Raw genomic sequence first — 113,364 nt, 5'->3', positions numbered from 1 at the left:
ACAGTGGCAGACCGATAGCGATCAGCTCGTTGAAGGTGCTGGTCATCAGGCCGTCCAGGGCGGCGAAGGCCAGGAACGGTCGGTCACGCAGGGCGATCAGGCGCGGCCCCGCGGCGGGTCGCGCTTGCGGGGGTACGGGATGGGCCCGAGTCAATATGGCGGCCGCGATGACGAACGAGGCTGCGTTTGTCAGCAGCACCCCGGCGTACGCCGAATGGCCGTGAAGCAGCAGCGGAAGGCTGCCGACCAGCGTGCCCACTCCGATGCCGGCGTTGGTGGCCGAGCGGAGGACGGCGCGGGACCGGAGGCGCTGATCGACCGGGACCGAGCCGGCGATGAGGGCGCCGTTGGCGCCTTTGGTGAGGGCCATCGCGACCGCGATCACGCAGGAGAGCACGGCGAACGCCGGCAGGGTGTGCACGGTCAGCAGCGTCGTGTACGCCACGGCGAGCACCAGCATCGCGCCGATGAGCAGGCGTTTCGGGCCGTAGCGGTCGGCCAGGTAGCCGAGCGGGGTCATCGAGACCATGCTGGCCGCCGCGCCGATGCTGAGCCCGGCCGACATTGCGGCGGGGGAGAGCCCGGCGACCCGGGTCAGAAACAGCACGCCGGTCGTGAGGTAGGCGCCGTTGCCGAACGCATTGACGAAGGTGGCCGCGATGAGGATCAGCACGCCCTGGATTTAAACAAGACGTACGTACGGTTTGCAACGTGTTATCGGCTCAAACGCGCCGCAGGACGCTCACCACCTTGCCCAGGATGACCGCGTCGTCGGCCGGAATCGGCTGGTAAGCGGGGTTGCGGGGCAGCAACTCGACGTGGCCGTCACGCCGGCGTAAAACTTTGACCGTCGCCTCGCCGTCGAGCATCGCGGCCACGATCTCGCCTTCCTCGGCCACCTGCTGCTGCCGCACCACCACGAGGTCGCCGTCGCAGATCGCCGCGTCGACCATCGAGTCACCCTGAACCTTGAGGGCGAACAGAGTGCCGTGCCCAACCAGCGACATCGGCAGCGTCAGCTCGTCTTCGACATGCTGCTCGGCCAGGATCGGAGCACCCGCGGCGATGGCGCCGAGGAGCGGGACGCGTACGTCGTTGTCGCTCTGCGCGGCCGGCGGCCGGATGTCGACCGCGCGGGAACCGCGCGCGTCGCGTCGCAGAAAGCCGTTCTTTTCGAGGATCGTCATGTGGTGCGCGACCGTCGACGGGGAGGCGAGTCCCACGGCGGCGCCGATTTCCCGCATGGTCGGCGGATAACCGTGCTCGTCGACCCAGTCACGAATAACCGTCAGGATGCTGCGCTGGCGCGGCGTGAGCTCCATGTCGTGACTTTACTACATCGTTCGATCATTTGTACTAACTCTCAGCCGTCCGACTCGGGCGACCGGCGGGGCGACGGAATCTCGGGCGGGTCCTCCGGCGGCCGCTCGATGTTCATCACCGTCATCGATCGGGCGGGCTCGTCCGGCTGGGCGGCCGGACGCTGGAGCCGGCCGGTCGGGTCGTCCGCGAAGTTGGGACTCTCGGCGCCCGCGATCGACCCGCGCCGGTCGGGACCGGTCTTCTTTGCTTTCGGACCGAGCAGCTGGGTGCGCTCGCCGTCATCGGGCGACCGGATCACCTGCGTGTCGTCCATCGGACGTTGCACGATGACCCGGGTGTCCTCGCCCGGCGTACCCAGGATCTGCGTCGTCTCGCCGGGGATGCGCGCGGCCGGGTGCACCACGACGGTCTCCTCGCCGGGCAGCCGGAAGGAAGGCTGAGTCTCGTCGGCCACGATCAGGTAGGTGGTCTCCTCGACGAATTCGGCCGCCTCCAGCGCGTCTTCCGCCACTTCCGCCGCAGAGATCATGATCGGCACCAGGTCGGACGGCGTCTCCTCGTCCGATTCGGCGTTCGCCCGGCCGTTCGGGGCCTCGACCGGCTGGTCGTCAGCGGCCGCCGCGGACGTTTCTCCCGCGACCAGCACGGTCGTCAGCTCGTCGTCAGCGACATCCGCGGCTGCTGGCTCTTCGTCCGTTGGCTCGTCCGCAACATCGAGGCCCTCAGCGTCGGCCGCCGACTGGGCGTCCGACTCGCCCTCCGACTCGCCCTCCGACTTAGGCTCGGTCGGCCGCTCCTCGACGCCGGCAACAGTCACAGGCCCCTCGGCCTCAGCATCTACGGTCGGCCCCTCGGCCTCGACATCTACGGTCGGTTCCTCGGCCGCCACATTTGCGGTCGTTTCCTCGGCTGTGACGTCCGCGGTGGGCTTCTCGGCTGTGACGTCCGCGGTGGGCTCTCCGGCGGAGATATCCACGGTCGACTCCCCGGCGGCGATGACCGTCGTCGGCTCTTCGGAGGCGATGGCGGCCGTTGGCTCGGCGTCGCCGGTGACGTCTGCGGTCGGCTCCTCGCCGTTCTCCGGCCGGGCGACCCTCGGCCCCTCCGCGTCGAGGCCGGCGCTCGACGCGGCCGGGCTCCGGATGATCGTCGTCGACTCGCCGTCCGTCGGGATGGGAATCCGGACCACCGTCGTCGAGTCGCCGTCCTTGGCCGGCCGCTTCAGCAGCGTCGTCCGTTCTTCCGGCCCTTCGAACAGCCTCAGCAGCGTCGTCCGCTCGGCCTCCTCGGCCCCATCGGCGACCGGCGGCACCGCCGTCTCCATCCTCGCCATCGGTATGCCCGGCGCGGCCGCCCGTCCGATTTGTCCGATCAGCGGCAGCACCAGCGGCTCGTAGCCCCGCCACCGCCGCACGCTCAGCACGGTCAGGATCATGGGCACCGACAGCAGCGCGGCCAGCCCGTAACCGGGCCGGCTCAGGTCGAAGCCGTCCTTGACGACGCCGGCCGGCCACAGGTCGGCATATGACGAAGGCGACGAGATCGCCCAAACCCCGGCGGCGAAGAACACCACCCCGGCCGCCGTCGGACCGAGCGGCGAGATCGGGGCGAAAACCAGGATCCCGTACGCGGCGCCGCCGAGCAGCAACATCAGCAGCCCCATGAACGACTCGACCGCGAACCCGTCCCGTCCGCGGGCGGTGAGATCGTGGGTCAGCCCGACCGCGACCAGCACCCAGACCGCGGGTGCCAGCACGACGGCGTACAGGATCGATCGTAAGTGGCGCACGTCCGGACCGTACCTGGCCTGGGCGATGACGCGGAACCGCGCCGTAACGTACCCCTTATGACCGATCAGACACCGGGGCATCCATCGAACGAACCGATCGGCCGCCCGACCGCCTACTCCCGTGTAACGCTCAGCCGAATAATGACGGCGGTCGACGTCAATCTGTACGGAACGGTCCACGGCGGTGTGCTGATGAAGTTCGTCGACGACGTGGCGGGTGCCGCGGCCGCCCGGCACAGCGGGGGCACGGCCGTGACCGCCGCCATCGACGAGATCATTTTTCTGGAGCCGGTCCGCGTGGGCGACCTCGTCAGCGCCTATGCCCAGGTGAATTGGACCGGCAGTAGTTCGATGGAGGTCGGCGTACGCGTAACGTCCGAGCGCTGGGATGCGGCCGCCACCGAACCGCTCACCGTGGCCACCGCCTATCTGGTTTTTGTCGCCGTCGATGTGGCCGGTCACCCGCGTGCGGTTCCGCCCGTGTTGCCGGAAGACATGGAGGATCAGCGCCGTTTCCGGGAGGCTCTGATCAGGCGCGAGCATCGTCTGGCGCGCCGGACCGCCATCCAAAAAGCGCGAGCTGAGTGAGCGTTAAGGTGTGGGAATGACGGGCACAGTTTTGTGGGAACCGCCGGCCGATGCCCGGGATACCTCCCGGATGGGGCACTACATGTCCTGGCTGGAGCGCGAGCGCGGCCTGGCGTTCGCCGACTATCAGGAATTGTGGGACTGGTCCGTCACCGATCTCCGGGGGTTCTGGCGCTCGATCTGGGACTACTTCGAAGTAGCAGCCCGCGATGAGCCGACCGAGGTGCTCGCCGACGCGTCGATGCCGGGCGCGGTCTGGTTTCCGGGCGCCACCCTCAATTACGCCGAGCACGTCCTGCGCATGCCGGGATTGAAGGACGACGATCCGGTCGTCCTCGCGTACTCGCAGAGCCGGGAACCGGTGAGCGTGACCGCCGGGCAATTGCGGGAGCAGGTCCGAAAGGTGCGGTCCGGGCTGAAAGCCCGGGGGATCGGGCGCGGTGACCGGGTGGCGGCTTACGCGCCGAACATCCCCGAGACGTACGTTTTGATGCTCGCGACCGCCAGCCTGGGCGCCACCTTCTCGTCGTGCGCACCCGAGTTCGGCGCCCGCAGCGTGATCGACCGCTGGTCCCAGATCGAGCCGAAACTGCTCGTGGCGGTCGACGGCTACCGCTACGGCGACAAGGCGATCAGCCGTCGCGACGAGGTGGCGGCCATCAAGGACGCCATTCCGTCGATCGACGAGGTAGTGACGATCGGCTATCTCGATGGCACCGCGGGGAACTGGTCCGATCTTAAGGGCGACGACCCGCTGGAATTCGAGCCGGTCCCGTTCGCGCACCCGCTCTATGTCCTTTACAGCTCGGGCACCACCGGGCTGCCCAAACCGATTGTCCACGGCCACGGCGGCATCCTGCTCGAACACCTGAAAATGCTCGCCCTGCACCACGATCTGGGCCCGGGGGACCGCTTCTTCTGGTTCACCACGACCGGCTGGATGATGTGGAACTTCCTGGTCAGCGGCCCGGCCGTCGGCTCGGCGGTGGTCATGTTCGACGGCCACCCCGGCTATCCGAACATGTCGGCCCTGTGGGATCTGGTCGACGAGGCGGGCATCACCTATTTCGGCACTTCCGCGCCTTTCCTGATGGCCTGCCGGAAGGCCGGATTGACGCCGCGCAAGAAGCTGAAGGCTATCGGGTCGACGGGTGCGCCGTTGCCGCCCGAGGGTTTCGACTGGGTCTACGAGGCGGTCGGCAAGGATCTTCAGCTGCAATCGTTGTCCGGCGGCACCGACGTGTGCACCGGGTTCGTCGGTTCGGCGCCGCTGCTTCCGGTGATCGAGGGCGTGATCGCGTGCCGCTGCCTGGGTTCCAAGGTCGAGGCCTACGACCCGGCCGGCCGGTCGGTGACCGACGAACTGGGCGAACTCGTGATCACGGCGCCGATGCCGAGCATGCCTGTCGGCTTCTGGAACGACCCCGACGGCAAGCGCTACCGCGAGGCCTACTTCGACGTCTTCCCCGGCGTGTGGCGGCACGGCGACTGGATCACGATCGACTCGGCCGGCCGGTCCGTGATCACCGGGCGGTCCGACGCGACGCTCAACCGGGGTGGCGTGCGCCTCGGCACGTCCGAGTTCTACTCGGTGGTCGAGGGACTGCCCGAGGTGCTCGACTCGGTGGTGGTCCACCTCGAGCAGGGCGACGACCCGAACGGGGAGTTGCTGCTCTTCGTGGTGCTCGCCGAGGGCGTCGACCTCGACGACGCCCTGCGGGCGCGTCTCAGGAGCGAACTGCGCGGGTCGCTCTCGCCGCGGCACGTTCCGGACGAGATTCATCAGGTACGCGCGGTGCCGCGTACGCTTTCGGCCAAGAAACTTGAGGTGCCGGTCAAAAGAATCCTCACCGGCACACCTGTGGAATCGGCGGCGGCCAAGGGCGCTCTCGCCAACCCGGAGTCGCTGACCGCATTCGAGGAATTGGCCCGCGAGCGCGCCGCCCACCGGCGATAACACAAACCGACCGGCGTCGATTCTCACGTTGACCTGGGCATTCCACGTGGCTCAGGCTGCCCGGGTGCGTCTTCGTGTGTGGAGCCTTTCGGCGTTGTCGGTGGTCACCCTGATTGCCGGGTGTGCGCCCTCTTCCCGTACGCCTTCGCGTACGTCGGAAGCCGCGCCCGTCGCGGCGCCGTCGGTCTCGTCGTCCGCGGTTCTGCCGGGCCCGGCCTCGCTTTCGCCGTCGCCGTCTCCGTCGGCCTCGCGGTCCGTTTTGCCCTCGCCGTCCGCCTCCCGCCCGAAGGACCCGCCGGCCAAGGTCGCGGGGAATTCTTCGGCGTCCTTCTGGGGGAGCACCGCGGACATCCCGAAGGCGAACAACGTGCTCACGGTCAAGGTGCTCAACCGCACGAACGGCGCCTACCCGGACAGCAAGGTCTACTGGACTTTCAACGGGCAGACGCATTCGATCGCCGACCGCCCGTACCTCGACATGCCGGCCAACTCGTCCGGTCGCATGTATTTCCACGTCGGCTCGCCGACCGGCAAATACGCCGACTTCATCGAGTTCTCCGTCGGTCCGAAGCAGTTCAACGGCAACACCACCCGGGTCGACGCCTTCGTCCTGAAAATCGCGATGCGCCTGCACGCGGCGGACGGTTCCGACGAGCAGGTGGGGGAGTCGCAGAGGGTTTTCCAGGAGTCGCGGGCCGCCACCTTCGCCCGCTTCAAGGCGGCGGTTCCGGCCGAGTTCGATCACCTGGCCCAGGGCACCGACAAAATCCTGTCGCCGGGCGGTGACGCTGCTTTCAAATCGGGCGGCAAGTACGCCGGCTACTTCGCCCCCTACACCAAGGCGGCGTCCACTGCGGACATTCTGGGTTGCGCCGGCCCGTTGGCCGGCGACCCGACCCGATGTGCGGCCCTGAACCGGCACGTCTCCGACCCGAACTCCAGCCCGTCGACCTACTACCGGTCGGCGCCGGCCAACTTCTACGCCGAGTTCTGGCACGCCAACGCCATCGACGGCAAGGCCTACGGCTTCCCCTACGACGACGTCCACTCCCAGTCGACGTACGTCTCCCACGCCGACCCGCAGTACCTGCTGGTCGCCGTCGGCTTCTAACGGGTGAGCGTCCGCGTCACCTTCTCGGTGTCGACGCGGGCCTCCAGCTTGGCCGGGTCGAGGTGGGTGCAGAGCACGATCGACGCGCCCGCGACCAGCGGCGCGAACAGCCAGTCGACCGGATCCGGGTAGGCCCGCGCGTCGACCAGCACCCGATCCCCGGCCGTGATGCCCAGCTCGGCGGCCCGCGAGGCGGCCCGGTGCAGCACCGTCGCGTCGTCCGGGCCCGGGGCCGGGGCGCCGCCGAAGTGATCGCCGTAGTTGCGCACCTCGAGCACGTAGTCCTGGTAGCCGTCCGGCACCGACCGGAGCGGCATCGCCAACGGCAGCAGTCCCGTCGCGTACCGGTCGATCGTGGCCTTCGCCGCCGCGGCCGTGAGCTGCTCCGGGGTGGTGAAAAGCGCATCCACCGCACCCGGCCGATCGCCGAGGTCGGCCGCCAGGCCGGCCGAGGCGACGCCGAGCAGGATCGCCGCCGTCTGCCAGTGCGGCGGCATCAGCACCGCCACCGTGTCGCCCGGCGCCAGCCCGACACCGTCGAGGAGCATGTTGGCGGTCTTGGACACCCAGTTGTCGAGGGTCACACCCGACAACTCGGTGCGGTCGCCCGAACTGTCGTCGTAGTAGGTCAGCAACGGGGTCGTCGGAAAGTGCCGCACGGCCGAGGCGAGCGCCTGGGGGATCGTTGATTCCACGTGATTCACGATAATCGCGTCACCCTGGGTAGCCATTCCTGAACGGCCGATCGATGACACCGGCGGATCGGGGAAACGCTGGCAACTGGGCGGTGTCGCGGTGACATGCCGGATGCATTCCGGGCGTAGTCTTGCCAGTGGTCTGAATTACAACCTCTTTGGGAGTTGCCTCGTGACCGCCGGTCGCCCCCCGCGAGTGCTAGTCGACGCCACCAGCGTCCCCGCAGACCGAGGAGGCGTCGGCAGATACGTCGACGGGCTCCTCGGCGCTCTGGGAAACCTCGACCCCGAGAGGGTCGATCTGGTCGTCGTGGCCCAGCGCTCGGATGCGGAGCGTTACAGCCGCATGCTCGTCAACGCCGAGGTGATCGCCGGTCCGTCCGCCGTCGCGCACCGCCCGGCCCGCCTCGCCTGGGAGCAGACCGGGCTGCCGCTGCTGGCTCAGCAGGTGGGCGCTCAGGTGCTGCACTCGCCGTTCTACACGTGCCCGTTGCGGGCCGGCTGCCCGGTGACGGTCACCGTGCACGACGCGACGTTCTTCACCGAGCCGGAGCATTACGACAACACCAAGCGCACGTTCTTCCGCAGCGCGATCAAGACATCGCTGCGCCGGGCGGCCCGGGTGATCGTGCCCAGCAAGGCCACCCGCGACGAGCTGATCCGCCTGCTCGACGCCGACCCGACACGCATCGACGTGGCCTACCACGGTGTCGACCACACCGCGTTCCACATGCCGAGCGAAGAGGAGAAGGCCCGCGTCCGGGCCCGCCTCGGCCTCAGCGACTCGGGTTACGTGGCCTTCCTCGGCGCCAAGGAGCCCCGCAAGAACGTTCCCAACCTCATCCGGGGCTGGGCTCGGGCGGTCGCCGACTGGCCGCACCCGCCGGCGCTCGTTCTCGCCGGTGGCCAAGGCCACGACGACGAGATCGACCGGGCGGTCGGCGAGGTTCCGTCGCACTTGCGCCTGCTGCGTCCCGGCTATCTGAGGTACGCGGATCTGCCCGGTTTCCTGGGCGGTGCCCTGGTGGCCTGCTACCCCTCGTTCGGCGAGGGTTTCGGCCTGCCGATCCTCGAGGCGATGGCCTGCGGCACGCCGGTGCTCACCACCCCGCGGCTCTCGCTGCCCGAGGTCGGCGGCGACGCTGTCGCTTATACGACTGAAGACCCCGACCGCATCGCCTCCGATCTGGCCGACCTGCTCCACGACGAGCAGCGCCGGGCGACCCTGGCCAAGGCCGGGTTCGACCGGGCCAAGGAGTTCGCCTGGGCATCGAGCGCGGAAGTGCATGTCACGACGTGGAAACGCGTGGCAACTAGCTGAAAGGTGGACACTCTGGCCAGTTTCTAAGCTCATCCTGGCCATCACTACAATAGGGTCTCGACGTGACGATCTCGCAATTTTGGAGGACTCTAACGATGACCGCTCCGCGGCGGCCGGCCAAGGCCTCAATCGTAAGTGGGTACTTTAGCCCGCTACATCACGGTCATTTGGACCTGATGGAGGCTGCGCGCGAACGATCCGGATACTTGATCGTCGTGGTTAACAACGATAAGCAGCAGGTTCTCAAAAAGGGACGGGTCATCCAGGAAGCCGAGTTTCGCGCCCGCATCATCCGAGCACTCAAGCTTGTTGATGAGGTGTTCATTGCAGTTGAGGATGGTCCTGGCATCGACGGCACCTTCGACCTGATTCGATCTCACTATCCGGACGCTGAGCTTGAGTTCTGCAACGGGGGTGACAGGCGGGACATAAGCAATCTTCCTCAGGAGGAGATCGATTCGGGTGCGCGTAACAATATTCGCATGCTCTATGGAATCGGGGGCTCTGACAAAGCCGACTCCAGCAGCCGCATCCTCGACGCTATGACGGCGGAGGGTTAGCGCCCCTTGCAGCCCGTGGCGTCGGTCCATCGTCGGCCGCGGCTGGTGCAGTCGAAGTCAGTTCTACGAGGCCAGAGGCACTCGGAGAGGCGTCCAAAACTGTCCAGTCTGTTTCGCTAATGTTGGTCAGGAAGGTTGTGCGTTTTGATGGGTGCACTACCGTAACCCAAACAGCTCCTGGCCCTCCGGCCCCGCATGGCTTTGCTGCCTCGGCACCGAGGCTGCGGAGCCATGCGTTGATGCCGTCTCCAACGATGTCTGGGTGCAAGCTTCGCAGTAGTTCGTGGGCCTCGTTGATCAATGAAGCGAATTGCGTGTAGTCGCTCGCTGAGAGACTCGATGCGACCGGAGCGCTCAACCTGTTTATGGATTCAATGATTCTCGTCACTGTGCTGCGGGGTCTTTCGCGGATGATGTTATCAAGAATCGATCCCGAATAGCGGCTACCGACGCCGTGAACCAATACCAGTTGTTCGCCGAGCGTCGCCAGATCCGCGGCTATCGGACTCCTGGTACCGAAATCATTGTACCGGCGGACCATGCCCAACCCGCCGTGAATACTGGCCAACTGGTCCTGCGTGCCGCCGGTGAGGCCCGTGTCGCGCTCCGATTGGCAGGCGAGTCGAAGAATCGCGTCCGGCTCCATTGATGCTTGCGCTAGTCCGCTTAAAGCATATGCAATGGCGACGGACAGCGCGCCTGAGGAGCCTAATCCGCTGCCTACCGGTAGAGCAGTAGATGAAACATGGATGGCAGGCCGAGGAATAGAGAGCCGATTTGCTGTGATTTGACATAATCGGTCAACAAAAGATTCTGCTGTGTTCGAGACCGTGCGATCTTCGACGTGAATTTCTATGCCTCGACTGAGCGCCATATTGACCACGTGGCCTGGGCTCTCTGTGCAGAAGGGTTCTACGTCGCTGAATCCGGGGGACAGGTCAACTCGAGCTGGCGCAAAAACTGCTATAGAATTCATATTCGTCTATGACCCTGCCTTGTCTGCTCGGTATGCCGCCAGCCACATAGCTGCAAGGTAGGCCGAGCCAATCCCCGACTGAACAAAATCGGTGCGGCTCAAGCTTATTGGGAGTGATGCGATACCTACGCGATGAAGCCGTTCAGTGTGCGTGTATTCCCAGGATAAATTGAACCTATTGAGGAGGGAGTAGCGACCGCTGAGGTCCAAAACCCCGCACACGTCCGTGCGAAGGTTGAGTAGATCTATCGCAAGGCCGGTGAAAGTGGGATCCAAGTCGTTGAGTCGTAATTCGTCTAGCTTATCAGCCACACGCTCGGCAAAGTTCACGGCGGAATGGCCAGAAAATTCAGCTATGTCTAGGCATTCTTCCAAAAACTCGGCTAGCATCGAGAGTCGTGGGAGGCCCGAGAGGGCGGATGGAACATGACGAATATCGCCGTGAACATTCATCATTCCGGACGGAACGACGTGCAGTACGTCAGGATATGTCCCTACACTTGATGAACGACGTGCCACGAATACAGTCGCGTCGCCCTCAAGTTGATCGATCAGTGAGAGTGAGACGCCTAAGCCGGCTGCTCGACTTTGTGGCGCCAGTAGGAGGTCTTTCGGATCCTCCCAGGAGTGAACTGTTCGTCGCCAAGGAAGCACCTTTAGAATGTCGTTTGCGTGTATTTGTAGCGGGCGAGAGCGGCGACGGAAGGCAGAATACTGAATATAGTTTGCGAAAATGGCGAACTCGTTGACGAGCGAGTCTGACGTACGCACTATCTGTCCGTATGTGGCGGTGCGGACAGACATTTTGAGATCCGGAGTGGCGCTCGTACCGACCAAAACCAGGTTGGAGCCGCCTTCGTCGCCAAAGCGATTTGCGAAGAATACGCTCCGCCGTAGGGTCGCCATGAAGGACTGACGCTCAGGAGCAAATTTTGACACCCTGGATTTCCAGCTGAGATCTTGCTCTGGGCCGAGCTCGTTAATCAGGCTGTCTAACGTTTGTTGTGCGGGTGCAGCAATGGTGAGAACTAGTGTGCGTTTGCCGTGGATGTCTAGAGGGCAGTCAACCCGAATGCCCGGCATTTGCTGGGCGGCCAGTTCGATGATGGGCGAGTATAACGACGCTAGATTCTCGTAGGCTGCATCATTTGTCATTCCGTCAAGCATTATTTTTCGCAATGATTCAGCTTTATCTTCGGACGTCGATGCTGACCGGAACAGATCCTGAGGGCGGCGCGTCAGGCGAAGCCACGTCAATGCTGCTGCGATCAGAAGGGCGGCAAACCCAGCGGTTGCAATCCCGGCGCCACCAGTGCCTTTAGGGATAAAAAATTTGAGAATTTGGTAAATTACCGACCAAGCCCCGATGATGGCAAGAATCAAATTGACAAGGTCTAGCGTCCTTGGGCGACCGAAGAGGAGCCGGGCCATAAAGAGCCGTGTACGGTAACGTAGAATCGCAATACGGGACTTCGCGACCTCCGGCAGCATGGGCGAGACTTTAGCATCCCGTCGCTCTGGATGTCATCGCCAAGAATGGCGCCGCTCGGTTGCACCCGGCTTTTGACCTGTTGATGACCTGAACTCCATCGGCGGCCTCGACGTCCATGCTTGGCCTGCCCGAGCCGAGCCAAGACGGAGATGCCTGCCCCGGAATGCGGTTGCCGGCGGGTATGAATACGTCCCTGAACGTCGCCGCTGCTAGACATGCGACGGCGACGCGGCTCCGAGCGGCTTACTTGCGCACGAACTACAGGATGCGGGCGAGGGCAGCCGCGATCTGGCGGGCCGTGGACGGGGCGAGCGGGCTGGGCAGGTCGTCGCCGGTGAACCAGGCCAGAGCGGCCGACTCCTCGCTGATCTGCTCGCGGGCGCCGGCCGGCGCGTGGAGCAGCAAGCGGACGTCGTAGTGGAACGACGGCTCGGCGCGCTGTCCGTCGGCCGGCGCGCACCGCACCGGGTGGATGTCGACGTCGATCGGGTTGGGGTCGAGGACGAGGCCGGAGATGCCGACTCCTCGGTCGCCTCGCGTCGGGCGGCGGCCGCGAGCGACGCGTCCGACTCTTCGCAGTGGCCGCCAAGCTGCATCCACATCTGGAGTCGGCCGTGCAGGCACAACAGCACCCGCCGGTCGGTGCCCACGATCAGCGCGCTAGCCGTCACGTGGCCTGCTCGGTGCGCCCGCGTCATCGCAACCGGCCCGGCTTCAAGCAGCTTCAACGTCTGCTTCCGGGCGACGTCAGCCTCGGCTGATGTAGCTTCCCACCGGCTCAGCACCGCCATCGCGTCGTCATACAGCACACCGAGCATTCTCCGCGCAGCCGATCATCGCCCCGAAGGGCCGTGGGGAGTGCCCACCGGGACCGTCGCCTTCTGACTTCACGGGTCAGCTCACCTCGGCGGCAGGCGGTGTTACAAGCCCGAGAGGTCGAGGCGGATGCCGTCGTCGTGGGGGAGGGGCACGGACGGGATGCCCTCGGCGGCCAGAGCCACCCGCAGGCGGTGCACGTCGGCACCCAGACGCATGAAGGCGGCCGGGGAGTTGCTCGAGCAGGCGATGTGCAGGGCGGCCGTCGCGCCGTTGCCCGGCAGGACCTCGGCCGGGGTCACCTCGGTGCCGTGGGCCAGCAGCTCGGCCACGGTCGACAGGGCCCGCGAGACGGCGGCCGGGTCGGCCGGGGTGCCGGGCAGGGCCAGCTGCGAACCGTCCGGCAGGACCGCCGCGTCGCGCAGGCCGGCCGCGCGGGCCTCGGAGGTGCCCAGGCTGAACATGTCGCTCTCGGCGTCGCGGAGCAGGGCAGCCGCCCCGGCGCCGTCGGAGAGCGACGAGGTGCCCAGGCCGCGGACGACCGCCACCGGCACCTGGTCGCACTTGCCCTTGACCAGCTCGCCCGCCGCCGCCAGCTCGTCGATCACCGCCATCTGGGTGATCTGCAGCTCGTTACCGTACGGGTCGGTCTCGCCGCGGTGGTCGCGGAACGGTTCGATGCCGGCTGCGCCGAGGGCCATGTCGGTCAGGCCGTTGCGCCAGGTGCGGCCCATCGTGTCCGAGACGACGACGGCCACGTCGAGGCCGCGCGCCTTGAAGTCGGCGCGCAGTTTGCGGGCCGACGCGTCCGGGTCGGCCGGCAGCAGGACCAGGTGGGTCTTGTCCACGTTGGACGCGTCGACGCCGGCCGCCGCCATCACGAAGCCGTGGTGGGTCTGGACGATCGTGGTCGGGCCGCGCTGGGCGACCACCCGGGCGGTCTCCGACGCCAGCACCGAAGCCCGGGCCGCGTCGCGCTCCGGGCCGTCGGCCGGCACCTCGACCAGGCGCCCCTCCGCCTTCGACACGATCTTGCTGGTGACGACCAGCACGTCGCCGTCGGCCAGCCACGGCGCCGCGTCGGCGATCAGCTCGACCAGGTCGTCGCCGGCCATGATGTCGCCGATGCCGCGCACCGGCCGGATCTCGAGCCCGTCAGTCACCGCTCCGCCCCCTTACGGTCGAACCCAAGCTAGCTCACGCGACCCCGGCCAGGGCGAGCGCGTCGGCGACCATCCGGGCCGACTTCTCCTCGCTGCTCATCCACAAGGGCACGGCCACCGTGCGGACGCCGGGGACCGACGTGCCCTCGTCGGACGTGTCGACCAGCCAGCCGTCGAGCAGGCCGCCCGAGCCGCGGGCGCCGTAGAGGCCGCCGACACCGGCCGCGGTCACCTCGACGCCGACCGTGGCCAGGCACTTGTCGGCCATGCCGCGGACCGGGGAGCCGCCGATGATCGGGGAGACACCGACCACCGGGGCCGAGCCCTCGGTGATCGCGTCGCGCACCTCGGCGACGGCCAGGATCGGGGCGATGCTGACGACCGGGTTGCTGGGGGCGATCAGCACGACGTCGGCCGCCGCGATCGCCTCGAGCACCCCTGGGGCCGGTTTGGCCGCGTCGGCGCCGACGAAGATGAACCGGTGGGTGGGCAGGGCGCTGCGGTAGCGCACCCACCACTCCTGGAAGTGGATGGCCTTGCGTTCGCCGTCGAGGTCGACCACCACGTGGGTCTCGAGCCGGTCGTCGGTCGAGGGCAGCATGGTGACGCCGGGCTGCCACCGGTCGCAGAGCGCGGCGGTCACGGCCGACAGGGGGTAGCCGGCGGTGAGCATCTGGGTGCGTACGAGATGGGTGGCCGTGTCCTTGTCGCCCAGGCCGAACCACGACGGCTCGGCGCCGTAGGCGGCGAGTTCCTCCTTGACCACCCAGGTCTCGCCGACGCGGCCCCAGCCTCGCTCGGGGTCGTGTGCGCCGCCCAGCGTGTACATCACGCTGTCGAGATCGGGGCAGATCTGCAGGCCGTGCATGCGCACGTCGTCGCCGACGTTGACCACCGCCGTGACGTCGGCGCCGATGGTGCGGGCATGGGCGCGCACCCCGACCAGGAATTTTGCGCCGCCGATGCCGCCGGTGAGGACCACGATCCGCATGCCGACCATCCTCCCGCACTCCCATGACGGAATGCGCCGGTGGGTATCGGTGCCGCGTGCCACAGCGGTCTAGGCTGGGCCGACCTGAAAACGCCGATGGGAGATTCCGTGAGCAGCCCCCCGGAGAGCACCAGCGTCGGGCAGACCCTGCGCCCGCTGCGCGATCTCGCGAGTTACGCCCTGGTCGGCGCCACCGCCATCTGGCTGCTGGTGGCGATCATCGACCTGATCCCGGACGGTTCCGGCCAGTTCGGTGGTCGCACCGAGGGGAGCTTCGGCGAGTTCGTCAACCTGCCGATCGTCGCTTTCCCGATCGCCGCCGTGCTGCTCGCCCTGCTGGTGCAGCCGCGGCACCCGAAGGCGCGCCTGATCGTGCTGGCCGCCCTGATCGAGTACGCGGTGGCCGCCTTCTTCGGCGTCTTCTTCGGCCTGCTGATCGGCCTGATCAACCTGGCCGCCGACGCCGGGGCCCGGGCCGCGTTCATGGGCCTGCTCGTGCGTCTCGGCTGGCTGGCGGTGCTCGCCGTCGCGGCGTACGCGGTCTTCCTGATCTGGCAGCGGCTCTACATGCCGCCCAAGGCGCCGCGGCCCGCGCCCGGTGTCTACGGCCAGCAGCCGCCGTTCAACCCGGGTGCCTTCGCGGGCCAGCCCGGCTACGGCTCGCCCCCGGGCGCTCCGATGAGCGGCCCGCCCGGCGGCCCGATGCCCGGCGGCCCGATGCCCGGTGCTCCGATGAGCGGCCCGCCCGGCGCACCGATGCCCGGCGGCCCGATGCCCGGCGGATTCAACGGACCGCCGCCGCCCGGGCACCCCGGCCCGCCGCCGGGTCCGGGAGGCTTCGGCCCGACGACGTACGGCCAGCCGGCCCCGTCACAGGCGCCGCCGCCCGGCCCGTCCTGGAACCAGTCGGCGATGCCGATGCAGCCGCCCGGCAGCCCGGCCTACCCGCCCGGCAGCCCGGCCGCCCCGCCGAGCGCCCCGCCGAGCCAGGGTGCACCGGGGAGCGCGCTGCCGTTCAGCGAACCCACCCAGGCGGTGCCGCGACAGCCGGCTGACGACCGTACGGAAAAGATCGACGAATCGCGGCCCGGCTTCGGGCCCGCCGAGCCCGACCCGCCACGCAGCTGAATCGCCCGGACGCCCGGAAGAGGGAGCACCTCTTCCGGGCGTTCGTGTTCCAGGACACTCCGGGGGCGTCGGCACCGGTCAAGATTCCGGCCTAGGCTGCTTGCGTGGTAGAGGTCAACATGGAATCGCAGCCGACCGAGGCGAGCATTCGCCGGGCGCTGCGCCGGGCTGCCGACGGCAAAGCGATCGATGCCGACGAGGCCGCCGCGCTGCTCGGCGCCCGCGGCCCCCTGCTCGACGAACTCCTCGCGATCGCCGGCAACATCCGGGACGCCGGCCTGCGTGAGGCGGGGCGGCCGGGCGTCGTGACGTACTCCCGCAAGGTCTTCATCCCGCTCACCCGGCTGTGCCGGGACCGCTGCCACTACTGCACGTTCGCCACCGTCCCGCACCGGCTCCCGGCCGCGTTCCTGGAGCGTGACGAGGTGCTCGCGATCGCTCGGGAGGGCGCCGCGCAGGGCTGCAAGGAGGCCCTGTTCACGCTCGGCGACCGGCCGGAGGACCGCTGGCCGGCGGCCCGGCAGTGGCTGGACGAGCGCGGTTACGACTCGACCCTCGACTACGTGCGCTCGTGCGCGATCGCCGTTCTGGAAGAGACCGGCCTGCTGCCGCACCTCAACCCGGGCGTCATGAGCTGGGCCGAGATGCAGCGCCTCAAGCCGGTTGCGCCGAGCATGGGCATGATGCTCGAGACGACCGCGATCCGCCTCTTCTCGGAGCCGGGCGGTCCGCATTTCGGCTCGCCCGACAAGGACCCCGCGGTTCGCCTGCGTGTGCTCGACGACGCCGGCCGGGTCGGGGTCCCGTTCACCACCGGCATTCTCATCGGCATCGGCGAGACTCGTGCCGAACGGGTCGACTCGCTCTTCGCGATGCGTCGCGCTTTCCGCGAGTACGGGCATGTCCAGGAAGTGATTATTCAGAACTTCCGGGCGAAGCCTGACACGGCGATGCGCGGGATGCCGGACGCCGAGTTGCACGAGCTGGCCGCCACCGTGGCCGTCGGCCGGGTGCTGATGGGCCCGCGGGCCCGCATCCAGGCCCCGCCCAACCTGATCGACGCCGAGTTCAGCCTGCTGTTGCGGGCCGGCATCGACGACTGGGGCGGCGTCTCGCCGGTGACCCCCGATCACGTCAACCCGGAGCGGCCGTGGCCGCAGATCGATCTGCTGCGCGAGCGGTCGGCCGAGTCCGGCTTCACGCTGCGCGAGCGCCTGACGATCTACCCGGAGTACGTCCGCCGTGCGAACGAGGGCTGGCTCGATCCGCGGCTGGCGGCGCACGTGGCGGCGCTGGCCGGCGCCGACGGCCTCGCCCTCGAGGACGCCGTGCTCGAGGGCCGGCCGTGGCAGGAGCCGGACGACGTCTTCGCCACCGGTCGCACCGACCTGTTCGCGACGATCGACACGACCGGCCGCACCGACGACCGGCGTTCCGACTTCGACGACGTCTACGGCGACTGGAACGAGGTCGCCGCGCACGTCAAGGCCGACAGCAGCCGCACGACGCCGACCGATGTGCTGGCGGGCCTCAAGCTGGCGGCCGACAATCCGGCCGCCCTGCTGCTGCCGGAGCACGAGGACAAGGCGATGGCCCTGTTCAACTCGGACGGCCCGGCGCTCGACGAGCTGGCCCGCATCGCCGACGACCTGCGCAAACAGGTCAACGGCGACGACATCACGTACGTGGTCAACCGCAACATCAACTTCTCGAACGTCTGTTACGTCGGCTGCCGGTTCTGCGCGTTCGCCCAGCGGGAGAAGGACGCCGACGCCTACCGCCTCTCGGTCGACCAGGTCGCCGACCGGGCCGAGCAGGCGTGGGCCGACGGCGCGTCCGAGGTCTGCATGCAGGGTGGCATCGATCCGAAGATGCCGGTCACGGCCTATGCCGACCTCGTACGCGCGGTCAAGGAGCGGGTGCCCGGCATGCACGTGCACGCCTACTCGCCGATGGAGATCGTGACCGCCGCGTCGAAGGCCGGTGTCCCGATCCGCGACTGGCTGATCCAGCTCAAGGAGGCCGGGCTCGACACGATCCCGGGCACCGCGGCCGAGATCCTCGACGACGACGTGCGCTGGGTGCTGACCAAGGGCAAGCTGCCGACCGCGACCTGGGTCGAGGTCGTCAGCACGGCTCATGAGGTGGGCATCCGTTCGAGCTCGACGATGATGTACGGCCACGTCGACCACCCGCGGCAGTGGCTCGGCCACTTCCGGGTGCTGTCCGGCATCCAGGACCGCACCGGCGGGTTGACCGAGTTCGTGGCGCTGCCGTTCATCCACACCAACGCGCCGATCTATCTGGCCGGCATCGCGCGCCCGGGCCCGACGTGGCGGGAAAATCGGGTCGTCCACGCGATGGCCCGCATTCTGCTGCACGGCCGCATCGACAACATCCAGTGCTCGTGGGTCAAGCTCGGCGACGACGGCACGCGAGCGATGCTCAACGGTGGGTGCAACGACCTCGGCGGCACGCTGATGGAGGAGACCATTTCTCGCATGGCGGGATCCGAGCACGGTTCCGCGCGTACGGTCGCTGAGCTGAAGGAACTCGCGGCCGCCGCCGGCCGGTCGGCCGTGGAACGCACCACCGTCTACGGCCGCCGTTGATCTTTCTTGCGTGATGGCGTTTAACTGAGCGACAGCTGGGCTATCAGAGCCCGGCTGTCGCCGTCTGTCGCATTTGCGTCCTGCGTCACACCGGCTAGGGCACCGGCTGCGCCAAGGTCACAAATCGGGTTAAATTGGACGTGCGGTGGTGGGTGAGCGTTACCTATCGGCGCCCCTGACAGATAGGGCAGGAACGGGACCACGTTGCGCCTCAGGCGCGTCGGGGAAACGGGCCTATTTATCAGGTTCGGCTTGACGACGCACGTCTTACACGCGTGTAATTTCGGTGGGGTTGTGGGATGGGGACGCAGCAGAATTCGGCTCCGCCCGCAAAAAACACGCCGCGTGCGTGGGGGGTCAGCGTCGGTGTACTGCCGGCGCGAGGAATTGGGAGGCACGCCGATGGAAGCGCAGGTTGAAGGGGTAGACCTGCTCGGGGACGCGCCCGAGTGGCAGGAACGGGCGCTGTGTTCGCAGACTGATCCGGAAGCTTTCTTTCCCGAAAAGGGCGGGTCCACGCGCGAGGCGAAGCGCATCTGTGGCCGGTGCGAGGTCAAGGGGGATTGCCTGGAATACGCGCTCGGCCACGACGAGCGTTTCGGCATCTGGGGTGGACTGTCCGAGCGCGAGCGCCGCAAGCTCAAGCGCCGGGTCGCATGACCTTCGCTTCAGCGAGGAGCGCGTTGCCGCGTTGATGAGTTTGGGCTTCGTTCGCCGCCGGCGAAGCCGTCGTCGAACGCAGCACAAACTCATCAACTCCCAGCGGCGCACGCGCGATCGAGCGCATTAACCCAGCACGCGCGATCGAGCGCATAAACCCAGCGCATCAGCTCAGGTCAGCTCGTCCGGGTCCACCCCGAGCAGGTTGGCTACCTGCTCGATGATCACGTCGTGGACGAGGTCGGCGAGGTCCTCGCGGTCCATCGCCCGGAATTCCAGCGGCCGCCGGTAGAGCACGATCCGTGGGGGGAGCTCCTGCCGGCCGGGTCGCCCAGGCAGCAAGCGGGCCAGCGGCACCTCGCCGTCCTCGAGCACGTCGGAGTCGTAGACGTTGAGATCGGGCGGCACGTCCTCGACCGCGAACTCGACGCCGGCCAGCTCCTTGGCGTAACGCCGCTCGAGGCCCTCGACCGTGTCGAGCACCAGGTCGTCGAAAACCTCGGCCTTGGTGCGGGCCAGCGGCACCGTCGCCGGCACCAGGCGGCCCCGCAGGCCGCGCCCGTGCCGATCGCGGCGGGACGGATGCCCGGGCCCCGACCGGCGGGCCAGCCGCGCCTGATCCGGGCGGCCCTGATCGGGGCGGCCCTGATCTGGACGGCCCGGCTCGCTGCGGCGGCGCTCGGAGGTGGTCACCCGGCAAGACTAGTCCTCCGGGGGCGATCAGAGTGCTCAGGCAGCCTTCGCCGCGTGTCCGATCGGCGAATTCGTCCCATGGAGTCGGCGTGTCGAACGCCCATGGCCGAATCGTGATGCAATCGCGGGTCGGCGTGTCGCGGGGTATCGGGACACACGCAAGGCACCGGAGAGATAACGTGCCGCCGTGAGGTCACCACGGCGCTGCTCCCGGAACGGCTGTCCCCGACAGGCGGTCGCCACTTTGACCTACGTCTACAGCGACTCGACGGCCGTCGTCGGCCCCCTCGCGGCGTTCGCCGAGCCCCATACGTACGACCTGTGCGAGCCACACGCCCGCAGCCTCACCGCCCCCCGAGGCTGGGATCTGGTGCGCCACGACGGCGATTTCGCCCCGCCCCCGCCCACCACCGACGACCTGGTCGCGCTGGCCGACGCCGTCCGGGAGGCGGCCCGCCCGCCGATCGCGCCACCCCCGCGCACCGACGAGAACGACCACCTCCCCGGCCACCAGACCGGCCGCCGCGGCCACCTCCGGGTCATCCCGCCCTCGCACTGACCGACGGCCTTCCTAGATCGGCATGGCCACCAGCTGGTAGCGGTGGCGGAGCCACGGGATCAGCGTGCGGTAGGCGGCGATCGTGTCCGGCTGGTTGTAGTCGTGCGACAGGATGATCGCGCCCTTGCCGACGTGCTTCTCGACCGTCCTGATCACCCGGGTCTGGTGTGCGGCGTCCGACTCGCCCTGCGGGTGCTCCCAGTCGCGCGGGTCGACCTTCCAATAGAGGGAGGTCATGCCCAGTGATTGGGCGGTCGTGACCAGGCTGGGCGTGAAGTTGCCGCCCGGCGCCCGGAAATATCCGATCTTGGCCTTCGGGTCGGCGTTGAGGATCGCGTCGTTGGTGCGCTGCAGGTCGGCCCGGATCTCGGCAGCCGGCTTCTTACCGATGGTCAGGCTGTGGCTCCACGTGTGGTTGCACAGCGTGTGGCCGCCGGCCACGATCTTGCGGACCAGTTCGGGGTGGCGTTGCACGTTCTCGCCGACCAGGCAGAACGTGGCGTGGACGTGCTGCTGGGCGAGCAGCTTGAGCATCCGCGGGGTCTGCACCGGGTCGGGACCGTCGTCGAAGGTGAGAGCCACCGACCGCGTACCGGTCGAAAGATGGCTGCCCGCCGGGCCGCCGGTCTTCTTCCCCAGCTTCGGAGCGTGCGACGCGACGGTGTGGGCCGGCGTGGTGTGCGTGGGCTTGGGTTTGGGCTTCGGTTTCGGCTTGGAAGAGGGCGGCGGCGTCTTGAAGATCGGCGCTGCCCTGGTGGCGTGATGGTGCGGCACTTCCTGGGCCGCTGCCCGCCCGGCCACGCCGATCGTCAGCAGTGCCGTGCCCATCAGCACCGCTTTCTTTGAGCGCGACAAGCGCATCTGACCCTCCCCAGTCGATCCGAGGAGGACGACTCTGCCTCTCCGGACGTTCCCTCGCCGGCGGCCCGGCTCCGAACGGCACGCTTTCGGGACCAAACCACTCTCGACCGAGTTCGGGATCATCTGACGGACAAAACCACACGGAAACGCCGCGACGCGTGTGCGCCGCGGCGTTCTTCCGTCCGCTCAGGCGGACAACTCCGCCAACTCGTCCGATGTGAGCAGACGGGAACGGATCAAGAACCGTACGCCCTCGGGCGCCTCCAGCGAGAAGCCGGCACCGCGCCCGGGGACCACGTCCACCGTCAGATGGGTGTGCCTCCAGAGCTCGAACTGCGAGGCCGACATCCAGAACGTGATCGGCTCGGGCACCCCTTCGATGCGCAGGGACTCGAGCAGCACGTCCGATTTGCCGGTCCGGAATTCGCCCTCCAGGTAGCACATCGGCGAGCTGCCGTCGCAGCACCCGCCGGACTGGTGGAACATCAGCGGACCGTGTTGCTCCCGCAGCTGCCGCATCATGCCGGCGGCGGCGGGAGTCACGTCGACTCGGGTGACCATGGCCTAGAAGAAACCCATCGCCTTGGGGGAGTAGCTGACCAGGAGGTTCTTGGTCTGCTGGTAGTGGTCGAGCATCATCTTGTGGTTTTCCCGGCCGATGCCGGACTGCTTGTAGCCACCGAACGCGGCGTGCGCCGGGTACTGGTGGTAGCAGTTCGTCCACACACGACCGGCCTTGATCGCGCGCCCGGCCCGGTACGCCTGGTTGATGTCCCGCGTCCACACGCCGGCGCCCAGGCCGTACAGGGTGTCGTTGGCGATCTTGATCGCGTCGGCGTAGTCGGCGAACGACGTCACCGAGACCACCGGGCCGAAGATCTCCTCCTGGAAGATCCGCATCGAGTTGTTGCCCTCGAAGATCGTCGGCTGCACGTAGTAGCCGCCGGACAGGTTGCCGCCCAGGTCGGCCCGGGCCCCGCCGGTCAGCGCCTTCGCGCCCTCCTGACGGCCGATGTCCAGGTAGGACAGGATCTTCTCGAGCTGGTCGTTGGACGCCTGGGCGCCGACCTGGGTGTCGGTGTCGAGCGGGTTGCCCTGCTTCATGTTCTCGACGCGCTTCACGCCCGCGGCCAGGAAGTCCTGGTAGATGCTCTGCTGGATGAGCGCGCGGGACGGGCAGGTGCAGACCTCACCCTGGTTGAGCGCGAACATCGCGAAGCCCTCGAGCGCCTTGTCCTGGAAGTCGTCCTCGATCGAGTTGACGTCTTCGAAGAAGATGTTCGGCGACTTGCCGCCGAGCTCGAGCGTGACCGGGATCAGGTTTTCCGAGGCGTACTGCATGATCAGGCGGCCGGTGGTGGTCTCGCCGGTGAACGCGACCTTGGCGACCCGGTTGGACGAGGCCAGCGGCTTGCCCGCCTCAACGCCGAAGCCGTTGACGATGTTGAGCACGCCCGGCGGGAGCAGGTCGCCGATCAGCGACATCAGGTAGTGGATCGAGGCCGGGGTCTGCTCGGCCGGCTTGAGCACGACCGCGTTGCCGGCGGCCAGGGCCGGAGCCAGCTTCCACGTCGCCATCAGGATCGGGAAGTTCCAGGGGATGATCTGGCCGACCACGCCGAGCGGCTCGTGGAAGTGGTACGCCACGGTGTCGTCGTCGATCTCGCCGGCCGAGCCCTCCTGGGCCCGGATCGCGCCCGCGAAGTAGCGGAAGTGGTCGATCGCGAGCGGGATGTCGGCGGCCAGGGTCTCGCGGACCGGCTTGCCGTTCTCCCAGGCCTCGGCGACCGCGATCTTCTCGAGGTTCTGTTCCATCCGGTCGGCGATCTTGTTGAGGATGTTGGCCCGCTCGGCGACCGAGGTGCGGCCCCAGGCGTCGGCCGCGCCGTGCGCCGCGTCGAGCGCCTTCTCGACGTCGTCGCCGGTGCCGCGGGCGATCTCGGTGAAGGTCTCGCCGGTGACGGGGGAGGGGTTCTCGAAGTACTGACCCTTGGCGGGCGGGACCCACTCGCCGCCGATGTAGTTGTCGTAGCGCGACTGGTAGCTGACGATCGAGCCGTCGGAGCCGGGCGGGGAGTAAATGGTCATGATCAGCCTCCGTACCTCTATGTCGGGGTGCGGACGACGCTAATTTCAGCGACGTTGCAAGGACGTTGCAACGCCGTACTCGAGAGCCAGCTGACGGACGCGGGACTCGGCCAGCGGACGGATCGGCGAGCCGGTCGGCAACAGGCGGGCGTAGCCCTCCCACATCTGCAGGTCATCGGCCCCGTAGGGGGCGTGCAGCCAGGTTCGCATCAGGATGCGGTCGCCGCTCGCCAGCACCGCGGCGCGCAGCCGGCCTTCGACCAGTCGGCGCAGCCGGACCACGCCGGGCGCTTCCGAGGACGGAAGCAGCGGTCCCGCGTACGCGTCGAGCGCCTCCGACACCCGCCCGTGCTCGAGCAGGCGGATGACCGCCGCGAAGTCGGCGTCGAGCTCGACCCGGAGCCGGTAGGGCCGCGAGTCGAGCAGCTCCGGCCCCAGCGTGCGGCGCAGACGGGACAGCTCGGCCCGCACGGTCACCGGATTGAGGTCATCGGCATAAAGATCAAAGGTCAACTGATCTCCGGTACGCCCTTCCGGGTGCGCCAGGAGCAGCACGAGCAGTTCCGAGTGCCGGCGACCGAGGCGCAGCCGCCGGCCGCCGGTGCAGAGCACCACCTCGTCCCGGCCGAGCGAGGTCACCGTGCCGGTGGCCGACGGCGACGGCCGGTGACTGCCCAGGTAGGCCTCGGCCGCCAGCGCGGTGGCCCGCACCAGCGCCAGGCTGTGCGGGTTGGCCAGGTGGTCGCCGCCGGTCACGTCGATGGCGCCGAGCAGCCGCCCGGTCGCCGGGTCGTGGATCGGGGCGGCCGCGCAGGTCCAGCGCTGCACCGGCCGGCTGAAGTGCTCGGTGGCGAAGATCTGCAGCGGGTGGTCGACGGCGAGGGCGGTGCCGGGGGCGTTGGTGCCGGCGTGCGCCTCGTCCCAGCGGGCGCCGGGCACGAAGTTCATCGCCTCGGCGCCGGCCAGCACCGACGCCGTGCCCTCGACCCAGAGCAGCCGCCCGTACGCGTCGCAGACCGCCATCAGATGGTCGCCGTCGTCGGCCAGCCCGCCGAGCAGATCGCGGAAGATCGGCAGCACCCGGGCCAGCGGGTGCGCCGCGCGGTAGGCCTCGAGCTCGCTGTCCTCCAGCTCGATCGGGGCGGTGCTGTCGGCGGTGTGCAAGGCGTGGGCCGACCGGCGCCAGGAGTCGGCGACCACCTCGCGGACGGCCGGGGCCGGTCCGTCACCCGTCATGAACCTCTCGTGGGCACGCCCCACCTGCCGGATGCGCTCGGCCGGGTCGGCGTCGCGGTCGAGGGCGAGCCACGGGTTGGGCATCGGCGTACCTCCAGTCCCACCCATCGTGACCCGCATCACCGTCACTAACAAGGCTCTACTGTTCGCACCGTGCAGTGGCCGCGTACCGAAAAAGAAGCGCTCGAGGAGCAGGATGCCCTCCGGGCCCGCGTTCTTCCCGGCCCGGGCCCGGCCTCGCCGGGTGCGGTGGCCGGCCTTGACGTTGCCTACCAGGGAGATCGGCTCGCGGCGGCCGTCGTGGTGCTCGACCCGGTAACACTGGATCTGGTCGACACCGCGGTCGTGCGGGGCACGCCCGCCTTCCCGTACGTTCCGGGTCTGTTCGCCTTCCGCGAGATCCCGGCCCTGCTCGACGCCCTCGATCGTCTTCGCGTGCGGCCCGACGTGCTGATCTGCGACGGACACGGGATGGCCCACCCGCGCCGCTTCGGGCTCGCCTCGCACCTGGGCGTACTGACCGGTCTGCCGTCGTTCGGGGTCGGCAAGACGAGGCTGATCGGGCACTGGGAGCCGGTCGGCGCCAAGCGCGGCGAGCGCTCGGATCTCGTCGACGACGGCGAGACGGTCGGCGCGGTGCTGCGCACCCAGGATCAGGTCAAGCCGGTGTTCGTCTCCACCGGCCACCGGATGGATCTCGAAACGGCCTGCTCGTTGACGCTGCGTCTGACGCCGCGATTCCGGCTGCCGGAGACCACCCGGGCAGCCGACCGAGCCTGTCGCGATGCCGTCTCTTAACGACGACGCTGCTTCGTTGCGGCCCTTTGGACACCTCTGCTCCGTTAGTCTCGGCGTGAAATCACCTGGCTGAGGAGTGAGCATTGTCTGATCTGTCCAAGATCGTGAAGGCGTACGACGTGCGCGGCACGGTTCCGGACCAATTCAACGAGACGGTCGCCCGCGCGCTGGGCACCGCGTTCGTCGAAATGCTCCGCGAGTCGGGCGACGACGCGGACCGGATCGTCACCGCCCACGACATGCGCGAATCCGGCCCGGGCCTGGTCGCCGCCTTCGCCCGCGGCGCCAACGCGGCCGGCGCGGCCGTGATCAACATCGGCCTGGGCTCGACCGACGAGCTCTACTATGCGGCCGGCTCGCTCGGCCTGCCCGGCGCGATGTTCACCGCCAGCCACAATCCGGCGCAATACAACGGCATCAAGCTGTGCCGGGCCGGTGCCAAGCCGGTCGGGCAGGACAGCGGCCTCGCCGTGGTCCGCCGCCGGGCCGAGCAACTGCTCTCCGACCTCAACGCCGAGGCCGACGGCCCGTCCCGCATCGAGCAGCGTGACCTGCTCGCCGACTACGCGGCCCACCTGCGGTCGCTGGTCGACCTGTCCGGCATCCGGCCGCTCAAGGTGATCGTCGACGCCGGCAACGGCATGGGCGGCTACACGGTTCCGGCCGTGCTGGGCGACCAGGTGCTGCCCGCCCTGCCGCTCGAAATCGTCCCGGTCTTCTTCGAGCTCGACGGTTCCTTCCCCAACCACGAGGCCAACCCGCTCGACCCGGCCAACCTGGTCGACCTCCAGGAGGCGATCCGGGCCCAGGGCGCCGACATCGGCCTCGCCTTCGACGGCGACGCCGACCGGTGCTTCGTGATCGACGAGCACGGCGACCCGGTGTCGCCGTCGGCGATCACCGCCCTGGTTGCCGTACGGGAACTGGCCAGGTTCCCGGGCAGCACGATCATCCACAACCTGATCACCTCGTCCGCGGTACCCGAGATCGTCACCGAGAAGGGCGGCAAGCCGGTCCGCGCCCGGGTCGGGCACTCGTTCATCAAGGCCGAGATGGCCCGCACCAACGCGGTCTTCGGCGGCGAGCACTCGGCGCACTACTACTTCCGCGACTTCTGGTTCGCCGACACCGGCATGCTGGCCGCGATGCACGTGCTGGCCGCGCTGGGCGAGCAGGACCGGCCGCTCTCCGAGTTCGCCGCCGAATACGAGCGCTACTCGGCCTCCGGCGAGATCAACTCGACCGTGGACGATGCACCGTCGCGAGTGGCCGCCGTGCGGGCGGCCTACCCGCACGCCGACGTCGACGAGCTCGACGGTCTGACCGTGCGGCTCGGCGACGGCTCGTGGTTCAACCTGCGGACGTCCAACACCGAGCCACTGCTGCGGCTGAACGTCGAGGCGGTCAAGCCCGACCGGATGGCCGCTCTGCGCGACGAAGTGCTGGCCATCATCCGCAGCTAGGATCAGTGGACCCACTCTTCCGTTACCCGTAAGGAGCCGTTCGGTGGCCCTCGATCCGCAGCTCTTGGACATTCTGGCCTGTCCGGACACGCATCACGCGCCGCTCACCCACGACGCCGATGCGCAGACCCTCACGTGCACGGAGTGCGGGCGCGTCTTCGAGATCCGTGACGACATCCCGATCCTGCTGCTGGACGAGGCCCGCAAGCCGGCGAGCTCCAGCGAGGCATCCTGATGGCCAACCCGATGGAGGCCGGTGCCGCCGGCGTGCACGGCCACCGCATCGTCGACCAGTCGCTGCTCGACGACGAGAAGGCGATGCTCGACAACGACCCGGGCGGCATGCTCCGGGCCACCGCCTCGGCCGGCGCCCAGGTGCGCGAAGCGGCGGCGCTGGCCGCCGAGGCCGACCTGAGCGCGCTCGCCGACGAGGGCCGCCCGCGGGCCGTGGTGGTGGCCGGCATCGGCACCGCCGGCCTGACCGGCAACATCCTGGCCACCGTGGCCGGCCCGCGCTGCCCGGTGCCGATCATCGGGCACCGCAGCGCCGGCGTGCCCGGTTGGGTCGGCGCGGCCGACGTGGTCATCGCCGTCTCGGCCTCCGGTCGCAGCCCCGAGGCCCTGGCCGCCGCCGACGCGGCCGCTCGCCGCGGTGCCCGGCTGGTCGCGATCGGCAACCCCGACACCGAACTGCAGGCGATAGCCGAGCGGGCCCGCGCCCCGTTCATCCCGGTGCCGCGCCGCGCCCCGGCCCGGGCCAGCCTCTGGGGCCTGGCCGTGCCGGTGCTGCTGGCCGCCCGGGCGATCGGCCTGGTCAAGGTCAACGAGGCCGACCTGGCCGAGACCGCGACCCGCCTCGACGCCGACGCCGAGCGCTGCCGTCCCGGTGCCGACGCGTTCGTCAACCCGGCCAAGGAGCTCGCGCTCGGCCTGGCCGGCTCCATCCCGATCGTCTGGGGCTCGTCGCCGCTGGCCACCGTGGCCGCCCGCCGGTTCGCCGACACGCTGGCCGCCAACGCGCGTTACCCGGTGATGGCCGGCGCGCTCGGCGAGGCCGGCCGCGGCCGGGTCGGCCTGCTCGACGGCGTCTTCGGCGGCCTGGCCGAGACGTCGCGCGACATCTTCTCCGACTCCGACGAGGAATCCGCCCTCACCCGGCTGCGCCTGGTCATCTTCCGCGACGGCGGGCTCAACCCCGAGGACGACGCGGACGAGCCGGTCGCGGTCGAGGAGCGCCGGGCCGACGCAGTGCAGACCCTGGCCGAGCGGCGCGGCGTGCGCTGCGACGTGCTCACCGCCGAGGGCGCCTCGTCGCTCGAGCGGCTCGCCTCCCTGACCGCGGTTCCTGATTTCGCATCGCTCTATCTAGCATTGGCGCACGGGCTCGACCCGATGGCCGTGCCGGCGATCAACGAAATGAAGGAGTTGTCCAACCCGATGCCAGAAGGCATATCGTGACGGAGCGTAGCGGAGTCGCCGACAAGCACAGCAGCACTTGTGCTCCTGTCACGGCGGAGCGAAGCGGAGCCGTGGCATGAGCACAGAGGGCGGGACCAAGGCGATCATCGCCGCCCTGTCGGCCAACCTCGGCATCGCGGTCACCAAGTTCGTCGCGGCCGGGCTGACCGGCTCGTCGTCGATGCTGGCCGAGGCGATCCACTCGGTCGCCGACTCGGGCAACCAGCTGTTGCTGCTGGTCGGCGGCAGGCAGTCGCGTAAGAAGGCGACACCCGAGCACCCCTTCGGGTACGGCCGCGAGCGCTACCTCTACGCGTTCATCGTCTCGATCGTGCTGTTCAGCGTCGGTGGCCTGTTCGCGCTCTACGAGGGCTACCACAAGATCAGGCACCCCGAGGCGATCCACGCGTGGCAGTGGGTGCCGGTGGTGGTGCTGGTGATCGCGACCGGCCTCGAGGCCTACTCGTTCATGACCGCGGTCCGCGAGTCCAACCACACCCGCGGCACGACCTCCTGGGTCAACTACGTGCGCCGGTCCAAGGCGCCGGAGCTCCCGGTCGTGCTGCTCGAAGACTCGGGTGCGCTGATCGGCCTCGTGCTGGCCCTGTTCGGCGTGGTGCTGACCCTGATCACCGGCAACGGCGTGTGGGACGGCATCGGCACCGGGGCGATCGGCCTGCTGCTGGTGGCCATCGCCGTGATCCTGGCCACCGAGACGAAGAGCCTGCTGATCGGCGAGGGTGCCAGCCCGGAAGACCTCCGCAAGATCGAGAAGGCGGTCCTGGCCGGTGACGGCATCGAGCGCATCATCCACATGAAGACACTGCACCTGGGCCCCGAGGAGCTACTCGTCGCGGTCAAGATCGCGGTGCCGCGCACCGAGCGGGCCGACGACCTGGCCCGCCACATCGACGAGACCGAGGTGCGCATCCGCGAGGCGGTCCCGATCGCCCGCGTGATCTACATCGAGCCCGACATCTACCAGCCTCGCGAGGCCATTTCGGTCGAGGACGACGCCGCCCCCGCCAACGCCTGAGCGGCGGCCAGGTGATCGAATTCGCCCCTACCCAGATCTGGGGTGGGGGCGGTTCGGGCCGCTCCGGCTGATACTTTGCGCGATATGAGCGTGTATCCGCTGACCGGCATCGTCCGTCCCTACGCGTGGGGCTCCCGCACCTCCATCGCCGAGCTGCAGGGCCGTCCCGCGCCGACCGGCGAACCGGAAGCGGAACTGTGGCTCGGCGCCCACCCGGACGACCCGGCCACCGTGATCCGGCCCGACGGGCCGATCACCCTCGACACGCTGATCGCCTCCGACCCGGCCGGGCAGTTGGGCGCGGACGTCGCGGGCGAGTTCGGCCCACGGCTGCCCTACCTGATGAAGGTGCTCGCCGCCGAAAGCCCGCTCTCGCTGCAGGCCCACCCCGACGCCGAGTACGCGAAGCAGGCCTACGCCCGCCAGCAGGCCGACCCGTCCCTCCCCAGGAACTACACGGACGCCTACCACAAGCCGGAGATGCTGGTCGCGCTCACGCCGTTCGAGGCATTGTGCGGGTTCCGGTCACCGTCCGACTCGGCCGCGGCGATCGAGGCCCTCGGCATCCCGTCGCTGGCGCCGGTCGTGGACGCCCTGCGGGCCGGTGACCTGCGCACCGCCGTGGGCACGCTGCTCACCTGGCCCGACGCCGACCGTAAGCCGCTGGTCGAAGCGGTACTCGAGGCCGGCAACGAGCTCGCGGCGCGGCTGGCCGGCCACTACCCGGGCGACCCCGGCGTGCTGGTCGCACTCTTGCTCAACCATGTGCGGCTCGACCCGGGCCAGGCGATCTGGATGCCGGCCGGCAACCTCCACGCCTACCTGCGCGGCACCGGCGTCGAGCTGATGGCGGCCAGCGACAACGTGCTGCGCGGCGGCCTCACCCCGAAGCGGGTCGACGTCGACGAACTCCTGCGGGTGCTGGTCTTCGAGGTGCTCGACGACCCGATCCTCCCGGCGACGCCGGTTGGGCCGGGGGTGGAGACGTGGGCGGTCCCGGTGCGCGACTTCGTCCTGTACGCCGTGGACCTCGACGGCACCCGCCCGCCGACGGAGGTGCCGGCCCACGGCGCCCGGATCGTCGTCACGGTCTCGGGCGACCTGTTCGTGGGGCAGAGCGTCGACGGCACCCCGGTGGACGTACCGGCGGGCAGCGCGGCCTACGCCCCAGCCTCGGCCGGGCACATCAAGCTCGCCGGCACCGGCCGCGCTTTCGTAGCCGCCGTCCGCTCCTGACCCGCAGCCCCGCCCCCTCGCGTCGTCGCTGGTTGGGCGGGTGCCCCGCGGCGGCGCGTGATGGACTGCTGGGGCTCGCCCCGGTCGGTCGTTTGTGCGGTTGCGCGTGATGGTGTGCTCGGCGGTCGTTTGTGCGGTTGCGCGTGACGGCCTTCGGGGGCCGCTCCCGTCGGTCGGTTGGGCGGTTGGGCGGTTCGCTCGGACCCTCGCCGCCGCGGCTGGTTGTTCGGGCGGTTGGGGAGCGGTTGCGTGTGACGGTTTGCTCGGGGCCGCCGCCGCCGCGGCTGGTTGTTCGGGCGGTTGGGGAGCGGTTGCGTGTGACGGTTTGCTCGGGACCGCGGCCACCGCGGCTGGTCGTTTGGGCGGTTGGGCGACGGTTCGTGTGGCCGTTCGCTGCGGCGCCTCGTCGGTCGTCCGGGCGGTTGGCTACGGCGGTGCGTGACGGTTTGCTCGGGCCGCCGGGGCGGGCGTCCCGGCGGCTGGGCGACGGGTTGTGACGGTTTGCTCTGCTCGGCCCGTCGGTCGCATAGGTGGCCGGCGAGGGATGCGGCATCCGCTTATGAGAGCGTCGTCTTGCGGTGGCGGTGTGGAACTGGCTCGACCGAAAAGAGGTGGGACTGCCTCGTTTTGCCTGGCTTGCGGGGTGATCGTGCACGGTTCTCGCTTTTCGATGGCGTTTCCGCGCCTGGATCGCGCTTTCCCGGTGGATGTCCGATTTTCGGGGCCGAGAATGGCGAAAGCTTCAGTGGCGTTCGGGCGGCCCATTTTGCGCCGGCCGTTCTCGACAACGGTGACCGGCCGTTTCGGTGGGCCGGGAACGAGTTGGGGACCGGCGTCTGTGCAGGTGAGGCGGGTCGGCACGCTTCGCACACCAGACCCGCCCGGCAAATCAGGAAATTTGCGGATTTGCTTGACAGATATGTGTGCTGAGTGTGAAGCTACAAGCACGCAGCGTCATTGGTGATCGGGGGGTCCCACGGACGCGCGCGGTACCAAACCGGGGGGATGAACGGGGCGGCGGGTCTAGGCCTGTCGCCCCGTTCGCTATGTGCGGGACAAATGCGCCGGCCGCCATTCGGCCGAATGCGTCGAGCGGGCGAAACGGCGCCGATCATGCGGGTTGAGGGTGCGGCGCGCCCGGAGCGAGTGCGAAGCGCTTCTCGAACCAGACGATCGCGCAGATCGAGCTCTTCACCCGCACCGACGACTATCCGGTCGGCGTCTACGTGCTGCCCAAGCACCTCGACGAGAAGGTCGCCCGCCTGCACCTGGACGCGCTCGGCGTCAAGCTCACGACGCTCTCCAAGGAGCAGGCCGCCTACCTCGGCGTCGCGGTCGAGGGCCCGTTCAAGGCCGACCACTACCGCTATTGAGGGCTGGGCCCCGCTCGCCCGCCGAGCGGGGCCCCCGGGAGCCGGTGGTTGCCGCCACCCGCTTCCTTGGTCCTCTTCATTACGACATGCCTCCTGACCTGCATGCAAGTGCATAGTGTGTGCTGCAAGTTGCAGCGTGCGACCGGATCGCCGTTAAGGTGTCTGCGTGGCGAGGCCGACTTCGACGGCGCGGCGCGAGCTCGGCGCCGAGCTGCGCCGCCTCCGTGGCGACCGACGGGGCGTCGACGTGTCTTCGGCTCTGGGCTGGTCGGAGTCCAAGTTGAGCCGGATCGAAACTGCGCACACCGGCATCAGCGAGGCCGATCTGGATCGGCTTCTCACGGCTTTGGACGTACGCGTGGAAGACCGTGACCGTCTCCGCGACCTGGCCCACCGGAGCCGGGTCCGGGCCTGGTGGACGCCGTACCGGTCGTCGGTGCCCGACCCCTACGACGAATACGTCGCGCTCGAGGCCGAGGCGATCGCGATCTGCGAGTGGGAGGCCCAGATCGTGCCGGGCCTGCTGCAGACCGACGAGTACGCGCGAGCCGTGATCGAGGTGGGGGCCGATATCGGCGACACCGAGACGATCCAGCGCCGGCTCGCCCTGCGGATGGCGCGCCAGGCCGTGCTGACCCGTGACCCGCCGCCGTCGCTGCAGCTCATCGTCGACGAGGCCGTCCTCTATCGGGAGGTCGGCGGGCACGACGTGCTGTGCCGTCAGCTGACCCGGATGCTCGACGCCAGCCATCGACCGGGGCTCGAGCTTCTGGTGCTGCCGTTCTCGGCCGGCGCGCACGCCGGTCAGATCGAGTCGTTCATGGTGCTGGAGTTCGAGGAGGGCACTCGCTCTCCCGTGGTGCACAGCGAAGGGCTGACCGGCGGTCTCTTCCGGGTGACAGCCGAAGAGGTCGAGGTCTACCAGGACGCCCTCGATGACCTGCGAGAACGCACATTGTCGGCGGAACAGAGCCGAACGGTCATCGCTGAAAGGGAGGAATCCCTGCGCTGTCGATCAGCTTTCTGAGCTGAAATGGGACCTGCATTTTTCGGTCAACGAAGGGAACGACGATGCAGGACGACGCCACCCTCACCTGGCGTAAGAGCACGCGCAGCGGCGCCGCCGGACACTGCGTCGAGGTTGCCGACGCACCGGCCTCCGTGCTGGTGCGTGACTCCAAGGACGTCACCGGTCCGGTGCTCGCCTTCGGACGGCCCGACTGGGCCGGCTTCATCGCGGGTGTCCGAGCCGGGGAGTTCGACCGGCACTAATTTACCGATCCGACAACAAGGGGCGACGTCGTGTGGCGTCGCCCCTTACTTGTGACCGGAGTGATACGACGCCAACTTGACGAACGTCCGGCCGATCTGCGTAAGGTATGGCGAACCTAACTTAGGGAACCCTGGCCTACCTGGGAGGAACGCGTGATTCCCACGCTGGTGATCGGGCTCCGCGAGGGCCTCGAGGCCTCGCTGATCGTCGGGATCATCGCGGCGTTCCTCAACCACACCGGGCGCCGCGATGCGTTGAAGCAGGTCTGGGCCGGTGTGGGCGGCGCGGTCGTGCTCTGTCTGGCCGTGGGCATCGCGCTCTTCGCGCTCTCCCGTGAGCTGCCGCAGAAGGCCCAGGAAGGCCTGGAGACCATCGTCGGGCTGTTCGCCCTGGCCATGGTCACCTTCATGATCTTCTGGATGACCAAGCACGCCCGCAGCATGAAGAAGGAGCTGGAGGGCGCCGCCTCGGAGGCGCTGGCCGCCGGCTCGGCCCGGGCCCTGGTCGTGATGGCGTTCCTGGCCGTGCTCCGCGAGGGTTTCGAGACCGCGGTCTTCCTGATCGCCGTCATTCAGAACAGCAGCAGCGCGGGCAGCGCGACGGTCGGCGCGCTGATCGGCATCGTCATCGCGGTCGGCCTCGGCTGGGGCATCTACCGCGGCGGCGTCCACATCAACCTGGGCCGGTTCTTCAAGGTGACCGGCCTGGTGCTCGCCCTGGTCGCGGCCGGGCTGGCGATGACCGCGGTGCACACCGCGTTCGAGGCCGGCTGGCTGACCGCGGGCCAGGCCACCGCCACCGACCTGACCTGGCTCGTCCGGCCGGGCACCGTGCTCTCGTCGCTGCTGACCGGCGTGCTCGGCATTCAGCCGAAGCCGACCGTGTCCGAGACGATCGCCTGGTTCATCTACGCCGTGCCGATCGTCGCCTACGTCGCATGGCCGCGCCGTCGCCCGAGCAAGCCCGCACCCCGGCTGGAGAACGCCGGCGCACCCGCCTGATCCCCACCCCTTTGTTCGCTGTTCCTACAAGGAGTTCCGGCATCATGCCCAAAATCATGCGCACCGCGCTGCGGAGCCTCCCCGTACTGGTCCTCGCGACCGGTGTGGCCGCCTGCGCGGACGACAAGTCCTCCTCGTCGGACAGCGTCGCCGCGGGTGCCGCGACGGTGACCATCACCGTCACCGACGACGGCTGCACCCCGTCGCCGGCCACCGCGGCCGCGGGCCCGATCAACTTCCAGGTCAAGAACTCCACCGCGACCAAGGTCAGCGAGGCCGAACTGCTCCGCGGGGACACGATCATGGGGGAGAAGGAGAACCTGACCCCGGGCCTGTCCGGCTCGTTCTCCCTCAAACTGGAGGCCGGCAAGTACCAGGTCTACTGCCCCAACGCGAAGACCGAGAAAACCGACTTCACGGTCAGCGGCAGTGCCGCCGCCGCCGCGGCCGATCCGGCCGTGGCCACCGCGCTGACCGACGCCACGACCAAATACCAGCAGTACGTGGCGGCCGAGGTGGACAAGCTGATCCCGGCCACCAGGACCTTCACCGATGCGGTGCGGTCCGGCGACGTCGACGCGGCCAAGAAGGCGTTCGCGCCGGCCCGGTACTACTACGAGGAGGTCGAGCCGGTCGCAGAGAGCTTCGGTGACCTCGACCCGGACCTCGACGCGCGCATCGACGACGTCGACAACGAGGCCAGTTGGACCGGCTTCCACCGCCTCGAGAAGGGCCTGTGGGCGGACCGGTCGACCAAGGGCCTGGCGCCGGTCGCCACCAAGCTCGACCAGGACGTGGCCAAGCTGAAGACCCTGGTCGCGACCGTCAAGTTCCAGCCCGCCCAGCTCGCCAACGGCGCGACCGAGCTCCTCAACGAGGTCGCCTCGAGCAAGATCACGGGTGAGGAGGACCGGTACAGCCACACCGACCTCTCCGACTTCGAGGCCAACGTGTCCGGTGGCCAGGAGGCGTTCAACCTGCTCCGGCCGGCCCTCGACAAGATCGACCCGGCGCTCTCGGCGACCGTGCAGCAGCAGTTCACCGCGGTGCTCGACTCGATCAAGCCGTACAAGCACGGCGACACCTACGTCGACTACTCGACCGTCAAGGAGGACCAGCGCAAGGTCCTGACCCAGAAGGTCGACGCCCTCGCCGAGCCGCTGTCCCAGGTCGCTGCCAAGGTCACGCTCTGATGAAAGCCTCCCGGCGTGGATTCCTGCTCGGCGGCGTGGCCGTCGCCGGTGCCGGTGTCGGTGGCCTCGCGGGCCACGCCGCCACACCGGCGAAGGCCACGGCGGCCCCGGCCGACCGGGTGGCGTTCCACGGCGCCCGGCAGGCCGGCATCGCGACGCCACCACAGCAGCGGCTGGCCTTCGCGGCGTACGACCTCGTCACCACCGACCGCGCGGCGCTCCAGCAACTGCTGAAGACCTGGACCGACGCCGCGGCAGCGATGTGCGCCGGCCAGATGGTGCCCGGCGACAGCACCACCCCGGCCGCGCCGCCGGCCGACACCGGCGAGGCGGTCGGCCTGTCGCCGGCCAACCTGACCATCACGATCGGGTTCGGACCGTCGCTGTTCGACGGCCGGTTCGGGCTCGCGGGCAAACGGCCGGCTGCCCTGGCCGACCTGCCGCACTTCCCGAAGGACCAGCTCGATCCGGCGAACAGCAACGGCGACCTGTGCATCCAGGCCTGCGCCGACGATCCGGTGGTGGCGTTCCACGCGATCCGCAACCTGGCCCGGCTCGGCCGGGGCACGGTGACCATGCGCTGGTCGCAGCTCGGCTTCGGCAAGGCCGCGTCGACCAGCGCGGCCGAGGAGACGCCGCGCAACCTGTTCGGCTTCAAGGACGGCACCCGCAACATCGAGACCGCCGACGAAGGCCTGATGAACCAGCACGTCTGGGTCGGTAGCGAGAGCGACCAGGCCTGGATGCGCGGCGGCAGCTACCTGGTCTCCCGCCGCATCCGGATGAAGATCGAGGCGTGGGACCGCGACTACCTGTCCGACCAGGAGGCGGTCTTCGGGCGGCACAAGGTCAGCGGCGCACCGCTGACCGGGGCCGGGGAACACGACTCGCCCGACTTCGCGGCCCGGGCGGCCGACGGGCAGCCGGCGATTCCGATGGACGCGCACATGCGGCTGGCGGCCCACGAGAACAACAACGGCGTACGCATCCTGCGGCGGGGTTACTCGTACACCGACGGGATGTTCAGCGACTCCGGTGAGTTGAACGCCGGGTTGTTCTTCATCGCGTACCAGAAGGACCCGCGTGCCCAGTTCGTACCGTTGCAGCGCAAGCTGGCCGGGAACGACGCACTCAACGAATACATCGAGCACGTCGGATCCGGTTTGTTCGCCTGCCCACCGGGAGTTCCCACCTCCGGTGACTTCTGGGGCAGCGCCCTCTTCGCGTAGGCTCGCGGGCAAGATCGCCCCCGGGTGAAGCGGGGTTCGGGAGGACAGTGCAATATTGGACCGCATGAGAGCCCGGGTACTCGTCGTCGATGACGACCCAGCGTTGGCCGAGATGCTCGGCATCGTCCTGCGAAGCGAGGGGTTTCTGCCCTCGTTCGTCGCCGACGGTGAGCGTGCGCTGGCCGCCTTCCGCGAGAGCCGGCCCGACATCGTCCTGCTCGATCTGATGCTGCCCGGCATGAGCGGCATCGACGTCGCGCGGGCCATCCGCACCGAGTCGGGCATCCCGATCGTGATGCTGACCGCCAAGAGCGACACCGTCGACGTGGTGCTCGGCCTCGAGTCGGGCGCCGACGACTACGTGGTCAAGCCGTTCAAGCCCAAGGAACTGGTCGCCCGCATGCGGGCCCGCCTGCGCCGGGGCGAGGACGCCGCGCCCGAGATGCTGACCATCGGGCCGCCCGGCAACCAGATCACCATCGACGTACCGGCGCACACCGTGTCGCGCGACGGCGAAGAGGTGAAGCTGACCCCGCTCGAGTTCGACCTGCTGGTCGCCCTGGCCCGCAAGCCGCGCCAGGTGTTCACCCGCGAGGTCCTGCTCGAGCAGGTCTGGGGTTACCGGCACGCGGCCGACACCCGTCTGGTCAACGTGCACGTCCAGCGACTACGCGCCAAGATCGAGCCGGACCCGGAACGCCCGGAAATCATCCTTACCGTCCGAGGTGTCGGCTATAAGGCGGGCACCGGCTAGCCGCCCCGGGCGGCTAACCTTGCCGCGAGATGCGCGCTCCGTCCTGGCTTCCGCTACCGGTCCGCCGCACCCTGAGGGTGGTGCGGCGCTACTGGCGGTTCGGGCTGCGCCGCTTCGAGCGGTTCTCCGCGCCGGTCCGGCGCGCCTGGCGGCGATCCCTGCAGCTGCGGGTCGTCGCGCTGACCCTGGTCGCCTCCGGTGTGCTGGTCGGCGCGTTCGGCTGGTTCGTCGCCGACCGCAGCGCCAAGATCCTGCTCGGCCGCGCGCAGGACGAGGTACGCGCGTCCATGACCAGCAAGGTCAACTACACCGAGCAGCAGCTCACGGTCTTCCAGCGCACCGACGACACCAAGCTGCCGGCGAGCATGAACACCGCGGTCAGCCAGCTGGTCGACGGCAACCCGAGCGAGTCCGGCGGCTCGATCCTGTCGCTGCGCGCCACCAACTACCGCGGCCTGCGCCCGGTGACGCTGCCCGACGCCGAGACCAGCGGGCTCACCACGTCCGACCTGATCACGCCCGACCTGATCGCCGCCGTGGCCGGTTCCGGCCGGGCCGACGACCACGGGCACGTGGCCGACCAGATCCGCACCGTCAAGGTCAACGGCCAGTCGACCAAATACCTGGTCTACGGCTCCCCGGTGCCGACCAGCTTCGGGCATCTCGAGCTCTACTACGCGGTGCCACTGACCACCGAGGACAGCGCGGCCAACCAGATCCGCACCACCGTGCTGGTCACCGGCCTCGCCCTGGTGATCCTGCTCGGTGTGGTCGCCGGCCTGGTCACCCGCCTCGTGGTGACGCCGGTGCGGGTCGCCGCGCGCACCGCCCAGCGGCTGTCGGCCGGCCTGCTCGACCAGCGCATGAAGGTCGACGGCGAAGACGACCTGGCCCTGCTCGCGGCCGCGTTCAACCAGATGGCGGCCAACCTCCAGCGGCAGATCGTGCGGCTGGAAGAGATGTCGCGCCTGCAGCGCCGGTTCACCTCTGACGTCTCCCACGAGCTGCGCACGCCGCTCACCACGGTCCGCATGGCGGCCGACCTGATCTTTTCGGAGCGCGAGGATTTCGATCCGGCGGTGGCCCGCAGCGCCGAACTGCTGCAGGCCGAGCTCGACCGGTTCGAGAGCCTGCTGACCGACCTGCTCGAGATCAGCCGGTTCGACGCCGGGTTCGCCGCGCTCGACGCCGAGCACACCGACCTCGTCCCGATCGTCGAGCGGGTCGCCGAGCGGCTGGCCGGCCTGGCCGAGCGGGTCGGCGTCGAGATCCAGCTGCGACTGCCGGAGGCTCCGGTGATCGCCGAGGTCGATCCGCGCCGGGTCGAGCGGGTGCTGCGCAACCTGGTCGGCAACGCGGTCGAGCACGGCGAGTCCCGTCCGGTGCGGGTGACCCTGGCCGGCGACGAGGGCGCGGTCGCGATCACCGTTCGCGACTACGGCATCGGGCTCAAGCCGGGGGAGGAGCGGCTGGTCTTCAACCGGTTCTGGCGGGCCGACCCGTCGCGGGCCCGGCAGACCGGTGGCACCGGCCTCGGCCTGTCGATCAGCGCGGAGGACGCCCGGCTCCACGGCGGCTGGCTCGAGGCCTGGGGCACGCCGGGCGGCGGGGCCCAGTTCCGGCTCACCCTTCCGGTCCGGGCCGGCGATCGGCTCGTGGCGGCGCCGCTGCCGCTAATCCCGCGCGACCGGGAGCAGCCCGCGCTCGAAAGCGTCCCCGAGCCGACCGAGGTGGCCTGATGCGCCGTCGTGCTCTCGCCCTGACCGCGGTGGCCGTCCTGCTGCTCGGCGGCTGCGGCATTCCCGACTCGACCGACGTGAAAGTGCTCGGCGACGGGCAGTCGGCCGGCCCGGCCCAGGACATCGACTCGCCGCCCCCGCGCGCGGTGACCCGGTCGGACACTCTCGACACCGCGACCTTCATCAGCAACTACCTCAAGGCGGCGGCCGGCGACCCCGAGGGAGCGGTCCAACGGGTCAAGGAATTCATGGACCCGGACTTCGCGGCCACCTTCAAGCCGTCGACCTCCGACATCACGGTGGTGCGGCCGACCGAGCAGCCACTGATCAACTCGGGCAGCCCCTACGTCACGTTGAAGGTCGAACAGATCGGCACGCTGAAGGACGACGGGCAACTGGTGCCGCTCGACCATCCGTCGCCGCAGACCCTGCACTTCACGTTCAAGCTGGCCGACAAGGGCCTCTACCTGACGAAGACCGATCCTTCGATGGTCGTCTCCGACGTCGCTCTGCAGCAGTACTACCAGCAGCACACGATCTACTTCTGGAACAGTGACGACACCGGCCTGGTGCCCGACGTGCGCTACATGCCGCTGAGCGTGCCGAGCGTGCAGCAGCCCACCGTGATCCTCAAATGGCTCGCCCGCGGCCCGGCCGACTGGCTCTCCTCGGTCGCGCTCGGCCTGCCACAGGACACCTCGGTTCCCGACAACATCCCGGCGATCAGCAACGACGAGTTGCAGGTCAAGCTGAACACCACGACATCGACACCGTGGGACAAGGCCGCGCTCGACCGGCTGGCGCAGCAGTTGCAGTGGTCGTTGCGCCCGCTGACCCCGCGCACGCTCGAGCTCACGGTCGGCCACCAGAACCCGGTCCAGTTCGCCGGCGAGCAGAACACCCCGGACGCCAACGCGGCGTCCCGCCAGGTCGACGACCCGGACCGGTTCGTGGTCTACAACGGTGTGATCCGGCGGCTGTCCGAATCGGCACACGCGGTCAACTCGGTGCCGGTGCTCAAGCCCGCGGGCAACAAGGGCGTGCAGTCGGCGGCGATGAGGAGCCAGGGCGGGCAGACCCTGGCGGCCGTGGTCTCGGCGGCCGGCAAGGACCGGGCGCCGGCCCTGCGGGTGGCCTCGGCGCCGACCGGGAAGGAGGCCGACCTGCGCGCGGTCGGCGGCCTCGGTGGAGCGCTCGGCCCTCCCTCGTGGGTGAACACCGGCTCGTCGGACACCGACGGCGCGGTCGGCCTGATCACCGCGAACAGCCACCTTTTCAGCTTCGCGGCCGACGGCTCCGCCGCCCAGCCGGTCGAATGGCAGCAGGGCGGCGGCCCCGGCGCGATCAACTCGTTCTCGGTCGCCCCGGACGGGCACCGCATCGCCCTGGTGTCCGGCGGCCGGCTCTACCGGGCCGTGCTCACGGCCGGCAGCGACGGCGTGGTGATGTCGTCACCGGCGCAGATCGACACGCCCGGCCTTCAGTCGATCACCGCGGTCGCCTGGAGCAGCGAGGGCTGGCTCGTGGTCGCCGGCGTCAACAAGAACCACCGGGTGTCGATCTACGACGTGTCGATCGACGGTTCCCAGTCGGCGATCCGGCTCGACGACATCGGCGACGAGCCGATCACCTACCTGACGGCCTACCCGATCAACCCGCTGACCCACTCGCAGCTGTCCGACGCCAAGGTCGCCTATGTGATTCACGGCGACGCCGGGATAGCGGCCGGCTATCCCGTGCCGATCAAGACGTCCGACCTCGCCGGGCCGGCCAACAGTCCCTCGTCCGCCGGCGGCATCCTCACCTCCCCGTTCTTCCTGGACTGACTTGCTCGCCTCGATTCTCGGCGACGTCGCCGACCTGTTCCTGCCGACTGTCTGCGCGGGCTGCGGCACCGAGCGCGTACGCCTGCGGTACGGCGCCTGCGAGCGGTGCGCCGCCGCTCTCGAGGCGCTGACACCCTTCCCGGCCGCGCCCCAGCCGCCTCCGCCGGGCATGCCGCGGTGCGTCGCCGTCGGGCCGTACGCGGGCGAACTCCGCGGGACTCTCCTGGCGTACAAGGAACGTGGCCGTCACCGCCTCGCCCGGCCTCTGGGCGTCCTGCTCGCGTCGGCGGTGGCCCGGCTGGCGCCGAAAGGCGCCCCGGTGCTCCTGGTGCCGATCCCCTCGACCGCGGCCGCCACCCGGGAGCGTGGCGGTGACCACACGACGCGACTGGCCGCACACGCCGTGCGACGGCTGCGCGAGGCGGGTTGGAAGGCTGATCTCGACCACCTACTGCGAGCGTTACCGAAGCCGGACGCAGCGTCACTGAGTGTGGCCGAGCGTGCGGCAGCGGCTGAGAGTTCGCTGCGAGTCCGGCCCGCACGAATCGGCAAATACTCCCGCCGAACGCCCGGAAAAGGCACGCTGGTGGTGGTGGACGACATCGTCACGACCGGCTCGACGCTGGCCGTGGCGACGGCCCGGCTCGAGGGGGCGAACATGCAGGTCACGGGGGCCGCTGTGCTCGCTGCTACGCGGAGGCGCCACCCGTCCCGAGAGCGTTTCGCGACTTTTCTCCCGCCGGATACCGAAAGGGCGGAACGTCGGCCATCTGGTATCCCGAACGAGGGGTGACGTGGGAGCGTCGGCACGTTAGCGTCTTGGTGACGAGGGTATGTGCGCTGCACCATACGGCCTACCGTGCTCTGCACTAACGGCCTACCGTGCTCTGCACTATCCGCCCACCGGGAGCGCGGAGCGATCCGCAGACCGCCGCACCGGAAAGGAGCGTCTCATTCGCGATCGGTCACGCCGGGCAATCAGCTCACGGAGCGCGACCAGAACCAGATCACCGCGTCGCAGTTCGGCGCCCTTTCCCACGGGCGCCAGCAGAACAAACGTTGGGGGAGGTCACGAGTGGACATTGTCGTCAAGGGCCGCAACGTAGAGGTTCCCGACCATTATCGGGAGCACGTCGCCGACAAACTCAGCAAGGTCGAGCGATATGACCAGAAGCTGATGCGCGCGGATGTGGAGCTCTTCCACGAGCGCAACCCGCGCCAGTCCGACAAGTGCCAGCGGGTCGAGATCACGGTCATGACCAGAGGCCCAGTCGTACGCGCCGAGGCCTGTGCCAAAGACTTCTACGCAGCCCTGGACTGTGCCATCGCCAAGCTCGACGGCCGGTTGCGGCGTTCGGCCGACCGCCGTCGTGTGCACCGGGGCCGGCACGCGCCGGTCTCCGTCTCGGCGGCCACCGCGGGCCTGCCGACCGATCTCAGCATGAACGAGGCCGACGAGGGCGCGTCCGTCGCCACCGCGCTCGCCGAGCACGATGAAGATCAACCCTGGCGCATCGTGCGCGAGAAGGAACACCCGGCCGACCCGATGACCGTCGACGACGCCCTCTTCCAGATGGAGCTCGTCGGGCACGACTTCTATCTCTTCCTGGATAAGGACAGTGGCCGGCCCAGCGTCGTCTACCGACGACGCGGCTACGACTACGGCATCCTCTCACTCGAGTCGCACGCCTAGCCGCACACCGTTGGGGAAGTTGCCCAGCGTCAACCGTCCAGCCGAGGGCCTTCGGTCAGGAGGTCCTCGGCGAGGAGCACGAACTGGACGTCGTCCTCGCGGGCCCCGTCCGGTCCGGGCAACCGTGAGCGCAGATAGGCCTCGCGCTTGAACCCGGCCTTCTCCAGGACCCGCTGCGATGCCTTGTTGTCCGGATTGGCCCCGGCGATCAGGCGCGCGATGTCAGTCTCGGCAAAGGCCCAGAGCGCCACGAGTTCCGCGGCCCGAGTGGTGAAACCGCGCCCGCGGAACTCCGGCAGCGTGCTGTAACCGATCATGGCCTGGTTGGTGACCGGCTCCTGATAAAACAGGCCGAGCTCGCCGGCCGGGCGCCCGCTGGCCGTGTCGACGATGACCAGGTCGGCCCGGCTGCCGGCCAGCCAGTGGGCGGCGGCGCGCACGGCGCGGCGCCGGATCTCCTCCGCGGTCGGCCGGACGGCCGGCACGCTCGTCGCGATCACCTCGGGCAGATTGCGCAGGGTGGTCAGGAACTCGATGTCGTCCGGGCCGAGCGGGCGCAGGGTCACCACGCCGTCCGACAACTCGCCGCCGGGCAGGTCGGGGAGCAACCGGGGGAGCGGTTCCCCGGAATCCCCGGCCAGACGGGCGAACGCGACCAGGTCGTCGCGGCCGCCGCTGCGGTCGGGGAGGGCTCCCCGGCGTACGCCCTCGCGCTGAAAGCCGGCGGCCAGCGCGACCCGCTGGCTCGGGGCGTTTTCCCAGTGGGTGAGAAGCTCGAGCCGTTCGAGACCGGCGCCGAGCGCATGCGCGCTCAGCGCACGAACCGCCGCCGTGGCAACCCCGCGCCCCCGCGCCCACGGACCGACCCAGTAGCCGACCTCGGCCTGGCGCCGGTGAGCGACCACCCGGTCGAAGCCGATCCCGCCCAGCAACTCGTCGGTCTGCAGGTCGGCGATCGCGTAGACCACACCGCCGTCGGCGAAGACCGCCTCCACGCCCTCGGAGAGGAACCTCTCGGCGTGCCGCAGGGTGAACGGGGACGGCAGCGGCGGGAGGAACCGCTGGGCGAGCGGGTCGTCATAGCCCGCGGCCACGGCCTCCGCGTCGTCCGGCCGGTACGCCCGCAGGCGTACCCCGTCACCGTTGATCTCCGCTGCACTCACCGGGCCCCCAGTCAGTTGATAAGAAGTCTGATTATTGCCCGACACGCTTTGCCCGTCCCAACGGTTGCACCCGTAGCGAGGCTGCGCTGTCAGCGAATTTGACCCGGAGTTTCGTCCTGTATGTGCGATTTACTGGAGGCTCGGGTCACAGGTTCCCAGAGAGGGCGCCTACCATGGTCGGGCAGACTGTCTAGGGGAGCGCTGACCCGTGTCGATATTGGAAAAGGTGCTACGCGCCGGCGAAGGCCGCATGGTGCGCAAGCTCAAAGCGATCGCGGATGCGGTCAACTCGATCGAGGACGACTACGTCGACCTCACCGACGACGAGCTGCGCGAATGCACCGAGTCGTTCAAGGAACGCGTCGCGGACGGAGAGTCCCTCGACTCCCTGCTCCCCGAGGCGTTCGCGGTGGCTCGCGAGGGTGCCAAACGCGTGCTCGGCCAGCGGGCTTTCAACGTCCAGCTGATGGGCGGCGCGGCCCTGCACTTCGGCAACATCCCGGAGATGAAGACCGGTGAGGGCAAGACCCTGACCGGTGTGTTCCCGGCCTACCTCAACGCGTTGAGCGGCAAGGGCGTGCACATCATCACGGTCAACGACTACCTCGCTCAGCGCGACGCCGAGTGGGTCGGCCAGGTGCACGTGTTCCTCGGCCTCACCGTGGGCGTGATCCTGCCCAACCGGCCCGCCGCCGAGCACCGTGATGCCTACCTGTGCGACATCACGTACGGCACGAACAACGAGTTCGGCTTCGACTACCTGCGCGACAACATGGCGTGGTCGAAAGACGAACTGGTCCAGCGCGGCCACAACTTCGCGATCGTCGACGAGGTCGACTCGATCCTCATCGACGAGGCCCGCACGCCGCTGATCATCTCCGGTCCGGCCGAGCACTCCGCCCGGTGGTACGGCGAATTCGCCGCCATCGTCAAGCGGCTCGAAAAGGGCAAGGACGGCGAGGGAGACTACGAGGTCGACGAGGCCAAGCGCACCATCGCGGTCACCGAGCGAGGCGTCTCCCGGGTGGAAGACCGCCTCGGCATCGACAACCTCTACGAGTCGGTCAACACGCCGCTGGTCGGCTACCTCAACAACGCCATCAAGGCCAAGGAGCTCTACAAGCGGGACAAGGACTACATCGTCAACGAGGGTGGCGAAGTCCTGATCGTCGACGAGTTCACCGGGCGCATCCTGCACGGCCGGCGTTACAACGAGGGCATGCACCAGGCGATCGAGGCCAAGGAAGGGGTGGAGGTCAAGCAGGAAAACCAGACCCTGGCGACCATCACCCTGCAGAACTACTTCCGGCTCTACGAGAAGCTCGGCGGCATGACCGGTACGGCGCAGACCGAGGCCGGCGAGTTCAATAGCGTCTACAAGGTCGGCGTCGTGTCGATCCCGACGCACCGTCCGATGATCCGCATCGACCACCCGGACGTCATCTACAAGACCGAGAAGGCCAAGTTCGACGCGGTCATCGAGGACATCGCCGAGCGCCACGCCACCGGTCAGCCGGTGCTGGTCGGCACGGTGAGCGTGGAAAACTCCGAGATCCTGTCGCACCTGCTGCGCCGCCGCGGCATTCCGCACAGTGTGCTCAACGCGAAGTTCCACGCCCAGGAGGCGACGATCATCGCCCAGGCCGGGCGCAAGGGCGGGGTCACGGTGGCCACCAACATGGCCGGCCGAGGCACCGACATCCTGCTCGGCGGCAACCCCGAGTTCCTGGCCGCCACCGAGCTCGCCCAGCGCGGCCTCGACCCGGAAGAGAGCCCCGAGGAATACGCGAAGGCCCTCGAAGAGGTCCTTCCGACCTGGAAGGACGCCTGCGACGAGGAGGCTTCCGAGGTAATCGCGGCCGGCGGCCTCTACGTCCTCGGCACCGAGCGGCACGACTCCCGGCGCATCGACAACCAGCTGCGCGGCCGCTCCGGCCGGCAGGGCGACCCCGGCGAGTCCCGGTTCTACCTGTCGCTGCAGGACGACCTGATGAAGCGGTTCCGGGCCGGTGCGGTCGAAGCGGTCATGGAGCGCTTCAACATCCCCGAGGACGTGCCGATCGAGTCCAAGATGGTGACCCGGCAGATCCGCAGCGCCCAGACCCAGATCGAGGGCCAGAACGCCGAGATCCGCAAGAACGTCCTCAAGTACGACGAGGTCCTCAACAAGCAGCGCGTGGTCATCTACGCCGAGCGCAAGCGCGTGCTCGACGGTGAAGACATGCACGAGCAGGTCCAGCACATGATCGACGACGTGATCGCCGACTACGTGACGGCCGCGACCTCCGACGGCTACGCCGAGGACTGGGACCTCGAGCAGCTCTGGACCAACCTCAAGCGCCTCTACCCGGTCACCCTCACCATCGAAGACGTCATCGAGGAGTCCGGCGGCGAGCGCAGCACGATCGACCAGGAGTTCCTCGTCGAGCAGCTGAAGACCGACGCCCGCGAGGCGTACGCCGCCCGCGAAGAGGAACTCGGCTCCGAGGCGGTGCGCGAACTCGAGCGGCAGGTGCTGCTCGCGGTCATCGACCGCAAGTGGCGCGAACACCTCTACGAGATGGACTACCTGCAGGAAGGCATCAGCCTGCGGGCCTACGCGCAACGCGACCCGGTGGTCGAATACCAGCGCGAGGGCTTCGACATGTTCAACCAGATGATGGAGGGCATCAAGGAGGAGGCGGTCGGCTTCGTCTTCAACCTGGAGGTCCAGGTCGAAGAGGCCCCCACCGTCACCGTCGACCCGAGCCGGGCGGTCCCGCTGCCGACCGGTGGCGTGATGACCGCCCAGCCCGAGCCCAACGAGACCGAGTCCGACCGCGTGGGCGTGCGGGCGAAGGGCCTCGGCGGCGGCAACCGCCCGCAAAACCTGCAATACACGGCCCCGGCAATCGACGGCGCCGCGGGCGACGGCTCCCCGACGATCCAGCAGCAGCCCGCAGCCCCGGCCCTCGGCATCGGCGGGGGCAGCTCCCCGGTCCCGACCAACCCGGCCCACACGGCGGCGAGCCGGCGCTCCCGCCCGGCCGGCCAGCCCGAGTCGAACGGCCCGTCCCGCAACGCCCCGTGCTACTGCGGCTCAGGCAAGAAGTACAAGCGGTGCCACGGCGCCCCGGGCGGTCCCGCCTAGGCCCACCTCCGCGCAACCTCCGCAAAGCGGCCCGCCGCCGGCTCATCGCCGGCGCGGGCCGTTTTCGTGTACGCCCGTCGAGCACCCAAGAGCCATGCGCCCCTCGCGTCGGGCCGTCGGCACCCGCAGGGCGGGGATCACGAAGAGTTCGCCGTGGCGCCGTGGCGCCGCGGCCGACAGCCGGCCCGCGGCTCCCGCCGGCCGCCGGCCGGTGGCTCCGGGCCGCAGGCGAGCCTGCTCCTACTTCGGGCGCCCTCAAGGCGGCCGTGCTGGCCGGAGCTCCGCGCCGACCTGTCGGTGATGGCTGCTGCCGCGGCGTGCTGCTGCGCTGTGGGGTGGTGGCTCGTGCCTGGCGGCGAGGCAGCCGGGTGCGACAAGTTTCAGCCGTTGTCCACAGGCGTTTATGGCCCGGGACACCCGCCGCCTCCACTGCTCGACGAGCGCCCCGGGGGTCTCTTCCTGATCGGTTGCAGACGGCTCTAGATAAGGCGTAAAGCGGTTGCAGACCAGATCTCGCAATGCAACTCGAGCCGCAGCGCAAGCGCCCAGGTGCGGTGGGTGGTGACCAGCGCGGCCGCGGCCTCGACCGCTTCGTGGCTGGGCTGGCAGACCCGCAGGCGCATCACGGCCGCCGGTGAACGCCGCGGCACCCGCCGCCCCGGTGCCGCTCCTCGTAGGCTAGCGACCCGCCGCGCCCCGGCCAGCCCTTGCGCCACAATCGTGGCCGCCTCGGCCGGCAAGGCGAGCCGGCGCAGATGGCCGGCCGGCCGGTAGCCGTTAAGCACCTCCACGCAATGCCGCACAAACCGATGCACCGCGATCTTCGCGTCCGTGGACACCCCAGCAACCGCCGGCCGCCCGTGCGCCATTTCCCGCGCCCGCACCGACGCCGCACTGGTCGTCCCGATCGCGCTGAACGTGCCCGTAACCGTCACCAGCCCACCGGCCGCCGCCACCGCCGCCGGCGACCAGTCCAACGTCAGCTGCCCGGGGATAACCACGTCCCGAACGTCAACCTCGTCGTCATAGGGCGGCTCACACTCAGGCACCCGCCGCAGCCGCATCGCACTCCCGACCTCAACCCGCCGACTCCGCCTCCGCGACCCACCGACCGCTTCCGCCTGCACACCCACGCCCCAGTCCGATCCGTTCTGTGCGGGTCCGCCCTCCGCCAGTCCGGGCTGCAGTGACATGTCCTGCTGAGACTTGTATTGCCCCAATCGGCTTTGCGGTGGCCCGCCGGACGTTGGTCGACTCCGTGCAGGGCCGCTCTGCCGCGATCCGCTCTGCTGCGGTTCACCCTGCGTCGGGCGGCTCTGTGGTGATCCGCCGGGGGCCGAGCGGCTCTGCGGGGACTCGTGCCGCGGGGATTCGTTGTGCTGGGACTTCTGCTGCGCGGATGGGCTCTGTGGCGGCCCGCTGGGCGTCGGTTGGCTTTGTTCAGGGCCGCTCTGCGCGGATTGGCGCTGCGGGGCCTCCCGCTGTGGGCGCTCGCCCTGCCGGGACTCGTCGTGCTGCGCCGACGGGCTCTGCGGGGACCCGCTCAGCGTCGACGGACTCTGCGTAGGCTCGTTCTGCCCGGACCCGCCCTGCTGGAACTCTCCCTGCTGAGACTCGCCATGCGCGGATCGGCTCCGTGGTGGCCCGCTGGGCACCGATCGACTTTGTGCGGTCTCGCGCTGCTGGGTCTCGCGCCGCCGAGACTGGCGCTGTGCTGGTCCGCTCTGCTCCGGTCCGCTCTGCTCCGGTCCGCTCTGCTCCGGTCCGCTTGGCGCTGGTCGCCTCTGTGCCGATCCACCCCGCGCCGGCTCGTCCTGCGTCGGCTCGCTCTGCGTCGACCCGCTCTGCGTCGACCCGCTCTGCGTAGGCCCGTCCGCCCTGCTACGGCCCGGCCCGCGAGGGGCGAACTCCACCGTCCCCGACATCCCGCCACCCCGATCTTGCGTTTGCCTTCGTTTGCTTACGACAGCGATTCTCGACAACTGTCGAAGCAAGCGTCAACCGCGAACCACCGATCCGGGAGGAGGGGCATAACGGTCACTCGGTCTCGCGCTCGGCCAGCGGGTTGTCAGCCACCCACTGTGCTGTCTCCGCGTACTTCTGCTGGATGTATTCCTCCAGCCGGGAACGCTCCACGCGCCACTGGCCGCGCCCGCCGATCTTGATGGCGGGCAGTTCGCCGCTGCGGACCATGTGGTAGACCTGCGAATCTGACACGTTCAACTCGGCCGCTACGTCGGCCAGCAGCAGGAAACGGGCTTCCATTCGGCCTCCTCAAGAAGCTTAGTTTGCCACCGTTTGCCTCCGATAGCCTGCCACTATCTCACCCGGCGACGGCGCGGCCGCTCAACGGGCTCGAATAGACCACGCTGGTTGTCACCGCGCCCAGGCCGGAGATGCGCCCCGTCACCTCCTCGAGGTGCCGCATCGAGCGGGCCAGCACCTTGAGCACGAAGCAGTCTTCGCCGGTCACGTGGTGCGCCTCGACGATCTCGGGGGTGGAGTCGAGCAGGGCGTGGAACGGCCGGTAGTTCCCGGTCGGATAGCGCAGCCGCACGAACGCCATAACGGTCAGGCCGACGCGTTCCGGGTCGACCGTCGCCCGGTAGCCGGCGATCACACCGGCCTCTTCGAGGCGGCGCACGCGCTCCGCGACGGCACTTGCGCTCATCGCGACGGCTCGGGCGAGTTCGGCGTACGAGGTCCGCCCGTCCCGCTGAAGTTCGGCCAGTAAACGCCAGTCGGTCTTGTCGAGCGTGAGTTCCGCGGCCATCTTGATAACCTACCGGTGTTTCCCCGGCCATCCCATCCCACCGCCGTGGCTTGACGGTGTGCCACAAGCGGAGCCGCGAATAGCGTTGTCGACCATGACGACCACCCGACAGCAGGCGGCCGCCGCCTTCTTCCGCGCCCGCCTCGACTTCCAAACCGACGTCTCCGACGTCCACGCCGCCTTGGCGAAAGCCGGACACCTCCCGGCCCTGATCCTCATCGACTCCAGGTCCGCGGCGGCCTGGGACCAGGGACACATTCCCGGCGCGATCCACCTTCCGACCGCCGACATCCCGTCGCGCGCGGCCGCCCTTCTCCACTCCGGCGTCCCGGTGGTCGCCTACTGCTGGGGGCCGGGCTGCAACGGCGCGACCCGGGCCGCCTTGGCGCTGTCCGAGGCCGGCTTCGACGCGAAAGAGATGCTCGGCGGCATCGAGTACTGGATTCGGGAGGGCTTCCCCGTGCGTACGGAAAATGGCGAGGAGACCGCCGTGCCGGACCCTCTCACCGCCGAAGCAGCCTGCGGCTGCTGAGGCCGGTCGACCACGATCGGGACACGACTGGTGGAATGACCTTTCCGCCGCCGATGCGACGGTGTAGGACGAGGACGGTCGAACCGCAGGAGGAGACGTGCCGATCACCGATCTGGTCCGGGTCTATGTGCCGGCCACCGTGCCGATGCTGACGGCCCTGCGCGCGTCCGGGAGCCTCGGTGAGGTCGCGCCGGCCGCGCACGCGGTGACCCCGTCGCTCCGCGAGTGGTACGCGGAGGGTGACGAGGAGGAGTTGGAGTACGTCGCGTTCACCCGCGCCGCTCAGGGCGCCCTTCAGCTGCTGCGTCACGACCCGCAGGCGCCGCGCCGCCGGGTCGTGGTCTCGGCCGACGTGCCGTCCGGCTTGGTGAAGCGGGAGGAGGTCGAGCTGGGTTCGAGCACCGTCCAGCTTGTCGGGCCGGTGGCTCTGGGTGACGTGGCGGCGATTCACGTGGACAGCGCCGACGCGGCCGAGGAGATCGCGGCTGCGGTCGACGTGGTCGAGGAGGCGCTGGCCGGGGATCCGGACGCGCAGTTCACTGTTGACGGCGCCGAGGACCACGAGCTGGAGTGGTACGCGGTCTCCGAGTTGGACCAGCTGATCTGATCATCGCGGCGGCGCGGGGTCAGCCGGCTTGTTCGGCCGGGGCCGGGGCCGGTTCGGGTTCCGCGCCGGCGTGGGGCTCGTCCTCCGCGGCCGGCTTGATGCCGATTCCGTACGCGACCGCCGCCGTGATCGCCCCCGCGAAGAGCACGATCAGCGCGCTGTTGAACCGGGCACCGCTGAGCAGCTTTTGCACCGTCAGTTCGAGCACGCTGACCTTGCCGGCGAGGTCGAGCACCCGGGCGCCCGCGGTGCGGGTGAGGGCCTCGCCGACCAGCAGCAGCAGGCCGGGGCCGCCGCCGGCGAGGAAGTAGAACGCCGGGCTCACGTCGGCACCGCCCGCTCGTCGGCGGGCCCGCCGGAGCAGCCGCTGCCCGACGATGCCGGCGGCCACGCCGCTGAGCAGCGACTGGGAGAACGAGAACCACTGCGCGGCACTGGTCTGGGACTGTTCGGAGTCACCCGAGCCGAGCGCGTCGAGCACCGGATTCTGGAAGACGTTGAGCAGGAAGCCGACCACGAAGACGGCGATCGAGCCCCAGCACACCGCGGCCAGGACACGCGGCATGCGGAGGCCGGCGAGCGCACCGCCGATCGTGGACGCCGCGGCGATCGTGCCGCCGACGACCGCGTACAGCCAGCCCTCGGTGTTGATCGTGACGACGACCAGCGCGCCGAGCAGACCGACGACCAGGCCGGTGCCGGTGGCGATCGCGAAACGCGTCGTCGCGCCCGGCGAGCGGCGCTGTGCGACCAGGCCGAGCACGGCCAGCGCGACAGCGATGCCGGTGACCAGCGCGGCCGAGACAGCGCCGGGCAATGCGTACGCCGTGGAGGTTACTTCCATCTCGGCGTCCGGCCCGCCCGTGATGGTGATGCGGGCCGAGAACAGCATCGCGGCCATCCAGACCAGGCTGAGGACGGCCAGCAGGAGCCCGCGCGACGCCGGCTGCTCGACGACGGGTGCGGACTGCTGCTCGCTCATGGGGCACAGGGTACTGGCCTGCGCTTAGGCCAGGTCGTGCGGCCGAGGAGGAGAGATCCAACCGATTGTCCAAAATTGGGTCTCTTGCGTGTTCTTCACACGGCGGCCCGTCCTTTTCGGCATACTTTCAGCCCTGCATCGCCGTCTGACCGTTTAGATGAACCATTTTAGCTGGTCAGGAAGCTCCACAACGGAAAAACGCCGGTGTGTGTCGCTCGACGTCGGACTGTCTGTGCGGGACAGTCGCTTGTGGAGACGCAAAATGGACGGATCGGGCGAAATCCTGGACGCCGAAGCTACAAAGTGGCAGCTTAGAGGCATGCCCGACTCTCAAATCAACCCCACGGCTGCCGCACTGCTCGGCCTGCTACACGAGGGACCGATGACCGGCGGACAGCTCATGGCGGCTGCCGAACGCCGCCTCGGGCCCTACTGGTCGATGACGCGGAGCCAGGTTTACCGCGAACTGCCCGTTCTCGCCGAAATGGGATATGTCCGGCTCGGTAAGCCCGGCCCTCGTTCCAGCCAGCCCTACGCGATCACCGCCTCCGGCAAGCGAGCCTTCAGCCGATGGCTCGCCGAGTCGCCGGGACGGGACGCGCTGCGCAACCCGGTCGCCCTGCGTGTCGCCTTCGGCGACCAACACAGCGGCAGCCAGCTGCAGACGCTCTACACGGGCGCCAACGAATACCACTCCGAGGCTCTGGCCATGGCCAAGGAGCAGGCCAAGGAGGCGAAGAAGAACGGCGACAACTACGGTGCCGCCGCTCTCGAGTTCGCCGTTGCCTATCACAAGGCGGCGCTCAGCTGGCTCAAGATCGCTCCGTCGGCCTGACGACCTGCCCGCCCCGGCCCACCAGGTCATCCAAACCCGGTCGGTCGGGGCGGCGTAGTCTTGACTGTTGTGACAGCTGCCGACTATCCCGAGCACCTCAAGGCGCTCGACGCCACCCTGCGCAACATCGAGAGTGTCCTCGATGTCGACAAGCTGCGCCGCGACAAGGCTGAACTGGAGGAGCAGGCCTCCGTCCCCGATCTATGGGATGACCAGGCCCGCGCCCAGGACGTCAACTCTCGCCTCTCGTATATATCGGGCGAGCTCAGCCGGATGGACCGCCTGCGCTCCCGGCTCGACGACGCCGGGTTGCTGCTCGAGATGGCCCAGGCCGAGAGCGACGAGGCCTCGGTCGCCGAGGTCGGCACCGAGATCACCGCCCTGAGCAAGGCTATCGAGGAGATGGAGGTGCGCACCCTGCTCTCCGGGGAGTACGACTCCCGCGAGGCAGTGGTGGCCATCCGGGCCGGCGCCGGCGGCGTCGACGCGGCCGACTTCGCCGAGATGCTCATGCGGATGTACCTGCGGTGGGCCGAGCGGCACGGCTATCCGACCGAGGTCTACGAGACCTCCTACGCTGAGGAGGCGGGGCTCAAGTCCGCGACCTTCGCGGTCAAGGTCCCGTACGCGTTCGGCACCCTCAGCGTCGAGTCCGGCACCCACCGGCTGGTGCGGATCAGCCCGTTCGACAACCAGGGCCGGCGCCAGACGAGCTTCGCCGGTGTCGAGGTGATGCCGGTGGTCGCGCAGACCGACCACATCGACATCCCCGAGAACGAACTTCGGGTCGACGTCTACCGTTCGTCGGGCCCTGGTGGACAGAGCGTTAACACGACTGACTCCGCTGTGCGCCTCACGCACATTCCGACGGGCATCGTGGTCACGTGTCAGAACGAGAAATCGCAGCTTCAGAACAAGGCCTCGGCCATGCGGGTGCTCCAGGCGCGACTGCTCGAGCGGAAGCGTCAGGAGGAGGAGGCCAAGCTCGCCGGCCTCAAGCAGGACACCACCGGATCCTGGGGTGACCAGATGCGGTCGTACGTCCTGCACCCCTACCAAATGGTCAAGGACCTGCGGACGGAGCACGAGACCGGCAACCCGTCCTCGGTCTTCGACGGTGACCTGGACGAGTTCATCGAGGCCGGCATCCGGTGGCGCAAGCGGAGCCAGACGGCCGGCTGATCCAGCAGGACACGGACGGCGACGGCACCTGAACGTTGGGTCAGGTGCCACCCGTACGGTCCTCACTTTCTCCACCGGCGGTGCAGATTCCGGGACCCGCCGGGGTTGGCGTTTTCGTTACACCGCGTAGACTGCGTTCCCGTGATTCAGCTCGAGAACGTGACGAAGACTTATCCGAAGGCGTCTCGGCCGTCGCTGGACGATGTCAGCGTCGGTATCGAGAAGGGTGAGTTCGTCTTCTTCATCGGCCCCTCCGGTTCCGGCAAGTCCACGATCATCAAACTGCTCCTGCACGAGGTCGGTCCGACCCGTGGCAAGGTGGTGGTGAACGCCAAGGACGTCACGACCCTGCGCTCCTGGAAGGTCCCCCACTTCCGGCGCTCGATCGGCTGCGTCTTCCAGGACTTCCGCCTGCTGCCCAACCGCACTGCGTACGAGAACGTCGCCTTCGCGCTCGAGGTGATCGGCAAGACCAAGGCGGTCGCGCGGCGCGTCGTCCCCGAGGTCCTGGAGCTGGTCGGTCTCGGCGGCAAGGAGCACCGCTACCCCCACGAGCTCTCCGGCGGTGAGCAGCAGCGTGTCGCGGTGGCGCGAGCGTTCGTGAACCGTCCGCTGATCCTGCTCGCCGACGAGCCCACCGGTAACCTCGACCCCGACACCTCGATCGAGATCATGCGCCTGCTGGACCGGATCAACCGGACCGGCACCACGGTTGTCATGGTCACCCACGACTCCAACATCGTGAACCAGATGCGCCGCCGGGTCATCGAGATCGAGAGCGGGCGCATCGTCCGTGACCAGGCCCGTGGCGTTTACGGCTAGGCCGGGCTCCGCCCACCCATCGACAGCTGAAGCAGTAGCAGGACGCGGAGTCCCGGAAGGAACCCCCCGATGCGCTTGAAGTACATCCTCAACGAGGTCCTGGTGGGCCTGTGGCGAAACGTCACCATGACGGTCGCCATGATCATCACCATGTCGGTCTCGCTGGCCATGCTGGGCGCGAGTGTCCTGCTGTTCCTGCAGGTCGACCAGATGAAGAGTTACTACTACGGCGAGATCGAGGTGTCGGTCTTCCTTAAAAACGACATCACGGACACCCAACGCCAGGCAATTGATGGCGCGATCGCCCAGAGCTCGCTCGTCAAGTCGCGCAGCTACGAGACCAAAGAGCAGGCTTTCAACCGGTTCAAGGAGCTCTGGCAGGACTCGCCGGACTTCGTGAAGTCGATCGGCCCCAACAGCCTTCCCGAGTCGTTCCGGGTCAAGCTCAAGAACCCGGAGCAGTACAAGCAGTTCGCCGACCAGATCCAGAGTCTGCAGGGCATCGACCAGATCATCGACCAGCGCACCCTGCTCGACAAGGTCTTCAAGATCTTCAACGCGATCCAGGTGTTCGCCCTCGTGGTGGCTGGGGTGATGGCCTTGGCCGCGTTGCTGCTCGTCGGTAACACAATCCAGGTCGCGGCCTACAGCAAGAGGCGTGAAGTCGCGGTCATGAAGCTGGTCGGCGCCTCGAACTGGTTCATCCAGTCACCGTTCGTCCTCGAGGCGGTGGTGGCCGGCCTGATCGGCTCGATCATCGGTTTCATCGCGCTCTTCCTCTTCAAGATCGTCCTGCTCGATCACCGGCTCCAGGCCCTGACCAGCATCCTGACTCCGATTCACAACAGCAACGTGTGGCTCATGTTGCCGCTGCTGGCCGGGGTGGGCGCCGTGGTCAGTGCGATCACCGCATGGGTCACCCTGCGGTTCTACCTGAAGGTCTGACCCGGGATCTCCCGGCTGTCGACAACGGCCGCGTTCCGCACAGGGACGCGGCCGTTGGGCGATTTAGACCGTTAGTCCCGGTTGGTCGGAGTACGGTGATTCCCCGTGTGGTCCTATCGCCGACATAGCCGGGTATCCGCCGTCCTGGCCGGATGCGTGGGCTTCCTGGTCGCCGGGCTGCTCCTGACCGGATCCGGCCCCGCACTGGCCGAACCGGGCGGTGACGCCGCCGACCGCGCCGGTCAAGCCGTCGACCGTGCCGAAGCCCTCCTCGAGAACGCCACCGCGACCGCCCAGCAGGCGGCCCGCCGGTTCGAAGCGGCCAGCGCGGCCCTGCCCGTTGCCCGCACCAACCTCGCCACCGCCCGCGGCCTCGTCGCGGCCGCACTCGCCGACGCCAACACGGCCGGACGCCGGGCCAACGCCGCCCGCGCCTCCTACGGCGTCATCGCCGGCCAGTTCCAGCAGGCCCAGGGCCGTCTCGACGACGCCCGGGTGCGAGTCGACAGCATCGCCCAGGCCAGCTACATGGGCAGCGAGATCTCGCGGATCAACGTGCTCGTCGACGCCACCGGGCCGCAGGACGTCATCGACCGCCTCAGCCTGATCACCCAGGTCATGCGCACCCAGCAACACGACGTCGACGTGCTGACCAGCGCGCGCGGCGCCGCACGTACCGAACAGGACCGTGCCGCCCTCGCCAAGCGCACCGCCGAAGATGCCGAAATGTCGGCAAGAGAAAAATTGCACGCCGCGCAAGCGGCGCAGGCTTCTGCGGTACGCGCGAAGCAGGCACTCGACCGCATCGCCGCGTCCCGACTGGCCGCCCTGCGCGTGGCCAACGGGCAGCGCTCGGCCGTGCTCGCGCGCTACCGGGCCGCCAAGGCGGAAGAGTCACGCATCCAGGCCCAGCTGCGCGGCGTCTCGGCCCGCGGCGCCTCCGGCCGCTACTCCGGCGGCCGCCTCCTGATGCCGGTCGACGGCTGGAAATCCAGCAACTTCGGCTACCGCTACGACCCCTTCTACCGGGTCTGGCAACTGCACGCGGGCACCGACTTCGCCGCGCCGCACGGCATGCCGATCCACGCCGCGGCGTCCGGGCGGGTGGTCCGGGCCGGCTGGTCCGGCGGGTACGGCAACTACACCTGCCTCGACCACGGCCACTCCGACGGGGTCGACTTCATGACCTGCTACGGCCACCAGTCGGCGATCCTCGTGAACGTGGGGGAGTGGGTGCACCGCGGCGACGTCATCGGCCGGGTCGGCACCACGGGCGCATCCACCGGCAACCATCTGCACTTCGAGACGCGGTTCGACGGCGTACCCCGGAACCCGCTGAAATACCTGCCCTCCTGCCTGTGTTGAAATGGTTCTCACTCGTCAACAGGGGGTAGCTCGGCATGCCACGGGAACAGGGGCGGAAGGTGGTTGCCTCCAACCGGAAGGCATACCACGACTACGCGATCTCCGATACGTACGAAGCGGGCATGGCCCTGACCGGCACCGAGGTCAAATCCCTACGGGCCGGCCGCGCGTCGCTGACCGACGCGTTCGCCGAGGAGACCAACGGCGAGATCTTCCTGCGGGGCATGCACATCCCGGAATACACGCAGGGAACGTGGACCAACCACGAGCCACGCCGGGTCCGCAAGCTGCTGCTCAACCGCGAAGAAATCCGCAAGATGCAGGGCAAACTCCGCGACGACGGCGTCACGCTCATCCCGCTCTCGGTCTACTTCAACAACGGGTACGCGAAAGTCGAGCTCGGCCTGGCCAAGGGCAAGAAGAGCTACGACAAGCGGCAGGACCTGGCCGCCCGCGATGCGCAGAAGGAGATCAATCGCTCCATGGGTCGCCGTATCAAAGGCATGCCGTGATTAGGTAGTCTGCGATCCCCCCTCGCAAGCCTTTCGGAAAGGGCGGTCCTTGCCCGTCTCGAAGCACTCCCCGACTCCGGTCAGCCCGGCCCGCCTGGTCTTCCTCGCCGCCTTGACGGTCCTGGTCGCGCTGGTGGTCTGGGTGGCCGTACGCGCGGTGGGCCCCTCCACCGCCGACGCCGCCGGCCCGACGGTCGTGCTGCCGTCGATGCCCACCGTCCCGGTCAACGCCGCCGAGCCGGAATCGCCGTCGCCGACCATCTCGATGCTGCCGCGCCCGTCGACGTCAGCCACCCCGTCGACGTCCCGCAAGCCGTCCACGTCGCCGTCGGCCCGGCACTCCGCATCCTCATCACCGACGCCGCACGTCACGCGCACCTCGACGAAGCCGGTCGCCAAAGCCACCTTCTCGGCGACCGTGTCGACCTCCTCCTCATGGGGCGGCGGCTACGTAGGGATGGTGCAGCTCACCAACACCGGCACAAAGGCGGCAAGCTGGTCGGTGAGCGTGTCGCACGGCTCGGTCTCCGGTCTCCGGCTGTACGGCACGTGGAACGCACAGGGCAGCCAGCAGGGCAGCACGTTCGTCTTCACCAGCGGTTCCCTGGCCCCCGGCCAGTCCGCGTCCTTCGGTTACCAGGCCGGCGCCCGCACCCGCGACCGGCTGCGCCCGTCCGGGTGCTCCGTCGGTAGCGGTTCCTGCCGGGTGAGTTAGACTTGTAGGGTTGTTCCGACTGGGGGGTGACTGGTTTCGACTTCGTACGTGGAGACAGGGGAAGCGAGCCGAGGAAGCCAACGTCGTCTCGGTAATCGGTCGTTGGAAACTTATAAGCGCCGATAACAATCGCGCTGCGTTCGCACTCGCCGCCTGAGGCAAGTAGCGACGCTGTCGGGCTGGAAGCACCTCCGTTCCAGATTTCCGGCATCATTTAGGAGGTTGGCCAACCGGCCCCGGTCGCGGGGACCGCACGGCGAGATTAATCTGCGACTGGACCCGTCATCCGGACTCGCTCACATGATCCGGAGGGCCGAGTAGAGGCATAGTGAGCTGCGCTCGGAGAAGCCCTGACAAAGCAACGAAGGACCCGGGTTCGATTCCCGGCACCTCCACGAGTCGATGGCGGCCCGTGTTCGCGGAAAGCGCGAACCGGGTCGCCTCGTCATTTCGCTCCGGGGGCCGAGCCCCCGGACGCCCGGCGGCGCGGTGGTTGCGCCCGGCGGCGCGGTGGTTGCGCCCCGCGGCGCGGTGGTTGCGTGTGGTGGGTCCGTCGCGGCGGTAATCGATGACGAGCTGCTCGTCATTGGGTGTACCCATGCCAGAATCTCGTGGCTGGATGTGTAGCAGGGTCGCTACGATGTAGCCATGACGACGCCCCGGTCCATACGGTTTGACGACGCGGTGCTGGCCAGACTTCGACACCAAGCCTCCGCCGAGGTTGGCAACAACGTGTCCGCGCTGGCTCACCGGCTCGTCGACGAGGGCCTGCGGATGGCGGAGCACCCTGGCATCATCTTCAAGCCCGGCCCGTCCGGCCGTCGCGCCGCTCTTGCTTACGGACCTGACGTCTGGGAGGTCGTCAAGTTTCTTCGAGAGATCGATGAACGAGGGCCGGCTGCCCTCGTCGCCGCTGCTGAGACATTTGCCGTTGACGTCAGCCGGGTTACCTCGGCCGTCAGCTACTACGGCGATTACAGCGCCGAGATCGACGGGGAAATCGAGGCCGCTGAGGTTGCATCGGTTCGTGCGGAGCACGCTTGGACTGTCCAGCAGAAGCTGATCGCGTGACCGAGCCGGTAGAACTGATTCGGCTGCTGCTGGATGAGATGTTTTCGCCGACGGTCGCCGAGGCGCTGCGAGCGCAAGGCCATCTGGTCGTCGCTCTGGTCGAGAGGCCAGAAATGCGCGCCATGCCGGATGAAGAGGTCTTCGCGTGGGCCGCTGCGCAACGATGCTGGCTGTTGACCGAAAATGTTAAGGACTTTCAGCCGATCAAACTGCGCGCCCTGCAGGCGAACGCGTCGATCGCCGGACTTTTGTTCACGAGCAGCCGCACTTTCCCCCGCTCGCGGCAGCATATCGGTCCGCTGGTTGATGCGCTCGACGCGTGGCTGACAAAAGGGCCGCCCGAACCTCCGATCATCGAGGATTGGCTCCAGCCGGCCTGAGCGAGACTTCATCTGGATCATCCTGACGGCTTCGCGTCAGGCTCTCGATCTTGCTGCACGTAAAGCTCCACCGCTTCGCGGAGGTTCACTGGTACGTCCAGCCGCGCAGGTGAGCCGGGGCGCCTACGTCAAGCGGGGTAGGTCGGACTCAGCGCTCAAGCCGATGACCGGACGCCTCATTGCCGCAAAGCTCAGGGGCGTGGGTCGCCTCAAGCACTCGCGGACACGGCGGCAGCCCTTGGCGAATCAGACGGGTGGTTCCTCATGGTGAGTACTGCCCGGGGCAGCGGGCGCCGGCTCGGGATGGGCGTGCGGACCCGCAAAGGTGTCCTTGCGGTTCACATCGCGTCCGCCGGGGCGTGGCTGGGAGTCGATGTCGCGATGGCTGTACTCGTCTTCACCGCAGTGCTCAACCATGACACCGGTACCCGGGCGCTGTGCTATCAGGCGCTCCAGCTATTCGCGGTGTGGCCGCTGTTCACCGCGGGCATCGTCTGCCTTGCCAGAGGGGTCGTGCTGGGGCTGACCAGCCGGTACGGGTTCGTTCGCTACTGGTGGGTCGCCATGAAGCTGGCCTTGAACGTCATGCTCACGGGGCTCGTCCCGCTGGCGCTGCGGCCGGGACTGTCGGAGTTGAGCGAGCTCGGCCGCGAGCTGGCGGCGGGCCACATCGTGACCGCCTCGGTGGGCAACATGATCTATCCGCCGATCGTGTCTCCGGCCGCCCTGGTCGTGGCCGTGGTATTGGCCGTGTTCAAGCCGTGGGGCCGGATCCGCAGCTGACCCGCCGGGTATGCGCGTCAACGTAGTCAAGGTGTCGCTGCCATGCGGATGAGGTCCCGGCCGGTGGCCATAGCGTCGAGTCCATGAGAGCTGTTCGTATATCTGTCATGTTGGCCGCCGTACTCACTACGACCGGATCCTCACCTCCGAAATCGGCGCCCAGGCTTCGATGGACGCGAGAAGATCGCCGGACCCGGCCGTCGTCGTCACCTACTCCGGCGCCCTGAGGGGTACGGTCGCCGCGCTGGGTGGGCCGCAACATCGCCCGATTCGGCGGCGACGCCGACAACGTCACTCACGACGCGGCCAAGGTACTCGGCGAGCACCTATCCCAGCCCGGGTGTCGCACTCGCACCGTACTCACCGGCCGGGGACGCAAGTTCGGGCACCCGCTGCCCACCACTGTGAGTTTTGGAACAAGACTCCATGAAACTCTTCACAGCCGGATGTAACCGGGCGGGTCGCTGCGGTGTGTTGTCAGGTGTGCGAGCACCCACGGGAAGCGGGGAACATGCCGGCCAGCGACAGCGCCGACTTCGACGCCTTCTACATTGCGACGGTTCGGCGCGTCGTGCTCTATCTCTATGCCGCCTGTGGTGACCGGTCCGAAGCCCAGGACATCGCTCAAGAGGCTTTCGCGAGAGCCTGGCAGCACTGGTCCAAGGTTGCCGGATACGACGACCCCGAGGCGTGGGTGCGAGCGGTCGCCTGGCGGCTGATGGCCAATCGGTGGCGGAGTTTGCGACGCTGGCTCACCGCTCGGGCCCGGCTGGGGCCGCCCGATCAGGTTGTCGACAGCCCGTCGCCGGACCGGGTGGCCGTCGCCGATGCGCTCCGGCAGCTGCCGAAGTCGCAGCGGCAGGTCATCGCCTTGTACTACCTGCTGGACATGCCGGTCCGCGACATCGCCGCGAGTGTCGGCGCTGCCGAGGGGACGGTCAAGGCGCGGCTGTCGAGGGCGCGCGCCGCCCTTGCCCGGCTGCTCAACGAAGACGATCAGGAGGTCAGCGATGTCACGTCACGTTGATGAACGGGTGCGGGAGCTGGAGGCGGACGTTCAGCACCTTCGGTTTCTGCCGGCCGCCGCCGTCCGCGCACGCGGTCGCCGCCGGAGCCGCCGGCAGCTGGCCGCGGTTCTGACCGCGGGCGCCGCCGTGACGGCCACCGCGAGCACAGTGTTCGCGTGGCCGCACCAGCACGCCGCGCCGGTCGCCGACCAAGCTGCGGGCAGGCCCTTCGTGAGCTGCGTTGTCGCTCTGCCGGACGACCCGGCCGAGGTCCGGATCCGCGTGCTCGACGGCGGGGCGCCGGCCGAGCTGCGGGACGCAGCGACCGCTCAGTTGCGGACTCGCGGATTCGCCGTTCAGACCGGTACGACCGACCGTGTCCCCACTGCCAGCGCGGCCGCCCTCCGCTACGGGCCGGCAGCGATCGGCTCGGCGACCGTCGTACGGGCGGAGCTGAACGGTCAGGTCGCCATGACTTTCGACCCCGACCGCCCGGATGCGACCATCGACTTGGCGGTCGGGTCGGCCTTTGCCGGGTTCGCGACCCCCACCGAAATCAACGCGAATCTCGCGCTCGCCGGCGAACCTTCCGCGCCCCCGCAATGCTCAGCCGTCGCATCGCGGACGCCAACCCGCTGACGGTGTGCCGCCGGTCACGCTCCTGAGCCGGGTGGAATCGGTCGGGAACGGGCGGGGTTGCCGGTGGCATGACGACGATCGGACTCATCGGCAGCGGGAACATCGGAAGCACTGTGGCGCGGCTGGCGGTTGCCGCCGGGCACGACGTGGTGCTGAGCAACTCGCGTGGTCCGGCGACCCTCCAAGACCTGGTGTCTGAGCTGGGGCCCAAGGCGCGTGCGGCAACTGCGGCCGAGGCGGCTGCGGCCGGGGACATCGTGGTGGTGACGGTGCCGCTGCGGGCGTACCGGGAGGTGCCGGTGGAGCCCCTCGCGGGCAAGGTGGTCATCGACACCAACAACTACTACCCGGAGCGCGACGGTATCTTCGACGAGGTGGAAGACGGCTCCAGCACCACCGGTGAGCTGCTGCAGAAGCACCTCACGGAGGCCCGCGTGGTGAAGGGGTTCAACAACATCTGGTTCGATCACCTGCGGACCCTGGCGCGGCCGGCGGGCAGCGCGGACCGGTCGGCGCTGCCGATCGCCGGTGACGACGCGGCCGCCAAGCAGGCGGTCACCGAGCTTTTCGACAGCCTCGGCTATGACACTGTGGACGCCGGCCCGCTCGCCGAGAACTGGCGTACCCAGCGGGACACCCCGGTCTACGTGACTCCTTACGGCACGTACGGCGTGGTCCCCGGTACGCCGGTGAGCGCGCAGACCGTACGCGAGGCGCTCGCCGCGGCGAAACGCCCTGCGGCCTGAGCGCTCAGGTGGTCAGATCGGCGACTTCGGTGGCGGCCAACAGGAAGCTCAGTCGTCCACCTTGGACGGCTGGCTCTGCTGTGGGCCATCTGCCGGATCGACTCGTTGATCGCCGCGATCTTGTCCGCCGCAGGCGCGATGTCGTTGAGGTCGTAGTAGGCCTGGCCGGCCGTGTGGTCGTCCGCGTGCCCACGAAAGCCGACGAGCGGCCAGGAGGCATCCTTGCCCTTCTGCCCGGCCGACAGCGCGGGGAGGACGACTAGGTGCTGCTGGGTCAGGACGTTGGTGACGACGCATAGTGGTGGGCAAGGTTGGTGGCGAGGGTGCGGAGGTGAGCCCTGGCTTCGGTGGGGCCGTGCACAGTGATGGCGTTCCCGAACGGCAGCAATGCTCGCACGTCCTCCAGATGCAGGAAGCGAATTGTTACCTTGTGGCCGGTGGCGGATTCTTCATGGTCGTCCCGGACGAGTCGTAGGCCAAAGATCCGTTGCGCTCGCTCGATCTGGGTCTGGTTGATGGTGGCGCTGACCTCTATCGCGTGGTTGTTTGCCCACTGATCAATGAGCGCTGCAGTGACGGTGGCCAGGGTCTGGTTCTCGCGGATCCGTCGTGGCTGGTCGAATTCTTTCCACGTCGTGATCCGTTCGAGTCGGTACATCCGTGGTACTCGGGCACAGTCGGCGATGAGATACCAGATGCCGGCCTTGGCGAACAGCCCGTAGGGATCCACGACCAGGTCGCGTGGGCATGACTCGCGTGGGCTGTCGTACTCGATCCGCAGCTGGCGCCCTCGCCGCACTGAGCCGATCAGCGAAGCCGGAGTCGGGCCGGAAGCTCGTGTCTGCAGCCAGGGACGGCTGTCCACGTGTACTACGTCGGTGAGCGGCAGGAGCTCATGAACTCGACGTGACTGGGTAGCGGCGATCTTGGCGAGCGCGCGCCGGCTTTCGACCGATGCGTTGAGCTCCGCGCGTTGCTTTTCATCCAGCCCGATGAGCGAGAGATGATCACGCTCGTCAGGCGTGAGTCGCGTGAGGTCGAGCCCGGACCCGGGCAGCATGGTCACGCCGCCGAGGCGGCCCCGGTGTGCGGTCACCGGCAGACCGGCGTCACGGAGCCAGTTGAGGTCCCGGGTGATGGTTCGAAGGGAAACCCCGAGCGCCGAGGCAAGTTCCTGTGTGGTTGCGCCATCCCTCGATTCGAGGAGCAGCATCAGGGTGAAGAAGCGGTCGGGGGTCACACACCAAGTTTTTCAGGAATTGCGACACGATGCGGCGCATATTCCGGCCAGGCTGGTGGATGCGTACCTACGACCTGTGAGGAACAACCATGACCACATCCGTCGTGTCCATCGTCTATGTGAACGACGCTCCCGCCGCAGCTCGTTTCTACGGGGACCTTCTCGGCATGAGCCCCTCGCTCGAGACTCCGGGATACATCACCTTCGACCTGGGGCCAGGCGCTGACCTGGCTCTGTGGTCTGGCCAGTTCGAGGATCTGTCGCCGGACGTCCCGCGTACCAGTGAGGTTTGCCTGGCCATCGACGGTGGGCGACCCGACGAGGTCAACGCGATCTTCAAGCAGTGGCTATCCAAGGGCGTCACGATCCTGCGCGAGCCGCACGATGTGGGGTTCGGGCTGACCTTTCTCGCAGCCGATCCTGACGGGAACCGTATCCGGGTCGCGCCGCGGGACTGAAGGCCACAATGCGGCAGGCGCGCACGATAGGTGTCGCGCCTGCCGTTGTGGCCGCGGCGGGGGGCGAACAGCGCCGTGTACCGCCGGTCAAGGGAGTGGAGCTCGCCGTGACCGGGCCGGCGGGGACCAAACGAGAAAGCGGCCGAGGGGCGTTCATCGGCTCCGTGCTCGGTGCGATCGACGACTTCTATGAGTAGGTCATCCAGAATCTCAAGCCGTGGATGCCGCACCGCCGAAGCTCCGCTCACCGGAGGAGGTGACAGCTATCTCGTCTCAGGACGGTCCGCAGAGTGAGGACGAGAACGGTTAGCGGCTGACTCGGGCGTTGGCTCGGGGCCGGGTGAAGTGGGAGGCGCCGCTGTTGCGGTGCCGGCGGGCCGCCGCGGACGCGGTCGGGAAGTGTGCCGCCGGGGCGGGCGCCCCCACCGCCATGGGTGCGCCCGCCACCGTCGGGGCGCCCGCCGCCACGGGCGCGTCTTTGATTGCCGGCTCCAGGCCAGCGGGTGCGGGCCGGCCGGGGCGGCGGTGCCTGCCGCTCAGCAGTAGGAGCAGAGCCGCTGAGGCGAGGATCATGAGGATCACCACCGGTTCCATGGCCGCCCCCGAAGTCATTGGTTATCGAGACAATGACGTTAGCAGCGGATGTCGCCGTAGCCAATCGGTCGTCCCGCTTCGGAGTCGGTCCGATTCTCCGACCGGCTCCCACTGCGTCCGCCTTAGACTGGCTCGATGGCGGCGACCGGCTTCGGTGTTTATCTCAAGGAAGCGATCCTGGCGGCTCGTTTCGAGACGCCGACGCACTTCGCACGGGCGGTGGGGACCGACCCGTCGGTCGTGTTGCGCTGGCTCAGCGAGGAACAGCGGCCGACGATCCGGTCGATCGAGCGGATCGCTCCCGTCCTCGGCCGCAGCATCAACGAGCTGGTGCGGGCGGCCTATCCCGATCGGTTGAGTGGTCCGAAGCCCGAGCCGCCGGCCGTCCACCCGCTGGTGCACGAGCTGGCCCGCATGCTGGCCGACGACTCGCCGATCCCGCAGGCCGACCGCCAGGCCCTCGAGACCGTTCTCGACCGGCTGGTCGACCCCTACCGCAAGGTCCTGAGGAGACGACGGACAGGCTGAACGGGTGACAGATATGCGGCGAATCGCAGGTCTGCGCTGGTCGATGTCGCGTACGGCGCGGAAGCTCACTAGTGTCGGGGCCATGACCGAGCGGCCGCCGGGTGGATTGCATCTGCAGATCAGCAAGTTGCTGGTCTTTCTGCTGGTCGCGGCGATCGCGGCGACCGGCGCCCTGCTGATCGCGGTGTTCATCGGGCTGACCGACGCCCCGCGGGGCGGGCCGGGGCCCAACGGCATGCCCCCGCCGCCGCCCGATCTGCGATCGCTGGAGATCATTCCCGTCGTTACCGGCCTCTTCGTGCTCTCCTGGCTGGCCGCGCTGGTCGTCTTCGTGCGCGACCAGGTCCTGCTCCGCCTGCGGCAGCAGCAGCCGGTCACCGGCCCCGGCGGGGTCAGCCGCGAGGAGCTGACCGGCCTGCTCGCCGGCCTGCGCACCGAGCTGGCGGCCGACCGGGAGCGCGACAACGAGGCGCTCAGCGAGGTGCTCAGCGAGCGGCTGGCCCAGCTCACCGGGGAGTACGGCGAGCAGCGGGAGACCGACGGCTACCTCAACGGCATGCGCATGGCAACGACCGGCGACCCGTCAGCCGGCAACGTCCGTTCGCTGCGGCGCCCGCCGCCGCCGCGCTGACGGGCGGTCGTGGAGGGTCACCGTGACCATCAGGGCGGCCGCGATCCAGACGTACAGGTTGCTGCCGGCGAAGGCGCTCCAGCCGAACGGATGCGTCCACCACAGCCACACGAAACTGGTGCACATCAGCACGTAGGCGATCGCGACGACGGTCGTGCGGCCGCGGTCGAGCAGCCAGAACAGCGCCGGCAGCACCCACACCAGGTGGTGCACCCAGGTCACCGGACTGATCAGGCAGGCGACGATCGCGGTGACGGCGAAACCCGCCGCGTGGTCATTCGGGGTGCGCCGGGAGCGCACCCACCAGGCCCAGTACGCGACGACCAACGCGACCGCGGCCACCCACCAGATCTCCGGTGCGTCGAGCCGGGCCAGAACGCCCCGCAGCGACTGGTTGGAGACGTACGCCAGTTTGCCGACCCGGCCGGTGTCCCACAGCGCGCCGGTCCAGAAGTCACGCGAGGGCCCGGGCACGACGATCGCGGTCAGGACGGTCGCGCCGGCGGCGGTGCCGGCCGCGGTCGCCGCGGCCCGGTACTGCCGGGTCAGCAGCAGGTAGCCGACGAACACGGCCGGGGTCAGCTTGATGGCGGCGGCCAGCCCGATGCCGATCCCGGCCCGGCGGCGGCCGGTCGCCAGCGCGCGCAGGTCGGCGCAGACCAGCACCAGCAGCACCAGGTTGATCTGCCCCAGGGTGAACGTGTCGCGGGCCGGCTCGAACAGGACGACGGCCAGGAAGGCGAGCGCGCACGGCGTCCACATCGGCCGGGACCGCCGCTGCAGGAACGGCACGAAGAACCAGCGGAGCAGCAGCACCACCATCGCGGTGTTGACGGCCAGGCTGATCGCGACCGCCACCGGCCACGACGTCATCACCAGCGGGGCCATGACCAGGGCGGCAAACGGCGGATACGTGAAGCCGTAGGCCGAGTGCTGGTAGCGGTAGTCGTACAGATGACCGCCGTCGATCAGCCAGTAGCGCACCGAGCCGCGGTAGACGCCGAGGTCGAAGAAGTGCCGGAACGTCAGTGCGGTGGTCAGGAAGACGCCGATCGCGATCGCGGTGCCGACTACGAGCGCGACCTGCGCGGGGCCGCTCCGCAGCCGCTCGGGGACGATCATCGGGGGGTCGGGCGCGGGGTGGCGGGGGCGACAACCAGGCGTACGAGCAGGAATGCCGCTATGCCGATCAGCGCGCCGAGGACCGCCAGCAGGACGCGTTCGGCGTCCGCCCCGAAGCCGTCCGGCAGCACCACCAGCACCAGCCCGGCGCAGAGCGCGGCGAGCAGGCCGCGCACCCGGCGGTGCTCGGCCACCGCGGCCAGCGGCACCAGGCCCCACAGCACGTACCAGGGCCGGATCGCCGGTCCGAAAGCGACCACCGCGACCAGCACGATGCCGAGTCCGTAGACCGGGCCGAGGCGGCCGCGGCAGGTCCAGACGACGCCGGCCACGACCAGGGTGGCCAGCACGCCGGCCCACCGCCACAGCCCTTCGGCGGCTGCCGCGCCGACCGCGTCGTGGGCCAGCAGCCGGGCCGTCCAGCGGCCGAGAGCGCTGGTCAGCGACCAGTTCCCGGCCGAGATCGGGGTGTTCAGGGCGCTCACCCAGCCGTACCCGGTGCCGGCCAGCGTCGTGATCAGCACGGTGGCGGCGCCGGCGGTGACGGCCACCGCGGCGGCCGCGCGGGCCCACGGCCAGCGCCCGGGCAGCCGGCCGGTCCAGAGCGCGGCGACCGCCACGAGTCCGAGCGCGGCCGGCCACTTGACCAGGGCGGCCGCCACGATCAGCAGGGTCGCGGCGATCGGCCGGTGCCGCACCGCGGCGGCCAGACCGGCCGCCAGCAGCCCGACCATCAGGGCGTCGTTGTGCGCGCCGCCGACCAGGTGGATCAGGACCAGGGGGTTCAGCACGGCGAGCCAGGTCGCGCTGGACGGGCGTACGCCGGTGGACCGCGCAACAATCGGCACGGAGCCGGCCAGCAGTGCCAGTCCGGCGATCGCCACCAGCCGCATCGCGATCACGCCGAGCAGCAGGTTCGAGCTGAGCGGTCCGGCGACGACCTCGGCGACGATCAGGAAGACCGGGCCGTACGGGCTGGGCGTGTGCTGCCAGATCGCCGGCACCTGCGCCGCGACCATGCCGCCGAGCACGGACGGCCCGTGGCGGTAGACGTCCATCCCCGAGTCGATCATCAGGCCCTGTGCGAGGTAGCTGTAGACGTCGCGGCTGAACAGCGGCGGGGCGAGCAGCAGCGGCGCCACCCAGAGGGCGAGCGTCCACCAGGCCGTCCGGCACGACTCGTCGGCGTGGTCGCCGCGGGTGACCCGGCCGTACCACCACCACGCCAGCAGAAGCAGGGCCAGCCCGGTGTAGACGCCGACCAGCCCGAGCCGGGCATGATGACCGCCCGGCAGGTATGGGATGCCGACCGGTAACGCGCCGGCGCCGAGGCCGCCGACGGCGATCAGGGCGGAGCCGGCGAACCCGACCGCCCGCGGGGAGGACAGCCCGTGATCTTTGGACACGGCTGAACACTTTCAATGGCCGGTGTCGGGCTGTGGACAGGCTGTGGACGCCCGGATAACGGATGCGCAACGTCCGCGATGATTTCGTGCGCCGGCACCGGCCGTACCCGTCACGCAGCCGTGAGCAAGGCGCGCAGCGCGCCCTCCGCGGTTTTGAAGCGGACCGGCCGGCCGTTGATCAGATCGCTGTAGAGCACCGACTCCATGATCCGCACGTAGAGGAAGGCCCTCGCCGCCAGGTCGGCGACCGACAAGCCGGCCTCGATGAAGACGTCGCGCTGGGCGAGGACGATCCGGCGGTGCACGGCACCGGAGGGGGTGAACAGCACGCGGGCGGCCGTCTCCGGCTCGGCGCCGATGAAGATCCGCATCGGTGGGGCGGCCCCGAGCCGGTCGGCGAAGATCTGCGACACCTCGATCACGCCGTCGGGTCCGCGCCGCACGCGCTCCGACCGGGCCACGTCGAGCAGGCGGCGGCCGAGCGTCCAGAGGGCCTCGCCGAGCAGGGCGTCGCGGCTGCCGGCCACCCGATAGAGGGTTGCCCGGCTGATCGCGAGGTCGCCGGCCAGCGACTGCATGTCGATCGAACCGGCCGCCGCGAACTGCCGCATCGCGCCGCGCACCACGGCGTCGCGACTGATCACCCGGCGCGATTCCATCCCGCTCCTCTCGATGTACTCGAGGAAACGGATCGGGTTCACCGCGGGTTCAATTTGATACCGCCGTCTCAGCCTGACCTGGATGTTCGACCGCCGGGCGCTCCCTTTTCGTAACCATCGCCGAACACCGAATCGCGCGATTCGACCGTCCATTCTCATCCGATGCCCGGGGGCGGCCCTGGGGCATGTCGAAGAGGAGAAAACGATGGCAATCAGAAGGCGGCGCCGCGGCAATCTGCTGCGGCCGCGCAACCTCGTCGGGGCGCTCGCCGCGCTGGCGCTGACCGGGACCGGCCTCGCGCTGATCCCGAACGCGCAGGCGGCGACCAGCAAAACCTTCGAACGCGGGCCGGCGCCCTCGGTGAAGAGCATCCAGGCAGCTCAGGGGCCATTCGCGAGCACCCGGACGAACGTCGCGCGGAACAGCGTGAGCGGCTTCGGCGGTGGCGACATCTACGCACCGACCGACACCGGCGCAGGCACCTTCGGGGCGGTCGCGATGGCGCCCGGCTTCACCGCGACCCGCAGCAGCCTCGCCTGGCTGGCGCCGCGGATCGCCTCGCAGGGCTTCGTGGTCTTCAACATCGACACGCTGACCACGTCCGACCAGCCCGCCCAGCGCGGCAAGGAGCTGCTGGCGGCCCTCGACTTCCTGACCAGGAGCAGCAGCGCCCGCAGCAAGATCGACGCCAGCCGGCTGGCCGTGATGGGTCACTCGATGGGCGGCGGCGGCGCGCTCGAGGCGGCGAAGAGCCGGCCCTCGCTGCAGGCCGCGGTGCCGTTGACCCCGTGGGACCTCAACCGTAACTTCAGCGGGGTCAGCGTGCCGACGCTGATCGTCGGCGGCCAGCGGGACACCATCGCGCCGCCCGCCCAGCACTCGATCCCGTTCTTCAACAGCATGCCGGCGGCCAACGACAAGGGATATCTGGAATTGGCCGGCGCTTCGCATTTCGCACCGAACATTCCGAACTCGACAATTTCCGAGTTCAGCATCGCGTGGCTGAAACGGTTCGTGGACAACGACACCCGGTTCGAGCAGTTCCTCTGCCCGGGGCCGGGGCTGAACGGGACGGTCAGCCAGTACCGGGCCGACTGCCCGCACCAGGGCTGACCTACCGCCCCGCATCCGCCCGGGGCGGCGCGGCGTCACCCGCATTCGTGCGCGGCGGTCAACGGGAGCGGCGCGAACTCGTGGTTCTGCCAGATCGCGCGGGACCGCTCCTCGGGGTATCGGGTGACGACCGACGGGACGTCGAAGATCTTGGTGAGACGCTGCTCCCGGTCGTAGGCGGGCCAGCCGGGGTCGCCGGTGGCCGCGAAGCTGGTCCAGGCGGTGCGGAACTCGGCCGAGAGGGGCTCGGCCTCGGGGCTGTCGCCGATCAGCATGGCCGGCCGGCCGCTGGTGAGGTTGCCGAAGACGAGCGGCACGTCGAGGCCGTGGCAGGCGCCGAGGATGCCGCCCATGCCGGGGGCGCTCCAGGTCAGCTCGTAGAGGTGGGCGCGCCCGCCGCCGGTCACCTGGGCCTCGGCGAGGTGCAGGCTGGGCATGCGGAAGAGCCAGTCCGAATGGACGAGCTCGAACAGCTGGTCGGGGCTCGCTTCGCCGTAGGCCCGCGGGTCGGGCGCGAAGATCTCGAGGGCCTCGGCCGCCTCGGCCGGGGTCACCTGGCCGAGGCGGCCGGTGAGGGCGGTCAGCAGCCGCTGCTCGTCGCGGGTGTGCCCGGCGATCAGGTCGACGTGGCGGGCCGACCCCGCGGCGAGGGCCGCCCACGGCGTGGACGGCAGGACGTCGCCGTCGACGACCGGGGCGAACGGGATCGAGGAGTGCGCGGCCTGCCCCCAGCGGGCCGCCCGCTCGCCGATCCTCTCCGCGACCGCGTCGCCCGCCGCGGCCAGTAGCTCCGGCTCGACCTCGGCAAGGTCGTCCGCTGTTGCCCGGAGTCCCAGTTCGCCGGCGATGGCGCCGGCGATGTCGGCGGCCAGCTCGTCCGAGAAGTAGGCGCCCGGCACACTTTGGGCGATGGCCCGGCGGAACAGTCCGGCGGCCCGGGGCATGGCCAGCAGGGCGGCGACCGACCCGCCGCCGGCCGACTCGCCGAAGACCGTGACCTGGCCCGGGTCGCCGCCGAACGCGGCGATGTCGTCCCGGACCCACTCGAGCGCCGCGACCTGGTCGAGCAGGCCGCGGTTGGCCGGCGCCCCGGCGATCGAGGTGAAGCCCTCGACGCCGAGCCGGTAGTTGAACGTCACGACGACGACCTGGCCGTCGCGGGCGAGGCGTCCGCCGTCGTATTCGGGCCGGGCGGCGGATCCGAGCGAGTAGCCGCCGCCGTAGATCCAGACCATGACCGGCCGCTTCGCCGCCGCGTCGGGTTCGGCGGACCAGACGTTGGCGGTCAGCCAGTTGTCGCCCGCGGCCGGGCCGGAAGCGTCCGCGCCGAGCACCTCGGACTGCGGCGCCGGAGGACCGAAGGCGACGGCCGGCCGCGTGCCTTCCCAACTGGTCCGCGTCGGCGGGCCGAAGCGGACCGCCTCGGCGTAGGGGATGCCCCGGAAGACCGCCAGCCCGTTCTCCCAGGAGCCTCGCAACTCGCCGCCGGTCACTCGAACCTCAGGGCTGCTCATGGCCGCATCATCACGTGACCGGGAGGCAACCGCTATCGATTTTCGCCGGGCCGGCACCGTGTAGTTCGGCATTATGCCTAAATAGTCCTTTCCGCTCGGACGGCCACCTAAACGTACTTCCAGCTTCGTACTTTCGGCTGTCGATCATGCGGATGACAAAGGTGTGTCGCGTGTTTTCCGGATCCATTTTCCGCGGTTTGCTGATTGCAGCAAAGCCCCCGGATGAAATGCGAGAAAGGGAACCGCGATGAATAAATTTACTCGAGTTATGACCATGGGCGGCATGGGTGCGTTGGCGGCGCTGGCGATCGGTGCCGGCCCGGCTCAGGCCGCGGGCACGAGCAACTCGGCGGCGGCCAAGCCGTCCGCCGGGCAGGCGCGGCAACATCACGGCGGGGACCGTACGGTCGGCTACTACCGGTCGGGACGGGCCTGTGAGCTGGCCGGACGTATCGGTGAGCGGTTCGGCCGGTGGGACGACCACGACTGCGACTTCGTGCGGTTCGGATTCCACCGCGGCCAGTGGGAGCTGCAGGTGAGCCGCGACCGGAGGGGCCACGGCTTCCCGGGCTTCCCCGGCCACCACCGGCCCGGCCACGACGGACCGGGCGGATTCCACAACCGGCCCGGCCACGACGGACCGGGTGGATTCCGCCACCGGCCCGGTCGCTGACCGAACAAATGCCGCCGGGCCTGCGTAATGCCCGGCGGCTTCTTTCTTATTCGGCGAGGAACTGTTCCAGCAGGCCGGGAACGGCGGTGCGGGCCACCCGGATCGCCGTCGCATCGCCGACGTCGGCCACCGCGTAGTGCTGCCGGCCACCGGCCGTGGTGGCGACCAGGGTGGTCAGACCGGCCCGGCGCTGGAACAGCGAGGTGGTCAGGTTCCAGCCGATCACCGCGTCGGTGCGCAGCACGTGGCGGCGCCGCACCAGGCTGCCGTGCCGGCTGATCAGCCAGCCGTCGGTGAGGGCGTGGCCCAGATTGCGGGCCCGGTCCCAGGCCAGGAAGGTCCCGATCGGCAACATCGCGAGCGACGCCCAGAACGCCCACCCGGGTGCGCCGGCGAGGACCACGAACGCCAGCACGATCAGGATCAGGATCGTGCTGACCGTCAAGGCCCGGGTGAACCGGCGCAGGCGGGCTCGGGGGCCGTGCCGGGTCAGCGCCACGGTCAGCGGATGGGTGTCGCCGATGACGGTGCCGGCCACCTCCACCGCGACGGCGCGCGGCGCGGGCGGCAGCAGGATCGAGCCGCCGCGGTCGGAGCCCCGGCCGACCCGCAGACCGGTGGCGATGGCGAGGACCCGGGCGCCGCGCACCGACCGCAGCAGCAGCGGCTCGCTGAGCTCGACACCGCGCATCCGGCGTTCCTCGATCGTGGTGCTGCGGGTGGTGAGCAGGCCGCGGCGTACGTGCAGGGTGCCGCTGCTGTGCCGGCTCAGCCGGAAGTTCCAGAACGTCAGGATGTATCCGACCGTCGACGCGACCGCGGTGAAGACGACCACCGCCGCGGCGACCAGCAGAATCGCCACCGGCAGCGGCTTGTCCCGCAGGTACTCGATCGTGTCGTGGATGACGCCGACCTTCGCGAGGTTGACGTGGCCCTCGTTGACCAGGCGGGAGCCGAGGCCGAACAGCACACCGATCGCCACCAGGCCGGACAACGTGAACGGCCCGTACCGGACCCAGGCCGGGTCGAGGGCGGCCAGCACAGTCTCGGGGGCGGCCGGAACGGCTTCCGCCGCCATCGCCTCGGGTGCCGGCCGGTGCAGTAACTCGCGGTGCAGGTTTTCGGCGTCGGCCGCGCCCAGCCCGTCCAGCTTCACGCCGTCGTTCTTCTTGTCGGTCTGACCGGTGCCGACTGTGACCAGGGCCAGGCCGAAGATGCGGTGCAGCACGTTCGAGGTGACGTCCACGGTCCGGATGCGGTCGCGCGGCACGGTCAGCGTGCGGCGGCGGATCAGACCCCGGCGTACCTGCACGTGAGCCGGAGTGATCCGGTAGGAAGTGGTGAAGTAGCGCAGGAAGCCGAGCGCGATGCCGATGCCGCCGATGCCCAGCGCCCACCAGCCGCCGTCGGCACCGTTGCCGCTCCGCAGCCCGATCAGCACCGCGATCAGCGGAAACAGCAGCCGCCTCAACTCCATGACCGGATGCACGGCGAGCATGCGAGGGCTCAGCCGGCGCCAGTGCTCGGTCACCGCCGGTTCGGCCGGGCCGACCACGGTGGTCATGTCGCGTCCCCGGTGGTCTGGCCGACCCGGGTGGTCAGGTCGGCGACCAGCTGGTCGGCGTCCCTCGCGGCCAGGCCGTCGATCTTGATGGGGCCGGCCGCGGACGCGGTCGTCACGGTCACGTTCGCCAACTTGAACAACTGCTCGATCGGCCCGCGCTCACTGTCCACAGTCTGCACCCGCGAGATCGGCGCGATCCGGCGCTCCTGGTTGAGCCAGCCGGTCTGGGTGTAGACCGCGGTGTCGGTCGCCTCCCAGCGGTGCACCCGGTAGCGCCACTGCGGCATCACCACCATGTGCACCGCGGCCAGCACCAGCCACACCACCGCCACGATCAGGTGGGGGAGTGCCCGGCGGTCGCTGTCGGCGAACCACCAGATCACCTGGGGTACCAGCAGCGCGATCCACATCACCGCCGCCCTGGTCGTCCAGTACCACACCGCGCGGGAACTGACCCGGTGCATCGGGGGTCGTAGCCGCACCACATCCGCCGTCATAGTCACGCCTTTCACGATGGCATCCGGTGCAAAGAGTTCGTCGGCCCGTTCGTCGTGCGAGGGACGGGACAAATGTCATGGTCCGGTGTCATGGTGCGGCCGGCTGGAGCCGCAACGTGCGCGGGGATATGCCGCGGACCCGCTTGAACGCGGCGCTGAGCGCGAACGGGCTCGCATATCCGACGTTCCGGGCGATCGCCTCCAGAGTCGCGTCGCTGCGGGTAAGCATGTCGGCGGCGCACGACAACCGCCACTCGGTCAGATAGGTCATCGGCGGCACACCCACCAGTTCGGTGAACCGCCGCGCCATCGCCGCGCGCGAGCAGCGTGCCTCGGCGGCCAGGGACGCCACCGTCCAGGCCTGCTCGGGCCGCGCGTGGATGCAGGTGAGGGCGGCGCCGACGATCGGATCGTCCTGCGCGGTGTACCAGCGGGGCGGGTGGGCATCCGGCCGTGCGAGCCACGTGCGCACGGCGGTGATCAGCACCAGGTCGAGGAGCCGGTCGAGGACCACGTCCTGGCCGGGGGCCTCCCGGTCGACCTCGTGGATGACGTGCTCGACGAGCCCGGAATCCCACTCGCCGGGTCGCAGCACGACCAGGTCGGGCAGCGCCGACAGCAGTGACCGGCTGATCTCGGCTGGTGAGTGGTAGGTGCCGGTCAGCAGCATCGTGCGGCCGTCCGGATCATTGCCCCACGACCGCAGTCCGAGAGGACCCATCGGGCGTCCACCGGCAATCGGCCGGCAGATCTGGTCCGGGCCGATCACCACCTGCGGCGCCGTTCCGGCGCCATCGCTTATTTCGTACGGCCGGGGGCCGCGCACCACCGCAACATCGCCCGGCACGATGTCGGTCGTCGTCGTGCCCACGTCGAGGTAGGCCGACCCGCGGACGACCGCCACCAGGGTCAGCGGCGCCGCATCCTCGATCCGCATCGACCACGGCGGGGAGAGCAGCGAGCGCAGGATGAACGCTCCCCGCGCCCGCGGGTCGAGCAGGCCGCCGAGCGGATCCATGCCGCTCAGCGTAGACGCTCGCGTATGGAATCGGGCGCCTGCCGCATGGATCGGCTCACCGGGCTGGGGTGCTGTGCCTGGCCACCGTCGTCCGGGCCGGGACCACGTGGTCGCGGCCCGGCGCCGCGTGGCTGCTGACGGGCGCGATCCTGACCCTCGTCGGAGCACTCGGCGTCACCGTGGCGGTCAATGTGCCGCTGAACGACCGGCTGGAAGCCGGGACGGTCACCTGGCCGAGCTTCCTGGCCGGGTGGGATCCGGCCAACCACGCCCGTACCGTCCTCTGTCTGGCCGGCTGCGCCGCGCTGCTGGTCGGCCTGGTCAGGAGGGCGTTATGAGGCGGGTCTCGTAGGCGACGACCACGGCTTGGACCCGATCGCGGAGGCCCAGTTTGGCCAGGATGCGGGCGACGTGCGTCTTCACGGTCGCCTCGGACAGGAACAGGCGGCCGGCGATCTCGACGTTGCTCAGCCCCTGGGCGACCAGGGTGAGAACCTCGCGTTCGCGGGGAGTAAGCGCGGCCAGATCGCGGTGCAGGGGCGACTCCCGGGTCCCGGGCCTGGCGAAGCGTTCGACGAGGCGGCGGGTGATGCTCGGAGCGAGCAGAGCCTCGCCGTCCCGGACCGTGCGGATCGCGACGACCAGATATTCGGGAGTCACATCCTTGAGCAGAAATCCGCTGGCCCCCAGGCCGAGAGCGGCATAGACGTAGTTGTCGAGGTCGAACGTGGTCAGCATGATGACGCGGGGCGGGTCGGCGGCGTCCAGGATGCGGCGGGCGGCCTCGATGCCGTCCATGTTGGGCATGCGGACGTCCAGGAGCACCACGTCGGGGCCGGTGCGCCGGACCGCCTCGACCGCCTCCGCGCCGTCCTGGGCCTCGGCCACCACGTCGATGCCGTCGGCCGTGAGGATCATGCGGAAGCCGGCGCGCACCAGCGCCTGGTCGTCGGCGATCACGACCCGCAGCGACTCACCCATCAAAGGTCACCGGCGCTCTCCAGGGGAAGGTGGGCCTCCACCCGGTAGCCGCCGGTGATGCGGCTGGAGGCCTGGAGGGTGCCACCGTAGACCGCGAGTCTCTCGCGGAGGCCGGCGAGACCGCGGCCGGTCGAGGTGGCGGCTTCCGGCGTGGGCGGCCCGCCGGTGTCGGCGACGGTGATGCGCAGTTCGTCCGGCGAGTACGCGACGTGGACCGCGGCGCTGGCACCGGAGGCGTGCTTGACCGTGTTGGTGAGGGCCTCCTGCACGACCCGGTAGGCGGCGAGTTCGAGACCGGCGGGCAGCGGGGTCTGCTCGCCGCTGGTGGTGACCGTGACCTCGATGCCGGCGTCCCGGACCCGGTCGATCAGCGGTGGCAACTGGGCCAGGCCGGGCTGTGGGTTGAGGGTGTCCTCGTCGTCCGCGGCGGTCAGCAGGCCCATCACGCCGCGCATCTCGCCGAGGGCGGCGCGGCCGGCCTCCTCGACCGACAGCAGGGCGTCGCGGGCGGCGTCGGGCGTCCGGTCGAGAACCTTGCGGGCCGCCCCGGCCTGAATGACCATCATGGACACGTTGTGCGAGACGACGTCGTGCAGTTCGCGGGCGATGCGGGCGCGCTCCTGGCGTGCCGCCTCCCGCAGGGCGTCGGCACGTTCGCGGCGCAGCCGGTCGGCGCGCTGGCGCCAGGTGCGCATGCCGTTGACCGCGAGCCCGATCGGCAGCAACACCAGGAACGGCACCCAGCCGACGGGAACGATCGGTACGGCGAGATCGTGGAACGAGCTGTAGAGCAGGGCCGCGACCGGCAGCGCGGCGAGGGCCCACATCCGGAACGGGCTGTACGCGGCGGCGGTGTACCCGGCGATCACGCAGGCGTAGAACGAGACCCGCAGGATGTCGGTGCCCGGCGACTCGCCGTGCAGCGACAACACCGTGATCCCGAGGATCACCGTGAGCGTTCCCAGCGGATAGCGGCGGCGCACCAGCAGCGGAAGGATCGCGGCGACGGCGATCCAGCCCGGGCCCTGCGGGTCGTTCAGATCACCGGCGTACGGATCGACGGGCATGCGGGGCAACGGGGGTGTGGGCGGAGCCGGGACACCGAGCTCCGGCGGCGGGCCGACGGTCCGCATCACCTCGGTGTCGCTGGTGGTGTCGAACAGATGCCCGGTGATGTCGGTGCCGCTGAATGCCGCCACGATGAACACGACCACCAGCAGCCCGTCGAACGCCCAGTTGCGGCGGGTCGGCTGTGGCTGTGGCCCGGAGCGGCGCAGCGCCCGCGCGACCGGGCGCAGCGCCAGCAGGCGGCGCCACCGCGAGGGCGGCGGATCGGCGGTCATCGGCACATTGTCGCCGGGCGCCCCGGCCGTACGCATCCATCTCCGGACTACGCCGCAAGGATGACCCCAGGCGGCCAGGGGGCTCTCGCGGCCGACGACCGGTGTGCCCGGCCGGCCCTAGCGTCCCGAACCATGATTGATGTCCTAGATGTGAGCCGCCGCTACGAGGGCGACCAGGCCGCCCTCGACCACCTCAGCCTGCAGGTCGCCCAAGGGGAGTGCCTGGCCCTGCTCGGCCCGTCCGGCAGCGGGAAGTCGACCCTGCTCAACCTCATCGCCGGCCTCGACCGCCCGACCGAGGGCACCGTCACCGTCGGCGGCACCCGCGTGGACCGGCTGAGCGAGGCCGCCGCCGCCCGCTACCGCCGCGCCACCATCGGGCTGGTGTTCCAGTTCTTCAACCTGCTCGACGACCTGACCGTCGCCGACAACGTGCTGCTGCCCGCGCAGATCGCCGGACAGTCCGCCGCCAAGTCCCGCCGGCGCGCCCGCGAACTGCTCGAGGCGCTCGGCATCGACCGGCACGCCGACGCGTACCCCGGTCGCCTGTCCGGCGGGGAACGGCAGCGGGTCGCGGTGGCCCGGGCGCTGATGAACCGGCCGCCGCTGCTGCTGGCCGACGAGCCGACCGGCGCGCTCGACACCGCCTCGGGTGCCGAGGTCCGCAAACTGCTGGTCGACCTGCACGCCGACGGCCAGACGATCGTCCTGGTCACCCACGACGAAGCATTGGCCTCGACGGTCGCCACCCGCACCGTGCGCCTCGTCGACGGGCAGGTGGCGGCATGAGCGCCATCCGGACCGTGGTGCGGGGGGCACAGCGGCGGCGCGTCTCCACGATTGTGATCATCGCGGCGACGGCGATGGCCGTAACCGCGACCGTCCTGGCCGGTCTGCTGCTGGCCGCGTCGTCGGCGCCGTTCGCCAACGCGTTCGCCCAGCAGCACGGCGCACACCTGACCGCGGTGTTCGGCGCCGCGAAGACGACCCGGGCGCAGGCCGCGGCGACCGCGTCGCAGGCCCGGCTGGCGATCGGCCCGTTCCCGGTGGCGACCGTCGTCACCAAGCAGGACCCGCAGAATCCGCCCCTGCCACCGCTGAAGGTCGTCGGGCGGACCGATCCGGGCAGCGACTCGATCGACAAGGTAACCCTGCTGGCCGGCCGCTGGGCGCGGACGACCGGCGAGATCGTGGTGGCCCGCACCGAGGTGATGATCCCGGCCGGGACCACGCTGGAACTGGCGAACGGATCGACGCTGACGGTCGTCGGCGAAGCGAGGTCGATCAGCCAGACCGCGCAAGGCTGGGTCACCCCCGACGAGGCGGTCGCACTCGGGCAGACCGGATGGCAGATGCTCTACCGGTACGCCGACGCCGGCACCACAACCGCGATGACCGCGCACGAAACAGCTCTCGGCGCCGGTGTGCAGACCCAGTCCTGGCTCGGCGTACGCGACGATGCGGCACACCGCACCCAGCTGTACGTGCCCCTGCTGGGCGCGTTCGGTCTGATCGGCCTCGCCCTGTCGGCCCTGGTCATCGGCAACGTCACCGCGGGCACGGTCGCCTCGGCCACCCGCCGCATCGGTGTCATGAAGGCGCTCGGGCTGACCCCGTCGCAGGTGGTGCGCGCCTGCCTGGCGCAGGCCCTGATCCCGGGCCTGATCGGCACGGTCCTCGGCATCGTCGCCGGCGACTTCCTCGCGCTGCCGCTGGTGTCCGACGTCGCCGACCTGTTCGGCACCGTCCCGATGTCGGTCACCCCGTGGGTCGACGCCGCCGCGATCGCCGCGGCGGTGCTGGTCATCGGCGGGACCGCGGCACCGGCCGCGTGGCGGGCCGCCCGGCTGCGTACGGTCGACGCGCTCGCCGTCGGGCGTACCCCGCACAGCGGCCGCGGCCGCGTCGCCGCCCGCCTCGCCGCCCGCACCGGGCTGCCCCGGCCGTTCAGCCTCGGGCTCGCCCAGCCGTTCACGAAACCGGCCCGCCTGCTGGCCATGATGCTGACGATCGCGTTCGGCACGGCGGCGGCGACGTTCGCCATCGGCCTGGCCACCTCGCTACGCCACATCCAGGCCGCCGACGAGAAACCCGACACCTCGGCCGACGTGCTCGTGCTGCCCACCATGGAAGGCACCGATCCGAGCACGGCCATCGCCGCCGCGCCGGGAACCGGGAAATACTACGGGCGCGGCCCCGCCGACATCGCCGTCGACGGCCTGCGTGACGCCGCCCGCGGCACCATCACCAGCGGCGACGCCCGCTGGGCCGGGTACGAGATGCTCGCCGGCCGCTGGTACACGAAACCGGGGGAGGCGGTCGTCACGACCGGCTTCCTCACCGCCACCGGCAAGCACATCGGCGACACGGTCACCGGCCCCGGCCACGGACCGCTCACGCTCGTCGGCGAGGTGTTCGACGGCAGCGCCAACAACCACCTCTACACCGACGCCGCCAGCATCCCCGGCCCGAAGCCGGTCCTCGAGTGGTACGTCAAGCTCAAGCCCGGCACCGACCGCGCCGCCTATCTCGGCGCAATGCAGAGCGCGCACATCCCGGCTCAGGCCACCAGCGCCGACGGACCGGACGAGACGCTGATCCTGCTGGACTCGGTCACCGCACTCCTCACAGTGCTGCTCGTGTCCGTGGCCGGGCTCGGCGTGCTCAACGCGGTCGTGCTCGATTCGCGCGACCGGGTGCACGACATCGGCGTACACAAGTCGATGGGGATGACGCCGAAGCAGACCGCCGCGATGGTCATCGCCTCGGTCGGCGTCCCCGGCATCATCGGCGGCGCCGTCGGCGTCCCGGCCGGATATCTGCTGCACCACTGGGCGGTGCCGGCCATGGCCCACGGCGCCGGCATCCGCCTGCCGCACTCCAGCATCGACGTGTACGCCCCGGCCCTGCTGCTCGGCCTCGCGCTGGCCGGCCTGGTCATCGCGGCCGGCGGCGCACTGCTACCGGCCGGCTGGGCCGCCCGGACCCGCACAGCGGTTGCACTGCGTACGGAATAGCCGCCTGTGGTGGCCGGTCGGCTCGTGCACGCCGGCCGGCTTCGTGCACGCCGGCCGGCTTGGTGTACGCCGGCCGGCTCGGTGCACGTCGACCGGCCACCGCCGGTCTCAGACCTTCGCGACGTCGACGCGGGCCTGTTCGCCGTCGCCGACCGACGCCACGACCGCCCCGACGATCTCGGTGTTCAGCGCCAGCGTGTCGGCCAACGTTTCCCGCTTGACGAAGTCCTCGTGCGACCGCACGGCCGTCAGCACCGCGTCGCCGCCGGCGACCGAGACCGCGATGCGGTCGGAGACGTCGAACCCGGCCTCGCGGCGGGCCTGCTGAATGGTCCGTACGACGTCCCGAGCGATGCCCTCGGCCACCAGCTCGGGCGTGAGCTGGGTGTCCAAGGCGATCGTGACGCCACGCTGGGACTCGACGACCCAGCCCGTTCGCGGCACCTCGGTCACCAGCACGTCGTCCGGGCCGAGCACGACCGGCTCGCCGTCGACCGTAACGGTCGCGCTGCCCTCACCGCGCAGCCGTTCGACCAGCGGTCCCGGCTCCTGCGCCCGGATCACGTTGGCGATGACCTGGGTCTGCTTGCCGAAGCGCTTGCCCAGTTCCCGGAAGTTGGGCTTGATGGCCACGTCGATCACCGTTGCGCTGGATTCCAGCAATGCCAGATGCTTGACGTTCAACTCGTCGGCGACGTCGTCCAGCAGCGCGTCCGGCACCCGGGTGCCGGACGGCAACCCGACGAGGGCATGAGCCAGCGGCTGACGGATCCGGATCTTGCTCGTCTTCCGCGCCGCGCGGCCGGCCTCCGCGAGGGCTCGTGCCGCCTTGACCTGCGCCGTCAGCGTCGCGTCGAGCAGATCGGCGTTCGGTGTCGGCCAGTGCGAGAAGTGGACCGACTCGGCGGCGTCCGGGTTGGCGGGGCGGACGACCCGCTGCCACACCTCCTCCGTGATGAACGGCACGATCGGCGCCAGCAGCCGGGTGAGGACCTCCACCGTCTCGTAGAGGGTGGCGAGCGCGTCCTGGTCGCCGTTCCAGAACCGTTGCCGGTTGCGGCGGACGTACCAGTTGGACAAGTCGTCGACGAACTCGGCCAGCAGCCGGCCGGCACCGGCCGTGTCGTAGTTTTCCAGCCGGTCGTCGACCGCCCCGACCAGGCCGTGGACCTCGGCGAGGATCCACCGGTCGAGCAGCGGGCGCTCCCCGGCCGGGCCGGCCGACTCCGGGTTCCACGCGGTGTGGCCGGCGTAGAGCGAGAAGAACGACACGGTGTTCCAGTAGGTCATCAGGACCTTCCGGACGATCTCCTCCAATGGCCCGTCGCCGACCCGACGCTGCGACCAGGGCGAGCCCGAGCACGCCATGTACCAGCGGAGGGCGTCCGCGCCATGAGCATCCATCAGCGGGATGGGCAGCACGATGTTGCCCAGGTGCTTGCTCATCTTCCGGCCGTCCTCGGCCACGATGTGGCCGAGACAGACGACATTCTCGTACGCGGACCTGTCGAACACGAGCGTGCCGACCGCCATCAGCGTGTAGAACCAGCCACGGGTCTGGTCGATCGCCTCGCAGATGTACTGCGCCGGGTAGGTGGCCTCGAACTTCTCCTTGCTGCCCGGCACATGCGGGTAGCCCAGCGCGGCGAACGGCATCGCGCCGGAGTCGTACCAGGCGTCGATCACCTCGGGTACGCGGGTGGCGGTCTGCCCGCAGTCCGGACAGGGAAAGGTGATCTCGTCGATGAACGGGCGGTGCGGATCCAGGTCCGACAGGTCCCGGCTGGCCAGGCCGCCCAACTCGGCTCGCGAGCTGATCGCGGTCACGTGGGCGTTCTCGCACCGCCACAGCGGCAGGGGCGTGCCCCAGTACCGCGAGCGCGACACCGCCCAGTCGATGTTGTTGTCCAGCCAGTCGCCGTAGCGGCCGTGCTTGATGTGCTCGGGGAACCAGTTGGTCGCCTCGTTCTCGCGCATGAGCGCGTCCCGGACCTTGGTCGTCCGGATGTACCAGGACGGCTGCGCGTAGTACATCAGCGGCGTGTGGCAGCGCCAGCAGTGCGGGTAGGAGTGCTCGAACCGCTGCAACCGGAACAGCAGGCCGCGCTCCTTCAGGTCCTTGATCAGGACCGGGTCGGCCGCTTTGAAGAACAGGCCGCCGACCAGCGGCACCGTCTCGTGGAAGTGCCCGTTCGGGCCGACCGGGTTGACGACCGGCAGCCCGTTGGCCCGGCTCACGGCGAGGTCGTCGGCACCGAACGCGGGCGCCTGATGTACCAGCCCGGTGCCGTCGGTGACCGTGACGTAGTCGGCCAGAACGACGATGTGCGCGTCGGGGATGTCGACCAGATCGAAAGGACGCCGGTACGCGAGGCCGGCCAGCTCGGCGCCCGGCACCGTCGCCAGCGCTTCGGCGTCGTCCCCGAGCACTGCGCCGATGAGCGGCTCGGCCACCACGAAGGTGCCCTTCTCCGAGCGCGCCACCACGTACGTGACCTCGGGGTTTACCGCCACCGCGGTGTTCGCCACCAGCGTCCACGGCGTCGTGGTCCAGATCAGCAGGTCCACGTCGTGGTGGCCACGCAGCGGAGCCGCCAGCGGGAACCGGACGTACACCGACGGGTCGGTGACCGTCTCGTAGCCCTGCGCCACCTCATGGTCGGAGAGCGTGGTCTCGTCCCGCGGGCAGTAGGGAGCGACCCGGAAGTCCTCGGTCAGCCGGCCGTCGCCGTGGATCTCGGCCAGTGACCACCACACCGAGTCGATGTACTCCGGCGACATCGTCTCGTACGGGTGCGACAGGTCGATCCAGTAACCCATGCGCTCGGTGAGCGCCTCGAACTCACCGACGTGCCGGAGGACCGACTCACGGCAGCGGGCGTTGAACTCGGCGACGCCGACCTTCTCGATCTCCTGCTTGCCGCTGATGCCGAGCTCTTTCTCCACGGCCAGTTCCACCGGGAGCCCGTGGCAGTCCCAGCCGGCCTGGCGGGGCACCGAGTAGCCCTTCATCGTCTTGAAGCGCGGGAACACGTCCTTGAAGACGCGCGCCTCCACGTGGTGGGTGCCCGGTGTTCCGTTCGCGGTCGGCGGCCCGTCGTAGAACACCCAGCTCGGCCCATCGGCCGTCCGGGCCAGGCTGCGGGCGAACACATCGTTGGACTTCCACCAGTCGATGATCCGGTGGTCCATCTCGGTGAGTTCAAGCTTCGGCGGCAACGCCACGAACGGCGACTTACCGGCGGCGGACTGCGTCATTTCGCTACGACTCTCCCTCGGCTCCGTCACGCTCGCACGAGTGGCTGAATGACAGCCACCCACACGGGGACGAAGCGCGAGGCCCAACGTAGGCCCGTACTCCGCGGTACCACCCCGCTTGCGCCCCGACCTGCTGGGCGCCGCTCATTGTGTCGCTGTGACGTGCGACCAACGTCCGGTTCTACTGGGGCCGCACCTGCGCGAGGCCTGTTCTTCCGAAGACTCCCCGGTGATAGCCGGATCAACATCGTGTATGTCCATCGTAGCGTCCTCCCCGGGTGCCACGACCCTGGTCGAGGGGGTATGCATCGATATCACCGACCTGGTGGGGCTGAGCGGGCGACGCCGGACTGTACCCGCGGCGTCGCCGTTACGGCTTCAGTGCCTGATACGTACGGATGAACGGCGGCAGGCTGACCGACTCCTGGGCGACGTTACGAAGGAATACCAGATGTGCCCGACGTCGTACGACCCGCCGAACCCAGTTCGGTAGGCCTACCCGCAGCGAACTTTCGGCCGTCGGTGACACCGGCAACGGCAGGCCGAGCTTCAGTTTCACCTCCTGCGTCGGCTTCTTCCGTAAGCCCAAGTCGATTTCGAGTTCGCGCACGAGGGTGGTCAACTCGTCTTGCGCGCCTTTGATCTTGTTCAGGTCCTGCTGGTTTCTGATATCGTGTTCAATCTCGTAAACCCATGAACGGAATGCCGCTGCCTTCGAAGAATTCCGTACCTGCACGGCAGTTTCGAGAAGATCGCTGCGCCGGTTGGTCTGGCTGACGATAAAGGAGGCGATGAGCGGAAAATCGGCGCTTATCACTGGGGTGCCGAACTCGTTGTTGATCGAGGTTTCGAGCTCTTTGCGAACCCGGCCAGCTGCGCCGATGACGACATCTTTGAAGCGGATGACGGGCTGATCGAGCTGTGATCGTATCAAGCCTGAGCGCCAGGAGTGCGGCATGTAGGAGATGCTGATGAGGTGAGCGAGCTCTTGGTAGTAAAAACCGCGAAAGGCGAAGAGCGCAAAATTCTGCAGACTGCTGGGCAGGCCCTTCAAGCCGCGAGTGAAATCCTCGAGCAGTGTCCGCAACTCGGCCAATCGATGCGGGTCCTTGCAGTAATACCCGAACGAGCCCGTCGTCTTGTCGATGAAGTCGTCAGGTCCGTGGTAGACGTCTGGAAGAACGGCGACCTCGTGCATCGACGGCAGGAAGCCGAGTTCCGACTGCAGATCGCCGGACCGGACGAGATTGTTCACTTTCTGGACGCTGAGTCGGAAGAGCTCCATCTCCAGAGAAGAATCGAAGAACGCCTCGGCGACATCGGTGTCTCGGTAGAACGAACTGGACAGCGCACTGAGCTTGTTCAATGCGGGCCAGGCGGCATACTCACGACTTGACGCATCGACGACCATGCTATTGACAAGGACAATGGCCTCGAGGATGTCCATGAGCGAGCGGAGGTCGACACCTGGCGGCAATGTGCGCGGCATCAGGGGATCCCATTCGGCTGCCCGGCGCGCACCGAAGATCGTCGTATTGTCCAGAAGCATCGCGCCCTGAAAAGGGTCGGGTGGAGGCGGGACAAACGCCGGCGCATGGCGCTTGAACGAGAATAACCGAGGCATCGGCCCACGCTTCCCCTCGACCATGACGGTTGTCAATCAGAATGCCGACAAGACGCCAACAACCGGAGCTGCTCATGCGGCGCCACCGTCAACACTTCGTCCGCGGCCCCCAAGCCAGGGCCGACCGGCGCCCCCAGTCCATGGCGCACCCGGGCAAACCTCGATGTGCTGCCGGTCGACGCGTCGGCCGAGATGCCGGCAGGGCATGAAGGTGACTGGTGATCGCTGTGCGGTAGTTCGTTTTCGGGGCTGCGCATGTGGCGCTCGGGCACCGAAGTGGCGATCGGGTCGGTGCTTGCTGTCCTGCTCGCGGCACGGCAATCAGCCTGACCGAGCTGGTCGACGTTCTCCGAGGTGATCGACCATCGGCGAGCGCGGTCAATCAGGTTCAGCGGCTGAACGGGCAGGTTCGCCGGTTGTTCGAGCCGGAGCTGCCGAAAAGGGAATCGGGTGCTCGGGCGCGCGCCCCGGCCCTTCCAGCCCAGGCCCCGCGCAGAGCGAGTGGCGGCAGCGAGGCGCAGGTGCGGCTGCGGGTGTTGAGCGAGGCCGAAGGCGAGGAATGAGGCTGGAAGGCCGACGCTGTCCGTCGAGGCTGCATACGGACGCCGATGTGTTTCGCTAAGGTCGCGCGCCCCGGCCTTCCAGCCCAGGCCCCGCGCAGGGCGAGTGGCGGCAGCGGGGGTGCGGGTGGCGAAGCCCCCGCCTAGCGAGGCCGAAGGCCGAGCAAAACAAAACGAGGCTGGGAGGTCGACGCTTTCCGTCGACACAATCCAGCCCCAGTCTCGTGGAGCTGAGGGGACTCGAACCCCTGACCCCCACACTGCCAGTGTGGTGCGCTACCAGCTGCGCCACAGCCCCGTGCACTGCCCGGCTCAGCCGGGCACGGAGGAAATACTACACACCTCGGCCCGGTTGCCCGGCCCACCCCCCTCAGTTGAGCGAGGGGTCGGGCGGAAAGTGGGCCACCGCGGCGAGGATGTCGCCTTGGCGGCGGAGGACCATGGCCCACAGGTCGTCGGGGCGTTCGATGAAGGGGTCGCCGGGGAGGGCGTCGAAGACGAACCAGGAGCCGGCGGCGATTTCTTCTTCGAGCTGGCCCGCGGACCAGCCGGAGTAGCCCGCGAAGACCCGGATGCCGGCCACGCTGTCGCGGAGGCGGTCGGGGTCGGCCGAGAGGTCGACGGTGCCCAGGCTGCCGGCGACCTGGTGGAAGCCCGTGACGCGCCGTTTGACCTCGGGGCGGGTGCGGGCCAGGCAGATCGCCGATTCGGGCTGGACCGGGCCGCCCTCGAAGAGGACCGCGGGGTCGCCGGCCAGGTCGCCCCACTGGCCGAGCACGTCGCTGACCGGCACCTCGGTGGCGCGGTTGAGCACCACGCCGAGGGCGCCGCCGGTTTCGTGGGCGACCAGGAGCACGACCGTACGGTCGAAGTTTGGGTCTTTCAGGGTCGGAGTCGCAACCAGCAGTTGACCGGTCATGGACTCCATCGACCGGCCTCCGATCCGCTGACCCTCGCTATACACGGGCGGCTCGAGCCGAGCGCGAAAGGTCCTCCAGCAACGCCATGCCTCGCACATTAGCCCGTGATTCCGGCCGCCGATAAGGTCTGCGTATGAACGCGACCGCGGAGATCGGTGTCATCGGTGGCTCGGGACTGTACGCACTTCTGGACGGTGCCACGGAGCACGAGTTGTCCACGCCCTACGGTGCGCCGTCCGATCCGGTGACGATCGCCGAGGTCGGCGGGCGGAGGGTGGCGTTTCTGCCGCGCCACGGGCGCGATCACCGCTACCCGCCGCACAAGATCCCGTACCGGGCCAATCTGTGGGCGTTGCGCTCGCTGGGGGTGCGGCAGATTGTCGCCCCGTGCGCGGTCGGCGGTTTGCGGGCCGATCACGGGCCGGGCACGTTTGTGGTGCCTGACCAGCTGATCGACCGCACGAGCGGGCGCATCCAGACGTACTACGACGAGGGCGCGGTGCACGTGTCGTTCGCCGATCCGTACTGCCCGGACGGCCGGCAGGCGGCTCTCAAAGCGGCGGAAGAAACAAAGCCCGTCGACGGCGGCACGATGGTGGTCATCGAGGGTCCCCGATTTTCGACCCGGGCCGAGTCGAAGTGGTACACGGCGATCGGCGGCACGATCGTCAACATGACCGGCCATCCGGAGGCGGTGCTGGCCCGCGAGCTGGGCCTCTGTTACACCGCGATCGCCTTGGTGACCGACCTCGACGCCGGGGTCGAGGAGCAGACGGGTGTCACCCATCAGGAGGTCTTCGCGGTGTTCGGGCGGAACGTCGAGCGGCTCCGGGGCGTACTGCTCGATGCGGTGACCCGGCTCCCGGCCGAGCGGACCTGTCCGTGCCGAAATGCACTCGATGGCCTGAAATTGCCTTTCGATCTTCCGTAGCAAGTCGTAGGTTGCGGCGATGGACGGGGAGGACGGCTACTTCGACGAGCGGGTCGCTGCGACCTATGACGCCGGCACTGATGAACGGGAGATCGCCGAGACGGTTGATCTTCTGGCGGGGCTGGGTGGCAGCGCGCTCGAGTTCGCGATCGGCACCGGCCGGGTGGCGTTGCCGCTGGCCGGGCACGGGGTGCGGGTGGCCGGCATCGACATGTCGCGGGCGATGGTGGCCCGGCTGCGTGCCAAGCCCGGCGGTGACAAGATCGACGTGGCGATCGGCGACTTCTCGACCACGCGGGTCGACGGCGAGTTCGACCTGGTCTACCTCGTGTTCAACACGATCATGAATCTCACCGATCAGCAGGCCCAGGTCGCCTGCTTCCGCAACGCGGCCGCGCACCTGCGGCCGGGCGGCCGCTTCCTGATCGAGACCATGCAGCCCGACCTGCGGCGGCTGCCGCCGGGCCAGAACCTGGTGCCGTTCCAGGACGGCCCGGAGGTGTGGGCTTTCGATCGCTACGATGTCGCGACCCAGCAGATGAGCTCCAACTATCTGTCGCGGGAGGCGTTCCGCTCGATCCCGTTCCGCTATGTGTGGCCGTCCGAGCTCGACCTGATGGCGCAGATGGCAGGGCTTACGCCGGAGGACCGCTGGGAGTCGTGGTCGCGGGAGCCGTTCACCCACGAGAGCACGAGGCACGTCTCGACGTGGCGCCGCCCGGCCTAACGGGCTTCGACCAGGCGCATGCGGTCGAGGACCTGCCCGGCGTCGGGATGGCCGAGTTCGTCGAGGATGCCCAGGGCCTGCCGCCAGGCCAGGGCCGCCTGGTCGGGGCGGCCGGCCGCATGGTGGGTGTCGCCGATGTGCACCAGCGTCTCGGCCTCCAGCGAGCGGTCGTAGACGGAGCGGTAGAGCCGCATCGCCTCTCCGTACGAGTCGAGCGCCTCGTCGTACGCTCCGAGGTGGTGCTGGGCGTAGCCCATGCTGTCCCAGGCCGCGGCCTGGCCGTTGCGGTCGCCGAGTGCCCGGTGGCCCTCGATCGCCCGCCGGCATTCGGTGAGCGCCCGGGCGTGCTCGCCGGTCAGGATGTGCGTCCAGCCGATCTCGTTGCGCAGGTAGGCGAGTCCGGTCTCGAACCCGGTCTCCTGGTAGAGGCGGGCCGCCTCGGCATAGTGGGACAGCGCCTCGTCGTGCCGGAGCCGCCGGTTGAGCAGGAACGCCATGAGCCGGTGGGTGCGGGCCTGGCCGTTGCCGTCGCCGATCTCGGTGAAGATCTCGAGCGCGCGGCCGAGGTGCCGGTCGGCGGCCGCCCAGCGGCCCAGCCGGCCCTCGGCGAAGCCCAGCGCCCGCTCGGTGGACGCGACCGCGAACGGGGTGTCGGCCGCCTCCAGGGCGGCCGTCTGCACCTCGACCTGGATCAGCCAGGCGCCGATGCGGTCGAGGTACATCTCGAGGAGCGTGGACAGCCGCCAGGTGCAGGGTTTGCGCATTTTGATCGCGGCGACCAGTCCGGGGCGCTCCGCTTCGAACCAGGCGGCGGCGTCCGCGGCGTACCGGAAGGAAGCCGGAACCGAACCGGCCGCCGGAGGGTCCATCGGGGCTTCTTCCCGCCCGGGGAACAGGAGGCGGCTGGCCGCGGCCGCGCTGTGCAGGAAGTAGTCGCGTAAGCGCTCGCGGGGCGGTTCGACGTCGTCGCCGCGCACCAGTTCGCGGGCGTAGGCCCGCAGCAGGTCGTGCAGGGCGAACCGGCCCGGCTCGGTCTCGGCGACCAGGTTGGCGCGCTGCAGTTCGCCGAACGACTGCCGCACCTCGGCGGGCGTCTCCCCGGCCAGGCTGGCCGCGGCGCCCACCGAGCAGTCGGGACCGGGGTGGAGTGCCAGCAGCCGGAACAGGCGGGCGGCGGACGGGGTGAGCACCTGATAGGACCAGTCGAAGACCGACCGGACGTCGGAGTGCGGCGACTCGCCGACGAACGCGTCCAGGCTGCCGTGCGAACGCTGCAGCTCGCCCGCGATCGAGGCGAGCGAGAAGCGGGGGTTCATCGCGGCGCGGGCGCTCACCATCGCCAGGGTGAGCGGGAGCCGGCCGGTCAGCTCGACGATCTCGGCGGAGGCGGCCGGCTCCAGCGCCACCCGGTCGGCGCCGAGGCGGCGGGAGAGCAGTTCGGTCGCGTCGGCGTACGGCAGGCGTTCCAGGGTGATCGCGGTGGCGCCGTGCTCGGCGACCAGGTCGTAGAGCTGGTTGCGGCTGGTGACCACGGTCAGGCAGCCGGGCGCACCGGGCAGCAGCGGGCGCACCTGCGCGGTGTCGCGGGCGTTGTCGAGCACGACCAGCATCCGGCGGCGGGCGAGCAGGCTGCGGAACAGCGCGGCCTGCGCCGGAAGGCTGGCCGGGACGGCGGCCGCGGGCACGCCGAGCGACTCCAGAACCCCGTGCAGCGCGTCGGCCGGGCTGGTGATCGCGCGTCCGGGGTGGAAGCCGTGCAGGTCGAGGTAGAGCTGGCCGTCGGGGAAGTGGCCGGCGATCCGGTGCGCCCAGTGGACCGCCAGCGTGGTCTTGCCGACGCCGGCCATGCCGCTGATCGTGACCACGGTGGCGGCCGTCGGACTCCCGGCGATCGCGGGGAACTGGTCGAGCTCCTGCCGCCGCCCGGCGAACGCGGCCAGGTCGGCCGGAAGCTGAGCGGGGGTCTGCGACGCGGCCGGTTGCTTCCCGGTGCCGGCTTTGAGCACGCGCTGGTGGGCCGCCTGCAACTCGGCGCCCGGGTCGAGGCCCAGGTCGTCGGCGAGAAGCTGGCGCGTCGCCTGGAAGATCTCGAGCGCCTCGGCCTGCTTGCCGGTCGCGGCCAGGACCAGCATGAGCCGGGCCTGCAGCGCCTCGTCGAGCGGATGGCGGGCGGCGGCCTCCCGCACGACCGGCAGCACCCGGTCGGCGGCCTCCGGGCCGGCCTCCACCGCCAGGTCGGCGGCCGACTTCACCGCCGAGAGGTATTCGCCGTCGACCGCGACGAAGGCGGGATGCGAGCGGATCTCGTCGGGGATGCCCGCTGCGACCGGCCCGCGCCACAGGTCGAGCGCCTCCAGCAGGGACTCGGCGGTCGCCTGCCGGCGCAGGGCGCGGAACCGCCCGAGGTCCACGGCCTCCGGCGCGACGTCGAGCCGGTAGCCGCCGGAGCCGCGTACCAGAAAGCGGGAGGCACCTCGCGCCTTGAGATCCGACTCGAAAAGCCGGCGCAGCACACTGACGTGCCGCTGGACCTGGTTGAGCGCCGAATCGGGCGGCTCGTCACCCCACAGCACGGCGACGATCTCGTCCGGTGACAGCGGGTGACCGGGGTCGAGCAGGAAGAGGGCCAGGAGTGCCCGCTGCTTGGGCGGTCCCAGATCGATCTCGGTCTCACCGCGCCAGGCCCGGACCGGGCCGAGGACGGTGAAGGTCAAGGAAGCCATCAGGTGGCAAGCGTAGGTCCTGCCAACACGCGGACCGGCGAACCGGAACGCCACGCGGCGATGTCCTCGACGACCTGCTCGTACATCGAGGAATAGGCACCCTCAGTGACATAGCCGAGGTGGGGGAGCAGCACGGTGTTGGGCGCGCCGCGCAGCGGATGACCGGCCGGCAGTGGCTCGGCGTCGTAGACGTCGAGGCCCGCCCCGGCGATCGAACCCGACGCCAGAGCGCTGACCAGCGCATCTTGGTCGACTATCGGTCCGCGGGAGGTGTTGATCAAGATCGAGGAAGGTTTCATGGCGGCCAGGTCGGCGGCGCCGACCAGGCCTTCGGTACGCGGACTCAGCTTCAGGTGAACACTCACGACATCACTGACCGTGAACAGATCGTGCTTGGAGACCCAGGTCGCACCGGCCTCCGCGGCCCTCTCCGGTGTCAGATTCTGGCTCCACGCGACCACCCGCATGTCAAAAGCCCGACCGATGGCGGCCACCTGACTGCCGAGCCGGCCCAGCCCGAGCAGGCCCAGGGTGCTGCCGGCGAGGTCGGTGCCGACCGTGGTCTGCCAGCGGCCGTCGCGCAGCGCCCGATCCTCGGTCACCACGTGCCGGCGGCAGGCCAGGATGAGGGCCCAGGTGAGCTCGGCGGTGTTCCGTGACCCGTGCATCTCGGTGCCGCAGACGGTGACACCGTGCGCGGCGGCGGCCTCCATGTCGATGGCGGCGTTGGCCATGCCGGTCGTCACGAGCAGTCGCAGCCTCGGCAGCCGGTCGAAGATCTCGGCCGGGAACGGGGTGCGCTCGCGCATCGCCACCACCACGTCGGCCTCGTCGATGGCCTCCACGGGATCGGCCAGGTGCTCGTGCAGGACCTGCACGTCGTCGTCGAACTTCCCGTATTTGCGGGCCACACGCTGATAGTCGTCGAGCACCACGATCCTCATGCCTGTGTTTTATACCTCGGTCTTACCTTTGGGATTTCCGGGCAGGATCTCAGGCATGACGACCGAGGCTCCCTTCCGGCTGCGGTCGGTCGCGGTTTCGGCGTACGGGCCGGCTCTGCTCTACGGCTTCTCGTCCGGCGTGACCGCGCCGGTGATCGCGATCAGCGCGATCGAACGCGGCGCCTCGATCGCCGTCGCCGGGCTGGTCGTCTCGCTGATGGGCATCGGCGCGATCGCCTCCAACATCCCGGCCGGCGTGCTGACCACCCGGTTCGGCGAGCGCCGCTCGATGATCTGGGCGGCTGCCTTCAACGCGGCCGGCCTCGTGCTCTGCGTGGCCGACGTCGGCCTGTGGCTGTTCGCGATCGGCGTGCTGGCCCAGGGCATGGCGGGAGCGGTCTTCCAGCTGGCCCGCCAGTCCTACCTGACCGAGGTGGTGCCGCCCGCGATGCGGGCGCGGGCCATGTCGACCCTCGGTGGCTCGGCCCGGATCGGCGCCTTCGTCGGCCCCTTCGCGGGGGCGGGGCTCATCAAGCTGTACGGCCTGGACAGTGCCTACCTTGCTTCGCTGATCGTCGTCCTCGGCGCCGGGGTGATCGCCTACACGGTGCCCGACCTGCCTTCGCACGGCTCGGCCAAGGACGTCTCGACCTGGTCGATCACCCGCCGGCACTGGCGGGTGATGGCCACGCTCGGCGTCGGCGTGCTGCTGCTCTCGGCGATCCGCCAGACCCGCCAGGTGGTGGTGCCGCTGTGGGCCCACCACCTCCATCTGGACCCCAGCACCTCGTCGATCCTGTTCGGTGTCTCGGGCGCGCTCGAGGCCCTGGTCTTCTACCCGGCCGGCCTGGTGATGGACCGGTGGGGCCGCGCGGCGGTGGCCGTGCCGTGCACGCTGGTGATGGGACTGTCGTTCCTGGCCATGCCGCTGACCCACGGCGCGGTGACCCTGGGCGTGGCCGCGACCGTGATGGGCGTCGGCAACGGCATCGGCTCCGGCATCGTCAACACGCTCGGCGCGGACGTGGCACCGGCCATCGGCCGCCCGACCTTCCTGGGCGTCTGGCGGGAGCTGGCGGACGGCGGCGCCGCCCTCGGCCCGGTCCTCCTCTCGGCCGTGACCGCCCTGGCCGGCCTGGCCTCCGGCATCGTCGTCTCAGGCCTCGTCGGCTTCGCCGCGGCGGCCGTCCTGGCCCGTTTCGTCCCTCGCCGGCGAGACTCCTGAGCTACTGCCGGTCGGCCGGCGCGTAGACCAGTTCGAGGATCCCGGACGGGAAAGCCGTGCTTTTTACCAGGCGCAGGGTCACGGGCCGGTCCAACTCGGGGAACAGCGGCGCGCCCTTGCCGGTGGCGGCGGGCAGCACCCACAGCCGGTACTCGTCGACCACGCCGAGCTTGATCAGGGAGTGCATGAACGCGGTGCCGCCGGCGGCGACGAGGTCCTTGCCGGGCTCGGCCTTCAGCCGGGCGATCTCCTGTGCCGTGTCACCGGCGGCGATCCGGGTCGCGGGCCAGGCGTCGGCCGATTTCAGGCTGCGGGAGAACACCACCTTGGGGATCTCGTTCATGGCCTTGGCCGACGGGTGGTCGGAGGTGGGCCAGTATCCGGCCATGATCTCGTAGGTGTTGCGGCCCATGAGGAAGGCCCCGGCTTCCCACAGCCGGCTGACGAAGTACTTCTCCTGCTCCGGGTCGTCGATGCTCATCATGACGTCCCGAATTCCGTTGTCCCCGTCAGCGCTCTTACCGTCGAGCGAGACGTAGAAACCTAAAATCAACTTCCGCATGTCCCGACGGTAGGAAACCGGGGGGACCGGATGCATCGGGCGCAGTACGGATCCTGCGCCTCCAACTTTGGGATGAGGGCGGGGCCCCTCATTTAGAAGCGGGAGGTGTTGAGGCGCTGGGTCAGGCGGCGGCCCATGCGGGTCAGGGGCCGGGACTGCCGGGCCGCGATCCGGTCGCCCAGCGACATCAGGGCCAGCGACCGCACCGGCGCGTCGAGTGCCTTGACCGGCGGGCACTCCGGCGGGAACAGGGTCATCGCCCGGCCGGCCGGGTGGCCGCCCTCGACCAGCAGGTGGCACGTCGGCGTCACGCGCGGGTTGAGTTCCAGCAGGTGGGCCACGCCGTCCGGCGTGAGGATGAAATCCATGCCGCAGAAGCCGCTCAGCCCGAACAGGTCGACCAGTGCCCGCGCCGCCGCGGTCATGCCCGGATGCTCGATCACCCGGACCACCGCGGCCGGACCGCGTTCCGCCGAGGCCTCGAGTACTTCCAGGCAGACCAGGTCGCGGACCTCGCCGTCGAGGCAGGCCACCGTCGCGATGGCCTCGCGGCCCTCGACGTACTGCTGGGCGTTGACCACCGGCTGGCGGCCGCGCAGGCGGGCGACCAGGCCGTCCGCGTCGCGGTTGACGACCAGGCGCTTGATCGCCCGGGGGTAGGTCGGCGGGCGGGACATCGCGGCCCAGGCCGGCGCCAACTGGTCCGGCGACCGCACCGTTGCCACGCCACGGCCGCCCCAGCTGCCGTCGGTCTTGAGCATCAGGGGGTACGGCCGGCCGGAGAGTGCCGCCGGGCCGGGAACGACCTCGGTCGCCGGGACCGCGACGCCCGCTTTGCGGGCGGCTTGCGCCACGGCCGTACGCGACGAGATGTGCTCCCAGTCGCCGGGCCGGCCGAGGGAGTGCTCGATCAGCGCTCGGACCGCCGGGTCGCTCGTGTGGCCGTGCAGGCGCCGGAGCAGGGCCCAGGCCCGCTCGTCGTCGGGCAGCAGCACGTCGGGCCGGGAGGCGTGGATCGCCGCTTCGAGGCCGGCGAGGCGGCCCACCCGGCTCAGCCGGTGGTCGGCGCTGAGTGTGGTGACCGCGTCGAGAGGGTGGTCGGCCGGGCGGCAGGCGGAGACCTCGAAGCCGGCCTCGGCCAGGGCGTTCGCCAGCCGGGCGGCCGAGAACCAGCGCATGGTCGTGACGATCATCGGGCGGGCGAAGCCGGCGGCCGGGCGCAGGCCGGGCCAGTCGGGGCGGGACGCGGCCAGGCGGTGTTCGATCATCTGGGCGATCACGGCGGCCGAGGCCGGGCTGTGCATGGCCGTGAGGTGGTCGCCGGCGATGCGGAGCAGGTCGATGTGGCGGGCGTACCCGTCCCAGAGCCGGCCCGTGTCGGCGCCGAAGTGCCGGTCGACCGCCGAGGCGATCAGGGTCAGGTCGCCGTCGTAGAACTGGGGCCGGTAGCCGCCGATCGCCTGCAGCGCGGTGCCGGCCAGGGTCGGCTCGGACGTCTCGACCGTGTGCAGGTCGTCGGGCGCCGCGGTGTCGCGCCGCCGCAGCCGCTGCACGAGGCGCCCGCCGCGGTGCCGGAATTCGGCCGCCGCTTCCCGCGGGGGCAGGCGCACGATCCGGACCAGCTGCCACCACGTACGCCGGATCAGCGCCCGCTGCCAGGTGCGGCGCGGCCAGTACCGCTCGTCGAAGATCGCGTCGATCAGGAACAGCGACTCGACGGTCTCGCCGGCCGCCCGCAGCTGCTGGGCCATTTCGAACGCGGCCAGGCCGCCGAACGAGTAGCCGCCCAGCCGGTACGGCCCGGACGGCTGGGTCTGCCGGACCGCCGCGACCAGTCGCCGGGACATGTCGGCGAGGTCGGGCGGGCCACCGGCGGCGGGCACCACCGCGTACACCGACTGCGGGCCGGTGAAGGCGGCGGCCAGGCCGGCCAGCTCGGCCGGGTCGCCGCCGAGGCCCGGTACCAGGAAGAGGTTGTCGCCGGTCGAGCCCGGCCGCAGCTGCTCGAGCCGCACCCCGTCGGTGACCGGTGTGCTCATGCGGTCGTCACCGGGCGTGCGGGCTGCGTCCGCCGGGCCCGGCGCGCGAGCCGCTTCGCGACCGTGGGCGCGACGAACTCGGCCCCGACCATGAACCGCATCAGCGGGCCGAAGCTGTCGGCCGCGCCCGGTCCGACGATGTAGAGCCCGTCGACCGAGGTCTGGAAGGCGCCGTCGACCATCGGTGCGTCGTTGTGGGTGCGGACGGCCGCACGCAGCGGCCGGCTGAGGAAGCGCAGCCGTTCGACGTCCGGCAGGTAGCCGGTCGCCGCCGCCACGTGGTCGACCAGCAGCTCGGTGCGGGTGCCGTCGGCGCGGCGCAGCGTCAGCCGCACCCGGCCGTCCTCTTCGGACGCCTGCTCGATGCTGGTGCCGAGCAGGATGTCGACGCCGTCCTCGAGGCGGCCCTTCATCGGCCAGCCCGCGGCCGGCCCGAGGTGCCGCCGCACGATCGTGGTGCGCAGGTCGCCGGGCAGGAAGCGGAAGAACTGGGGGAGGTTTTCGCACACCCACGACTTCCAGCCCGGGCCCAGACCCGACGAGGGCGCTTTCATCCGTTCCCACCGGCTCCGCACGCGGTCGGACGGCGGGGAGGCGAAACGCAGCCGCTCGGCCCGCACCACCAGGGTGACGTGCGTGCCGGCCTCTTTCAGGAAGACCGCGAGGTCGATCGCCGAGGAGCCGCCACCGATCACGGCGACGTGCCGACCGGCCCAGCGTTCCATGTCGTGGTGGTCGGAGCTGTGCGACATGAGGTCCGGCCGCAGACCGGCGAGTTGCGGGGGTACCAGGCCGAAGTGGGTGATGCCGACCGCCAGGACGACCTGGTCGGCGTTCAGCGTCTCGCCGTCGTCGAGGATGAGCGTGTAGACGTCACCGACCTTGTCGAGCGAGACCACCTGCCGCTCTTCGAGGTCGGGGACGAAGCGCTCCTGAAAGGCCCGCGCGTAGTCGACGAACAGTTCGACCGGGACCGGCCGGATGGTCGGGTGGTACGGGACGCCGCGGTCCGTGCAGTAGTTCTCGAGTGTGCCCTTGCCGTCCGGATCGCTGAGGCTGGACGCGAATCCGTCCGACTTCAGGAACATGCCGGCCGGCATGTGTTGGGCCCAGGTGTCGACCGGCGTGCCGAAGATCCGATATGGAATCCCGAGCGAGCGAAGATGCGCCGCGATGGAAAGGCCGTAGGGCCCCGCTCCGATGATGGCCACTGTCACTGCGACCGTCCCCATGCCATGTGACAAAAATCGCCGAGGATTCGGCGATCGACGGGGATATTAGCTTTCCAGAAAATTCACAGATAGTCCCCTGACGGCATCTGCGCTGTCGGGAAGTCCGCAGGTCGGCACCGATCCGGGGATGGCTTCTCAGCCGAACAACCGAGGGCGCAGGGGCCGTCCGCCGCCCTGTTGTTTTGACATCGGCGAAATCATCGAGGTATACGACAAGATCAACCAGGACGTCCCCGAGGTCAGGGCTTCTTGGTCTTCTTCGATTCGTCCCGCGGCGGTTTGGGGGTGGTGCTGAAGACCGCGCCGAAGACGACGCCGACCACGGCGAGCGGGATTCCGGCGAAGACGAGCGCACCCTCAATCGTTGTCACGCCCGACCACGTTACGCCGCCAAGATCAGGGGCTTGTCGGCCATCGGCAGGGTGAAGGTCATGCGCGAGCCGCCGCCCTCGTTGCCGGTCGCAACGATGTTTCCGCCGTGCCGCTCGACGATCCGCTTGCAGATCGCGAGACCGAGCCCGGTGCCGGCGTAGCCCGCCTCGGCATGCGCCCGGTGGAAGTTCTGGAAGATCGCCTCGTGCTGGCCGGGCGGGATGCCGATGCCGTTGTCGTCGATCGTGATCCGCAGCAGGCCGTCGGCCGCCGGGGCGCCGCGCACGGTGATGTGCGGTACCACCCCGGCCGCCGTGTACTTGATCGCGTTGCCGATCAGGTTTTCCAGCAGCTGCCGGGTGAGCAGCGGGTCGGCGTGAACGTACGGCAGTTCGCCGATGTCGAAGCGGGGCATCGGGCTCGAGGTGCTCTGGGCGTGGTCGAGGCGGCCGGCGGCGACATCGCGTACGAGATCGCCGAGAGCCACCGCGGTGGGTGAGAGAGCCGCGTCGCGGGCCGTGGTGTGGGCCAGAAGGTCGTCGATCAGGCTGCGCATCCGCGCGGCCGCCCGCCGGATGCGGGCGACGCTGTCGGCCGCGAAGTGGTCGTTCTCGTCGACCTCCTCGGCCAGTGCCTCCGACCAGCCCTCGACCGTGGTCAGCGGGTTGAGCAGGTCGTGCGCGACGACCCCGGCGAACCGGGACAGCTCGTCGCGGTGCCGGCGGTCGGCGGTGACGTCATGGAAGACGACGACCGCGCGGCGTACGCCGTCCGCCCCCGCCGCGACCTCGGCGCCGCTCACCCGGATGATCCGCCCGTCGGGCACCGACGCGTTGCGGATGAGCAGGTCCATCTCCTCGTAGCGGCCGTCGAAGATGCGCCGGTGGGTGGCATCCCGTTCGGGCAGTGGGCTGCCGTCGGCCCGGAGCACGCCGTAGTAGCTGTTGTCCGGCACCCGGCCGTCCGGGCTGGTGACGCCCGCGATGCGGCCGGCCGCCGGGTTGCGCAGGAGGAACTGCCCGCGCTCGTCGACCACGGCGAGACCCTCGGTCATCGCGTCGACGATGCCGCTCAGCAGCCGGGCCTGCTCGACCGCCGCGTTCTCGGAGTCGCGCAGCCGGGCCAGCAGGGCGTCGCGTTCCGCCCGGCCGAGCGAGAGTGCCAGCCCGACGACGGTGACCGTGCCGACGAACAACTGCACCACCAGGGCGCGCATCGGATGGGAGGCGATCTGGGCGAACGGACCGCGGCCGTCGAGGGTGTACAGGATCGCCGCGGCGCCGAAGACCAGCGAGTGCAGCGCCACGAACGTGGTGCGCAGGCGCAGGCCGCCCCAGACCGAGAGGGCGATCAGCGCGAACGCGACAGGCATGCCGGGCCCGGCACCGAAGGTGAAATAGTAGGCGGCCGCGGACAGGGCGGTGACCAGCGCGTACTCCAACCGGCCGGCGTCGGTGGCGGCGCGCGGCCGGCGCCGGAGGGTCAGCAGACAGCCGATCCGGTCCAGCGCGATGCCGATGACCACGACGCTTACCGTGTTGCGGGCCAGCCAGACCGCGGTCGACTGGACGTTGTAGTGGCCGGTGGTGAGCCAGACCCCGGTCGGGCCGACCGCGGCGCCGGCCACCGTGCTCACCACGGCCGCGGCGAGGAACCGCCACAGTTCGGTGAGCGTGGCGATCGGGCGGCCGCCGGCCATCCGCACCTCGGGGAGCCACCGCTGGACCAGCGCCGCGAAGGCGAGGCCCTGGGTCAGGTTGGCCGCCGCGAAGATCGCCGACTGGCCGATGCTCGAGCCGGTCGCGTGGTTCACCGCCAGGGTGATCATGACCAGGCAGAGCGCATCCGCCCACTTCACGCGCGAGCGCCACTGGGTGACCGCCCACACGGCGAGGACGCCGGCGGCCGGCCACACCAGGCTCAGGTTGGTCGCGTCGAGCACGGTGCGGCGCCCGGCGTACGTGGTGGCCACGTACAACAGGGCGAACCACACGGTGCGCAGCAGCGACCGGCCCACGGTCTCGGACATGTCGATCTCTTCGGCAGAAGTGCCGCCCGGTTGAGGCGGCACCCTGTCTGCTACTGGCAGACGAGCGGGCCGTCCGGCCGGGAAATGGGTGAGGATCGAGCAATGACGACCTTCTCCCTGCAGGCCCTCCCCGACGACGCCGCGGGCTGGCTCGACCTGGCCCGGCGCGCCGAAGAAATCGGTTTCGAGGCGCTCTACGTGGCCGACCACCCCGGATCGTGCCCGGCCCCGTTCGTCGCCCTGGCCGCGGCGGCCGCGGTCACCGCACGGCTCCGGCTGGGGTCCTACGTCGCGAACGCGGGCGTGCGCGAGCCGATCCTGCTCGCCTCCGACGTGGCGACGCTCGACGTGGTCTCGGGCGGCCGGGCGATTCTCGGGCTGGGCGCCGGCCACACCCCGGCCGAGTGGGCCGCGGTCGGCAAGGTGCGTCCGGGCGTACGCGCCCGTGTCGACCACTGCATCGCGGTGGCCGAGGCGACCCGGCGGATGCTGGCCGGCGACGGCATGGAGAAGCCGCGCCCGGTGCAGCAGCCGGTGCCGCTGCTGATCGGCGGCGGCAACACCCGGCTGCTGGGCTGGGCGGCCGAGCACGCCGACCTCATCGGCCTCTCCGGCCTCGGCCGCACCCTGGACGACGGCCACGGGCACGAGGTGCGCTGGCACACCGGTCAGGTCGACGCCCAGGTCGAGCTGGCCGGCGGCAAGCCGATCGAGGCGCTGGTGCAGCTGGTGCAGGTCACCGACGACGCCGGTGCCGTCTACGCCGAGTGGGCCAAGGACACCTCGACCCCCGAGGAGGACCTGGTCGCGGCGCCGTTCATGCTGGCCGGGACCATCGAGGAGATCGCGGCGAAGATCAAGGCGGTCGAGTCGCGGTGGGGGATCACCCGCTTTGCCGTACGCAAACCCGCTATCGAGGTCGTCGAGGCTCTGCTCCGGCGTCACTGATCGTCGAACAGCTCCTGCTCGACGGCGGCGCGGTAGTCGACGTAGATCTTGCGATAGCGGGCCAGGGCACCCCGGTTGTCGCCCGCATCGAGCAGCCTGACGATGTCGGCGTGGCCGTCGATCCAGATGCGCCACAGGTCGCTCTCGGCGGTCATCGCCAGGATGCGCATCGTGCGGGCCACCACCAGGTCGACCATCGACTGCAGCTCGCGGTTGCCGCTGGCCAGGATCACGGTCGTGCTGAAGTCGGCCCCGGCCGCGCCGGCGGCCAGCACGTTGCCGTCTCGCAGCGCCGTCACGAACTCGTCCTGCCGCTGGCGCAGCAGCTCGAGGTGGGTGGCGGTCAGGTTGTCGACGCCCCACTCGAAGCCGGCGCAGGCGAGCACGCTCATCACGTCGATCAGCTCGAGGGCGTTCTTCTGGGTGACCCGGGTGACGTGCCGGGTGCGGTTGGGTGCGATGTCGATCAGGCCCTCGACCGAGAGCTGAGCGATCGCCTCGCGCACCGGGGTGATGCTCACCCCGAGGCGCGCGGCCAGTTCAGCGTCCTTGATCAGCGTGCCCGGCGGCAGGTCGCCGGTGACGATCTCGTTCCGCAGCTGACGGACGACCGCGGCGGTCCGGGTGGGGGGAACCGCATAGGACATGATTCTGATTCCTTTGAGGGGCGGCGGCGGGAGCGGTCGGATGGGATACCGGCACTGTACTCACGGTGACCGCGCGGTTTCCGCCTACCCGGTGTCGATCATTCTGGCACTTGCAGTAACGGCTATTTGGTCGTCAGTTTGGTGCTTCCGGTCTTCGGCGTCTCGAACGCGGTCAGCACGAGGCTGGCCGTGACATCGTCGGCGTTCGTACCGTCGGCGTCCGCCTTCGCGGTCAGACCGACCGACGAGATCAGCACCGCTCGTCCCTGTGCGTTCTGCATGCGCAGCAGGAACGCGCTCATGTCGTTGACGTTGCCCTCGACGCTCAGGGTGATCGCCACCTCGTTGACCGAGGGCAGCGCCTCGGAGGCGGTCGGCTCGCCGACGGTCAGGCTGTTGATGTCGACGTTCGCCGCGGTGCCGAAATCCTGCAGCTGGTTGAGGAACGCGGCCTGCGGGTTGTTGGCCGGCAGGGCGTCCTCGGACGGCAGAGCCTTCTGGTAGGCGGCGTACTGGGCCCTCATCGCGGGCAGCTGCTTCTTCTTGGCGTCGAGCTCGGACAGCTGGCGCCGGAGCTTGGCGAGCTGGACGTTCCCGTCGCCGACCTGGTCGCGTACGGCAGCGGTGTCGGTGTGCCGTGGGCTGATCACGAGGAACCAGCTGGCGACCGCGAGCAGGGCGATGACCACGATGCCGCCCATCAGCCAGAGCCGGTCGGTGCGCTGCGTCATCACTTGCCTCCGGTCTTGCAGGGGGTGGTGAACCGGCCGCACAGGGCGGACGACGTCACGTCGGCGCTGATGGTGAACGTGTAGTGGGCTGCGGTGTCGGCGGTCTCCGCGGACTGCGAGGCCGTGGTCAGGTACGGGTTGCCGATGCCGGGCGTCGAACCGAGCTTCTTGATGAACCCGGCGATCGTGCTCTTGTCCTTGGCCGTGCCCTGGAGGCTCAGCGTGGCGACCGGCGCGGCGCCGGCGGTCGCCGGGCCGGTGGTCGTCGTGCCCTTGTCGGCCAGCGACACCGTGATCTGAGAGATCGTGATCTCGGCCTTGGTGCCGGTCGAGCGCACGTTGTCGAGCAGGGTCGACCAGCGCAGATCGTTCGCCATCAGCGTCTTGAGCTCGTCCGACATCGCCTTGTTGTCGCTGACGGCCTTGGTGACCGCGGCGTGCTGCGGGTCGGTCATGGTGTTGTTGACCTTGTCGATCTGGGCATTGACCGCGGCCAGGTCGTCCTTGGCCAGGCTGTGGTCGTGGTACGCGTCGGCGCTCCAGCCGCCGAGCCCGGCGATCGCCACCAGCACCGCGGCGATCACGAAGGCCCGCATCCGGCGGGCGTTGCGCCGGCTGGTGATCTCCGACGGGAGCAGCTTGGCCCGGATCGGCAGCAGGCGGGCGACCTGCTGCGGCGACATCGCCGGGTCGAGGGGCATCAGGCTGGTGCTCATCAGGCGGCCGCTCCCAACGTCAGGCCGATCGACACGGCGGCCGACGGCACGAAACTGTCGAAGCCGCGCTCGCGGCCCTTGCGGGTGTCGCGCAGCCGGCTGGCGCTGTCCGCGTACATCACCCGCAGGTTCAGCTGGGACTGCAGGTGCTCGGCGAGGCCGGGCATCAGCGCGCTGCCGCCGCACAGGGAGATCCGGGTGACCTGCTTCTGCCGCTCGCCCGACGCCAGGTAGGTGAACGAGCTGCGCAGCTCGCTGACCAGGGGGCGGATGGCGTCGAGGGCGGCGTCCGAGGTCGCCGGGTTGCCGTCGCCGTGCAGGCCGAACCGGCACTTGATCGACTCGGCCTCCTGCTCGGGCACGCCGAGCCGGGTGGCCATGCTCGCGGTGATCTCGCTGCCGCCGCGCGGCACCGTCCGGACGATCAACGGCTCGCCGTCGACGTGCACGACGACGCTTGTCACCTCGGAGCCGACGTCGACGATGGCCTCGACCTGGGCGTCCAGCCGGGAGGCGGCGCGCAGCAGGGCGAACGAGGCGAGGTCGACCGCGTCCACGTGCAGGCCGGCCTTGTCGCACGCCTCGACCGCGGCCAGCACCGCGTCCTTGGGCATGGCGATCAGCAGGCCGCGTACGGTCGGGTTGCTGCCCGGTTCCTCGAGCGGATAGAAGTCGAGCAGCGAGCGTTCGACGGCCAGCGGCAGCGCGTCCTTGACCTGGAACGGCAGGGCCTGGCGCATCTCCTTGGCCGGCAGGTTCGCCACCGACATCTCGCGCACCACCAGCTGCGGGCTGGTCACGCCGAGGCTCACGTGCTTGGTGCCGAACTTGCAGGCCGCCCAGAGCTGTTTGAGCGCCGCGGTGACCGCGCCCGGCTCCTGGATGACGCCGCCGGTCACGGTGCCGGCGGGCAGCGGGACCTGGCCGAAGTTCGACAGTGCGAACTCGTCCTTGTTGCGCCGGACCTCGACCGCCCGGATCGAGGACGAGCCGATGTCGAGCCCGATCGGGATGACGCCAGCCATCGAGGGTCCTTTCAGCTGGTGGGGAGCAGGAGGGAGGTGTACCAGTGCGCGATCGGGGCGGCCGCGAAGACCGCCAGGAACGCGCCGGCGAGCATGTAGGGGCCGAACGGGATCCGGCTCTTGCGGTCGGCCAGCTTGAGCACCATGAGCAGCGCGCCGACCACGCCGCCGAGCAGGAAGCCAGCGAACGCGCCGACCGCGACCGAGCTCCAGCCCAGCCAGCCCAGATAGAGCCCGAGCAGCGGGGCGAGCTTCACGTCGCCGCCGCCCATGCCTCGGGGCAGGACGGCCAGGACGAAGTAGAGGCCGTAGAGCAGCACGGCCGCGATCAGGCCGCGGGTGGCGGCGGCCCAGCTGTGCTCGGCCACGACGGCCGGGGCGAGCAGGGCGACCGCTACCCCGTACGAGGGGAGGACGATCTTGTCGGGCAGCCGCATGACGTCAAGGTCGATGGCGGCCAGGGCGACCGCGATCGCGGCCAGGTAGAGGTAGGCCGGCAGTTCCCAGGAGAGCCCGAAGCGGGCGGCGACCGCGACGAACAGCAGCCCCGTGCCGGCCTCGACGAGCGGGTAGCGGGCGCTGATCGGAGCCTGGCAGTCGGCGCATTTCCCGCGCAGCAGCAGCCAGCCGAGCACCGGGACGTTGTGCCGGTTGCGCACCACGTGACCGCAGTGCGGGCAGTGCGACCCGGGCGTGACCAGCGACTCGTTGCGGGGCACCCGGTAGATCACGACGTTCAGGAACGAGCCGACGACGAGACCGAGAAGGCCGGCAAAGCCCAGCAGCATGACCTGCATGTCGAATTCCTCCTCGGTCCGCGTCGCTTACGCCGGTGTCACGTGCAGCTGGCAACGGGCAGCGGGTCGGCGTAGGTGATCGTGGAGCTCGCGAGCACGGACCCGCCGGCCGAGCTGTCGTAGAAGTAGACCTTGTTGCTGCCGCCGGTGTTGTACGCGCAGAGCTTGTACGAGGTGGTGCCGACCGGGACGTAGATCATCTTCGACTTGTCGGACAACGTGACCTTGGCGGTCGTCGAGGCTCCAAGGGGGAATGTGGCGGTCTGGAGGGTGGTCGGGGTAGTCGGGTATGCGTTGCCGTTATCGGTGTAGTACTGCTCGATCGCGCTGATCGCGCCGCGCACGTCGGACTGGGCCGACTTGTCGGCCGCCCCCTTGCGGTAGTTCAGGTACACCGGCACGGCAATCGCGACCAGGACGCCGATGATGACCACGACGACAAGGAGCTCGATGAGGGTGAAGCCCTCGTCGCCTTTCTTGGCGCGGAGCCGGTTGATGATGTCGTGCATGGGGCGTGCCTCCAGTAGGCGTCAGGTGGGGCGGTTGTGTTTTCAAGGGCTCGGGCGCCCGACGACCGACGGGAGACCGGTCGTTAACTACTCCTGAGCGTCAGTTGCTCTGGATGTTCTGGTAGATGGTGAACATCGGCAGGTACAGACAGATCACCATTCCGCCGACCACCGCGCCCATGACGAGCACCATGATCGGTTCGATCGAAGCGGTCAGGGACTCGGCAGCCGCGTCGACTTCCCTGTCATAGAAATCGGCAACCTTGTCGAGCATCTGACTGATCTGACCGCTTTCTTCCCCGACTTCGATCATCTGCGTGACCATGGCCGGGAAGATGTCGTGGTGCCGCATGGCCGATGACATGGGGTTTCCGTCGCGTACCGCGCTCTGTACGTCTTTCATGGCCATGTTGATGACCTCGTTGCCGGTCGTCTCGCCGACCACGGTCAACGCCTGCATCACCGGCACGCCCACGTTCAGCAGCAGGCCCAGGTTGCGGGAGAAGCGGCTCATGGCGAGCTTGCGGAAGAGCGATCCGAAGACCGGCATTTTCAGCTTGAGCTTGTCGACCTTGAGCCGGAAGGTGGCGCTCTTGCGCGACTGCTGCTTGTAGAAGACCGTGGTGCCGACCCCGATGACGATGACCAGCGGGCCGATCCACCACATGTTGTGGCTGGCGTCGACCAGGAACTGGGTGATGCCCGGCAGCTGGCCACCGAGGTTCTTGAACATGTTCTCGAAGATCGGCACGATGAAGATCAGCACGGCGGCGATCAGCACGAACGTGAACGACAGCACGATCGCCGGGTACGTCATCGCGCTCTTGATCTTGCCGCGGAGCGCGGTGTCCTTCTCGAGGCTGTCGGCGATCTGCTCGAGAGCGCGGTCGATCATACCGCCGGCCTCGCCGGCCCGGATCATGGCGATCATCAGGCGCGGGAAGACCCGGTCGTGCTTGGCCATCGACGCCGAGAGCGAGACGCCGGAGGCCACGTCGGTGCGGATCTCCCCGATCGCGGTCTTCAGCTTGGGGGAGCTGGTCTGCTCCTCGAGGATCGACAGCGAACGCAGCAGCGACATGCCGGAGGCGGTCATCGTCGCGAACTGCCGGGCGAAGACCGCGAGGTCCTTCAGCTTGAGCCGGCCGCCGAGGCCCGGGATCTTGAGGTCCTTGTTGAGGCCCTGGCCGGCCTCGGACAGGTCGAGCGGAGTCTCACCCCGCTGCCGCAGCATGTGGGTCGCGGCGGCCTCGTTCGGCGCCTCGACCGTGCCCTTGGTGCGGCGGCCGGTCGAGTCGATGCTGTTGTAGTGGTAGGTCTTGGTCCCCGGCATCGGTCACATCCGTCCCACGAGACGCTTGAGTTCTTCCTGGGAGTGGCACAGCTCGAGGGCGACCTGCAGCGTGACGATGCCCTCGCGGACCTTCTCGGCCAGGTGCTGGTCGAAGGCCAACATGCCGTCGCCGGCGCCGGCCTGCATGAACGAGGGGATCTGATGCGACTTGCCCTCGCGGATCAGGCTGCGGATGGCCGGGGTCGCGGTCAGGATCTCGCAGACCACCGTCCGGCCCTTGTTGTCCGCCCGGGGGGCCAGCGCCTGGGTGACGACGCCCTGCAGCGAGGCCGCGAGCTGAGCCCGGATCTGCAGCTGCTGGTGCGGCGGGAAGATGTCGATGACGCGGTCGATGGTCTGGGTGGCGCTCTGCGTGTGCAGGGTCGCCAGCACCAGGTGACCGGTCTCGGCGGCGGTCAGCGCGGTCGCCGTCGTCTCCAGGTCGCGGAGCTCACCGACCAGGATGATGTCCGGGTCCTGCCGCAGCGCGTGCTTGAGCGCGCTGGCGAAGTCCTCGGTGTCCGAGCCGACCTCGCGCTGGTTGACCACGCTGCGCTTGTGCGGGTGCAGGAACTCGATCGGGTCCTCGATCGTGATGATGTGGTCCGCCCGGCTGCGGTTGGCCAGGTCGAGGATCGAGGCGAGCGTGGTGGTCTTGCCGGAACCGGTCGGCCCGGTCACCAGCACCAGGCCACGCGGCAGGTGCGCGAAGCGGGCCACCGAGTCGGGCATGCCCAGCTCGTCCAGCGGCTTGATCTCGTGGGGGATGGCCCGGAAGACCGCGCCGCACGAGTTGCGCTGGATGTACAGGTTGCCGCGGAACCGGGAGACGCCGACGATGCTGTGGGCGAAGTCGAGTTCCTGTTCCTTCTCGAAGGTCGCCCACTGCTCGGGCGAGACCGCGGCGCGGGCCAGCAGCGCGGTGTCGGCCGAGTTCAGGTTGCCGTAGCCGGGGATCGGCCGCAGCGAGCCGTTCACCCGGATCATCGGTGGCGTGCCGACCGTCAGGTGGAGGTCGGAGCCGCGTGATTCGACGAGGGTGACAAGCATCTGATTGAGCACGGCCAGATCGCCGGGCCCGGGTCCGGTCGGTTCCATCGGGGCCGGCTGGTGCGGCACCTGTTGATCTAGCGTGTACATCTGCACCGGCAATCTCTTCGCAGGTCTTGACGCCACCTAAATTCGGCACCTGAACGAGCAGCTTTAGGACCGGTTCGGCCGGATTCGAGCGGGCGCGCGGTTGGCGGGGTAGGGTGCGTCGCTCAGATGGCGACGCGGGAGATCTCGCGGATCGAGGTGAGACCGCCGGCCGCCTTGGCCAGGCCGTCCGCGCGCAGGTCGTACATGCCCTGTTCGATCGCGACCTCGCGGATCTCGTTCGACGAGGCCCGCCGGATGGTCAGCGACTCGATCTCGGGGGAGACCGTCATCACCTCGTGGATCGCGACCCGGCCCCGATAGCCGGTGTTGGCGCAGTTGCGGCAGCCGACCGGGCGGTAGACCCACTGCGGCACGGTCAGGTCCTCCTCCGGCCATTTCGCGCCGATCAGTTCCTCCTCGGTCGGCACGTACGCCTCCTTGCACCAGTCGCAGAGGCGCCGCGCGAGCCGCTGGGCGAGCACCGCGTCGAGCGAGGAGCCGACCAGGAACGGCTCGATGCCCATCTCGGTGAGACGGGTGATCGCGCCGGGGGCGTCGTTGGTGTGCAGGGTCGAGAGCACGAGGTGACCGGTGAGCGAGGCCTCGACCGCGATCTGCGCGGTGTCGCCGTCCCGGATCTCACCGATCAGCACGACGTCGGGGTCGGACCGCAGGATGGCCGGCAGCACCGCGGCGAAGGTCAGGCCCGCCTTGGCGTTCACCTGCACCTGGTTGACGCCGTGCAGACGGTACTCGACCGGGTCCTCGACCGTGATCACGTTGACCTCGGGCTTGCTGATCTGGCCCAGCGTGGCGTAGAGCGTGGTCGACTTGCCGGAACCGGTCGGGCCGGTGACCAGCACCATGCCGTGCGGCTTGGTGAACGACTCGGCGAACCGCTCCAGGTTCTGGCTCGTGAAGCCGAGCTTGTTCATGTCGAGGTCGATGCCGCCGGTGTCGAGCACCCGGAGCACGATCTTCTCGCCCCACACCGTGGGCAGCGTCGCGGTACGCAGGTCGACCGTACGGTCGCGGATCATCGCCGTGATGCGGCCGTTCTGCGGCACCCGCCTCTCGGTGATGTCGACGCCCGACATGATCTTGATGCGGGAGATCAGCGCGTTCATGACGCCGCGCGGAATGATGTCCACCTCGTGCAGCACGCCGTCGATGCGGTAGCGGACCCGCATGTCGTCCTCGGTCGGCTCGAGGTGGAGGTCGGAGGCACGGTTCTGCACCGCCTGCTCGATGAGGCTGTTGACGTAGCGGACGATCGGCGCGTCGTCGGCGCTCGTCGCCTGCGCGGTCATCGAGTTCGACTCGTCGAGCTCGCTCTCCATCTCGCCCAGGTCGCTCGACTCGCGCTGGAGGCGTTCGATGATCCGGCGGACCTCGCTGCGGGCGACGACCACCGGGCGTACGGTCATTCCGGTCGCCGCACGTACGTCGTCCAGCGCGACCACGTCGCCCGGGTCGGTGACACCGACGATGATCTCGCCGTTGGCCATCGACAGGCCGAGCACCCGGTGCCGGAGCACGACCGGGAGCGGGATGCGCTTGAGGGCCGCCGGGTCGGGGACGAAGCTGACCAGGTCGACCGTGTTGATGCCGAACGCCCGGGCGGCCGCCGCGGTCAGCTGCTCCTCGGTGACCACGTTGTCGTTGATCAGGACCGCACGCACCGAGCGACCGCTCTTCTGCGCCTCGTCGGCTGCAGCGTCGATCGCGACCGGGTCGACGCCGATCTGCTTCAGCGCTTCGAGCAGCGGGCGGAAGGTCTGGTCCATGACATCCTCAGCGGCGGCAATTACACGGTTGGCATCTGCCCATCGGATACGGGTGACGCCAACTGAGGATCAGTCTGCCGTGATTGGTCACACTATGGCGTAAATTGGGCGGGCTCAGGGATGGGCTTGGTGGACGGGCTGGCGGAAGGTTCGCCGGTACGCCGACGGTGCCACCCCGATAGTCGCCTGCAAATGCTGGCGCAACGCGGTGGCACTACCCAGTCCGGACCGCCTGGCGACGGTCTCGACTCCCAGATCGGTCGACTCGAGCAGCAGCTGAGCGTGGGCGACCCGCCGGCGCAGCAGCCACTGCCGGGGGCTCAGGCCGGTCTCGGAGCGGAAATGGCGGGTGAACGTGCGTACGCTCATCCGCGCGTGCCCGGCCATGTCCTCGAGGGTGACCGGTTCGGCGAGCCGGTCGAGTGCCCAGGCCCGGGTCGGCTCGGTGGCCGAGCCGACGGCGGCGGCCGGCACCGGCCGCTCGATGAACTGCGCCTGCCCGCCGTCCCGCCAGGGCGGCACCACGCAGCGCCGGGCGGCCCGGTTGGCCACCTCGGTGCCGAAGTCGCTGCGCACGATGTGCAGGCAGAGGTCGATGCCGGCGCCGACCCCGGCGCTCGTCAGCACGTCGCCGTCGTCGACGAACAGCACGTCGAAGTTCCAGCGCACCTGCGGATAGAGCCGCGAGATGGTCGAGGCCCAGTTCCAGTGGGTGGCGGCGGCACGTCCGTCCAGCAGCCCGGCCGCGGCCAGCACCGACGCGCCGGTGCAGATCGAGACGATCCGGGCCCCGCGCGCCGCGGCGGCCACCAGCGCCTCGCGGATCCCGGGCGCGAGTGTGCCGTCGGTGACCGGACCGCCGGTGTGCACCCCGGGCACGACCACGGTGTCGGCGGTCTCCAACGCCTCGAGGCCGTAGTCGGGGGTGACCATGAAACCGTGCTCCGACCGCACCGGACCGGCCCCGCACACCCGCAGCGAGTACAGCCGCTTGCCGCCGGCATCCCGCGCCGTTCCGAGAATCTGGGTGGCCGATCCGAGATCGAACGGGACGATGCCCTCGAGGAGAAGAATCGCAACCTTCATGGCCCAATTCTTGCGCACGATGGCCTCCCGGCCACTCGTCTGGACCGCCGGATCCCCGGAGAATCGATCTCGTGATCAAGACCCGCCTGCACCCGGCCTGGTTCGTCGCCGCCGTCGCGTTCATCGCGCTGGTCGGGGCGGCCGGCTTCCGCGCCACCCCGTCCGTGATGATCGGACCGCTGCACGACGAGTTCGGCTGGTCGACCGCGACGATCTCGGCCGCGGTCTCGGTCAACCTGCTGCTCTACGGCCTGACCGCCCCGTTCGCCGCCGCCCTGATGGACCGCTTCGGCATCCGCCGGGTGATCATGGCCGCGCTCGTGCTGGTCTCGGTCGGCTCCGGCCTCACCGTGCTGATGCGGCAGAGCTGGCAGCTCGTGCTGCTCTGGGGAGTGCTGGTCGGGCTGGGCACCGGCTCAATGGCGCTCGGCTTCGTCGCGACGATCACCGGCCGGTGGTTCGTCAAGCACCGCGGCCTGGTCACCGGCGTACTCACCGCCGGCGGTGCGGCCGGCAACCTGGTCTTCCTGCCGGTGCTCGCCTCGCTGACCACCAGCCACGGCTGGCGGGTCGCCGCGCTCACCGTCGCCGCCGCCGCGCTCGCCGTGGTGCCGCTGGTCTGGTGGCGGCTGCGCGACCACCCGGCCGAGCTGGACATCGCCCCGTACGGCGGGGAGTTCACCCAGCCCGCACCGATCGCCGCGGCCGGGGCCGCCCGCACCGCGCTGAGCGCGCTCCGCGAGGCCTCCAGGAAGCGGGCCTTCTGGCTGCTCGCGGGCGGCTTCGCGATCTGCGGCGCCACCACCAACGGGCTGGTCGGCACCCACTTCATCCCGGCCGCGCACGACCACGGCGTACCGGAGACGACCGCGGCCGGCCTGCTCGCCCTGGTCGGCATGTTCGACATCGTCGGCACCATCGCCTCGGGCTGGCTGACCGACCGGGTCGACAGCCGCATCCTGCTCGGCGGCTACTACTTCCTTCGGGGGATGTCGCTGCTGGTGCTGCCGTCGCTGTTCGCGGCCACCGTGCACCCGAGCATGGTGCTGTTCATCCTGTTCTACGGCCTCGACTGGGTGGCCACCGTGCCGCCGACCGTGACGCTGTGCCGGGAATACTTCGGCGAGCGCGGCGCGGTCGTCTTCGGCTGGGTCTTCGCCTCCCACCAGTTCGGCGCGGCCGCCGCGGCCAGCGCGGCCGGCCTGCTCCGCGACCAACTGGGCAGCTACAACGCCGCCTGGTACGGCGCCGGCGCCCTCGCCGTCCTCGCCAGCCTGCTGAGCCTGATGCTGTTCGCCGGGAAGCGGCTCAAGCCGATCGCGCCCGGCATCGGCCTGGCCACTACTCCGTCAGCCGCACAACCTCAAGCAGCCCGCTGAGCACCAGGATCTGGCGTACCCCTGGGGTGGGACGGGCAAGCCGGAACGACACGCCGGCGTCCCGGGCGCGCTGAAATCCGGCGATCAGCGCGCCGAGCCCGGTCGAGTCGATGAAGGTCAGATCACTCAGGTCCACCACCAACTCGTGCGGATGCGCCGCGAGGGCCCCGATCAGCGCGACCCGCACCTGGTCGACGGTCAGCACGTCGATCTCGCCGCGCAGGGCGACGGTCGCGATGCCGGTGTCCTGATCGAGGGTTGTCACGATCTCGTCGGCCAACGACGAACCCCTTCCTGGTTCCCAGTGGCGATGGTTCCACGTACGGTAATCGGCATCACCAAACACGTGAGGAGCGTGGTGTGCCGATCCTGGGCGGTCTGCCGCCGCGCAATTCTAGATTCGTCGGCCGCGAGGAGCTGCTGGCACGCCTGCAGTCCCGCCTGGCGAACGGCCCGGCAGTTCTCCTTCCCGGCGCCGACCACCCGTTGGGCGGCACCGGGCGCACCCAGCTGGCGGTCGAATACGTCTACCGCTACGCCGATTCCTACGAGCTCGTGTGGTGGATCCCGGCCGAGCAGACCGCAGGCACCCGCGCCGCGCTGACCGGCCTGGCCCGGCGGCTCGGCCTCCCCGAGACCGGCGACATCAACCGCACGCTGGCCGCCGTCCGCGACGCGCTCAGCCGCGGCGAGCCGTACCGGAACTGGCTGGTCGTCTTCGAGAACGCCAACCGCCCCGAGGACATCCAGCCCTACCTGCCCAGCGGCGCCGGCCACGTGCTGATCACCAGCCGCAACCCGCGCTGGACCGAAGACATCGCCCAGCCGGTGCCGGTCGAGGTCTTCGACCGGGCCGACAGCGTCGACCTGCTCCGCCACCG

At 69.5% G+C, this 113,364-nt stretch carries 106 protein-coding genes, 1 tRNA gene, 1 other RNA gene and 2 pseudogenes (2 of these 110 cut by a window edge); 57 read left to right on the top strand and 53 right to left on the bottom strand.

What is annotated here, in order from left to right:
- The 3 genes in view from ACIA5C_RS19535 to ACIA5C_RS19525 are tightly spaced (at most 49 nt apart) and all read right to left on the bottom strand, a layout consistent with a single transcriptional unit that may run on beyond the window.
- A protein-coding gene (locus ACIA5C_RS19535) for an MFS transporter (RefSeq protein ID WP_396056434.1) crosses the window boundary here: on the bottom strand, positions 1-673 show its 5' portion. It extends 500 nt beyond the left edge of the window; the window shows 673 of its 1,173 coding nt (coding positions 1-673); it begins with the start codon at positions 671-673; its stop codon lies off the left edge, out of view.
- Between the two features lie 49 nt (positions 674-722).
- The gene (gene lexA / locus ACIA5C_RS19530; RefSeq protein WP_396056432.1) at positions 723-1,322 is read right to left on the bottom strand and encodes a transcriptional repressor LexA; all 600 of its coding nucleotides are present in this window, start codon (positions 1,320-1,322) and stop codon (positions 723-725) included.
- 41 nt (positions 1,323-1,363) lie between these two features.
- On the bottom strand, positions 1,364-3,112 hold the full coding sequence (locus ACIA5C_RS19525; RefSeq protein ID WP_396056430.1) for a hypothetical protein: 1,749 nt from the start codon (positions 3,110-3,112) through the stop codon (positions 1,364-1,366).
- A 57-nt stretch (positions 3,113-3,169) separates the two neighbouring features.
- Between ACIA5C_RS19525 and ACIA5C_RS19520 the strand changes: the two genes are divergently transcribed.
- Together ACIA5C_RS19520 and ACIA5C_RS19515 are read left to right on the top strand one after the other, a co-directional pair.
- Positions 3,170-3,700, top strand: a complete 531-nt coding sequence (locus ACIA5C_RS19520) for an acyl-CoA thioesterase (protein ID WP_396056428.1) — start codon at positions 3,170-3,172, stop codon at positions 3,698-3,700.
- A gap of 16 nt (positions 3,701-3,716) precedes the next feature.
- Positions 3,717-5,657 (top strand): acetoacetate--CoA ligase, encoded by a 1,941-nt coding sequence (locus ACIA5C_RS19515; protein WP_396056426.1) that lies wholly within the window; start codon positions 3,717-3,719, stop codon positions 5,655-5,657.
- Positions 5,658-5,708: 51 nt separating this feature from the next.
- Here the strand turns inward: ACIA5C_RS19515 and ACIA5C_RS19510 are convergent, their stop codons facing one another.
- Positions 5,709-6,038, bottom strand: coding sequence for a hypothetical protein (locus ACIA5C_RS19510; protein WP_396056424.1), 330 nt, complete (start codon positions 6,036-6,038; stop codon positions 5,709-5,711).
- Between ACIA5C_RS19510 and ACIA5C_RS19505 the strand changes: the two genes are divergently transcribed.
- Complete coding sequence (locus ACIA5C_RS19505) at positions 6,025-6,768, top strand: glycoside hydrolase family 64 protein (protein ID WP_396056422.1); 744 nt, start codon at positions 6,025-6,027, stop codon at positions 6,766-6,768. The two genes, ACIA5C_RS19510 and ACIA5C_RS19505, sit on opposite strands and share 14 nt — an antisense overlap.
- On the opposite strand, the gene ACIA5C_RS19500 is transcribed toward ACIA5C_RS19505, so the two are convergent.
- Entirely contained in the window at positions 6,765-7,463 is a 699-nt protein-coding gene (locus tag ACIA5C_RS19500; RefSeq protein ID WP_396056420.1) for a TIGR03089 family protein, read from the bottom strand. The two genes, ACIA5C_RS19505 and ACIA5C_RS19500, sit on opposite strands and share 4 nt — an antisense overlap.
- Before the next feature lie 172 nt (positions 7,464-7,635).
- Between ACIA5C_RS19500 and ACIA5C_RS19495 the strand changes: the two genes are divergently transcribed.
- A complete protein-coding gene (locus ACIA5C_RS19495) occupies positions 7,636-8,784 on the top strand; it encodes a glycosyltransferase family 4 protein (protein ID WP_396056417.1) in 1,149 nt (382 codons plus the stop codon).
- A 95-nt stretch (positions 8,785-8,879) separates the two neighbouring features.
- On the top strand, positions 8,880-9,344 hold the full coding sequence (locus ACIA5C_RS19490) for an adenylyltransferase/cytidyltransferase family protein (RefSeq protein WP_396056674.1): 465 nt from the start codon (positions 8,880-8,882) through the stop codon (positions 9,342-9,344).
- On the opposite strand, the gene ACIA5C_RS19485 is transcribed toward ACIA5C_RS19490, so the two are convergent.
- From ACIA5C_RS19485 to cofD, 5 genes and pseudogenes are all read right to left on the bottom strand, one after another.
- Positions 9,325-10,218, bottom strand: coding sequence for a hypothetical protein (locus ACIA5C_RS19485; RefSeq protein WP_396056415.1), 894 nt, complete (start codon positions 10,216-10,218; stop codon positions 9,325-9,327). The genes ACIA5C_RS19490 and ACIA5C_RS19485 overlap by 20 nt on opposite strands.
- 108 nt (positions 10,219-10,326) lie before the next feature.
- Positions 10,327-11,811: a hypothetical protein gene (locus ACIA5C_RS19480; RefSeq protein ID WP_396056413.1), complete on the bottom strand. Its 1,485-nt coding sequence runs from the start codon at positions 11,809-11,811 to the stop codon at positions 10,327-10,329.
- Positions 11,812-12,070: 259 nt separating this feature from the next.
- Positions 12,071-12,630, bottom strand: a pseudogene (locus ACIA5C_RS19475) (NUDIX domain-containing protein).
- 102 nt (positions 12,631-12,732) lie between these two features.
- Entirely contained in the window at positions 12,733-13,743 is a 1,011-nt protein-coding gene (locus tag ACIA5C_RS19470; protein WP_396056672.1) for a coenzyme F420-0:L-glutamate ligase, read from the bottom strand.
- A gap of 82 nt (positions 13,744-13,825) precedes the next feature.
- The gene (cofD, locus tag ACIA5C_RS19465) at positions 13,826-14,782 is read right to left on the bottom strand and encodes a 2-phospho-L-lactate transferase (RefSeq protein WP_396056411.1); all 957 of its coding nucleotides are present in this window, start codon (positions 14,780-14,782) and stop codon (positions 13,826-13,828) included.
- Positions 14,783-14,890: 108 nt separating this feature from the next.
- Between cofD and ACIA5C_RS19460 the strand changes: the two genes are divergently transcribed.
- From ACIA5C_RS19460 to ACIA5C_RS19450, 3 genes are all read left to right on the top strand, one after another.
- Positions 14,891-15,910, top strand: coding sequence for a hypothetical protein (locus ACIA5C_RS19460; RefSeq protein ID WP_396056409.1), 1,020 nt, complete (start codon positions 14,891-14,893; stop codon positions 15,908-15,910).
- Between the two features lie 119 nt (positions 15,911-16,029).
- Entirely contained in the window at positions 16,030-18,522 is a 2,493-nt protein-coding gene (locus ACIA5C_RS19455) for a bifunctional FO biosynthesis protein CofGH (protein ID WP_396056670.1), read from the top strand.
- 402 nt (positions 18,523-18,924) lie between these two features.
- The gene (locus ACIA5C_RS19450) at positions 18,925-19,182 is read left to right on the top strand and encodes a WhiB family transcriptional regulator (protein ID WP_364106949.1); all 258 of its coding nucleotides are present in this window, start codon (positions 18,925-18,927) and stop codon (positions 19,180-19,182) included.
- A gap of 171 nt (positions 19,183-19,353) precedes the next feature.
- Here ACIA5C_RS19450 and ACIA5C_RS19445 read toward each other — a convergent pair whose 3' ends face one another.
- Positions 19,354-19,791 carry a metallopeptidase family protein gene (locus tag ACIA5C_RS19445; RefSeq protein ID WP_396056668.1) on the bottom strand — a complete coding sequence of 146 codons (438 nt, stop codon included), beginning with the start codon at positions 19,789-19,791 and terminating at the stop codon, positions 19,354-19,356.
- Positions 19,792-20,062: 271 nt separating this feature from the next.
- Here ACIA5C_RS19445 and ACIA5C_RS19440 point away from each other — a divergent pair, with 271 nt between their 5' ends.
- Entirely contained in the window at positions 20,063-20,434 is a 372-nt protein-coding gene (locus ACIA5C_RS19440) for a DUF3499 domain-containing protein (protein WP_396056407.1), read from the top strand.
- Positions 20,435-20,446: 12 nt separating this feature from the next.
- On the opposite strand, the gene ACIA5C_RS19435 is transcribed toward ACIA5C_RS19440, so the two are convergent.
- The 4 genes from ACIA5C_RS19435 to ACIA5C_RS19420 form a co-directional block, all read right to left on the bottom strand.
- Complete coding sequence (locus tag ACIA5C_RS19435) at positions 20,447-21,295, bottom strand: polysaccharide deacetylase family protein (protein ID WP_396056405.1); 849 nt, start codon at positions 21,293-21,295, stop codon at positions 20,447-20,449.
- 186 nt (positions 21,296-21,481) lie between these two features.
- Positions 21,482-21,856, bottom strand: coding sequence for a DUF779 domain-containing protein (locus ACIA5C_RS19430; protein ID WP_396056403.1), 375 nt, complete (start codon positions 21,854-21,856; stop codon positions 21,482-21,484).
- Positions 21,857-21,859: 3 nt separating this feature from the next.
- Positions 21,860-23,383 carry an aldehyde dehydrogenase gene (gene adh, locus ACIA5C_RS19425; protein WP_396056402.1) on the bottom strand — a complete coding sequence of 508 codons (1,524 nt, stop codon included), beginning with the start codon at positions 23,381-23,383 and terminating at the stop codon, positions 21,860-21,862.
- A 45-nt stretch (positions 23,384-23,428) separates the two neighbouring features.
- Positions 23,429-24,703, bottom strand: coding sequence for a GAF domain-containing protein (locus tag ACIA5C_RS19420; RefSeq protein WP_396056400.1), 1,275 nt, complete (start codon positions 24,701-24,703; stop codon positions 23,429-23,431).
- A gap of 69 nt (positions 24,704-24,772) precedes the next feature.
- On the opposite strand from ACIA5C_RS19420, the gene nfi reads away from it, so the two are divergent.
- The 17 genes and pseudogenes from nfi (at position 24,773) to hpf (ending at position 42,691) form a co-directional block, all read left to right on the top strand.
- Complete coding sequence (gene nfi, locus ACIA5C_RS19415) at positions 24,773-25,417, top strand: deoxyribonuclease V (RefSeq protein WP_396056398.1); 645 nt, start codon at positions 24,773-24,775, stop codon at positions 25,415-25,417.
- 83 nt (positions 25,418-25,500) lie between these two features.
- The gene (locus ACIA5C_RS19410; protein ID WP_396056396.1) at positions 25,501-26,880 is read left to right on the top strand and encodes a phosphomannomutase/phosphoglucomutase; all 1,380 of its coding nucleotides are present in this window, start codon (positions 25,501-25,503) and stop codon (positions 26,878-26,880) included.
- 43 nt (positions 26,881-26,923) lie between these two features.
- Positions 26,924-27,115: a Trm112 family protein gene (locus ACIA5C_RS19405; RefSeq protein WP_396056394.1), complete on the top strand. Its 192-nt coding sequence runs from the start codon at positions 26,924-26,926 to the stop codon at positions 27,113-27,115.
- A complete protein-coding gene (locus ACIA5C_RS19400) occupies positions 27,115-28,338 on the top strand; it encodes an SIS domain-containing protein (protein WP_396056392.1) in 1,224 nt (407 codons plus the stop codon). The genes ACIA5C_RS19405 and ACIA5C_RS19400 overlap by 1 nt, the downstream gene beginning before the upstream one ends.
- Positions 28,339-28,414: 76 nt before the next feature.
- Complete coding sequence (locus ACIA5C_RS19395; RefSeq protein WP_396056390.1) at positions 28,415-29,374, top strand: cation diffusion facilitator family transporter; 960 nt, start codon at positions 28,415-28,417, stop codon at positions 29,372-29,374.
- A gap of 84 nt (positions 29,375-29,458) precedes the next feature.
- Positions 29,459-30,610, top strand: a complete 1,152-nt coding sequence (manA, locus tag ACIA5C_RS19390) for a mannose-6-phosphate isomerase, class I (RefSeq protein ID WP_396056388.1) — start codon at positions 29,459-29,461, stop codon at positions 30,608-30,610.
- A 1,157-nt stretch (positions 30,611-31,767) separates the two neighbouring features.
- Positions 31,768-31,983 (top strand): annotated as a pseudogene (locus ACIA5C_RS19385) (adenosylhomocysteinase); the annotation flags it as partial.
- A gap of 166 nt (positions 31,984-32,149) precedes the next feature.
- Positions 32,150-33,010, top strand: a complete 861-nt coding sequence (locus ACIA5C_RS19380; protein WP_396056386.1) for a helix-turn-helix domain-containing protein — start codon at positions 32,150-32,152, stop codon at positions 33,008-33,010.
- Positions 33,011-33,054: 44 nt separating this feature from the next.
- On the top strand, positions 33,055-33,255 hold the full coding sequence (locus ACIA5C_RS19375; RefSeq protein ID WP_396056384.1) for a DUF397 domain-containing protein: 201 nt from the start codon (positions 33,055-33,057) through the stop codon (positions 33,253-33,255).
- Between the two features lie 153 nt (positions 33,256-33,408).
- Positions 33,409-34,257, top strand: a complete 849-nt coding sequence (gene efeU / locus ACIA5C_RS19370) for an iron uptake transporter permease EfeU (protein ID WP_396056381.1) — start codon at positions 33,409-33,411, stop codon at positions 34,255-34,257.
- Between the two features lie 44 nt (positions 34,258-34,301).
- Positions 34,302-35,450 (top strand): iron uptake system protein EfeO, encoded by a 1,149-nt coding sequence (efeO, locus tag ACIA5C_RS19365; RefSeq protein WP_396056379.1) that lies wholly within the window; start codon positions 34,302-34,304, stop codon positions 35,448-35,450.
- Positions 35,450-36,679, top strand: coding sequence for an iron uptake transporter deferrochelatase/peroxidase subunit (efeB, locus tag ACIA5C_RS19360; RefSeq protein ID WP_396056377.1), 1,230 nt, complete (start codon positions 35,450-35,452; stop codon positions 36,677-36,679). Before efeO ends, efeB begins: the two co-directional genes overlap by 1 nt.
- A 64-nt stretch (positions 36,680-36,743) precedes the next feature.
- Positions 36,744-37,433 (top strand): MtrAB system response regulator MtrA, encoded by a 690-nt coding sequence (gene mtrA, locus ACIA5C_RS19355; protein WP_023358973.1) that lies wholly within the window; start codon positions 36,744-36,746, stop codon positions 37,431-37,433.
- Between the two features lie 29 nt (positions 37,434-37,462).
- Positions 37,463-39,172, top strand: coding sequence for an MtrAB system histidine kinase MtrB (gene mtrB / locus ACIA5C_RS19350; protein ID WP_396056374.1), 1,710 nt, complete (start codon positions 37,463-37,465; stop codon positions 39,170-39,172).
- Positions 39,172-40,998 carry an LpqB family beta-propeller domain-containing protein gene (locus tag ACIA5C_RS19345; protein WP_396056372.1) on the top strand — a complete coding sequence of 609 codons (1,827 nt, stop codon included), beginning with the start codon at positions 39,172-39,174 and terminating at the stop codon, positions 40,996-40,998. The genes mtrB and ACIA5C_RS19345 overlap by 1 nt, the downstream gene beginning before the upstream one ends.
- A 1-nt stretch (position 40,999) precedes the next feature.
- Positions 41,000-41,791 (top strand): ComF family protein, encoded by a 792-nt coding sequence (locus tag ACIA5C_RS19340; protein WP_396056370.1) that lies wholly within the window; start codon positions 41,000-41,002, stop codon positions 41,789-41,791.
- Between the two features lie 282 nt (positions 41,792-42,073).
- On the top strand, positions 42,074-42,691 hold the full coding sequence (hpf, locus tag ACIA5C_RS19335) for a ribosome hibernation-promoting factor, HPF/YfiA family (protein WP_396056368.1): 618 nt from the start codon (positions 42,074-42,076) through the stop codon (positions 42,689-42,691).
- Between the two features lie 29 nt (positions 42,692-42,720).
- On the opposite strand, the gene ACIA5C_RS19330 is transcribed toward hpf, so the two are convergent.
- On the bottom strand, positions 42,721-43,854 hold the full coding sequence (locus tag ACIA5C_RS19330) for a GNAT family N-acetyltransferase (protein WP_396056366.1): 1,134 nt from the start codon (positions 43,852-43,854) through the stop codon (positions 42,721-42,723).
- A gap of 208 nt (positions 43,855-44,062) precedes the next feature.
- Here ACIA5C_RS19330 and secA point away from each other — a divergent pair, with 208 nt between their 5' ends.
- Positions 44,063-46,984, top strand: coding sequence for a preprotein translocase subunit SecA (gene secA, locus ACIA5C_RS19325; RefSeq protein ID WP_396056364.1), 2,922 nt, complete (start codon positions 44,063-44,065; stop codon positions 46,982-46,984).
- A 479-nt stretch (positions 46,985-47,463) separates the two neighbouring features.
- Here the strand turns inward: secA and ACIA5C_RS19320 are convergent, their stop codons facing one another.
- From ACIA5C_RS19320 to ACIA5C_RS19310, 3 genes are all read right to left on the bottom strand, one after another.
- Positions 47,464-48,048: an Rv3235 family protein gene (locus tag ACIA5C_RS19320; RefSeq protein ID WP_396056362.1), complete on the bottom strand. Its 585-nt coding sequence runs from the start codon at positions 48,046-48,048 to the stop codon at positions 47,464-47,466.
- Positions 48,049-49,021: 973 nt separating this feature from the next.
- Entirely contained in the window at positions 49,022-49,249 is a 228-nt protein-coding gene (locus tag ACIA5C_RS19315; RefSeq protein ID WP_396056360.1) for a helix-turn-helix transcriptional regulator, read from the bottom strand.
- Positions 49,250-49,307: 58 nt separating this feature from the next.
- A complete protein-coding gene (locus ACIA5C_RS19310) occupies positions 49,308-49,757 on the bottom strand; it encodes an Lrp/AsnC family transcriptional regulator (protein WP_396056358.1) in 450 nt (149 codons plus the stop codon).
- A 94-nt stretch (positions 49,758-49,851) separates the two neighbouring features.
- Here ACIA5C_RS19310 and ACIA5C_RS19305 point away from each other — a divergent pair, with 94 nt between their 5' ends.
- Both ACIA5C_RS19305 and ACIA5C_RS19300 read left to right on the top strand, forming a co-directional pair.
- The gene (locus ACIA5C_RS19305) at positions 49,852-50,289 is read left to right on the top strand and encodes a rhodanese-like domain-containing protein (RefSeq protein ID WP_396056356.1); all 438 of its coding nucleotides are present in this window, start codon (positions 49,852-49,854) and stop codon (positions 50,287-50,289) included.
- A gap of 103 nt (positions 50,290-50,392) precedes the next feature.
- Positions 50,393-50,896: a DUF6912 family protein gene (locus tag ACIA5C_RS19300; protein WP_396056666.1), complete on the top strand. Its 504-nt coding sequence runs from the start codon at positions 50,393-50,395 to the stop codon at positions 50,894-50,896.
- A 19-nt stretch (positions 50,897-50,915) separates the two neighbouring features.
- On the opposite strand, the gene ACIA5C_RS19295 is transcribed toward ACIA5C_RS19300, so the two are convergent.
- Positions 50,916-51,878, bottom strand: coding sequence for a hypothetical protein (locus tag ACIA5C_RS19295; protein WP_396056354.1), 963 nt, complete (start codon positions 51,876-51,878; stop codon positions 50,916-50,918).
- A 319-nt stretch (positions 51,879-52,197) separates the two neighbouring features.
- Here ACIA5C_RS19295 and ACIA5C_RS19290 point away from each other — a divergent pair, with 319 nt between their 5' ends.
- The 14 genes from ACIA5C_RS19290 to ACIA5C_RS19225 all read left to right on the top strand — a co-directional run bounded on the left by ACIA5C_RS19290 (position 52,198) and on the right by ACIA5C_RS19225 (position 62,880).
- Entirely contained in the window at positions 52,198-52,713 is a 516-nt protein-coding gene (locus ACIA5C_RS19290; RefSeq protein ID WP_364106896.1) for a PadR family transcriptional regulator, read from the top strand.
- Between the two features lie 69 nt (positions 52,714-52,782).
- Positions 52,783-53,895, top strand: coding sequence for a peptide chain release factor 2 (prfB, locus tag ACIA5C_RS19285; RefSeq protein ID WP_396056352.1), 1,113 nt, complete (start codon positions 52,783-52,785; stop codon positions 53,893-53,895).
- A gap of 141 nt (positions 53,896-54,036) precedes the next feature.
- A complete protein-coding gene (gene ftsE, locus ACIA5C_RS19280) occupies positions 54,037-54,717 on the top strand; it encodes a cell division ATP-binding protein FtsE (protein ID WP_396056350.1) in 681 nt (226 codons plus the stop codon).
- Between the two features lie 69 nt (positions 54,718-54,786).
- Positions 54,787-55,662 carry a permease-like cell division protein FtsX gene (gene ftsX, locus ACIA5C_RS19275; RefSeq protein WP_396056348.1) on the top strand — a complete coding sequence of 292 codons (876 nt, stop codon included), beginning with the start codon at positions 54,787-54,789 and terminating at the stop codon, positions 55,660-55,662.
- Positions 55,663-55,767: 105 nt separating this feature from the next.
- Entirely contained in the window at positions 55,768-57,027 is a 1,260-nt protein-coding gene (locus ACIA5C_RS19270) for a M23 family metallopeptidase (protein ID WP_396056346.1), read from the top strand.
- Positions 57,028-57,062: 35 nt separating this feature from the next.
- Positions 57,063-57,539 carry an SsrA-binding protein SmpB gene (smpB, locus tag ACIA5C_RS19265; protein ID WP_396056344.1) on the top strand — a complete coding sequence of 159 codons (477 nt, stop codon included), beginning with the start codon at positions 57,063-57,065 and terminating at the stop codon, positions 57,537-57,539.
- Positions 57,540-57,588: 49 nt separating this feature from the next.
- Entirely contained in the window at positions 57,589-58,254 is a 666-nt protein-coding gene (locus tag ACIA5C_RS19260; RefSeq protein WP_396056342.1) for a cellulose binding domain-containing protein, read from the top strand.
- A gap of 22 nt (positions 58,255-58,276) precedes the next feature.
- Positions 58,277-58,652, top strand: a transfer-messenger RNA (tmRNA) gene (gene ssrA, locus ACIA5C_RS19255).
- A gap of 250 nt (positions 58,653-58,902) precedes the next feature.
- Positions 58,903-59,325, top strand: a complete 423-nt coding sequence (locus ACIA5C_RS19250) for a hypothetical protein (protein WP_396056340.1) — start codon at positions 58,903-58,905, stop codon at positions 59,323-59,325.
- Positions 59,322-59,705 (top strand): DUF5615 family PIN-like protein, encoded by a 384-nt coding sequence (locus tag ACIA5C_RS19245; protein WP_396056338.1) that lies wholly within the window; start codon positions 59,322-59,324, stop codon positions 59,703-59,705. Before ACIA5C_RS19250 ends, ACIA5C_RS19245 begins: the two co-directional genes overlap by 4 nt.
- Positions 59,706-60,008: 303 nt before the next feature.
- On the top strand, positions 60,009-60,488 hold the full coding sequence (locus ACIA5C_RS19240; RefSeq protein WP_396056336.1) for a hypothetical protein: 480 nt from the start codon (positions 60,009-60,011) through the stop codon (positions 60,486-60,488).
- Positions 60,489-60,999: 511 nt separating this feature from the next.
- The gene (locus ACIA5C_RS19235; protein ID WP_396056334.1) at positions 61,000-61,515 is read left to right on the top strand and encodes a sigma-70 family RNA polymerase sigma factor; all 516 of its coding nucleotides are present in this window, start codon (positions 61,000-61,002) and stop codon (positions 61,513-61,515) included.
- The gene (locus ACIA5C_RS19230) at positions 61,499-62,134 is read left to right on the top strand and encodes a LytR C-terminal domain-containing protein (RefSeq protein WP_396056332.1); all 636 of its coding nucleotides are present in this window, start codon (positions 61,499-61,501) and stop codon (positions 62,132-62,134) included. Before ACIA5C_RS19235 ends, ACIA5C_RS19230 begins: the two co-directional genes overlap by 17 nt.
- 68 nt (positions 62,135-62,202) lie before the next feature.
- Positions 62,203-62,880, top strand: coding sequence for an NADPH-dependent F420 reductase (locus tag ACIA5C_RS19225; protein ID WP_396056330.1), 678 nt, complete (start codon positions 62,203-62,205; stop codon positions 62,878-62,880).
- 274 nt (positions 62,881-63,154) lie between these two features.
- Here ACIA5C_RS19225 and ACIA5C_RS19220 read toward each other — a convergent pair whose 3' ends face one another.
- Positions 63,155-64,120, bottom strand: coding sequence for a helix-turn-helix transcriptional regulator (locus tag ACIA5C_RS19220; RefSeq protein WP_396056328.1), 966 nt, complete (start codon positions 64,118-64,120; stop codon positions 63,155-63,157).
- An 89-nt stretch (positions 64,121-64,209) separates the two neighbouring features.
- Between ACIA5C_RS19220 and ACIA5C_RS19215 the strand changes: the two genes are divergently transcribed.
- Positions 64,210-64,578 carry a VOC family protein gene (locus tag ACIA5C_RS19215; protein WP_396056326.1) on the top strand — a complete coding sequence of 123 codons (369 nt, stop codon included), beginning with the start codon at positions 64,210-64,212 and terminating at the stop codon, positions 64,576-64,578.
- 306 nt (positions 64,579-64,884) lie between these two features.
- On the opposite strand, the gene ACIA5C_RS19210 is transcribed toward ACIA5C_RS19215, so the two are convergent.
- Complete coding sequence (locus tag ACIA5C_RS19210; protein ID WP_396056324.1) at positions 64,885-65,172, bottom strand: hypothetical protein; 288 nt, start codon at positions 65,170-65,172, stop codon at positions 64,885-64,887.
- A 135-nt stretch (positions 65,173-65,307) separates the two neighbouring features.
- On the opposite strand from ACIA5C_RS19210, the gene ACIA5C_RS19205 reads away from it, so the two are divergent.
- Together ACIA5C_RS19205 and ACIA5C_RS19200 are read left to right on the top strand one after the other, a co-directional pair.
- Positions 65,308-65,700: a multiprotein-bridging factor 1 family protein gene (locus tag ACIA5C_RS19205; protein ID WP_396056322.1), complete on the top strand. Its 393-nt coding sequence runs from the start codon at positions 65,308-65,310 to the stop codon at positions 65,698-65,700.
- Positions 65,701-65,782: 82 nt separating this feature from the next.
- Positions 65,783-66,331 carry a hypothetical protein gene (locus ACIA5C_RS19200; RefSeq protein WP_396056320.1) on the top strand — a complete coding sequence of 183 codons (549 nt, stop codon included), beginning with the start codon at positions 65,783-65,785 and terminating at the stop codon, positions 66,329-66,331.
- On the opposite strand, the gene ACIA5C_RS19195 is transcribed toward ACIA5C_RS19200, so the two are convergent.
- The 3 genes from ACIA5C_RS19195 to ACIA5C_RS19185 all read right to left on the bottom strand — a co-directional run bounded on the left by ACIA5C_RS19195 (position 66,284) and on the right by ACIA5C_RS19185 (position 69,560).
- A complete protein-coding gene (locus tag ACIA5C_RS19195; RefSeq protein WP_396056318.1) occupies positions 66,284-67,453 on the bottom strand; it encodes a glycosyltransferase 87 family protein in 1,170 nt (389 codons plus the stop codon). The genes ACIA5C_RS19200 and ACIA5C_RS19195 overlap by 48 nt on opposite strands.
- On the bottom strand, positions 67,450-68,859 hold the full coding sequence (mptB, locus tag ACIA5C_RS19190; protein ID WP_396056316.1) for a polyprenol phosphomannose-dependent alpha 1,6 mannosyltransferase MptB: 1,410 nt from the start codon (positions 68,857-68,859) through the stop codon (positions 67,450-67,452). Before mptB ends, ACIA5C_RS19195 begins: the two co-directional genes overlap by 4 nt.
- A 110-nt stretch (positions 68,860-68,969) precedes the next feature.
- A complete protein-coding gene (locus ACIA5C_RS19185; protein WP_396056314.1) occupies positions 68,970-69,560 on the bottom strand; it encodes a QsdR family transcriptional regulator in 591 nt (196 codons plus the stop codon).
- A 163-nt stretch (positions 69,561-69,723) separates the two neighbouring features.
- Between ACIA5C_RS19185 and ACIA5C_RS19180 the strand changes: the two genes are divergently transcribed.
- Positions 69,724-70,632: an alpha/beta hydrolase family protein gene (locus tag ACIA5C_RS19180; RefSeq protein WP_396056312.1), complete on the top strand. Its 909-nt coding sequence runs from the start codon at positions 69,724-69,726 to the stop codon at positions 70,630-70,632.
- Between the two features lie 35 nt (positions 70,633-70,667).
- Here ACIA5C_RS19180 and ACIA5C_RS19175 read toward each other — a convergent pair whose 3' ends face one another.
- A complete protein-coding gene (locus ACIA5C_RS19175) occupies positions 70,668-72,146 on the bottom strand; it encodes a carboxylesterase/lipase family protein (RefSeq protein WP_396056310.1) in 1,479 nt (492 codons plus the stop codon).
- A gap of 283 nt (positions 72,147-72,429) precedes the next feature.
- Between ACIA5C_RS19175 and ACIA5C_RS19170 the strand changes: the two genes are divergently transcribed.
- On the top strand, positions 72,430-72,819 hold the full coding sequence (locus ACIA5C_RS19170) for a hypothetical protein (RefSeq protein WP_396056308.1): 390 nt from the start codon (positions 72,430-72,432) through the stop codon (positions 72,817-72,819).
- 46 nt (positions 72,820-72,865) lie between these two features.
- Here the strand turns inward: ACIA5C_RS19170 and ACIA5C_RS19165 are convergent, their stop codons facing one another.
- From ACIA5C_RS19165 to ACIA5C_RS19155, 3 genes are all read right to left on the bottom strand, one after another.
- Positions 72,866-74,383 (bottom strand): PH domain-containing protein, encoded by a 1,518-nt coding sequence (locus ACIA5C_RS19165; protein WP_396056306.1) that lies wholly within the window; start codon positions 74,381-74,383, stop codon positions 72,866-72,868.
- Positions 74,380-74,880 (bottom strand): PH domain-containing protein, encoded by a 501-nt coding sequence (locus tag ACIA5C_RS19160; protein WP_396056664.1) that lies wholly within the window; start codon positions 74,878-74,880, stop codon positions 74,380-74,382. The genes ACIA5C_RS19165 and ACIA5C_RS19160 overlap by 4 nt, the downstream gene beginning before the upstream one ends.
- An 88-nt stretch (positions 74,881-74,968) precedes the next feature.
- Entirely contained in the window at positions 74,969-75,898 is a 930-nt protein-coding gene (locus ACIA5C_RS19155; protein WP_396056304.1) for an AraC family transcriptional regulator, read from the bottom strand.
- A gap of 68 nt (positions 75,899-75,966) precedes the next feature.
- Between ACIA5C_RS19155 and ACIA5C_RS19150 the strand changes: the two genes are divergently transcribed.
- Positions 75,967-76,236 (top strand): anthrone oxygenase family protein, encoded by a 270-nt coding sequence (locus tag ACIA5C_RS19150; protein ID WP_396056302.1) that lies wholly within the window; start codon positions 75,967-75,969, stop codon positions 76,234-76,236.
- Here ACIA5C_RS19150 and ACIA5C_RS19145 read toward each other — a convergent pair.
- Both ACIA5C_RS19145 and ACIA5C_RS19140 read right to left on the bottom strand, forming a co-directional pair.
- Positions 76,220-76,879, bottom strand: a complete 660-nt coding sequence (locus tag ACIA5C_RS19145) for a response regulator (RefSeq protein WP_396056300.1) — start codon at positions 76,877-76,879, stop codon at positions 76,220-76,222. The two genes, ACIA5C_RS19150 and ACIA5C_RS19145, sit on opposite strands and share 17 nt — an antisense overlap.
- Positions 76,879-78,222, bottom strand: a complete 1,344-nt coding sequence (locus ACIA5C_RS19140) for a sensor histidine kinase (RefSeq protein ID WP_396056298.1) — start codon at positions 78,220-78,222, stop codon at positions 76,879-76,881. The genes ACIA5C_RS19145 and ACIA5C_RS19140 overlap by 1 nt, the downstream gene beginning before the upstream one ends.
- A 132-nt stretch (positions 78,223-78,354) precedes the next feature.
- On the opposite strand from ACIA5C_RS19140, the gene ACIA5C_RS19135 reads away from it, so the two are divergent.
- Positions 78,355-79,011 (top strand): ABC transporter ATP-binding protein, encoded by a 657-nt coding sequence (locus tag ACIA5C_RS19135; RefSeq protein ID WP_396056296.1) that lies wholly within the window; start codon positions 78,355-78,357, stop codon positions 79,009-79,011.
- A complete protein-coding gene (locus ACIA5C_RS19130; protein WP_396056294.1) occupies positions 79,008-81,239 on the top strand; it encodes an ABC transporter permease in 2,232 nt (743 codons plus the stop codon). Before ACIA5C_RS19135 ends, ACIA5C_RS19130 begins: the two co-directional genes overlap by 4 nt.
- A gap of 108 nt (positions 81,240-81,347) precedes the next feature.
- Here ACIA5C_RS19130 and ileS read toward each other — a convergent pair whose 3' ends face one another.
- The 4 genes from ileS to ACIA5C_RS19110 all read right to left on the bottom strand — a co-directional run bounded on the left by ileS (position 81,348) and on the right by ACIA5C_RS19110 (position 87,609).
- Positions 81,348-84,497 (bottom strand): isoleucine--tRNA ligase, encoded by a 3,150-nt coding sequence (gene ileS / locus ACIA5C_RS19125; RefSeq protein WP_396056292.1) that lies wholly within the window; start codon positions 84,495-84,497, stop codon positions 81,348-81,350.
- Positions 84,498-84,867: 370 nt separating this feature from the next.
- Entirely contained in the window at positions 84,868-86,145 is a 1,278-nt protein-coding gene (locus ACIA5C_RS19120) for a hypothetical protein (protein ID WP_396056290.1), read from the bottom strand.
- 761 nt (positions 86,146-86,906) lie between these two features.
- A tRNA-Ala gene (locus tag ACIA5C_RS19115) sits at positions 86,907-86,979 on the bottom strand.
- 72 nt (positions 86,980-87,051) lie between these two features.
- Positions 87,052-87,609, bottom strand: a complete 558-nt coding sequence (locus tag ACIA5C_RS19110; protein WP_396056288.1) for a YqgE/AlgH family protein — start codon at positions 87,607-87,609, stop codon at positions 87,052-87,054.
- Positions 87,610-87,734: 125 nt separating this feature from the next.
- On the opposite strand from ACIA5C_RS19110, the gene ACIA5C_RS19105 reads away from it, so the two are divergent.
- Together ACIA5C_RS19105 and ACIA5C_RS19100 are read left to right on the top strand one after the other, a co-directional pair.
- A complete protein-coding gene (locus tag ACIA5C_RS19105) occupies positions 87,735-88,532 on the top strand; it encodes an S-methyl-5'-thioadenosine phosphorylase (protein ID WP_396056286.1) in 798 nt (265 codons plus the stop codon).
- A gap of 19 nt (positions 88,533-88,551) precedes the next feature.
- Complete coding sequence (locus tag ACIA5C_RS19100) at positions 88,552-89,259, top strand: class I SAM-dependent methyltransferase (protein ID WP_396056284.1); 708 nt, start codon at positions 88,552-88,554, stop codon at positions 89,257-89,259.
- On the opposite strand, the gene ACIA5C_RS19095 is transcribed toward ACIA5C_RS19100, so the two are convergent.
- Positions 89,256-91,982, bottom strand: coding sequence for a BTAD domain-containing putative transcriptional regulator (locus ACIA5C_RS19095; RefSeq protein ID WP_396056281.1), 2,727 nt, complete (start codon positions 91,980-91,982; stop codon positions 89,256-89,258). The two genes, ACIA5C_RS19100 and ACIA5C_RS19095, sit on opposite strands and share 4 nt — an antisense overlap.
- Positions 91,982-92,926: a D-2-hydroxyacid dehydrogenase family protein gene (locus ACIA5C_RS19090; RefSeq protein ID WP_396056279.1), complete on the bottom strand. Its 945-nt coding sequence runs from the start codon at positions 92,924-92,926 to the stop codon at positions 91,982-91,984. Before ACIA5C_RS19090 ends, ACIA5C_RS19095 begins: the two co-directional genes overlap by 1 nt.
- Positions 92,927-92,981: 55 nt before the next feature.
- Between ACIA5C_RS19090 and ACIA5C_RS19085 the strand changes: the two genes are divergently transcribed.
- On the top strand, positions 92,982-94,151 hold the full coding sequence (locus ACIA5C_RS19085) for an MFS transporter (protein WP_396056277.1): 1,170 nt from the start codon (positions 92,982-92,984) through the stop codon (positions 94,149-94,151).
- A 1-nt stretch (position 94,152) separates the two neighbouring features.
- Here the strand turns inward: ACIA5C_RS19085 and ACIA5C_RS19080 are convergent, their stop codons facing one another.
- The 5 genes from ACIA5C_RS19080 to ACIA5C_RS19060 form a co-directional block, all read right to left on the bottom strand.
- Entirely contained in the window at positions 94,153-94,713 is a 561-nt protein-coding gene (locus ACIA5C_RS19080) for a dihydrofolate reductase family protein (RefSeq protein ID WP_396056275.1), read from the bottom strand.
- Between the two features lie 92 nt (positions 94,714-94,805).
- Positions 94,806-96,752, bottom strand: a complete 1,947-nt coding sequence (locus ACIA5C_RS19075; RefSeq protein WP_396056273.1) for a thioesterase domain-containing protein — start codon at positions 96,750-96,752, stop codon at positions 94,806-94,808.
- Positions 96,749-97,969, bottom strand: coding sequence for an FAD-dependent oxidoreductase (locus ACIA5C_RS19070; protein WP_396056271.1), 1,221 nt, complete (start codon positions 97,967-97,969; stop codon positions 96,749-96,751). The genes ACIA5C_RS19075 and ACIA5C_RS19070 overlap by 4 nt, the downstream gene beginning before the upstream one ends.
- 254 nt (positions 97,970-98,223) lie before the next feature.
- Positions 98,224-98,355: a hypothetical protein gene (locus tag ACIA5C_RS19065; protein ID WP_396056269.1), complete on the bottom strand. Its 132-nt coding sequence runs from the start codon at positions 98,353-98,355 to the stop codon at positions 98,224-98,226.
- Positions 98,356-98,366: 11 nt separating this feature from the next.
- Complete coding sequence (locus ACIA5C_RS19060) at positions 98,367-100,385, bottom strand: ATP-binding protein (RefSeq protein ID WP_396056267.1); 2,019 nt, start codon at positions 100,383-100,385, stop codon at positions 98,367-98,369.
- A gap of 102 nt (positions 100,386-100,487) precedes the next feature.
- Here ACIA5C_RS19060 and ACIA5C_RS19055 point away from each other — a divergent pair, with 102 nt between their 5' ends.
- The gene (locus ACIA5C_RS19055) at positions 100,488-101,333 is read left to right on the top strand and encodes an LLM class flavin-dependent oxidoreductase (protein WP_396056265.1); all 846 of its coding nucleotides are present in this window, start codon (positions 100,488-100,490) and stop codon (positions 101,331-101,333) included.
- Here ACIA5C_RS19055 and ACIA5C_RS19050 read toward each other — a convergent pair.
- The 10 genes from ACIA5C_RS19050 to ACIA5C_RS19005 all read right to left on the bottom strand — a co-directional run bounded on the left by ACIA5C_RS19050 (position 101,327) and on the right by ACIA5C_RS19005 (position 111,104).
- Positions 101,327-101,980 carry a GntR family transcriptional regulator gene (locus tag ACIA5C_RS19050; protein WP_396056263.1) on the bottom strand — a complete coding sequence of 218 codons (654 nt, stop codon included), beginning with the start codon at positions 101,978-101,980 and terminating at the stop codon, positions 101,327-101,329. The two genes, ACIA5C_RS19055 and ACIA5C_RS19050, sit on opposite strands and share 7 nt — an antisense overlap.
- A gap of 122 nt (positions 101,981-102,102) precedes the next feature.
- On the bottom strand, positions 102,103-102,711 hold the full coding sequence (locus tag ACIA5C_RS19045) for a type 4a pilus biogenesis protein PilO (protein ID WP_396056261.1): 609 nt from the start codon (positions 102,709-102,711) through the stop codon (positions 102,103-102,105).
- Positions 102,711-103,427 carry a PilN domain-containing protein gene (locus ACIA5C_RS19040; RefSeq protein WP_396056259.1) on the bottom strand — a complete coding sequence of 239 codons (717 nt, stop codon included), beginning with the start codon at positions 103,425-103,427 and terminating at the stop codon, positions 102,711-102,713. The genes ACIA5C_RS19045 and ACIA5C_RS19040 overlap by 1 nt, the downstream gene beginning before the upstream one ends.
- The gene (gene pilM, locus ACIA5C_RS19035; RefSeq protein ID WP_396056257.1) at positions 103,427-104,452 is read right to left on the bottom strand and encodes a type IV pilus assembly protein PilM; all 1,026 of its coding nucleotides are present in this window, start codon (positions 104,450-104,452) and stop codon (positions 103,427-103,429) included. Before pilM ends, ACIA5C_RS19040 begins: the two co-directional genes overlap by 1 nt.
- Positions 104,453-104,463: 11 nt before the next feature.
- Positions 104,464-105,249 (bottom strand): prepilin peptidase, encoded by a 786-nt coding sequence (locus tag ACIA5C_RS19030; RefSeq protein WP_396056254.1) that lies wholly within the window; start codon positions 105,247-105,249, stop codon positions 104,464-104,466.
- A 38-nt stretch (positions 105,250-105,287) separates the two neighbouring features.
- Entirely contained in the window at positions 105,288-105,758 is a 471-nt protein-coding gene (locus ACIA5C_RS19025; protein ID WP_396056252.1) for a type II secretion system protein, read from the bottom strand.
- A gap of 100 nt (positions 105,759-105,858) precedes the next feature.
- Positions 105,859-107,091, bottom strand: coding sequence for a type II secretion system F family protein (locus tag ACIA5C_RS19020; protein ID WP_396056250.1), 1,233 nt, complete (start codon positions 107,089-107,091; stop codon positions 105,859-105,861).
- A gap of 3 nt (positions 107,092-107,094) precedes the next feature.
- Positions 107,095-108,189 (bottom strand): type IV pilus twitching motility protein PilT, encoded by a 1,095-nt coding sequence (locus ACIA5C_RS19015; RefSeq protein WP_396056248.1) that lies wholly within the window; start codon positions 108,187-108,189, stop codon positions 107,095-107,097.
- Between the two features lie 164 nt (positions 108,190-108,353).
- Entirely contained in the window at positions 108,354-110,018 is a 1,665-nt protein-coding gene (locus tag ACIA5C_RS19010; RefSeq protein ID WP_396056246.1) for a GspE/PulE family protein, read from the bottom strand.
- Between the two features lie 114 nt (positions 110,019-110,132).
- A complete protein-coding gene (locus ACIA5C_RS19005; protein WP_396056244.1) occupies positions 110,133-111,104 on the bottom strand; it encodes a GlxA family transcriptional regulator in 972 nt (323 codons plus the stop codon).
- Between the two features lie 71 nt (positions 111,105-111,175).
- Between ACIA5C_RS19005 and ACIA5C_RS19000 the strand changes: the two genes are divergently transcribed.
- Complete coding sequence (locus ACIA5C_RS19000; protein ID WP_396056242.1) at positions 111,176-112,483, top strand: MFS transporter; 1,308 nt, start codon at positions 111,176-111,178, stop codon at positions 112,481-112,483.
- Here ACIA5C_RS19000 and ACIA5C_RS18995 read toward each other — a convergent pair.
- Positions 112,446-112,763 carry an STAS domain-containing protein gene (locus ACIA5C_RS18995; protein ID WP_396056240.1) on the bottom strand — a complete coding sequence of 106 codons (318 nt, stop codon included), beginning with the start codon at positions 112,761-112,763 and terminating at the stop codon, positions 112,446-112,448. The two genes, ACIA5C_RS19000 and ACIA5C_RS18995, sit on opposite strands and share 38 nt — an antisense overlap.
- Before the next feature lie 80 nt (positions 112,764-112,843).
- On the opposite strand from ACIA5C_RS18995, the gene fxsT reads away from it, so the two are divergent.
- Positions 112,844-113,364 carry the beginning of an FxSxx-COOH system tetratricopeptide repeat protein gene (gene fxsT / locus ACIA5C_RS18990; protein ID WP_396056238.1) on the top strand. Its footprint extends 1,903 nt past the window's final position, so the window shows 521 of its 2,424 coding nt (coding positions 1-521); the start codon lies at positions 112,844-112,846; its stop codon lies beyond the right edge, outside the window.

Origin of the sequence: Actinoplanes sp. NPDC051343, assembly GCF_044455125.1 — a bacterium.
In the GTDB taxonomy this organism is placed as follows: Bacteria; Actinomycetota; Actinomycetes; order Mycobacteriales; family Micromonosporaceae; genus Actinoplanes.
This window is presented reverse-complemented; position numbering and strand designations above follow the sequence as displayed.

Bases quoted from the DNA above. Each gene is read 5' to 3' on its own strand.
- ACIA5C_RS19020 (WP_396056250.1), bottom strand. From the start codon at position 107,091: ATGCCGGGGACCAAGACCTACCACTACAACAGCATCGACTCGACCGGC.
- ACIA5C_RS19515 (WP_396056426.1), top strand. From the start codon at position 3,717: ATGACGGGCACAGTTTTGTGGGAACCGCCGGCCGATGCCCGGGATACC.
- ACIA5C_RS19100 (WP_396056284.1), top strand. From the start codon at position 88,552: ATGGACGGGGAGGACGGCTACTTCGACGAGCGGGTCGCTGCGACCTAT.
- ACIA5C_RS19435 (WP_396056405.1), bottom strand. From the start codon at position 21,295: ATGCGCTTGTCGCGCTCAAAGAAAGCGGTGCTGATGGGCACGGCACTG.
- ACIA5C_RS19095 (WP_396056281.1), bottom strand. From the start codon at position 91,982: ATGGCTTCCTTGACCTTCACCGTCCTCGGCCCGGTCCGGGCCTGGCGC.
- ACIA5C_RS19195 (WP_396056318.1), bottom strand. From the start codon at position 67,453: ATGATCGTCCCCGAGCGGCTGCGGAGCGGCCCCGCGCAGGTCGCGCTC.
- ACIA5C_RS19315 (WP_396056360.1), bottom strand. From the start codon at position 49,249: ATGGAAGCCCGTTTCCTGCTGCTGGCCGACGTAGCGGCCGAGTTGAAC.
- ACIA5C_RS19110 (WP_396056288.1), bottom strand. From the start codon at position 87,609: ATGGAGTCCATGACCGGTCAACTGCTGGTTGCGACTCCGACCCTGAAA.
- ftsX (WP_396056348.1), top strand. From the start codon at position 54,787: ATGCGCTTGAAGTACATCCTCAACGAGGTCCTGGTGGGCCTGTGGCGA.
- ileS (WP_396056292.1), bottom strand. From the start codon at position 84,497: ATGACGCAGTCCGCCGCCGGTAAGTCGCCGTTCGTGGCGTTGCCGCCG.
- ACIA5C_RS19490 (WP_396056674.1), top strand. From the start codon at position 8,880: ATGACCGCTCCGCGGCGGCCGGCCAAGGCCTCAATCGTAAGTGGGTAC.
- pilM (WP_396056257.1), bottom strand. From the start codon at position 104,452: ATGGCTGGCGTCATCCCGATCGGGCTCGACATCGGCTCGTCCTCGATC.
- ACIA5C_RS19485 (WP_396056415.1), bottom strand. From the start codon at position 10,218: ATGGCGCTCAGTCGAGGCATAGAAATTCACGTCGAAGATCGCACGGTC.
- mtrB (WP_396056374.1), top strand. From the start codon at position 37,463: ATGCGCGCTCCGTCCTGGCTTCCGCTACCGGTCCGCCGCACCCTGAGG.
- efeB (WP_396056377.1), top strand. From the start codon at position 35,450: ATGAAAGCCTCCCGGCGTGGATTCCTGCTCGGCGGCGTGGCCGTCGCC.
- ACIA5C_RS19090 (WP_396056279.1), bottom strand. From the start codon at position 92,926: ATGAGGATCGTGGTGCTCGACGACTATCAGCGTGTGGCCCGCAAATAC.
- manA (WP_396056388.1), top strand. From the start codon at position 29,459: ATGAGCGTGTATCCGCTGACCGGCATCGTCCGTCCCTACGCGTGGGGC.
- ACIA5C_RS19140 (WP_396056298.1), bottom strand. From the start codon at position 78,222: ATGACCGCCGATCCGCCGCCCTCGCGGTGGCGCCGCCTGCTGGCGCTG.
- ACIA5C_RS19180 (WP_396056312.1), top strand. From the start codon at position 69,724: ATGGCAATCAGAAGGCGGCGCCGCGGCAATCTGCTGCGGCCGCGCAAC.
- ACIA5C_RS19135 (WP_396056296.1), top strand. From the start codon at position 78,355: ATGATTGATGTCCTAGATGTGAGCCGCCGCTACGAGGGCGACCAGGCC.
- ACIA5C_RS19060 (WP_396056267.1), bottom strand. From the start codon at position 100,385: ATGTCCGAGACCGTGGGCCGGTCGCTGCTGCGCACCGTGTGGTTCGCC.
- ACIA5C_RS19480 (WP_396056413.1), bottom strand. From the start codon at position 11,811: ATGCTGCCGGAGGTCGCGAAGTCCCGTATTGCGATTCTACGTTACCGT.
- ACIA5C_RS19045 (WP_396056261.1), bottom strand. From the start codon at position 102,711: ATGACGCAGCGCACCGACCGGCTCTGGCTGATGGGCGGCATCGTGGTC.
- ACIA5C_RS19520 (WP_396056428.1), top strand. From the start codon at position 3,170: ATGACCGATCAGACACCGGGGCATCCATCGAACGAACCGATCGGCCGC.
- ACIA5C_RS19455 (WP_396056670.1), top strand. From the start codon at position 16,030: ATGGAATCGCAGCCGACCGAGGCGAGCATTCGCCGGGCGCTGCGCCGG.
- ACIA5C_RS19200 (WP_396056320.1), top strand. From the start codon at position 65,783: ATGACCGAGCGGCCGCCGGGTGGATTGCATCTGCAGATCAGCAAGTTG.
- ACIA5C_RS19290 (WP_364106896.1), top strand. From the start codon at position 52,198: ATGCCCGACTCTCAAATCAACCCCACGGCTGCCGCACTGCTCGGCCTG.
- ACIA5C_RS19050 (WP_396056263.1), bottom strand. From the start codon at position 101,980: ATGTCCTATGCGGTTCCCCCCACCCGGACCGCCGCGGTCGTCCGTCAG.
- efeO (WP_396056379.1), top strand. From the start codon at position 34,302: ATGCCCAAAATCATGCGCACCGCGCTGCGGAGCCTCCCCGTACTGGTC.
- mtrA (WP_023358973.1), top strand. From the start codon at position 36,744: ATGAGAGCCCGGGTACTCGTCGTCGATGACGACCCAGCGTTGGCCGAG.
- smpB (WP_396056344.1), top strand. From the start codon at position 57,063: ATGCCACGGGAACAGGGGCGGAAGGTGGTTGCCTCCAACCGGAAGGCA.
- ACIA5C_RS19165 (WP_396056306.1), bottom strand. From the start codon at position 74,383: ATGACCACCGTGGTCGGCCCGGCCGAACCGGCGGTGACCGAGCACTGG.
- ACIA5C_RS19085 (WP_396056277.1), top strand. From the start codon at position 92,982: ATGACGACCGAGGCTCCCTTCCGGCTGCGGTCGGTCGCGGTTTCGGCG.
- ACIA5C_RS19470 (WP_396056672.1), bottom strand. From the start codon at position 13,743: ATGGCCGGCGACGACCTGGTCGAGCTGATCGCCGACGCGGCGCCGTGG.
- ACIA5C_RS19040 (WP_396056259.1), bottom strand. From the start codon at position 103,427: ATGAGCACCAGCCTGATGCCCCTCGACCCGGCGATGTCGCCGCAGCAG.
- ACIA5C_RS19210 (WP_396056324.1), bottom strand. From the start codon at position 65,172: ATGGAACCGGTGGTGATCCTCATGATCCTCGCCTCAGCGGCTCTGCTC.
- ACIA5C_RS19205 (WP_396056322.1), top strand. From the start codon at position 65,308: ATGGCGGCGACCGGCTTCGGTGTTTATCTCAAGGAAGCGATCCTGGCG.
- ACIA5C_RS19215 (WP_396056326.1), top strand. From the start codon at position 64,210: ATGACCACATCCGTCGTGTCCATCGTCTATGTGAACGACGCTCCCGCC.
- ACIA5C_RS19430 (WP_396056403.1), bottom strand. From the start codon at position 21,856: ATGGTCACCCGAGTCGACGTGACTCCCGCCGCCGCCGGCATGATGCGG.
- ACIA5C_RS19155 (WP_396056304.1), bottom strand. From the start codon at position 75,898: ATGGATCCGCTCGGCGGCCTGCTCGACCCGCGGGCGCGGGGAGCGTTC.
- ACIA5C_RS19250 (WP_396056340.1), top strand. From the start codon at position 58,903: ATGACGACGCCCCGGTCCATACGGTTTGACGACGCGGTGCTGGCCAGA.
- ACIA5C_RS19395 (WP_396056390.1), top strand. From the start codon at position 28,415: ATGAGCACAGAGGGCGGGACCAAGGCGATCATCGCCGCCCTGTCGGCC.
- ACIA5C_RS19005 (WP_396056244.1), bottom strand. From the start codon at position 111,104: ATGAAGGTTGCGATTCTTCTCCTCGAGGGCATCGTCCCGTTCGATCTC.
- ACIA5C_RS19010 (WP_396056246.1), bottom strand. From the start codon at position 110,018: ATGGACCAGACCTTCCGCCCGCTGCTCGAAGCGCTGAAGCAGATCGGC.
- ACIA5C_RS19120 (WP_396056290.1), bottom strand. From the start codon at position 86,145: ATGGTCGAGGGGAAGCGTGGGCCGATGCCTCGGTTATTCTCGTTCAAG.
- ACIA5C_RS19160 (WP_396056664.1), bottom strand. From the start codon at position 74,880: ATGACGGCGGATGTGGTGCGGCTACGACCCCCGATGCACCGGGTCAGT.
- ACIA5C_RS19230 (WP_396056332.1), top strand. From the start codon at position 61,499: ATGTCACGTCACGTTGATGAACGGGTGCGGGAGCTGGAGGCGGACGTT.
- lexA (WP_396056432.1), bottom strand. From the start codon at position 1,322: ATGGAGCTCACGCCGCGCCAGCGCAGCATCCTGACGGTTATTCGTGAC.
- ACIA5C_RS19320 (WP_396056362.1), bottom strand. From the start codon at position 48,048: ATGCGGCTGCGGCGGGTGCCTGAGTGTGAGCCGCCCTATGACGACGAG.
- ACIA5C_RS19080 (WP_396056275.1), bottom strand. From the start codon at position 94,713: ATGCGGAAGTTGATTTTAGGTTTCTACGTCTCGCTCGACGGTAAGAGC.
- adh (WP_396056402.1), bottom strand. From the start codon at position 23,383: ATGACCATTTACTCCCCGCCCGGCTCCGACGGCTCGATCGTCAGCTAC.
- ACIA5C_RS19400 (WP_396056392.1), top strand. From the start codon at position 27,115: ATGGCCAACCCGATGGAGGCCGGTGCCGCCGGCGTGCACGGCCACCGC.
- ACIA5C_RS19345 (WP_396056372.1), top strand. From the start codon at position 39,172: ATGCGCCGTCGTGCTCTCGCCCTGACCGCGGTGGCCGTCCTGCTGCTC.
- ACIA5C_RS19030 (WP_396056254.1), bottom strand. From the start codon at position 105,249: ATGCAGGTCATGCTGCTGGGCTTTGCCGGCCTTCTCGGTCTCGTCGTC.
- ACIA5C_RS19225 (WP_396056330.1), top strand. From the start codon at position 62,203: ATGACGACGATCGGACTCATCGGCAGCGGGAACATCGGAAGCACTGTG.
- ACIA5C_RS19310 (WP_396056358.1), bottom strand. From the start codon at position 49,757: ATGGCCGCGGAACTCACGCTCGACAAGACCGACTGGCGTTTACTGGCC.
- ACIA5C_RS19375 (WP_396056384.1), top strand. From the start codon at position 33,055: ATGCAGGACGACGCCACCCTCACCTGGCGTAAGAGCACGCGCAGCGGC.
- ACIA5C_RS19305 (WP_396056356.1), top strand. From the start codon at position 49,852: ATGACGACCACCCGACAGCAGGCGGCCGCCGCCTTCTTCCGCGCCCGC.
- ACIA5C_RS19075 (WP_396056273.1), bottom strand. From the start codon at position 96,752: ATGAGCACACCGGTCACCGACGGGGTGCGGCTCGAGCAGCTGCGGCCG.
- ACIA5C_RS19055 (WP_396056265.1), top strand. From the start codon at position 100,488: ATGACGACCTTCTCCCTGCAGGCCCTCCCCGACGACGCCGCGGGCTGG.
- ACIA5C_RS19025 (WP_396056252.1), bottom strand. From the start codon at position 105,758: ATGCACGACATCATCAACCGGCTCCGCGCCAAGAAAGGCGACGAGGGC.
- ACIA5C_RS19450 (WP_364106949.1), top strand. From the start codon at position 18,925: ATGGAAGCGCAGGTTGAAGGGGTAGACCTGCTCGGGGACGCGCCCGAG.
- ACIA5C_RS19130 (WP_396056294.1), top strand. From the start codon at position 79,008: ATGAGCGCCATCCGGACCGTGGTGCGGGGGGCACAGCGGCGGCGCGTC.
- ACIA5C_RS19145 (WP_396056300.1), bottom strand. From the start codon at position 76,879: ATGGGTGAGTCGCTGCGGGTCGTGATCGCCGACGACCAGGCGCTGGTG.
- ACIA5C_RS19420 (WP_396056400.1), bottom strand. From the start codon at position 24,703: ATGCCCAACCCGTGGCTCGCCCTCGACCGCGACGCCGACCCGGCCGAG.
- cofD (WP_396056411.1), bottom strand. From the start codon at position 14,782: ATGCGGATCGTGGTCCTCACCGGCGGCATCGGCGGCGCAAAATTCCTG.
- ACIA5C_RS19235 (WP_396056334.1), top strand. From the start codon at position 61,000: ATGCCGGCCAGCGACAGCGCCGACTTCGACGCCTTCTACATTGCGACG.
- ACIA5C_RS19240 (WP_396056336.1), top strand. From the start codon at position 60,009: ATGGGCGTGCGGACCCGCAAAGGTGTCCTTGCGGTTCACATCGCGTCC.
- ACIA5C_RS19170 (WP_396056308.1), top strand. From the start codon at position 72,430: ATGGGTGCGTTGGCGGCGCTGGCGATCGGTGCCGGCCCGGCTCAGGCC.
- ACIA5C_RS19015 (WP_396056248.1), bottom strand. From the start codon at position 108,189: ATGGAACCGACCGGACCCGGGCCCGGCGATCTGGCCGTGCTCAATCAG.
- ACIA5C_RS19295 (WP_396056354.1), bottom strand. From the start codon at position 51,878: ATGAGCGAGCAGCAGTCCGCACCCGTCGTCGAGCAGCCGGCGTCGCGC.
- ACIA5C_RS19105 (WP_396056286.1), top strand. From the start codon at position 87,735: ATGAACGCGACCGCGGAGATCGGTGTCATCGGTGGCTCGGGACTGTAC.
- ACIA5C_RS19175 (WP_396056310.1), bottom strand. From the start codon at position 72,146: ATGAGCAGCCCTGAGGTTCGAGTGACCGGCGGCGAGTTGCGAGGCTCC.